The sequence below is a fragment of the Paraburkholderia sp. SUR17 genome (assembly GCF_029536165.1).
GTDB lineage: Bacteria > Pseudomonadota > Gammaproteobacteria > Burkholderiales > Burkholderiaceae > Paraburkholderia > Paraburkholderia kururiensis.
This window is the reverse complement of the sequence record NZ_CP120508.1, coordinates 2,350,392-2,465,734: the sequence shown is the minus strand read 5'-3', so window position 1 is coordinate 2,465,734 and position 115,343 is coordinate 2,350,392. Positions and strand designations below refer to the sequence as shown.

The 115,343-nt window shown below is 67.1% G+C and carries 89 protein-coding genes and 2 pseudogenes (1 of these 91 only partly in view); 56 read left to right on the top strand and 35 right to left on the bottom strand.

What is annotated here, in order from left to right; translation table 11 throughout:
- On the bottom strand, positions 1-722 hold the 5' portion of the coding sequence (locus tag P2869_RS10730) for a helix-turn-helix domain-containing protein (RefSeq protein ID WP_233425762.1). The gene continues 229 nt to the left of window position 1, outside the view; 722 of the gene's 951 nt are visible here — the first part of the coding sequence; it begins with the start codon at positions 720-722; the stop codon falls past the left edge of the window.
- Positions 723-1,446: 724 nt separating this feature from the next.
- Between P2869_RS10730 and P2869_RS10725 the strand changes: the two genes are divergently transcribed.
- The 7 genes from P2869_RS10725 (at position 1,447) to P2869_RS10695 (ending at position 7,619) form a co-directional block, all read left to right on the top strand.
- Positions 1,447-2,610 carry a hypothetical protein gene (locus tag P2869_RS10725; RefSeq protein ID WP_277596431.1) on the top strand — a complete coding sequence of 388 codons (1,164 nt, stop codon included), beginning with the start codon at positions 1,447-1,449 and terminating at the stop codon, positions 2,608-2,610.
- Between the two features lie 107 nt (positions 2,611-2,717).
- Positions 2,718-3,650 carry a UTP--glucose-1-phosphate uridylyltransferase GalU gene (gene galU / locus P2869_RS10720; RefSeq protein ID WP_277596430.1) on the top strand — a complete coding sequence of 311 codons (933 nt, stop codon included), beginning with the start codon at positions 2,718-2,720 and terminating at the stop codon, positions 3,648-3,650.
- A 159-nt stretch (positions 3,651-3,809) separates the two neighbouring features.
- Entirely contained in the window at positions 3,810-4,127 is a 318-nt protein-coding gene (locus P2869_RS10715; protein WP_277596429.1) for a YnfA family protein, read from the top strand.
- 342 nt (positions 4,128-4,469) lie between these two features.
- On the top strand, positions 4,470-5,651 hold the full coding sequence (locus P2869_RS10710) for an FUSC family protein (RefSeq protein WP_277596428.1): 1,182 nt from the start codon (positions 4,470-4,472) through the stop codon (positions 5,649-5,651).
- Between the two features lie 80 nt (positions 5,652-5,731).
- Entirely contained in the window at positions 5,732-6,787 is a 1,056-nt protein-coding gene (locus tag P2869_RS10705; RefSeq protein WP_277596427.1) for a DnaJ C-terminal domain-containing protein, read from the top strand.
- The gene (locus P2869_RS31100) at positions 6,762-7,193 is read left to right on the top strand and encodes a 2Fe-2S iron-sulfur cluster-binding protein (RefSeq protein WP_346833726.1); all 432 of its coding nucleotides are present in this window, start codon (positions 6,762-6,764) and stop codon (positions 7,191-7,193) included. Before P2869_RS10705 ends, P2869_RS31100 begins: the two co-directional genes overlap by 26 nt.
- Positions 7,194-7,352: 159 nt before the next feature.
- Positions 7,353-7,619 (top strand): hypothetical protein, encoded by a 267-nt coding sequence (locus P2869_RS10695; RefSeq protein ID WP_126876144.1) that lies wholly within the window; start codon positions 7,353-7,355, stop codon positions 7,617-7,619.
- A gap of 63 nt (positions 7,620-7,682) precedes the next feature.
- On the opposite strand, the gene P2869_RS10690 is transcribed toward P2869_RS10695, so the two are convergent.
- The 10 genes from P2869_RS10690 to P2869_RS10645 all read right to left on the bottom strand — a co-directional run bounded on the left by P2869_RS10690 (position 7,683) and on the right by P2869_RS10645 (position 19,730).
- Complete coding sequence (locus tag P2869_RS10690) at positions 7,683-8,081, bottom strand: hypothetical protein (RefSeq protein WP_277596426.1); 399 nt, start codon at positions 8,079-8,081, stop codon at positions 7,683-7,685.
- Between the two features lie 114 nt (positions 8,082-8,195).
- On the bottom strand, positions 8,196-9,206 hold the full coding sequence (locus P2869_RS10685) for an SDR family oxidoreductase (RefSeq protein ID WP_277596425.1): 1,011 nt from the start codon (positions 9,204-9,206) through the stop codon (positions 8,196-8,198).
- Positions 9,207-9,240: 34 nt separating this feature from the next.
- Complete coding sequence (locus P2869_RS10680) at positions 9,241-10,908, bottom strand: GMC family oxidoreductase (protein WP_277596424.1); 1,668 nt, start codon at positions 10,906-10,908, stop codon at positions 9,241-9,243.
- On the bottom strand, positions 10,898-11,569 hold the full coding sequence (locus P2869_RS10675; protein ID WP_277598111.1) for a gluconate 2-dehydrogenase subunit 3 family protein: 672 nt from the start codon (positions 11,567-11,569) through the stop codon (positions 10,898-10,900). The genes P2869_RS10680 and P2869_RS10675 overlap by 11 nt, the downstream gene beginning before the upstream one ends.
- Before the next feature lie 68 nt (positions 11,570-11,637).
- Positions 11,638-12,681, bottom strand: a complete 1,044-nt coding sequence (locus P2869_RS10670; protein ID WP_277596423.1) for a hypothetical protein — start codon at positions 12,679-12,681, stop codon at positions 11,638-11,640.
- 75 nt (positions 12,682-12,756) lie between these two features.
- Positions 12,757-13,983 (bottom strand): enolase C-terminal domain-like protein, encoded by a 1,227-nt coding sequence (locus P2869_RS10665; RefSeq protein ID WP_277596422.1) that lies wholly within the window; start codon positions 13,981-13,983, stop codon positions 12,757-12,759.
- 319 nt (positions 13,984-14,302) lie between these two features.
- On the bottom strand, positions 14,303-15,022 hold the full coding sequence (locus P2869_RS10660) for a DUF4396 domain-containing protein (RefSeq protein WP_277596421.1): 720 nt from the start codon (positions 15,020-15,022) through the stop codon (positions 14,303-14,305).
- A 394-nt stretch (positions 15,023-15,416) separates the two neighbouring features.
- Positions 15,417-16,649, bottom strand: coding sequence for an FAD-dependent oxidoreductase (locus P2869_RS10655; protein WP_277596420.1), 1,233 nt, complete (start codon positions 16,647-16,649; stop codon positions 15,417-15,419).
- 54 nt (positions 16,650-16,703) lie between these two features.
- Complete coding sequence (locus P2869_RS10650; protein ID WP_277596419.1) at positions 16,704-18,254, bottom strand: amidase family protein; 1,551 nt, start codon at positions 18,252-18,254, stop codon at positions 16,704-16,706.
- A gap of 114 nt (positions 18,255-18,368) precedes the next feature.
- Positions 18,369-19,730: an MFS transporter gene (locus tag P2869_RS10645; RefSeq protein ID WP_126876150.1), complete on the bottom strand. Its 1,362-nt coding sequence runs from the start codon at positions 19,728-19,730 to the stop codon at positions 18,369-18,371.
- Positions 19,731-19,858: 128 nt separating this feature from the next.
- On the opposite strand from P2869_RS10645, the gene P2869_RS10640 reads away from it, so the two are divergent.
- The 5 genes from P2869_RS10640 to P2869_RS10620 all read left to right on the top strand — a co-directional run bounded on the left by P2869_RS10640 (position 19,859) and on the right by P2869_RS10620 (position 25,534).
- Entirely contained in the window at positions 19,859-20,614 is a 756-nt protein-coding gene (locus P2869_RS10640; protein WP_277596418.1) for an XRE family transcriptional regulator, read from the top strand.
- Positions 20,615-20,799: 185 nt separating this feature from the next.
- Complete coding sequence (locus P2869_RS10635; protein ID WP_277596417.1) at positions 20,800-21,921, top strand: ABC transporter substrate-binding protein; 1,122 nt, start codon at positions 20,800-20,802, stop codon at positions 21,919-21,921.
- A 386-nt stretch (positions 21,922-22,307) separates the two neighbouring features.
- Positions 22,308-22,613, top strand: coding sequence for a hypothetical protein (locus tag P2869_RS10630; RefSeq protein ID WP_199539782.1), 306 nt, complete (start codon positions 22,308-22,310; stop codon positions 22,611-22,613).
- A 267-nt stretch (positions 22,614-22,880) separates the two neighbouring features.
- On the top strand, positions 22,881-24,905 hold the full coding sequence (locus P2869_RS10625; RefSeq protein WP_277596416.1) for a response regulator: 2,025 nt from the start codon (positions 22,881-22,883) through the stop codon (positions 24,903-24,905).
- Positions 24,902-25,534: a response regulator transcription factor gene (locus tag P2869_RS10620; RefSeq protein ID WP_017776386.1), complete on the top strand. Its 633-nt coding sequence runs from the start codon at positions 24,902-24,904 to the stop codon at positions 25,532-25,534. The genes P2869_RS10625 and P2869_RS10620 overlap by 4 nt, the downstream gene beginning before the upstream one ends.
- A 73-nt stretch (positions 25,535-25,607) precedes the next feature.
- Here the strand turns inward: P2869_RS10620 and P2869_RS10615 are convergent, their stop codons facing one another.
- A complete protein-coding gene (locus P2869_RS10615; protein WP_126876154.1) occupies positions 25,608-26,027 on the bottom strand; it encodes a secondary thiamine-phosphate synthase enzyme YjbQ in 420 nt (139 codons plus the stop codon).
- Positions 26,028-26,347: 320 nt separating this feature from the next.
- The gene (locus P2869_RS10610) at positions 26,348-27,763 is read right to left on the bottom strand and encodes a PLP-dependent aminotransferase family protein (protein ID WP_277596415.1); all 1,416 of its coding nucleotides are present in this window, start codon (positions 27,761-27,763) and stop codon (positions 26,348-26,350) included.
- On the opposite strand from P2869_RS10610, the gene P2869_RS10605 reads away from it, so the two are divergent.
- The 9 genes from P2869_RS10605 to P2869_RS10565 all read left to right on the top strand — a co-directional run bounded on the left by P2869_RS10605 (position 27,750) and on the right by P2869_RS10565 (position 35,455).
- Positions 27,750-27,977: a hypothetical protein gene (locus P2869_RS10605; RefSeq protein WP_152495101.1), complete on the top strand. Its 228-nt coding sequence runs from the start codon at positions 27,750-27,752 to the stop codon at positions 27,975-27,977. The genes P2869_RS10610 and P2869_RS10605 overlap by 14 nt on opposite strands.
- A 220-nt stretch (positions 27,978-28,197) precedes the next feature.
- Positions 28,198-28,680 (top strand): MSMEG_0572/Sll0783 family nitrogen starvation response protein, encoded by a 483-nt coding sequence (locus P2869_RS10600; RefSeq protein ID WP_042303115.1) that lies wholly within the window; start codon positions 28,198-28,200, stop codon positions 28,678-28,680.
- A 17-nt stretch (positions 28,681-28,697) separates the two neighbouring features.
- Positions 28,698-29,774 carry a Nit6803 family nitrilase gene (locus P2869_RS10595; protein WP_277596414.1) on the top strand — a complete coding sequence of 359 codons (1,077 nt, stop codon included), beginning with the start codon at positions 28,698-28,700 and terminating at the stop codon, positions 29,772-29,774.
- Positions 29,725-30,837: an MSMEG_0568 family radical SAM protein gene (locus P2869_RS10590; protein WP_240658772.1), complete on the top strand. Its 1,113-nt coding sequence runs from the start codon at positions 29,725-29,727 to the stop codon at positions 30,835-30,837. Before P2869_RS10595 ends, P2869_RS10590 begins: the two co-directional genes overlap by 50 nt.
- Before the next feature lie 2 nt (positions 30,838-30,839).
- The gene (locus tag P2869_RS10585) at positions 30,840-31,397 is read left to right on the top strand and encodes an MSMEG_0567/Sll0786 family nitrogen starvation N-acetyltransferase (RefSeq protein WP_126876157.1); all 558 of its coding nucleotides are present in this window, start codon (positions 30,840-30,842) and stop codon (positions 31,395-31,397) included.
- A 53-nt stretch (positions 31,398-31,450) separates the two neighbouring features.
- The gene (locus tag P2869_RS10580; RefSeq protein ID WP_277598110.1) at positions 31,451-32,455 is read left to right on the top strand and encodes a sll0787 family AIR synthase-like protein; all 1,005 of its coding nucleotides are present in this window, start codon (positions 31,451-31,453) and stop codon (positions 32,453-32,455) included.
- Entirely contained in the window at positions 32,452-33,696 is a 1,245-nt protein-coding gene (locus tag P2869_RS10575; protein ID WP_277596413.1) for an MSMEG_0565 family glycosyltransferase, read from the top strand. The genes P2869_RS10580 and P2869_RS10575 overlap by 4 nt, the downstream gene beginning before the upstream one ends.
- Positions 33,697-33,766: 70 nt before the next feature.
- Positions 33,767-34,051, top strand: a complete 285-nt coding sequence (locus P2869_RS10570; RefSeq protein ID WP_017776395.1) for an MSMEG_0570 family nitrogen starvation response protein — start codon at positions 33,767-33,769, stop codon at positions 34,049-34,051.
- A gap of 60 nt (positions 34,052-34,111) precedes the next feature.
- Positions 34,112-35,455 (top strand): MSMEG_0569 family flavin-dependent oxidoreductase, encoded by a 1,344-nt coding sequence (locus tag P2869_RS10565; protein WP_277596412.1) that lies wholly within the window; start codon positions 34,112-34,114, stop codon positions 35,453-35,455.
- 419 nt (positions 35,456-35,874) lie between these two features.
- Here the strand turns inward: P2869_RS10565 and P2869_RS10560 are convergent, their stop codons facing one another.
- Positions 35,875-36,030: a hypothetical protein gene (locus tag P2869_RS10560; protein ID WP_199539788.1), complete on the bottom strand. Its 156-nt coding sequence runs from the start codon at positions 36,028-36,030 to the stop codon at positions 35,875-35,877.
- A gap of 32 nt (positions 36,031-36,062) precedes the next feature.
- Between P2869_RS10560 and P2869_RS10555 the strand changes: the two genes are divergently transcribed.
- On the top strand, positions 36,063-37,256 hold the full coding sequence (locus P2869_RS10555) for a porin (RefSeq protein ID WP_152495102.1): 1,194 nt from the start codon (positions 36,063-36,065) through the stop codon (positions 37,254-37,256).
- Between the two features lie 302 nt (positions 37,257-37,558).
- On the opposite strand, the gene P2869_RS10550 is transcribed toward P2869_RS10555, so the two are convergent.
- Together P2869_RS10550 and P2869_RS10545 are read right to left on the bottom strand one after the other, a co-directional pair.
- Positions 37,559-38,491, bottom strand: a complete 933-nt coding sequence (locus tag P2869_RS10550) for a bestrophin family ion channel (RefSeq protein WP_126876162.1) — start codon at positions 38,489-38,491, stop codon at positions 37,559-37,561.
- Positions 38,492-38,547: 56 nt separating this feature from the next.
- Positions 38,548-40,866, bottom strand: coding sequence for an FdhF/YdeP family oxidoreductase (locus P2869_RS10545; RefSeq protein ID WP_277596411.1), 2,319 nt, complete (start codon positions 40,864-40,866; stop codon positions 38,548-38,550).
- A gap of 303 nt (positions 40,867-41,169) precedes the next feature.
- Here P2869_RS10545 and P2869_RS10540 point away from each other — a divergent pair, with 303 nt between their 5' ends.
- The 8 genes from P2869_RS10540 (at position 41,170) to P2869_RS10505 (ending at position 50,306) form a co-directional block, all read left to right on the top strand.
- Entirely contained in the window at positions 41,170-42,612 is a 1,443-nt protein-coding gene (locus P2869_RS10540) for a PLP-dependent aminotransferase family protein (RefSeq protein WP_277596410.1), read from the top strand.
- A gap of 285 nt (positions 42,613-42,897) precedes the next feature.
- Positions 42,898-45,273, top strand: coding sequence for an MCP four helix bundle domain-containing protein (locus P2869_RS10535; RefSeq protein WP_277596409.1), 2,376 nt, complete (start codon positions 42,898-42,900; stop codon positions 45,271-45,273).
- Positions 45,274-45,349: 76 nt separating this feature from the next.
- A complete protein-coding gene (locus tag P2869_RS10530; protein WP_277596408.1) occupies positions 45,350-46,087 on the top strand; it encodes a methyl-accepting chemotaxis protein in 738 nt (245 codons plus the stop codon).
- Complete coding sequence (locus tag P2869_RS10525; RefSeq protein ID WP_126876167.1) at positions 46,084-46,629, top strand: hypothetical protein; 546 nt, start codon at positions 46,084-46,086, stop codon at positions 46,627-46,629. Before P2869_RS10530 ends, P2869_RS10525 begins: the two co-directional genes overlap by 4 nt.
- Positions 46,630-46,679: 50 nt before the next feature.
- Positions 46,680-47,045: a response regulator gene (locus tag P2869_RS10520; RefSeq protein WP_026121776.1), complete on the top strand. Its 366-nt coding sequence runs from the start codon at positions 46,680-46,682 to the stop codon at positions 47,043-47,045.
- A 322-nt stretch (positions 47,046-47,367) separates the two neighbouring features.
- A complete protein-coding gene (locus tag P2869_RS10515) occupies positions 47,368-48,618 on the top strand; it encodes a Crp/Fnr family transcriptional regulator (RefSeq protein WP_277596407.1) in 1,251 nt (416 codons plus the stop codon).
- 150 nt (positions 48,619-48,768) lie between these two features.
- Complete coding sequence (locus P2869_RS10510) at positions 48,769-49,533, top strand: flagellar motor protein (RefSeq protein ID WP_017776406.1); 765 nt, start codon at positions 48,769-48,771, stop codon at positions 49,531-49,533.
- A gap of 38 nt (positions 49,534-49,571) precedes the next feature.
- A complete protein-coding gene (locus P2869_RS10505) occupies positions 49,572-50,306 on the top strand; it encodes an OmpA family protein (RefSeq protein WP_277596406.1) in 735 nt (244 codons plus the stop codon).
- 76 nt (positions 50,307-50,382) lie between these two features.
- Here the strand turns inward: P2869_RS10505 and P2869_RS10500 are convergent, their stop codons facing one another.
- The 3 genes from P2869_RS10500 to P2869_RS10490 all read right to left on the bottom strand — a co-directional run bounded on the left by P2869_RS10500 (position 50,383) and on the right by P2869_RS10490 (position 56,192).
- Positions 50,383-53,457 (bottom strand): efflux RND transporter permease subunit, encoded by a 3,075-nt coding sequence (locus P2869_RS10500; protein WP_277596405.1) that lies wholly within the window; start codon positions 53,455-53,457, stop codon positions 50,383-50,385.
- A gap of 13 nt (positions 53,458-53,470) precedes the next feature.
- On the bottom strand, positions 53,471-54,649 hold the full coding sequence (locus tag P2869_RS10495) for an efflux RND transporter periplasmic adaptor subunit (RefSeq protein WP_277596403.1): 1,179 nt from the start codon (positions 54,647-54,649) through the stop codon (positions 53,471-53,473).
- Between the two features lie 70 nt (positions 54,650-54,719).
- Positions 54,720-56,192, bottom strand: a complete 1,473-nt coding sequence (locus P2869_RS10490; RefSeq protein WP_051062073.1) for an efflux transporter outer membrane subunit — start codon at positions 56,190-56,192, stop codon at positions 54,720-54,722.
- 582 nt (positions 56,193-56,774) lie between these two features.
- On the opposite strand from P2869_RS10490, the pseudogene P2869_RS10485 reads away from it, so the two are divergent.
- The 3 genes and pseudogenes from P2869_RS10485 to P2869_RS10475 all read left to right on the top strand — a co-directional run bounded on the left by P2869_RS10485 (position 56,775) and on the right by P2869_RS10475 (position 60,948).
- Positions 56,775-59,103, top strand: a pseudogene (locus P2869_RS10485) (FAD-dependent oxidoreductase).
- A gap of 333 nt (positions 59,104-59,436) precedes the next feature.
- Positions 59,437-60,093: a phosphoribosyltransferase gene (locus P2869_RS10480; protein WP_017776412.1), complete on the top strand. Its 657-nt coding sequence runs from the start codon at positions 59,437-59,439 to the stop codon at positions 60,091-60,093.
- A gap of 309 nt (positions 60,094-60,402) precedes the next feature.
- Positions 60,403-60,948, top strand: a complete 546-nt coding sequence (locus P2869_RS10475) for a glycine zipper family protein (protein WP_042303144.1) — start codon at positions 60,403-60,405, stop codon at positions 60,946-60,948.
- Positions 60,949-61,050: 102 nt separating this feature from the next.
- On the opposite strand, the gene P2869_RS10470 is transcribed toward P2869_RS10475, so the two are convergent.
- The gene (locus P2869_RS10470; protein WP_277596402.1) at positions 61,051-63,348 is read right to left on the bottom strand and encodes a DUF6600 domain-containing protein; all 2,298 of its coding nucleotides are present in this window, start codon (positions 63,346-63,348) and stop codon (positions 61,051-61,053) included.
- Between the two features lie 357 nt (positions 63,349-63,705).
- Here P2869_RS10470 and P2869_RS10465 point away from each other — a divergent pair, with 357 nt between their 5' ends.
- Complete coding sequence (locus P2869_RS10465) at positions 63,706-64,929, top strand: DUF2252 domain-containing protein (protein ID WP_277596401.1); 1,224 nt, start codon at positions 63,706-63,708, stop codon at positions 64,927-64,929.
- A 327-nt stretch (positions 64,930-65,256) separates the two neighbouring features.
- Here the strand turns inward: P2869_RS10465 and P2869_RS10460 are convergent, their stop codons facing one another.
- On the bottom strand, positions 65,257-66,711 hold the full coding sequence (locus P2869_RS10460) for a metallophosphoesterase (protein WP_277596400.1): 1,455 nt from the start codon (positions 66,709-66,711) through the stop codon (positions 65,257-65,259).
- Positions 66,712-66,949: 238 nt separating this feature from the next.
- Positions 66,950-67,168, bottom strand: coding sequence for a hypothetical protein (locus P2869_RS10455; RefSeq protein WP_017776418.1), 219 nt, complete (start codon positions 67,166-67,168; stop codon positions 66,950-66,952).
- An 828-nt stretch (positions 67,169-67,996) separates the two neighbouring features.
- Here P2869_RS10455 and P2869_RS10450 point away from each other — a divergent pair.
- From P2869_RS10450 to P2869_RS10415, 8 genes and pseudogenes are all read left to right on the top strand, one after another.
- Positions 67,997-70,846, top strand: coding sequence for a sugar ABC transporter (locus tag P2869_RS10450; protein ID WP_277596399.1), 2,850 nt, complete (start codon positions 67,997-67,999; stop codon positions 70,844-70,846).
- Positions 70,836-74,936 carry a tetratricopeptide repeat protein gene (locus tag P2869_RS10445; protein WP_346833725.1) on the top strand — a complete coding sequence of 1,367 codons (4,101 nt, stop codon included), beginning with the start codon at positions 70,836-70,838 and terminating at the stop codon, positions 74,934-74,936. The genes P2869_RS10450 and P2869_RS10445 overlap by 11 nt, the downstream gene beginning before the upstream one ends.
- 183 nt (positions 74,937-75,119) lie before the next feature.
- Positions 75,120-75,647 (top strand): penicillin-binding protein activator LpoB, encoded by a 528-nt coding sequence (locus tag P2869_RS10440; RefSeq protein ID WP_126876329.1) that lies wholly within the window; start codon positions 75,120-75,122, stop codon positions 75,645-75,647.
- 112 nt (positions 75,648-75,759) lie between these two features.
- On the top strand, positions 75,760-77,217 hold the full coding sequence (locus P2869_RS10435; protein WP_017776422.1) for a PelD GGDEF domain-containing protein: 1,458 nt from the start codon (positions 75,760-75,762) through the stop codon (positions 77,215-77,217).
- A complete protein-coding gene (locus P2869_RS10430) occupies positions 77,201-78,214 on the top strand; it encodes a hypothetical protein (protein ID WP_017776423.1) in 1,014 nt (337 codons plus the stop codon). Before P2869_RS10435 ends, P2869_RS10430 begins: the two co-directional genes overlap by 17 nt.
- Complete coding sequence (gene pelF / locus P2869_RS10425; RefSeq protein ID WP_277596398.1) at positions 78,211-79,818, top strand: GT4 family glycosyltransferase PelF; 1,608 nt, start codon at positions 78,211-78,213, stop codon at positions 79,816-79,818. The genes P2869_RS10430 and pelF overlap by 4 nt, the downstream gene beginning before the upstream one ends.
- Positions 79,818-81,191 (top strand): exopolysaccharide Pel transporter PelG, encoded by a 1,374-nt coding sequence (gene pelG / locus P2869_RS10420; RefSeq protein ID WP_126876181.1) that lies wholly within the window; start codon positions 79,818-79,820, stop codon positions 81,189-81,191. Before pelF ends, pelG begins: the two co-directional genes overlap by 1 nt.
- An 88-nt stretch (positions 81,192-81,279) precedes the next feature.
- Positions 81,280-82,185: pseudogene (locus P2869_RS10415) on the top strand (endo alpha-1,4 polygalactosaminidase); the annotation flags it as partial.
- A gap of 235 nt (positions 82,186-82,420) precedes the next feature.
- On the opposite strand, the gene P2869_RS10410 reads toward P2869_RS10415, so the two are convergent.
- The gene (locus P2869_RS10410) at positions 82,421-83,071 is read right to left on the bottom strand and encodes a LysE/ArgO family amino acid transporter (RefSeq protein WP_277596397.1); all 651 of its coding nucleotides are present in this window, start codon (positions 83,069-83,071) and stop codon (positions 82,421-82,423) included.
- Between the two features lie 102 nt (positions 83,072-83,173).
- Between P2869_RS10410 and P2869_RS10405 the strand changes: the two genes are divergently transcribed.
- Positions 83,174-84,067: a LysR family transcriptional regulator ArgP gene (locus P2869_RS10405; RefSeq protein WP_017776428.1), complete on the top strand. Its 894-nt coding sequence runs from the start codon at positions 83,174-83,176 to the stop codon at positions 84,065-84,067.
- 68 nt (positions 84,068-84,135) lie between these two features.
- Here P2869_RS10405 and P2869_RS10400 read toward each other — a convergent pair whose 3' ends face one another.
- Both P2869_RS10400 and P2869_RS10395 read right to left on the bottom strand, forming a co-directional pair.
- Positions 84,136-85,419 (bottom strand): MFS transporter, encoded by a 1,284-nt coding sequence (locus P2869_RS10400; RefSeq protein ID WP_017776429.1) that lies wholly within the window; start codon positions 85,417-85,419, stop codon positions 84,136-84,138.
- On the bottom strand, positions 85,416-86,411 hold the full coding sequence (locus P2869_RS10395; protein ID WP_277596396.1) for a PRC-barrel domain-containing protein: 996 nt from the start codon (positions 86,409-86,411) through the stop codon (positions 85,416-85,418). The genes P2869_RS10400 and P2869_RS10395 overlap by 4 nt, the downstream gene beginning before the upstream one ends.
- Before the next feature lie 506 nt (positions 86,412-86,917).
- Here P2869_RS10395 and P2869_RS10390 point away from each other — a divergent pair.
- A complete protein-coding gene (locus P2869_RS10390) occupies positions 86,918-88,327 on the top strand; it encodes an NCS2 family permease (protein WP_277596395.1) in 1,410 nt (469 codons plus the stop codon).
- Between the two features lie 72 nt (positions 88,328-88,399).
- Here P2869_RS10390 and P2869_RS10385 read toward each other — a convergent pair whose 3' ends face one another.
- Complete coding sequence (locus tag P2869_RS10385; RefSeq protein ID WP_017776432.1) at positions 88,400-88,582, bottom strand: hypothetical protein; 183 nt, start codon at positions 88,580-88,582, stop codon at positions 88,400-88,402.
- A gap of 419 nt (positions 88,583-89,001) precedes the next feature.
- Here P2869_RS10385 and hutH point away from each other — a divergent pair, with 419 nt between their 5' ends.
- The 8 genes from hutH to P2869_RS10345 all read left to right on the top strand — a co-directional run bounded on the left by hutH (position 89,002) and on the right by P2869_RS10345 (position 98,398).
- Positions 89,002-90,546 carry a histidine ammonia-lyase gene (gene hutH / locus P2869_RS10380; RefSeq protein WP_126876185.1) on the top strand — a complete coding sequence of 515 codons (1,545 nt, stop codon included), beginning with the start codon at positions 89,002-89,004 and terminating at the stop codon, positions 90,544-90,546.
- 4 nt (positions 90,547-90,550) lie between these two features.
- On the top strand, positions 90,551-91,246 hold the full coding sequence (gene hutC, locus P2869_RS10375; RefSeq protein WP_017776434.1) for a histidine utilization repressor: 696 nt from the start codon (positions 90,551-90,553) through the stop codon (positions 91,244-91,246).
- A gap of 113 nt (positions 91,247-91,359) precedes the next feature.
- Positions 91,360-93,048 carry a urocanate hydratase gene (gene hutU, locus P2869_RS10370; RefSeq protein ID WP_126876186.1) on the top strand — a complete coding sequence of 563 codons (1,689 nt, stop codon included), beginning with the start codon at positions 91,360-91,362 and terminating at the stop codon, positions 93,046-93,048.
- Positions 93,049-93,088: 40 nt separating this feature from the next.
- Positions 93,089-93,688 carry a HutD family protein gene (locus tag P2869_RS10365; RefSeq protein ID WP_277596394.1) on the top strand — a complete coding sequence of 200 codons (600 nt, stop codon included), beginning with the start codon at positions 93,089-93,091 and terminating at the stop codon, positions 93,686-93,688.
- A 75-nt stretch (positions 93,689-93,763) separates the two neighbouring features.
- On the top strand, positions 93,764-95,017 hold the full coding sequence (gene hutI, locus P2869_RS10360) for an imidazolonepropionase (protein ID WP_277596393.1): 1,254 nt from the start codon (positions 93,764-93,766) through the stop codon (positions 95,015-95,017).
- Positions 95,018-95,090: 73 nt separating this feature from the next.
- The gene (locus tag P2869_RS10355) at positions 95,091-96,476 is read left to right on the top strand and encodes a formimidoylglutamate deiminase (RefSeq protein WP_277596392.1); all 1,386 of its coding nucleotides are present in this window, start codon (positions 95,091-95,093) and stop codon (positions 96,474-96,476) included.
- A gap of 188 nt (positions 96,477-96,664) precedes the next feature.
- Positions 96,665-97,483, top strand: coding sequence for an N-formylglutamate deformylase (gene hutG / locus P2869_RS10350; RefSeq protein ID WP_277596391.1), 819 nt, complete (start codon positions 96,665-96,667; stop codon positions 97,481-97,483).
- A gap of 249 nt (positions 97,484-97,732) precedes the next feature.
- Positions 97,733-98,398, top strand: coding sequence for a hypothetical protein (locus tag P2869_RS10345; protein WP_017776440.1), 666 nt, complete (start codon positions 97,733-97,735; stop codon positions 98,396-98,398).
- 55 nt (positions 98,399-98,453) lie between these two features.
- Here the strand turns inward: P2869_RS10345 and P2869_RS10340 are convergent, their stop codons facing one another.
- A complete protein-coding gene (locus P2869_RS10340; protein ID WP_277596390.1) occupies positions 98,454-99,362 on the bottom strand; it encodes a LysR substrate-binding domain-containing protein in 909 nt (302 codons plus the stop codon).
- A 160-nt stretch (positions 99,363-99,522) separates the two neighbouring features.
- On the opposite strand from P2869_RS10340, the gene P2869_RS10335 reads away from it, so the two are divergent.
- A complete protein-coding gene (locus tag P2869_RS10335; RefSeq protein WP_017776442.1) occupies positions 99,523-100,773 on the top strand; it encodes an aminotransferase class I/II-fold pyridoxal phosphate-dependent enzyme in 1,251 nt (416 codons plus the stop codon).
- Between the two features lie 58 nt (positions 100,774-100,831).
- Here P2869_RS10335 and P2869_RS10330 read toward each other — a convergent pair whose 3' ends face one another.
- A complete protein-coding gene (locus tag P2869_RS10330) occupies positions 100,832-101,458 on the bottom strand; it encodes a hypothetical protein (RefSeq protein ID WP_277596389.1) in 627 nt (208 codons plus the stop codon).
- A 93-nt stretch (positions 101,459-101,551) separates the two neighbouring features.
- Between P2869_RS10330 and P2869_RS10325 the strand changes: the two genes are divergently transcribed.
- Both P2869_RS10325 and P2869_RS10320 read left to right on the top strand, forming a co-directional pair.
- Positions 101,552-102,526 carry an AraC family transcriptional regulator gene (locus tag P2869_RS10325; protein WP_277596388.1) on the top strand — a complete coding sequence of 325 codons (975 nt, stop codon included), beginning with the start codon at positions 101,552-101,554 and terminating at the stop codon, positions 102,524-102,526.
- A gap of 155 nt (positions 102,527-102,681) precedes the next feature.
- The gene (locus P2869_RS10320; protein WP_277598108.1) at positions 102,682-104,559 is read left to right on the top strand and encodes a DUF3857 domain-containing protein; all 1,878 of its coding nucleotides are present in this window, start codon (positions 102,682-102,684) and stop codon (positions 104,557-104,559) included.
- Between the two features lie 94 nt (positions 104,560-104,653).
- On the opposite strand, the gene P2869_RS10315 is transcribed toward P2869_RS10320, so the two are convergent.
- The 6 genes from P2869_RS10315 to glgC form a co-directional block, all read right to left on the bottom strand.
- Positions 104,654-105,439: a DUF4397 domain-containing protein gene (locus tag P2869_RS10315; RefSeq protein WP_017776446.1), complete on the bottom strand. Its 786-nt coding sequence runs from the start codon at positions 105,437-105,439 to the stop codon at positions 104,654-104,656.
- Between the two features lie 551 nt (positions 105,440-105,990).
- Complete coding sequence (locus P2869_RS10310) at positions 105,991-107,136, bottom strand: branched-chain amino acid ABC transporter substrate-binding protein (RefSeq protein WP_199539815.1); 1,146 nt, start codon at positions 107,134-107,136, stop codon at positions 105,991-105,993.
- 548 nt (positions 107,137-107,684) lie between these two features.
- Positions 107,685-108,146, bottom strand: a complete 462-nt coding sequence (locus P2869_RS10305; RefSeq protein ID WP_277596387.1) for a hypothetical protein — start codon at positions 108,144-108,146, stop codon at positions 107,685-107,687.
- 163 nt (positions 108,147-108,309) lie between these two features.
- Complete coding sequence (gene pdxY, locus P2869_RS10300; RefSeq protein WP_277596386.1) at positions 108,310-109,173, bottom strand: pyridoxal kinase PdxY; 864 nt, start codon at positions 109,171-109,173, stop codon at positions 108,310-108,312.
- Positions 109,174-109,531: 358 nt separating this feature from the next.
- Positions 109,532-110,992, bottom strand: a complete 1,461-nt coding sequence (gene glgA, locus P2869_RS10295) for a glycogen synthase GlgA (protein ID WP_277596385.1) — start codon at positions 110,990-110,992, stop codon at positions 109,532-109,534.
- Between the two features lie 47 nt (positions 110,993-111,039).
- Positions 111,040-112,326, bottom strand: a complete 1,287-nt coding sequence (gene glgC / locus P2869_RS10290) for a glucose-1-phosphate adenylyltransferase (RefSeq protein WP_017776453.1) — start codon at positions 112,324-112,326, stop codon at positions 111,040-111,042.
- A gap of 406 nt (positions 112,327-112,732) precedes the next feature.
- On the opposite strand from glgC, the gene P2869_RS10285 reads away from it, so the two are divergent.
- Positions 112,733-113,764, top strand: a complete 1,032-nt coding sequence (locus tag P2869_RS10285) for an alpha/beta hydrolase (RefSeq protein ID WP_277596384.1) — start codon at positions 112,733-112,735, stop codon at positions 113,762-113,764.
- Positions 113,765-113,814: 50 nt separating this feature from the next.
- On the opposite strand, the gene P2869_RS10280 is transcribed toward P2869_RS10285, so the two are convergent.
- The gene (locus P2869_RS10280; protein ID WP_277596383.1) at positions 113,815-114,819 is read right to left on the bottom strand and encodes an LLM class flavin-dependent oxidoreductase; all 1,005 of its coding nucleotides are present in this window, start codon (positions 114,817-114,819) and stop codon (positions 113,815-113,817) included.
- Positions 114,820-115,343: the final 524 nt, after the last annotated feature.

Here is a 115,343-nt window from a genome sequence, read left to right as displayed (position 1 = left end):
AGGAAATTGCGCTCGCTCATGGCGGCCACCTGCGCGGCGTCGTCTATGGAGACCTGGCGGTCGCCGTTCGCCTCGATCCAGCGTGCTGAAGCCTGAATCTGTTCGCTGATGCAGATGGACGCGTTCTTGCGCACGATGGCCGTGAACTGCGTTTCGGCGGGCGGCGCCACCCAGTTGCCGATCTGCCGCGCCACATCCGAGCCGTGGTCTTCCTGCACGACAGCAAGCGCCCGGCGCAATGGATTCACGCACTCGGACAAGATGCGGTTGCCGGGTGCATTGCGCGTGAGTTCGCCCATGCGCTCGCCGTGCGAGTCGTTGCCTGCCGTCTGCGCGATACCCGCTGCTTCGAGCAGCAGCCGGCCTTCGCCGATAGGCACGATGGATTCGCTGCGCGGATACGCGCGGCGCAGCCACGTGATGAGACGCTCGTCGCGCAGCGCGTGACTCACGCCCACGCCGCCCACGATGAAGAGCGTATGAAACGGGTCGGTGAGGCGATGCGCCTCCACACTCTCGGTCCAGACGAACACGGAAGACGAGCTTGCGATGCGGCCGCCCGATGCCGAGAGCAGGCACACCTCATAGCGCGTGCCGCCGCGCTGCGAACTGGTGAAGTCGTTCGCAGCCTGGAAGACTTCCACGATCGTGGCGGCACCAGGAAGGGCAAAGCCGTTGAACAACGCGATGCCAATACGTTTTGTGATGCGCGTTTCAGGCATGACGCTCGCCGGTGCTGCACGATTGACCTGGACGTTGACAATGCACTCCATCTGACTTCCCCGAAAGATAGGTGGTCCACTCCGACTGGCATTGAGGCGGATTAATTGGTCGCTCGATGCTACCTGGCGTTTATCTCAAGCGTAATTTACTGGCCGATTTCGCCAATAATTTGTCGGATATCGTCCACGGTCAGATAAGCGAATTATTAATGCCGAATTGAAGCGCATATCGCGCATGTGGCTATGCCAAACCGGCAATAGTCTTCGGTTGAAACGTTTGCTTTTTCATCATTGTGCATAAATGGGGCTTGAATCGCGTGTGACGTTAGCAGCCGTTCGCCCCAATGCGCGTGCGGCTGCACGAGGTCGTGCCATGCACGACGGACGCAACGCGAGCGTACCGGGTCGAAGGCCCTCGGACGGTCATCCGGGGTCGCGGCTTATGTGCCCGCGTCATACTGGTTTTGGAGAGTGGCTTGCTGCATTTGGCGCGACTGAAATTGTTGCAAATTCTTTCGCGCGACATTGTTCACGACGGTCGTAAATGACAAACCTTTGTCGGAATATGCCAATGCTGCTGGCTTATCGTATGCAGACAGAAATAGTGCGTAATGCCTTTTGATTGCGTGATTCGGTATCCAGAAAGAGGTGCAAATATCAGCATGGGCGCCTGTGACAACCGGTATCGAGTCTCGCACACACGACAATGAGAGCGTCTCGCGACGTGACCACACCCATTTTGATCATCGAGCCGGTGGCGCGCGGCTTTCGCCTGGAGGTGCTTGCCAGTGCGATATCGGCCATCCGCAAACGTTCAATGTACCCGATTTTTGTCATTACGCGTATGGATTTCGCAAGCGCGGAATTGACCCGGCTCGATATGTCAGCGTGGCAGCAGGTGCATATCGTGCAGGCGCCAATCGACTTCGGCGGTGCGGCTGTGGGCCGGGTGGATGCCGATCGCATGGACGCGTTGCTGAATGCATGCGCGGAAGTGGTGACGCATGATCAAACAGCTCACCTGATTTTCCCCGGCGCCGACGAATATCTCGATGCATTTTCTGTTCACGCCTCTTCGCTCAAACAACGATTTGCACGCTCGCGCGTTTCCGTATTGATGCAGAACACAGAGGATCTGCTGGCGCGAGAACTGAAGGCATCGGGAAAGAGCGGCGCATTAGGGCGGCAAGCGGTGAGGTCGCTGAATGCGGCCGACGCCACGCTGATCGCGTTCGACGATGCCTTGCGCGGACATCGCATTGGTCAACGCGAGATCGTGGTGCTGCCCGACCCGTGGCACGGCCACTTCGCTCTGGCGCAGCGCAGGCAGTTACGCGAGCGCTTCAACTTCGCGCCCGCGACGCTGGTGATGGCGGCGGCGCTCGATCCCGCGGCGGGTGGCGACCCGGCGCCATGGCTTGCCGCTGCGGAGCGGCTGGCCGAGGTGCCGGGTGTGCACCTCGCGCTGCACGGGAAGGTCCGCGCGCTCGACCGGCCGAAGCTGCGTCGCCTCGTCGAACGTTTTGGCGGGCGCGTGAGCCATGCGGGATCCGCTGTCGCCCACGGTGACGTCGCGTGCGACGTGCAGCTTCTCGCCGCCGCCGACGTCATGCTCACCTCGTTGATCGGCGCTGCTGATGGTCCGGGCGCCGATGGCCTGTGCGAGCGCACGCCGTTGTCCGAGGCGCAACAGGCGCGCCTGAACGGCTTCGGTGCCGCGTTCGATCACGAGGCCGCGCGTCAGCTCGTGGCGAGTGCAGACGCGCTGCGCCTGTTTTCCGGCAAGGAGATGGCGCTGCTGCGCGACACGCTGGAGCGTCATGCGCAGGAACTGCTGCTCGATTCATTCGGCGCGGGCTTGCGTGCTGCGATCGGGCTCGGCGCCTGAGCTGCCGTGAATCCGCGCCGCAGCCTGACGCGAACCACGTCGCCACGAAGCTGCACTCCGCAAGCCTCCGCCGCTTCCCCGCGCATTCACCTCACTCCGGAGTTCACATGCTCAAAGTAACCAAGGCGGTATTCCCCGTGGCCGGTCTCGGCACGCGCTTTCTGCCCGCCACCAAGGCGAGCCCGAAGGAAATGCTGCCGATCGTGGACAAGCCACTGATCCAGTACGCGGTGGAAGAGGCCATGGCCGCCGGCATCACCGAAATGATCTTCGTGACGGGACGCAGCAAGCGCGCCATCGAAGATCACTTCGACAAGTCTTACGAGATCGAGGCCGAACTCGAGGCGCGCGGCAAGGACAAGCTGCTCGAACTCGTGCGCAGCATCAAGCCGAGCCACGTCGACTGCTTCTATGTGCGGCAGCCCGAGGCACTCGGTCTGGGCCATGCGGTGATGTGCGCGGAAAAACTCGTGGGCGACAACCCGTTCGCCGTGATCCTCGCGGACGACCTGCTCTACGGCACGCCGCCCGTCATGCAGCAGATGATCGAGGTGTTCGACCACTATCACAGCTCGGTGATCGGCGTGGAAGAGATCCCGCCCGAAGACACGAAGTCGTATGGCATCGTGGACGGCAAGGAGTGGGAAGACTCGATCATCAAGATGTCGGGCATCGTGGAAAAGCCGGCACCGGACGTGGCGCCGTCGAATCTGGGCGTGGTGGGGCGTTATGTGCTCAAGCCGCGCATCTTCCAACATCTGCGCGCGCTGAAGCCCGGCGCGGGCGGCGAACTGCAACTGACCGACGCGATCCAGTCGCTGCTCGCCGACGAACAGGTGCTCGCGTACAAGTATCACGGCACGCGTTTCGACTGCGGCAGCAAGCTCGGTTATCTGAAGGCGACCGTGGAGTTCGCGTTGCGCCACCCCGAGGTGCGTGCCGATTTCGGGGCATACCTCAGTGATCGGCTGGGGCTTGGCGAGGCTTTGGTGAAGGCGGCGGCGGAGGTGTCGGAGGAGCGCGCAGAGATCACCGGCTGATGCAGCGATAACCGGCGTCGTTCGCTCGCGGCGGTATCATCGGCGCACTTTCCGCTCGCACGAAAGCGGCACCGACGACGCGGTAGATCAGGCGGATCGCGGCCGCCCGAATCTCATGCGGGTCTCCGGCAACCGCCGCTTCGCTACCCCGATTGCCGAATGAAAACGTTCCTTCTCTACGTTGCGACTGCCGCGGCCGAAATCATCGGCTGCTACCTGCCTTATCTGTGGCTGCGCGAAGGACGCAGCGTCTGGCTGCTCGCGCCGGCTGCGCTCTCGCTGGCGCTCTTCGCCTGGCTGTTGACGCTGCATCCCGCCGCTGCGGGCCGGGTCTATGCGGCCTACGGCGGCGTGTACGTGTCCGTGGCGCTCGTCTGGCTCTGGGCCGCGCAAGGCATTCGGCCCACAGCCTGGGATTGGTCCGGCGTCGCCCTGGCGCTGGCCGGGATGGCCGTGATCGCGTTCCAGCCGCGCTGACACCCGCTTCCATCACCAAGACGCGCCGAGGTGTCGACGCCCCGACGCGCGCCCGGAGCGTTGCGCGCAATTTTGTCCAGTTATCATCCGGGAAAACCCTGCCTTCCATCTGGCTGCGCCAGCGTCCTCACCAGGATGCGCGCGCGGCGCGGCACGGTTCCAACGTTCGCCGAATGCGCGTGTAGCCGGAGATCCCGGCGCAAGCGCGCGTCGGTGCCGACTCACTGCCGGGCGCCAATCCGGCCATCGGCGCGCGGCCACAAGCCGGGCGACCGATCCGCATGAACGTCGTCGAACATGATGATTGCCGCTGCTTGTTCAATCCGCGCGCGCTCCTCGCGCGTGTTTCAAGTCCTGCATCACCGCGCGCTGATCGCGGACCCCGGGCTGCTGCGTCTTCGCAATGCCGCACGCTCGGCGCTTGCGACCCTGGCCACTGCCGTGCTCGCTTCAGGCTGGGCGCTACGTCACCATCAATCTCTTACCGCGGCCGCCCTTGGCGTGCTGTTCGCGATGATCGCGCCGCTCTTTCTGCGTGACGCGCGATGGTCGAACTGGATGGTCTCGCTCGGCTGGCTCTATGCCTCGACCTGCGCGTGCTTCGTGGCATCCGCGGCGGTGGCCGCGCAACCGGCCATGCGTGCCGCCGGCCTTCTGTTCGTGGTGTTCGCGGGCATGCTGTACCAGCGCAGCGGGCCGCGCGCGATTGGCTGCGCCATGCTCGCGCTGGTCGCTTTTTACCTCGGGCTGTACCTGCATCCACAGCCTGCCGCAGTGGTCGAGATGCTCGCTGTGTCGGCCTGTGCGCCTGCCGTCGTGACGTTCGTGTCGCGCGTCCTTATTCCCGTGAAGCCGCGTGGGGCGTCGTCCATGTGGCCGCTGACCACGCGCGCCGTAGCGCGCGGCATGCTGCGCACAGTGGCGCGCTTCAATCGCTCGGCGCGGCGTGGCCGTTGTGTTCTGCGCGCGCTATGGCGACGCGAAGAGGCCGTGCTCGTCGCGCTCATCGCGCTCGCGCATCGCGGACGCGCGCTCGCATGGCTACCCGCCATACCCGCGACCCTTGCGGCGGCGCTGGCGATGCTGATTGGCAGCGGGTTGTCGGAAGAGCGCTGGATGTGGGCGGTCATCAGCACGTTCGTGGTGTTCCTCGGCACCACGTCGCGCGAGCACACCATCAGCCGTGTGATGCAGCGCCTCGCGGGAACGCTTGCCGGGGCGCTTGTGAGCGCACTCGTCGTGACCGCGTTCCGGCACACGCCGGGCGTGCTCGCGGCAGCCATGGTGCTGTCCGTGTTCGGCTGGGCCTATTACATCTTCCACGCCTACGCGCGAGGCGTCTTCTTCATCACGGTGCTCGTGGGGCTGGTCTATGGGTCGCTCGGCTTCGAGATCGTGCCGCTCGCACGGCTGCGTGTGGAGGAAGTCGTGGCGGGGTGCCTGATCTCGCTGGCGGTCGCGGTGCTCATGATGCCTTCGGCGGCGGCGCGGCGCGTGCAGCCTGGCGTGGCGGCGGGGCAATAGGAACGGCGGGAACTGCGCCGCCCGCTGCATCCCTGTCTTGATAGACTTGCGCTTCCAGAAAAATCAGACGGGGAAAACGCGTGAGCCTCGACGAATACTACAGACGGCTCGAGCTGTCGGGCACGGCGTCGCCGGCGGACATCAAACGCGCATACCGGCGGCTGCGGGCGAAGTACCATCCGGACCGCAACAAGGGGCGGGAGTCGACCGTCGAGCCGGTGTTCAAGCGCGTGCAGGAAGCGTTCGAGATCCTGATGGGCACGCGCGAGGCGCCGGCGTCGCCCGCGTCCGCGAGAGCACCGGCAGCAAGGCCGGGCAAAGACCCGGCCAAAGGCAGCGGTAATGAAGACCGCGGCAGAGACAGCAGCAAGGAAACCGCAGCGCACGCGGCCGCGCGCGAGTTTCGCCACGGACCGCCGATGCGCGGCGCGAACTGCCTCGTCGAACTCTTCGTGCCACTTGAAGCGGCCATTCACGGCGGCGCCGTCGAGGCCAGCTATCCCGTGAATGTCTCGTGCCGTGAGTGTGGCCAGTCCCGTCGGTCTCACGCGTCGGCCTTCGGCTGTGCGGCTTGCGACGGCAGCGGCCTGACGTCTCACGGCGCGCGCTGCGCCGTGTGCGCGGGAACGGGCCGGCCGCTGGGCGGGCGCTTGTGTGCCGCGTGCGCCGGCACAGGCGTGACGAGCGAGCGCAAATCACAGACCGTGCCGGTGCCCGCAGGCGCGTGGGATGGACAGCGGCTCGTGGTGGAAGGCGGCGGCCAGCCGGGCGTGAACGGTGGCGCGCCGGGCGATGCGATCTTTTCTGTTGCGATCGTTTGCGGTTCCGCGTTCCGGCGCGACGGGCTGAATCTGGCCTGCGAGATCGAAGTGGATTTCGTCACCGCGACGCTGGGCGGTCCTTTCGAGACGCAGGTGCTGGGCCACCCGCTGCAACTCGCGATTACGCCGAACGCCCAGCCGGGCAGCACGATCCGGCTGCGCGGGCAGGGCCTTGCGGACCGTCACGGCAAGCGCGGCGATCTCACGCTGCAAGTCGTGCTGGGCATGCCGGCTGCCGTCGAGTGTCTGAGCGACGAGGAGCGGCATCAATTGCGCAAGATGTTTGCGGATGCCCAGCAGCGGCTTCGCGCGTGACGACTGGGCGTTTGCCACAGCGACAACCGGGCGGGTGCTCGAAGGCGGCGAGGCGCTGAAGGCCGCCACGCTCTGGCGCCGCGACGTGACGCTGGGGCCGGGCCCGGCACTGAAGGTCTCGGCGCCGATCGGCGGCGCCGCGCTCGACATCGCTGCCCAACACAACGAGCCCGCCACCGTCCCCGCCCCGCTCACGGTGAACGGCAAACGGTACGAACTCGAAGTCGAACCGTGGGCCACGCTGCTCGACCTGCTGCGCGAACACCTGCATCTCACGGGCACCAGGAAAGGCTGCGGCCGCGGGCAGTGCGGCGCCTGCACCATGCTCGCCGACGGCGTGCGCATGAGCGCGTGTCTCGCGCCGGCGGCCGTCTACGACGGATGCGTATCGGGTTTCACCGCATAGGCCGTTTCGCGCGGTGTGAGTACCGTGGCGCGAGGCACGAGGAATGCGAGGTTGACGGCGCACGTGCCTCGCCTAAACTCTTCAGACGTTTCCGGCATCGGCATTGCCGGCCTTTGCAGAACCCTTAGGACCCTTCGGATGTTCGATGGAGGTCACGCCATGAACGCGCAACGTTTAATCGTCAGTGCCGACCGCGGCAAGCTCAGCGTGATCGCCGTATGGAAAACGCTGCAACGGTATGACGTTCAGGTGAGCGGCTGCAAGGCGATCGTGGACGCGCAGCGCGGCGCCGAAAGCCTCATCATCGACCTCGCCGATACCACGCCCGAACGCGTGAGCAACGTGGTGGCCGCGCTGAACCGCCAGCCCGCGCCGCTCAAGGTGATGGTGAGCGTGGCAGCGGACGCGGTGCAGCGGGCGAGGTGAAGCGCGGCATGAGCGCGGCATGAGCGCGGCATGAGCGCGGCATGAGCGCGCGCTTTCGTTCGCTCAGAACAGCTGGCGTGGCCGGCCTTCCGCCATCTCGTGGGGCATCGTCTCGGGCAGCGTAAAGATGACGTGCGGCAGATCGTCGAGCAAACCCTCGAAGCGCGCGTCGGCTTCGCTCGTGAAAAGCGCATCGAGGTAATCGAAGCTCAAGAGCGGTACGAGCGCGCGCAGCGCCGCTTCCTCATCGGGCTGCGGGCCGGTTTCGATGCCGTCCACGTCGAGGCGCACAGAGCATGCCGTGCTTTCCGGGCGGTCCATTGCGCCGATGTCGATCAGCTTGCCCGCAACGTTTTGCGCGAGCACCCGGCCGTTATGAGCGAACACGCGGAAGGGGCGGTCGAACTGGGGCAGCGAACGCCGTGCTTCGCTTCTGACTTGCCTTCGTGTTTCGTTAGCCATCCTGATTCCTCCTCATTTCAGCATGAGACCGGCGTGAGACCGATCACATGTGCCGAGGTCGCAAGGACGGTGCCACGTCGGCCGCGCTGGGCGCGCGAGGCGCCTGAACCGTCCCTATACGTCGCCTCCCCGCCTGCGCCACGCGAAGAGCGCGGCAAGCGCGAGGGTCGCCGCGGCGAACGCCGTGCGCCGATGCGTGTCCAGCCACAACGCGGCGCTGGTGGCGCGCGCTTCGTCGCCGAACGCGCCGCGCAGGCGATGCTTGTCGGGCACCGGGTCCCAGAGGTCGACGGGGCGCGCGGGGTCGGTAGGCGTCTTGCGCTGCTGGCCGCGCCACGCATGGTGTGCGAGATAGCGGTCGAGCCATGCCGGCGCGATCCGGTTCGCAAAAATCGCCTTCACGGACGAGAAGCCCACGTCGAGTTCGCGCCGCTTGTGGGTGGCGGCCCAGAAGATGGCGCGCGCAGCCACCTCCGGTTCGTAGACCGGCGCGACGGGCCGCGGCTCGCCCGGCAGGCGGCAGAGCGCCCAGTCGAATTGCGGCGTGTTGAGCGCGGGCATCTGCACCATCGTTACGTGCACGCGGCTTTTCTCGTGCAGCAGCTCGCTGCGCAGCGCGTCGGTGAAGCCGCGTATGGCGAATTTGGCGCCGCAATACGCCGATTGCAGCGGAATGGCGCGATACGCGAGCGCTGAGCCCACCTGCACGATCGTGCCGCGATTGCGCGGCCGCATATGCGCGAGCGCGGCCATCGTGCCCCACACGTAGCCGTGGTAGGTCACGTCCGTGACGCGCGCGAACTCCGCGGGTTCAATCTCCGTGATGGGTGCGAATACCGTCACCATCGCGTTGTTGACCCATACGTCGATGGGGCCCAGTTCGCGTTCCACGAGATCCGCGGCGGCGTGCACGGCGTCGGCGTCGCTCATGTCGAGCGCGATGGGCAGGGCGCGGGCGCCCAGCTGCCGAATGCCTTCGGCGACGGTTTCGAGCGCCTCGGCATCGCGCGCGATGAGTGCCACGTTGGCGCCTCGCTGCGCAAAACACAGCGCCGTCGCGCGGCCCACGCCTGCGCTCGCGCCCGTAACGACCACGACTTTCGGTGTGCGTGAAAGGAACGGCATGACGTTGTCTCCTTTGTGCTTGTGTGGGGAGTCATCAGAGTTCGCCGCGCGAGCGCAGCGTCGCGATGCGATCCGCGGTGCGGCACGCAATGGCCTGGATGGTGAGCGACGGGTTCACGCCGCCTACGGTGGGGAACACCGAGCCGTCGCAGACCCAGAGATTCGGAATGTCCCAGCTGCGGCAGTCGGCGTTCACGACGCTCGTGCGCGGGTCGTCGCCCATGCGCGCGGTGCCGTTGAGGTGGCAGGTGTCGTCGTGCTGCCTCCAGACGTTGCGCCCGCCCGCCGCTTCGAGCGCGCGCTGCATGAATTCCAGCGAGTGCTCCACGAGCTTCAGGTCGTTTTCGCAGTACGAATGCGTGACGCGCGCAATGGGCAGGCCGTACGGGTCTTTTTCGTCGGCAAGCGTGACGCGGTTGCACTCCTGCGGCAGCGTTTCGCCCACGATCTTGAGGCCCGCCTGATGGTTGTACTGCTCCATCTCGGCGGCAAGCGCGTCGCCCCACAGCCCGCGTCCCGTTTGCACCGCGGCCCATGCCTTCGGCAGCGGCCCCTGGCTCATGTAGCAATAGCCGCCGAAGAAGTCCTTGCCTTTGTCGGTGTAGTTCCAGTGCTCGGTCATCGCGAGCGAGGGCGGCCCCTTGTACCAGCGGATTTCTTCGTCCATGAGGCCCCAGACGGCCTGGTTCGACTGCACCATCAGGTTCTTGCCGACGAGGCCCGAGCTGTTCGCGAGACCGTCGGGAAAGCGCGGCGTGGCCGACATCAGCAAGAGGCGCGGCGTTTCGATCGCATAGCCCGCCACCACGACGTTGCGCGCGCGCTGGAATTGCCAGCGCCCTTCGCGGAAGTACTCGACGCCGTCCACGCGGCCCTGATCGTTTACGGAGATGCGGCCGGCCATCGCGAGGTCGCGAATCTCGGCACCGGCGCGCAGCGCGCGCGGTATCCACGTGACGAGCGCGCTTTGCTTCGCATTGGTCGCGCAGCCCGTCACGCAGAAGCCGCGATAGACGCACGGATGCGCCGCACCGCGCGGTGCGGAGACGGTGGCGAGCGGGGTGGGCGTCCACGGAATGCCGAGCGCCTCGCAACCGCGCGCGAGCACGAGCGCCGCGGCGTTCAGTTCATGCGCGCGATACGGATAGCGCGGCCGCGGCGGACCCCATGGGTAGTTCACGGGGCCCGATATTTTCAACGCGTCTTCCACCTCACCGTAGTAGCGCCACATCTCGCGCCAGTCGATGGGCCAGTCCGCGCCGTAGCCGAGCAGGCTGCGCGACTTGAACCACTCGGGACGAAAGCGCAGCGACACCATGGCGAAATGCACGGTACTGCCGCCCACGGCCTTGCCGCTGTTGTTGCTGCCGAGTTTCAGCGGATGGTCGCCGTCGCAGAGGCGTTCGTCGGTCCAGTAGAGCTTGGACTGGTGCGTTTCGTCGGAGGCGAATTCTTCGAGCGGACGCCACCAGGCCCCTGCATCGAGCGCAACCACCTTGAAACCGTGCTCCGCAAGCCGACAGGCAAGCGTGCCGCCGCCCGCGCCGGTGCCGACGATCGCGAAGTCCACGGGCTCATCCTGGCGGTACTCGCGCATCGGCACCCAGCCGCCGCGCGTGAAGACGTCGGGCGCGCGGCCGTGCTTGCCGCGTGGGTGGTGCAGGGCGTCGGTGAGGGAATCGGTGAGCACGTCATCGGACACGGCGGTTCTCCCGTTCCACGCGCGCCATGTCTGCGGGCGTGGTGTCGTGTGCCTCGACGGGCTCCCACGGGTCGCGGCGATTGGCTTGCATGCGCACATAGCCGCGCGGATTCGCCGGGCCGCCGAAGCCGATCTCGCTCCACGACTGCGGATGCCCGTAGTACGCGGAGCCGAGGTCGTGCAGCACGCGTTCGGTGAAGAAGAGGCCGCTTGGCATGCCGTGCCATTCGGGGCCGTCGAGCGCGCCGCGCTGCATGTCGCGAATCAGGTCGTCGCGTGAGGCGTTATCGAGTTGCGCGAAGGGCACGCGGTGACGCGTGCGGCTCGCGGCATCGAGCGCCGCGAGACCGGTTTGCCAGGCTTCGCGCAGCGGCGGCAGCCGTGCGTCGCGAAAGCCGTCGCGCACGTCGTCGGCGAGTTTGGCGTCGATGTAGGCGGCGAGGGGCACGGCGGGTTCGTGTGTCGCGACGTTGTCTGCGTCATCGTTTCTACTGCCGTTTGACGTCGGACGTGCGGCCTGCGGAATGATCGCGGCACACAACGCCTGCAGCGTCTGCCATTGCGCTTCGTTGCAAAAGCGCGCGACGTCGCGCTGCGCGAGCCGATGGTCGATCACGGCGCGCGTCGCGTCGTCCCACGACACGCTGTCGCGCTTGCGCATGACGTCATAGCCTGGATAGCGGCCCGACGATCGGTCATGTACCGGCGACGATGTCGACAAACCATGCTTCATCTTTCCGTGCTCCTCAAACGCAATGCCGCGAGCCCCGCGAGCGCGAGGGCCGTGAACGAGGGCGGCGCGGGCAGTGGCGGACCGTTGAGCACGTTCTGCGTCCACGCGCGCCAGCCGCCCTGATAGCGCGCGATGCCGCGCGCGTGAAAGGCCACGCCGATGCCGCCCAGCGCTGCGGTGACGCGCAGCCACAGCCGGGTCCACCAGCGCTCGCGCGGCTCACCGAGCGCGGCGCACGCGAGCAGCCCCGCGCTGATGGGCGCTACGACCACGGGCGCATACATCGCGCGATGCTGGAACGAGCCGCGAAAGTGCAGCAACGCGACCTCACCCAGGGTGCCCACCAGCCCCACGGCGGAAACCAGTGCAAGCGCCTTGCCCGCGGGCATGCCGAAGAGTTGCGGGTCTTCGGCGGGTTCGTCGCGCAGCCGTTCGGCCACAGCGCCGAGCACGCCGGAGAGCAGCAACGCCATGGGCGCGCCAAGCGGCGCGCCGTAGAACAGGTTGTGCCAGCTCAACTGCCCGGGCCGCTTCGTCACGTTGTAGAGATGGAACCCCGTGCCCACCACGCCGACCGTTGCCGCGAGGCGATACGCCGCGTGTCGCAGCGCATGCAGCCCCGGCGTGCGGTCCGTGCCGCCGTGCGCGCCCGCGGCGAGTGCGAGCGCGCCGGCCACGAGCGGCGCATACATGGCGCGATTCTCGAACGACCCGCGATAGTGTTCGATGCCGCTGTCCGTCAACGCTGACCACGCGAGCAGGGCTGAACTGCGGTTGAACGCGCGGGCCGCGAGGATGTGCTCGTGCACGAGCGTGCCGTCGCGCTCGCGGGTGGCGGGCATGGTGTTCGCCGAGGTGCGTGGCAGGCGGGCGCGAGCGGCGGAGCCAGCGCTGGACCCGAGGTTGGACCCGGGGGTGAGCCATTCGTCGGCGGCACGGTCATCGTCGTGGTGGGCACCGCGTACAAGAGCAAACGCGGCGAGGCCCACCGCGCCGGCCACACCGCAGAGCGACAGAAAAGAGTGACCTTGATCGTTCATCGCATGTTCATCCGTTGTTCTCTCCTTGCTGTGGCGGCACTGCGCCATGGCGTCCTGACATCGTGGCGCGGCGGCTCACACGGCGAACTGCCGCGCATCCGCGTAGCGAAAGGCGAGGCCGCAGCCGGGCCGCGAGAGGTCCGGCGCAATGGCACCGTTGCGCGGCACGGGTGCGCCGTCGAACAACATCGCTTCGATGCGCACGTGGTCGTGGAACCACTCCTGATGACGCAGGCCCGGCACCGCGGCGGCCACGTGCAGATGCAGCGCCGGCGCGCAGTGCGCGGAAAGCGGCACGTGCCACGCATCGGCAAGGCGCGCGGCCTGCATGAAGCCCGTCACGCCGCCGCAGCGGCTTGCGTCGGCCTGCAGCACGTCGACGGCGCGCGCTTCGAGCAGGCGGCGCGAATCGTCGGCGGTGTAGCTGTATTCGCCCGCGGCGATGTCCATGCCCGCGGGCGCGCGCAGACGGATGGCGTGCAGGCCCGCGGTGTCGTCCGAACTCACCGGCTCTTCGAACCACGTCACGCCGTAGGGCGCGAACGCATCGGCGGCGCGCAGTGCCTGCTGTACCGAAAGTGCGCCGTTCGCGTCGACGAAGAGTTCGGCGCCTGTACTGCCTGAATCGCTTGAACTGCCTGCTCCGCCTGTACCGATCGCCGCGCGCGCGTGCTTCACGCGGTCGGGGTCGCGCGCCGGGTCGCTGCCCACTTTCATCTTCACGGCGCGGCAACCGTCGTGTGCGACCCAGCGGCCCAACTGTTCCGCGAGATGCACATCGGTGTAGTTCGTGAAGCCTCCGCTGCCGTAGATGGGCACCGATTCGCGCGCCATGCCGAGCACCTGTGCGAGCGGTGCGTGCAGCAGCTTCGCCTTGAGGTCCCAGAGCGCACAGTCGAGCGCCGAAATGGCCGTGGCGGCAAGTCCCGCGCGCCCCAGGTTGCGCACGCGCTGCTGCATGCGCAGCCACAGCGCGCCGGTGTCGCCCGGGTCCGCGTGCATGAGCACGGGCGCGAGCGTGTCGCGTATCAGGCTCGCCACGCAGGCGTCGGAATATGTGTAGCCGAGTCCCGTTTCGCCGCCCGCGTCGATCTGTGCGACCACGAGCGTGGTGGCGTTCCAGCTGAAGGTGCCGTCGGCCTCGGGGCTTTCGGCAGGAACGGTGTAGGCCGCGGCGCGCAGGGCGGTGATGCGCGGGCCGAAGCGGCGCTCGTATCCGTCGGTGAGGTCCGTTTTGCCGGTGGACTCCGTTCGCGGTTCGCGTGATTCGCGCGGTTCGCGTGATGAGGGCGCGTCGTTCATTTCGTTCGTCGCCTGTGGGTTCGTCTGCTGCGCTTGACAGCGTGCTGATGGCAGTTGCATGCGGACGTCGTTCTGACCTCCGCCCACGAGGCGCGCGCAACATTCGTTCCTTGCAGCACGTAAGCGAAAGAGCAGGCATGCGCGCGACGGTGACCATTCGTGGCCAGTCGTGGCCATTCGCAGCGGCGGCAAGGGCGGCGCTGTTGCATTGCCTGGAATTTTTACCTGGCTTTCAGCGGCATTTGGCGAAAGAGCGCAGTTGCAGAAAACGAAACCGGAGACGAGCGCGAGGGCTCGTACGCTACACGCGCTACATGCGCTACATGCGTTCCTTGATGCCGCGCGCGATCAGCCACACGTTGACCGGATACGTGGTGGCGAAGCCTGCGAGCATGGCCCACTGCATCGGCAGCCAATAGGCGAGCGTTTTCGGCGTGAGCCCGGCAAAGGTGTGGGACGTGATCCACATCACGACGAACATGCCCACTTCGTAAGCGACGAGCGAGAGCGTGTCGGCCTTGATGGCCTGCACGAGTCCCGCGCGCACGCCGAGGCCGCGCATGGGCGCAATCGCGAAGAACTGGAACACGATGCCGAGCACGTAAGCGAGCCCGAAGCCGATCATCACCTTGCCCGCGAACACCGAGCCCCACGGCCGGAACCGGGTACCGTAGGCGAGCCAGTCGCCGATGAAATCGCCGAGCGCGCAGCCCGCGCCGCAGTGTGCCGCGCCTTCGAACACGGCCTGCCACATGGGGCGTGATGGCGATGACGAAAAAGCGTGCTTGCTGCTCGGCTGGCTGTGTTCGCCGTGGGCATGTTGCACGCCATGTGAACCCGCGCTGTTCGCGCGACCGAACCACAAATAAAAGATCAGCCCCACAGGTCCCCAATAAAGCACCGTCAACGGCCAGACGAACGCCATCACGCGCATGGGCGGCCGGTGCCGGGGCGACAAGACGTCCGCGGCGACGTAGAGCGCGGCGAGCACGGAAAGCGGTAGCCACACCGCTGCCGCCTGAGCGAGCCAGGATGGCATGAGAGCCCTCGCAGATACAACCGGTGCGTTGGAAAGAGGCCGAGACGATGCGCGGCACGAACGAGGCCGGCGCGGTGTTTGTCGATCAGAGCTATTGCGATTGATCGCGCAACACGGGCCGCACCGGCAACACGGGCCGCACGTTGCGTCTGGCACGTCGACCCGTTCAGCACGAAGCGCGCCCGCGGTCGGGAACCGTGGGCGCGCTTCGTGTTGCAGACGGGAACAGCGTGCGGGGGGAAAGCGCGCGAGAAGAGGGTTCAGGCGGCTGGTTCAGGCAACTGGCTAATGCAACTGGCAAATGCAGCTGGCCCATGCAACCGGCCCATGCAGCTAGCTAATGCAGCCGCAGACAACCTGAGGCGCGCACGCGCAACCTCAGGCCCGCACCCCCTCAAAACCGATCGGCCCTGAACGGCCGCGGATCCACCACCGGCTGCGTGCCCGTCACCATCTCGGCAATCAGCCGTCCCGTGACCGGCCCGAGCGTGAGGCCGTGATGCGCATGGCCGAACGCGAACCACAGGTCGGCATGGCGCGGCGCCGGGCCGATCACGGGCATCATGTCCGGCGTGCATGGGCGGCGGCCCAGCCACGGCGTGGCATCCAGACGTTCGCCCAGCGGAAACACCTTGCGCGCGATGGGCTCCACCGCGTCGAGCTGGGCCGGCGTGGGCGGCGCATCGCGCAACGCAAGCTCGGCGCCCGTGGTGAGGCGAATGCCGCGCGCCATCGGGGTGATGAGGTAGCCGATCTCGGCATCGAGCACGGGCTGGTTGAGACGCGCGCCGTTTTGTGCAGCGTAGTGCATGTGATAGCCGCGCTTCACGGCGAGCGGCAAGTGGTAGCCGAGCCTGGTCGTGACGAGGTCGGACCAGGGGCCCATTGCCACCACCGCCGAACGCGCTTCGACTACGCCTGCGTCGGTAGTCACGCGCCAGCCGGGTTCGAGCGTAGTCGCGTCGCCCGTCAGGATGCGGCCGCCCAGTCGCACGAAATGGCGCGCGTAGGCCGTGACGAGTGCGTTCGGATCGCTCACCGAATCCGAGTCCGTATAGCGCAGTCCGCCCATGAGATCGTGGCTGAGCCACGGTTCGTCGTGTTGCAGGCGTGCGGCGTCGAGCACGTCGAACTGCACGCCGTACTCCGTGTTCCAGCGGCGCGCCTGACGTTGCTCCGCTTCGAACTTCTGCGCCGTGCGAAACACCTTGACCCAGCCGCCGGTGCGCAGCAGATCGCCCGCGCCCGAGGCCTCGATCAGCGCGCGATGCTCGGTAATGCAATGCTCGATCAGCGTGGAATACGCGCGTGCGATGGCCGCGTGACGATCGGGCCGCGAGTTGTACCAGTAGCGGTAGAGGAACGGCAGCAGATGGGGCAGCGCGGCCGCGTGGTAGCGCACGTCGGTGGAACGGTTCAGCGCATAGCGCAGCAGGGTGCGGAAGTCGCGCGGAAAGGCGTACGGATACACGCCCTCGCGTTGAATGAGCCCGGCGTTGCCGAACGAGGTTTCGTAGCCGGGCGCGCGGCGATCCACGAGCGCGACCGCGAGTCCGCGCTGTTGCAGATGCAGCGCGACGGAGACCCCCACCATGCCTGCGCCGAGTACGACGGCATCGAACTTCATTGCAGCGATTCCTTGTTTCGTTGTGTTGTTGTGGGCGTGCCGCGACGCGGGGCCTTAGGCCACCGAGATACCCTCGCGCTTGCCAGCCGCCGCGCCGAACACGGGCGGCGCCGTCACGATGGACTTGAGCGACGGGTTCGGCTGCGTGAGCTTCGACAGATCGGGCCGCGGACGACGCAGCGCAGGCACCGCGTCGAATGCCTGCTCCAGCGCCTGCGCCACCGCGAGCGTCTTCAGGTCGCCGTGGAAGGGTCCGACGATCTGCAAGCCGAACGGCATGCCTGCGTGATCCACACCGCACGGCAGCGAGAGCGCCGGGTGCGTGGTGAGCGTCACCACGTACGTGAGCGCGAGCCAGCGATAGTAGTTCTCCTGCGCGCGGCCGGTGATCTGCGCTGCGTACAGTTCGCGCCATGGAAACGGCGAGACCGGCGTGGTGGGCGAGACGATCACGTCGTAGCGATCGAACGCGGCCTGGAAGCGGCGGAAAAGGCGCGTCTGCTCGGTTTGCGCCCAGGCGCTGTCGGCGAGCGTCATCGCGGCGCCCATCTCGTAGTTCGCGCGCGTGTTGGGACCGAGCGCGCTCGGGTCGCGTGCATACGCGTCACGCAGGCCCGCCACGAAGCTCTCGGCGCGGATCACGTCGAAGGCGCGGTGCGCGTCGCCCAGATCGAACGGCAGGGGCTCGCAGGTGCGAACCCAGGGCGCGAGCGCGGCCATGCGCGCGCGGAACACGGCGCGAATGTCGTCGTCGACGTCGCAGCAGCCGAAGTCTTCGGTGAAGCCCACGCGCAGCGTGGAGAGATCGAAGGCGGGCAGGGTGGCGAAGCTGAGGGGATCGGTTTCGTAGCTGAGCGGGTCGCTTGCCGAAAGACCCGCGGTGGCCGCGAGTTGCAGCGCGGTTTCGGCGACCGTGCGGCCCATCGGACCCACGACCGAAATGGGCGTCCAGCCCAGCAGCCGGCGCGAGTTCGGCACGAGCCCCGGCGACGGACGAAAGCCCACCACGCCGCATTTGGCGGCGGGAATGCGCAGCGAGCCGCCTGTGTCCGAGCCCGTGCAGACGGGCAGCATGTCGCAGGCGAGTGCGGCAGCGGAGCCGCCTGACGACCCGCCCGCGTTGAGTTCGGGGTTGAACGGGTTGCCCGTGGCGCCCCACACCGGGTTGCGCGTGTTCGCGCCCGCGCCCAGTTCGGGCACGTTGGTCTTCGCCACGACGATGGCGCCCGCCGCGCGCAGGCGCTCCACCAGCACGACGTCGTGCGCGGGCACGTTGGCGCGCGACATCGGCGAGCCGTAGGTGGTGAGCAGGCCGGCCGTGTCTTCGAGATCCTTCACGCCGAGCGGCAGGCCGTGCAAGAGACCGAGCGGCTCGCCCGCCAGCACCTTGCGCTCGGCGGCTTGGGCGGCGGCGCGGGCGGCGGCGTAGTCGGTCGCGGTGATGGCATTGACGGCTGGATTGAGGGCTTCGATGCGCGCGATGCAGGCCTCGAGCAGTTCGACGGGCGAGATCTCTTTTGCGCCGATCAGACGGCGCAGCTCGACAGCGCTGCGCGCGACCAGCTCGTGGCGATCGATTGAAGGGGTGGACACGGGTTCGGACATGAGTACGGTTCCGGAGTCGGATGAAGGTGAACAGGCTCGCGTCAGCGAGCCAGGTCAATGAATTACGCCGACGGGTTACGCCAACGAATTACGCCAACGGGTTACGTCAACGGGTTACGTCAACACTTCGCCCGTGCGGTCGCGCAGCCAGATCACCGGCACGAGCGATACGGCGCAGGCCGCGGCGACATACCACGCGGGCGCCAGCACGTTGCCCGTGAGCGCCACGAGCCAGCTCGCAATGAACGGAGAGAAGCCGCCGAAGAACGACGCGCTCACCACGTAGGTGAGGGCGATGCCCGTGGCGCGCACGGGCTTCGGGAACAGCTCCGGAATCATCACGAGCACCGGCACGATGTGCCCCGCCACGAAGACCCCAAGGAACGCGGAGACGGCGCAGAGCAGGAGCGTCGACGGCTCGGCCGAGAGCCACGCAAACGCAGGATAAACCGTCACCAGCAAAACGACGCGCGAGACGACCAGCACGCGCTTGCGGCTGAAGCGGTCGGCGAGCTTGCCGGCGAGCGGCGCGGCCACGAACAGCACGAGCGAACTCACGATGCCCGACACGACGGCCGCCGTCTGCGGCAGATGCAGCGTGCGCACGGCGTAGCTCGGCAGGAAAAACGCGGTGATGTAGACGGACACCGAGCCGCCCAGTTCGGCAAAGGTGCCGAGCACCGTGAGCTTGAGGTGCGTGGTGAGGGCGGCTTTCAGCGCGGCGTAACGGCCTGTGTCTGTCGACGATGCCGGCGCCTTGCGGGCTGCCGGGGTCGTGGAGGCCTGGGCTGCGTAGGCGTGGGCGGATGCATCCCGATCGGCCTCGCCGCCCAGCGTTTCTTCGAGGCGCTGCCGGATCAGCATGCCGACCGGCGCCGCGACGATGCCGAGCAGGAACGGAATGCGCCAGCCCCAGGCGAGCAGCGCGTCTTTCGGCAGTGCCGCGTTCACGATGGTCGCTACCACGGCGCCGAGCGCGATGCCCAACGCGATGGCGGCGAAATTCCAGCTTGCGAAGAACGCCCGTGTGTTGTCCGACGCGTGCTCGATGAGCAGCGTCGTGCCCGGGCCGAACTCGCCGCCCGCGGCGAAGCCCTGCAGCAGGCGCGCGCCGAGCACGATGAAGGGCGCGGCCATGCCGGCCACGGCGTAGGTGGGCGCGGTCGCGATCAACGCGCAACTGGCGGCCATCAGCATGATGGTGAGCACCATCGCCTTCTTGCGGCCCACGCGGTCGGCATAGCCGCCAATCACGATGCCGCCGAGCGGCCGCACCACGAAGCCCACCCCGAACACGCCGATGGAGAGCAGGAACTGGTTCACGGGCGACGCGGCCGGGAAGAACAACTGGCCGATCTGGATGGCGAAGAAGCTGTAGATCGTGAAGTCGTAGTACTCGAGCGCCGTGCCGAGCGTCGTCGCGGCGATGACCTGGGCCTTCGAGAGGCCCGCCTTTTGCAATGCGAGAGTGGACACAGCAGCGGCTCCTTCAGCGTGGCTCTGGGATGCGGTTATCCTATACGAGAAAAAAATAATTCTCGTATACGACAAAACCCTCGCCCGAATTCACACACCAGGGCGAGATCTCACGCTCCAGCTTTCACATGGCCAAATCTGTCGTCCGTTCCCACGCTCGCTCCGTGCCGGCCGCCGCGCCGCAGGCTGTTGCCGATGCCACGGCGCCCGGGGTGGCGCTTTCGGCCCCGTCGCCGTCGGCTTCGTCTTCATCTTCACAGCCGAAATCAGCACAGACCGACCACAAGGCCGTAGGCGGCCGGCTGCGCGATGCGCGCAAGGCGCGGCGGCTTACGCTCATGCAGCTTTCGGAGCAGTCCGGCATCGCGGTGTCCACCATCTCCAAGGCCGAACGCGGCGACATCGCGCTTACCTACGACAAGTTCGCCGCGCTGGCCCACGCCTTGCAGCTCGACTTCGACGCGCTCTTCGGACGCGCCGCGCCCAACGCGGCCCGCACGCGCGAGGCGCCGATGACGCCGTCGTTCACGGCGTCCGGCGAGCAGATGATCTACGACACGCCCAATTACGAGTACGGCATGCTCGCCGCCGACCTCACCGGCAAGCGCATGGTGCCCATGCGCGCACACGTGCGTGCGCGTTCGCTCGCGGACTTCCCCGACTACATCCGCCACAGCGGCGAGGAATTCGTATTCCTGCTGCAGGGTGCGCTCGAACTGCGTTTCGAGAACGGCACCGCCTACGCGCTCAAGCCGGGCGACAGTCTTTACTTCGACAGCTCGATGGGCCACGTCTACCTGAGCACGGGGAAGGGCGACGCCGAAGTGCTCGTGTGCTGTGTGGATACGGACACCGACGCGCCGCGGCCGCCCGAAGCGATCTGAGCGGCGCATCGCGCGACGCATGCCGGTTCGCCGGCCGCGAAGTTTGACGCGAAGTCACGCGGGCCAGGCGTGACTTCATGGACCTGGCGTGATTTCGCGCGACCTTACACGACCTTACCCCACGCACCTCCAGTACCATTTGCCCGCACCACCGCTATTGTCGAAGTCCAGCGAGGAGACCCACGATGAAGCTGTGCAGCACCTTCGCGGCGAGGGCCGTCGCGCTTTGCACTGCGCGCGACGCGACGGTGACGGCCGCGCTCGCCGTCGCGCCGGCCTTCGGCCTTGCCGCGCTGGCCTTCGGCCTCGCCGCGGCGGCGCCGGCCGAGGCGCAGACGACGACCGTCTACATCGGCATGAACGGTGGTCCGATGGAAAGGGCGTACACGAGCCAGGTGCTGCCCGACTTCGAGAAGGCCAACAACGTGAAGGTGACGGTGGTGCCCGGCACCTCGTCGGAAACGCTTGCGAAATTGCTGGCGAGCCGCGCGCATCCGTCCATGCACGTGGCCTTTCTCGACGACGGCGTGATGGCGCGCGCGGTGAATAGCGGCGTATGCCAGAAGCTCGACGACTCGCCCGCGCTGCGCGAGCTGTATCCGTTCGCGCGCATGAAGGACGACATCGGCGCGGGGGTCCAGCTCGGCATGACGGGCATCGGCTACAACACGAAACTCTTCGCGCAGAAGGGCTGGGCGCCACCCCGTTCGTGGATGGACTTCGCCAATCCCAAATACCGGGGCAAGGTGGTGTTTCAGTCCGCGGCCACCAGCACGTTCGGGCTGCATGGCTTTCTCGCCATCAACCGTCTGCTGGGCGGCAGCGACCGGGACGTCGAGCCCGGCTTCACGAAATGGGCGAGCACGGTGGGCCCGAACGTGGTCGCGTACATTCCGAACTCGGCGAAGCTTGCGCAGATGATCGAGAGCGGCATGGCGGGCCTCTTTCCGCTTTCGCCCACCGCCGTGGGCGACATGGAGGACAGGGGCGTGCCCGTTGCCTACGTGAATCCGATAGAGGGCGCCGTGCTCCTGCTCGTGGACCTGTGCGTCGTGAAGGACAACCCCGACCCCGCACTTGCCCAGAAGCTCGCGCAGTACCTGCTTTCGGCCGAGGCGCAAACGAAGGCCGCCGCGGCCGGCCGGCAGATTCCGACGAACCGCGATGCCGCGACCACGCCTGCCATGCGCAAGAGCGTCGGCGACCTGAGCGACCTGGTGCGTAGGGTGACCGTGGTCGACTGGGACGCCATCAACGCGCATCGCACCGAATGGGACGCGCGATGGAAGCGCACGATCGCGCAGTAGCCGGCGCCGGGAGCTAGTAGCCGGTGGGCCGACAGCCGGCGCCGGTGATTGCCCACCCGCGCGGCCAGCCACGGCCTGCAGTGGGCCCTAAGGATTTCCTGACACGCGATTCAGCACCTATCCCGCGCCGATTCCGGCCTTCCCGACGGAAAGCAGGCGCGCCCGCTCCTACCATGTCGCATGGGAGCGCATGAAGCGGCTAATGAGGTCACTGCGGAGATCAATGCGGGGATCACGGCCAGGACCGCTGCGCGAACATCGTTGTTGTTGTCGTAGCGGGTTTCAAGGCGGTTACCGAGGCGATGAGTCGTGCGCCCGCCTGAACAGGCGCAACAAGAGCATGCCAGCTGTCGGTATCGCCATTTGCGGGGAGCGGTTTTTTTATCATGTCCAGTCTGTTGTCCGAGCGCGAGGCCGTGCAGGCGCGCGTCGAGCGTGCTTGCATGTGCCTCTTCGACACGTGGTGCGAAACGCGCAGTGTCGTGCCGCTCACCTATCTGCTGCACTGCTGGCCGCTCGCGGACGGTAGCGCGAGAGCCATTCGTCGCATGCGCGACACGCTGCGCGAGTTGCAGAGTTCGCATCCCGACGCGCTGGACGCATCGGCCGCTTTGACGCTTGCCACGCTGATCCGCTGCGTGGACGAGGCGCTCGTGGAATCGCCCCTTGCCGGGCAGAAGGCGGGGCGCTAGCGGGCCACACGCGACTTCTGGGCGGCCGCTACCACGGGTACCACGGAGAGGTTTGATGGGCCACGGCTAGCAGCGGCAGCGAGCCGATCGCCGCCACGGCGGCCAGAAAAAGCTGCGGGCCACAGCTGCGGCCACGGCGAACGGCGACGGATAGCCGGAAGAACCCGGCAGCACAACCAGAAACAACCCGCAACAACCCGCAGCAAAGAGCCGCCGGGCGCAGTCATAGGCAACGTGGGAGCCCAAGCCAGCCACCAGTCAGCCACCATGATGAGCCACTTCGATTCCGACGCTGCGGGCCCGCCCTTCATCCTGATCGTCGACGACACGCCGGCCGCTCTCGCCGTCGTCATGGAAGGCCTCGCCGACCGGGGCTTTCGCGTGCTGATGGCGCTCGACGGCACCGAGGCGATCGAGCGCGCGAAGTACGCCCAGCCCGACGTGATCCTGCTCGACGTGGAGATGGCCGGCATCGACGGCTTCGAGACCTGCCGCCGGCTCAAGGCGCACCCACGCACACGCGACATCGCCGTCGTCTTCATGGCAGCGATGACCGACGCCACCGACCTCACAGAAGGCTTCGCCGCGGGCGGCGCGGACTATGTGACCAAGCCGCTGCGTCTGCCCGAAGTGGTGGCGCGCATCAACACGCAACTCGCCCTGCGCGGCATGCGGCGCCAGCTTGCCGCCCGGCACCGCGAACTCGCCGACGAAGTCGCCGTGCGCGCGCGCACCGAAGCCGCGCTGGCCCGCATCCGCGAGGCGCTCGAGGAACGCGTCGCCCGCCGCACCGAAGAGCTTGCCCGTGCGAACGCGCGGCTTACCGCGCAAATCGAGGAACGGCGGCGCGCCGACGCGAAGCATCTTGCGAGCGAAGCGCGCTTTCGCACCATCGCGGAGGCGAGCCCCGTGCCGCTGTGCATCGCCTCGATGCCCGAAGGGCACATCCTCTATACCAACCAGCCGATGCGCGCGCTGTTCTTCGGCGCCGATGCCGTCGCGCGGGGCACCAACATCGTCGATTTCGGCGTGAACCTCGCGCAGCGCGATGCGCTCATCGACCACCTGCGCCGCGAGGGCAGCTTCGGCAATTCCGAGGTCCAACTGCGCCGCGCCGACGGCACGACGTTCTGGGCCATCGCAACCGCGCGCGTGGGCACCTACGACGACGCGCCCGCCATCTACGTGGGGCTCAGCGACGTCACGGCGCGCAAGGAAGCCGAAGAGGCGCTGCGCGCAAGCGAGGCGAGCCTCGCGAACGCCCAGCGCATCGCCCGGCTGGGCGACTGGGCCTGGGACGCCGCGCGGGGCATGGTGCACTGGTCGGACGAAACGTGGCGCATTCTCGGCCGCTCGCGGGGCGTCGCGCCGAGCTACCGCACTTATCTGCAGGCCGTGCATCCCGACGATCGGCCCGCCGTGCGGCAGGCGGTGCGCGAGCTGCTGGCGGGCACGCCTGCGTACGGCATCGACCACCGCGTGGTGAGCACAGACGGCGGCGAGCCCGCCGTTCGCATCGTGCGCCTGCAGGCCGAAGCCGCGCCCACGCCGCCGGGCGGCCCGCTGCGGTTGATCGGCACGCTGCAGGACGTGACCGGGCGCAAGCTCATCGAACAGGAATTGCTGGAGTCGCGCGAGCGGCTGCGCGAGCTGGGCGGCTACATGGAAGCCGTGCGGGAGGAAGAGCGCCGGCGCATTGCGCTCGAAATCCACGACGAACTGGGTCAGCTTTTGACCGCGCTGAAAATGGACGTGGCGCTGTTGCGCATGCGTCTTGGCGCGGACTGCGAGGCGCGGCGCAAAGCCGACGACATGCGCGAGCTTGCCGAAAAAACGCTCTGGATGGTGCGCAACGTCTCGAACCATTTGCGGCCCGCGGCGCTCAACTTCGGCATTGTCTCCGCGCTCGAATGGCTCGCCGAAGACTTCGCGCGGCGTACCGGCATCATCTGCCAGTTCCGGGCGCGCGGCGGCGAGCCCACGCTGCCCGATGCGTCGGCCACGGCGGTGTTTCGCATCGCCCAGGCGTCGCTCACCAACGTCGCGCGTCATGCGGGGGCCACGCGCGTGGACGTGACGCTCGACAGCACCACGGACGGCTTCGCCTTGCAGATCGGCGACGACGGCTGCGGCTTCGACACCGAGGCCCCGGGCAAGGGGTATTCTTATGGCCTGCTCGGCATGCAGGAACGAGCGAGGCTGATTGGCGCTGCGCTGCGCATCGACAGCGCGCCGGGCACGGGCACGGTGGTTTCGATGATCATCCCGGCTGAAAGCGGAACAACACAATGATCCATATCCTGATAGCGGACGACCACGCGATCGTCCGCGGCGGGCTCAAGCAGATCGTCGCCACCACCACCGACATCGTCGTGGCCGGGGAAGCCGCCAACGGCGCCGAAGTGGTGGAGAAACTGCGCACCTGCCAGGTCGACTTGCTGCTGCTCGACATGACGATGCCGGGCATCAGCGGCGTGGGGTTGATCCGGCGCGTGCGCACCGAACAGCCCGCGCTGCCCATTCTCGTGCTGAGCATCCACAACGAAGCGCAGGTGGTCTCGCGTGCGCTGCGCGCGGGCGCCACGGGCTACGTGACGAAAGACAGCGACCCGGAGATTCTGCTTGCCGCAATCCGCAAACTGGCGGCAGGCGGTCGCTTCATCGACCCCAAGCTCGTGGACGCTATCGTGTTCGATTCGCATACAGGCGATGCACCGCCGCACGAAGTGCTCTCGGACCGCGAGTTCCAGGTGCTGCAGATGCTGGCCTCGGGGCGCAGCATCAACGACATCGCCGACGCGTTCGCGCTGAGCGCGAAGACGATCAGCACGCACAAGATGCGTCTCATGCAGAAGCTCAACCTCACCAACAACGCGGAGCTGATCCGCTACGCGATCAAGCACGGGCTCGTGGCGGAGTAGTTGCGCTGGGCGCTTGCGCTTGCATCGCATTGCGCGGCGTTGCATCGCCCTCACGTCGCGTCAAGCGCGAGACTCACTCGCCGATCAGATGCAGCACGATCTCGCGCGACTGCGGGTGACGCCGGTGCTCGAACAGATAGAGCCCTTGCCAGGTGCCGAGCACGGGCTCGCCGTGCTCAACCGGAATGGAAAGCTGCACCTGGGTGAGCGCGGTGCGCAGGTGCGCGGGCATGTCGTCGGGGCCTTCAGTGTCGTGCTCGTAGCGTGATGCGTCTTCGGGCGCGAGCGTGGCGAAGTAGCGCTCGATATCGCGCCGCACGGAAGGGTCCGCGTTCTCCTGAATCAGCAACGACGCTGACGTGTGGCGGCAAAACACCGTCAAGAGCCCGGTCTCGATCGACGTCTCTTCGACGAACGCGCGCACTTGCCGCGTGAATTCCACGAGCCCGCGCGCGGGGGCTCGCAGTTGCAGATGATGAATAGCCTGGCGCATGGGAGTGCCTCTTGGACGTGCGAAGGTGCGGCCCGCGGCCCGCGGCGCGCGTGGGTTGCCGCGCGGTGGTGGGTGTTGGTGCGCGCTGGTGCGTGTTGGTGCATGTCGGCCCGAACCGCGAAGGGTGCGGGCCATGATACGGGAAGCCCGCGCCAGTCGTACGCATGGGGTGTGGTGTGCAACCAGCACGCGATGCGCAAACAGCGCGCCCGGTCGCGTGACCGGCGGTCGCGCGCGGCCTGGTGTGCAGCCTGGTGTGCGGCCTGATGCATGGCCGCACACCAGGCTGCGTGCCCCGGGCCGCGTGCCCCCGGCCTCACCTACATCATCGGCATGTGCAGATGATGCGGATCGTCGAGCGTATCCGCGATGCGCTGCAACGCTTCGCGGCAGTCGGCGCGATCTTGCGGACCGCCCAGGCACACGCGGATCGCATTGGGCGCGTTGCCGTCCGTGGAGAACGCCGCGCCCGCCACGGCACCAATGCCCTGGTTGCGCAAATGCAGCGCCAGTTCGGACGCGGCCCAATCGCACTGCGGCGCAATGGGCAGCCACAGGTGGAAGCCGTCGGGATGCGCGTCGTAGGGCCACGCGGTGAGCGTTTGCGCGGCAATGGCCTGGCGCGCGTTCGCTTCCGTGCGAATGGCACGCAACATGTCGTGCGCCGTGCCGTTGTTGATCCATTGCGTGGCGAGCAGCGCCGTGAACGGGCTGGGCATGACGGTGGTGGCGCGCAGCGCGCCCGCAATGCGTTGCGCCTGCCGCGCTGTGGGCATGGAGAGATACGCCACGCGCAGCCCCGCGCCCAGCGTCTTCGCGAGCCCCGTGACGTAGCACGTGAGTTCGGGCGCGAGCGTGGCGAGCGCGACGGGCGCGGTCTCGGGCAGCATCGCGTAGGCGTCGTCTTCGATGATCGGCACGCTGTAGCGCAGCGCGACGTCGGCGAGCGCCTCGCGCCGCTGCGTGGAAAGCGTGAGCGTGCTCGGGTTCTGCAATGTCGGGTTGCAGTAGAAGGCGCCCGGCTTCTCCGACTTGCAGAGCGCCTCGAACGCGTGCGGCAGCGGGCCTTCCTCGTCGCGCGCCAGCGCCTGCAGACGCACGCCCAGTTGCGAGGCGATGGCCTTGATGCCGGGATAGGCGAGCGCGTCGAGGCAGATCGTGTCGCCGGGCCGCGCGAACTGCGAGACGAGCGCCACCAGCGCGCTGTGAATGCCGGGGCAGACGAGCACCGTCTCGTCTTTGCAGTCCGGCAGACGCATGCGCAGCCACTCGCGGCCCGCGGCGCGGTCTGCCGCGGTGCCGCCGAAGTCCTGATAACGCAGCAGCCGGTACGGGTCCGTTTCGGCGAGCAGGCTTGCCGCGGACGCGGCTAGACGTGCCGCGAGTTCGGGCGGCTCGGGCGGCATGTTCATCGACATCTCGACGCTGCTGCCGCCCGCCAGCGGCAAGGTCTGCGTCTTGCCGCGCACGAACGTGCCGCTGCCGGCGCGCGCATCCAATAGCCCGCGCTTGCGCGCTTCCGCGTAGGCGCGCGCGACCGTCGTGTAGTTGAGCGCGAGCGCGGCGGCGAGGTCGCGCAGGCCCGGCAGCCGATCGCGTGGCCGCAGCCGGCCGCTCGCCAGGTCTTCCTCGATCAGATCGGGAATGGCCAGATAAGCGGGCTTACGGCTTTCGGCCAGCCTTTTATGCCAGTGATGCGCAAGACTCTGCGTGAGATTCTGCGTGAGACTGTCCATAACCGATGAATTTCCTCTTTGCCGCACGCTCGCGGTTCAATTCACGATAGCACGCGATATTCATAAAAATAAAATCAGATTGCTTTCATTTCTCTCATTGATCGCATTGATCGGTTCAATGCACGGTTTCGGCGTGCCGCGCACCATCGGCGCGCGACAGAATGTCGCGGCGCGCACTCTGGGTGCACGCCTCGCGCCTCGCCGGATGGCCTGAAACGGCCGCCCACCCGCCGCCGCAGGCCTTCGCAAAAATTTTTCGGTTCGCCTTGCGACTTCGGCTTTGCTTGATTGGAAAGTGATTGCATTTTGCGGGCCAGCGATTGGCATATCCGTTGCGTTATTAGTCGCGCCGGTTACGGGAATTAACCGGGATAACCGCAATATCCGTAAACCCGGCAAAACCGCACAACCCATGCGATAAATCGGAGAGAGCCATGCCCGCTGTCAATCAACCGCTTCACAAGAACGGCGATTTTCTGGTCGATTACGAAGAGAAGGTGTTCGAGGACGTGAAGGCGGAGCCCGGCGAGAAGGCGCTCGTCACGTTCCACACGGTGGCGTTCGAAGGCTCCATCGGCTTCGTCAACCTGTTGCAGGCCACGCGGCTGCAGCGCAAGGGCTTCGAGACGTCGGTACTGCTCTACGGCCCCGGCGTCACGCTCGGCTTGCAGCGCGGTTTTCCCACGCTGGGCGACGAAGCGTTTCCGGGCCACCTCAACTTCAACAAGCAGCTCGTGAAGTTCATGGAGGAGGGCGGCAAGGTCTACGCGTGCCGCTTCGCGTTGCAGGCGCTCTATGGGCACGGCGAGGCGTCGCTGATCGAAGGCATTCGCCCCATCAATCCGCTCGACGTGCTGGACCTGCAACTGCTGCACCGCAAGGCCGACGCGCTGATCATCCATACGTGGACCGTCTGAGTCGCGCGGGGGCCATCATGGCGGAACAACGAAGCGCGAGCCGCACCGTGCGCGCCGCTGCCGTGCAGATCGCGCCTGATCTGCACAGCGCGGCGGGCACGCTCGAAAAGGTGTGCGCCGCGATCGACGAAGCCGCGGGCAAGGGCGTGCAGCTCATCGTCTTTCCCGAAACCTTCGTGCCGTACTACCCGTACTTTTCGTTCGTGCGGCCGCCCGTGGCATCGGGCGCGGACCACATGCGGCTCTACGAGGAAGCCGTCGTGGTGCCGGGCCCGGTAACGGAGGCGGTCGCCGCGCGGGCGCGCCGGCATGCGATGGTGGTGGTGCTTGGCGTGAACGAACGCGATCACGGCAGCCTCTACAACACGCAGCTGATCTTCGATACGGACGGCACGCTGCTGCTCAAGCGCCGCAAGATCACGCCAACCTTCCATGAACGCATGATCTGGGGGCAGGGCGACGCCGCCGGCCTGAAGGTCGCGCAGACCGCGATGGGCCGCGTGGGCGCGCTCGCGTGCTGGGAGCACTACAACCCGCTCGCGCGCTACGCGTTGATGGCGCAGCACGAAGAGATTCATTGCAGCCAGTTCCCGGGCTCGCTCGTGGGGCCTATCTTCGCCGAGCAGATCGAGGTCACCATCCGGCATCACGCGCTCGAAGCGGGCTGCTTCGTGGTCAATGCCACGGGCTGGCTCACGGACGCGCAGATCGAATCCGTCACCGCCGACCCGAAGCTTCAGAAGGCGCTGCGCGGCGGCTGCATGACGGCGATCGTCTCGCCCGAAGGCCAGCATCTGGCCGCGCCGCTCACCGAAGGCGAAGGCATGGTGGTGGCGGACCTCGACCTCGCGCTCATCACCAAGCGCAAACGCATGATGGATTCGGTGGGCCACTACGCGCGCCCCGAACTGCTGAGCCTCGCCATCAACGACCGGCCCGCCGCGCCGCTCATGTCCATGCCCATGTCCGCCACGCGCGAAGGCGCAGAGGCCACCTCATCAGTGGGCACCTCATTTTTCGACACCGGCTTCCGTGGAGAACGCGATGAACGCCAGAGAGACCTTGCCGGCCGCGAGCCGGCAATTGATGACTGAGCTGCAGTCGAGCGGCCTGCGTCTTGCCGATCCCCATGCGGGCGCCGCAAGCCGGCGCGGCGGCGCGGGTCCGTCGGACCACAAGGCCGTGACGGTGGACGGCGTCACGGTCATGGTGCCCGTGCATACGAGCAGCGCCTGGCACTCGCCGTTCGTGGCGAGTGCGCCCGACGCCTCGGGCACGAGCACGCTGCTGCGCGGCACGATTCCCGTGGCGAGCATCCGCTTTCCGAAGGCGCCGCGCTTCTACGCGCTGCAGACGCTGGACGGCGTGCCGTACTCGCAGATCGCGACGCTGCACAGCGCCGACGTGCTCGCCACCACCGTGCTGCAAACCTGCATCCGCTACGAGAGCCGCCGCAAGGCCTGCAAGTTCTGCGCGATCGGGCAGTCGCTCGCGGCGGGCCGCACTATTGCACGCAAGACGCCCGAACAACTCGCGGAAGTGGCGCGCGCGGCCGTGTTGCTGGACGGCGTGAAGCACATGGTGCTCACCACCGGCACGCCGGCGACGCCAGATCGCGGCGCGCAGGTGCTCTGCGAAAGCGCGTTTGCGATCAAGGCGGCAGTCGATCTGCCGATCCAGGCACAATGCGAGCCGCCCGATGACGACCGCTGGTTCGAACGCATGAAGGCGAGCGGCGTCGATACGCTCGGCATGCACCTGGAAGTGGTCACGCCCGAGCTGCGCGAACGCATCATGCCGGGCAAGGCAAGCGTGCCGATGGCGCGTTACATGCAGGCCTTCGAGGCCGCCGTGGCCGTATTCGGCCGCGCCCAGGTCAGCACGTACATCCTCGCGGGGCTGGGCGACAGCGCCGAGGCGATTCTCGCGATGTCGCGCGACCTGATCGCGCTCGGCGTGTATCCGTTCGTGGTGCCGTTCGTGCCGATCAGCGGCACGCCGCTCGAAGATCATCCGGCGCCGTCGCCCGCGTTTATGCGGTCCGTGCTGGAGCCGCTCGGTGCGATGTTGCGCGAGGCCGGCATGCGCTCGGCCGAGATCAAGGCCGGCTGCGCGAAGTGCGGTGCGTGCTCGTCGCTTTCGTCCTACGAGGTGTGACCGTGCTCTGCGAGACCACCGAACCGGATGCCCTGCCGCTCGCCTATGCGCCCACGGCGTATCGCGTGAAATGGGTCACGCTGCCGTGGGAAGCGAACGAGGCGTACAAGCTGCGCCGCGCGGTGTTCTGCATCGAACAAGGCATCTTCCCTGGCGACGATCGCGACGCCGTGGACGAACACGCGCAACTGCTCGTGGCAGTCAGTTGCATGGCGGGTTTGCCCGACCAGGTGGTGGGCACCGTGCGCATCCACGAAACGGAGCCTGGCGTGTGGCTGGGTTCGCGGCTCGCCGTGCACGCGGCGTTTCGCCGGCACGGCAAGATCGGCACGACGCTCATTCAACTCGCGGTGACGAGCGCGCACGCGCTCGGCTGCACCACGTTTCTCGCGCACGTGCAGAGCCAGAACGTGCCGCTTTTCGAGCGGCTGCATTGGGACTCGCTGGCCGAGGAAGCCATTTTCGGGCGGCCGCATCGGCTGATGCAGGCGCAGCTTGCGCATTACCCGCCGTGCCATGCGCCACAGGCGGGATTCGTGGTGGCGTCGAGGGGCGCGTGATGAACGCGACGCCAACCGCGCAGGCGTTCCCGCTCAATGCGCTGAACAATGAGCTGAACCTTGCCGCGCTCGTCGAGCGGTTGCGTGCGAGCCGCGGCTTTGCGCACAAGACCGACATCGCGGACGTGGTGGGCGCGCTCGCCCAGCGCTTGCCGAATGGTTCACGTGATCTCGCGCAGGTCGTTGCCGTGGGCGACGACTGTGCGGCCATCGCGGACGGCGACGGCTATCTGCTGTTCGCCATCGAGGGCATGGTGGGCGACTTCGTGGCGGCGATGCCGTGGTTCGCGGGCTACAGCGGCGTGATGGTCAACGTGAGCGACATCTACGCGATGGGGGGCCGGCCGCTCGCAGTCGTGGATGCGCTGTGGAGCGACGGCGTAGCCGCCGCGCAGCCCGTGCTCGAAGGTCTGGCTGCGGCGGCCGTGGCCTACGGCGTGCCCGTGGTGGGCGGCCACAGCAACGTGCGCAGCGGTGCGGCGCAACTGGCGGTGTCCATCGTGGGTCGTGCGAAGGCGTTGCTCTCCAGCTTCAATGCAAAGCCGGGCGATCGTCTCGTCATGGCCGTCGACCTGCGCGGCCGGTACGAAGAACCGTATCCGTTCTGGAATGCTTCGGTGGGCGCGCCCGGCGAACGGTTGCGCGCTGACCTCGAACTGCTGCCGCAACTGGCCGAGGACGGACATTGCGATGCGGCCAAGGACATCAGCATGGCCGGCACGCTGGGCACGGCGCTCATGTTGCTCGAATGCTCGGGCGTGGGCGCGCGTATCGATCTCGATGCGATTCCGCGCCCTGCGTTCGTGCAGTCGGCTGCGGACTTCGAACGCTGGCTCACCGCGTTTCCGAGCTATGGCTTTCTGCTTTCGGTACGCGAGCCGCACGTCGATGCCGTGCTCGCGCGCTTTGCCGGGCGGTCGCTCGCGTGCGCTGTGATCGGCACCGTGGATGCAACGCGCGAAGTCGCGGTAACGCAGCGCGGCGATGCCGCGTTGCTCTGGGACCTGCGCGATGCGCCGTTCATTCTGCCGACGTCTTGCGAGCGGCGGCCGTCATGAACGATCGGCTTGCGTCCTTGCCGTCGACGGTGCCGCCCGTACCGCTTTCCGCCCGCGCGTTGCGTGTGGCGCTTTTCACACACTCCGTGAATCCGCGCGGCGGTGTGGTGCATACGTTGGAGCTTGCGCGTGCGCTGCATGACGAAGGGTGCGACGTGACCGTGTTCGCGCCCGCCGCCCAAGGCGAGACGATGTTTCGCGACACGCCTTGCCGCGTGGTGCTCGCGCGTGTGACGGACCGGCCCGCGAACACGGTGGCGATGGTCGAAACACGCATCGCTGCGTTAAGGCGTGCACTGCTCGATGCGCTGCTCGAACGCGGCGCCGCTCATTTCGACATCCTGCATGCGGGGGACAGCATCAGCGGCAATGCGCTCGCGCAGTTGAAGGAAGAAGGGCACATCGCGGGCTTCGTGCGCACGGTGCATCACCTCGACGTATTCGACGACTTGCGCCTCGAACACTGGCAGCGGCGCGCGTGGCACGACGCGGACGTGGTGCTTTGTGTGAGCGATGCATGGGCGCAGCGTATGCAGCGCGATCACGGCGTGGCCGCGCTGACCGTGCCCAATGGCGTGGACGTCGAACGCTTTTGCACCGCGCCCGCCGACGAAGACCACGCCGTGCGACAACGCCTCGGCATCACGAAGGAAGGTGGCCCGGTGGTGCTCGCCGTGGGCGGCGTGGAGGCGCGCAAGAACACGCTGATGCTGCTGGAAGCGTTCGCACGCTTGCGGCAAACGGCGCCCGCCGCGCAACTCGTGATTGCGGGCGGCGCAAGCCTGCTCGACCACGATGCGTACGCGCGGCAGTTCGCGGCGCGGGCGGCGGCGTGCGGGCTGCGCATCGGGCGCGGCGCAGCCGTCGTGTTGACCGGCACCGTGGACGATGCCGACATGCCCGCGCTGTTCCGCAGCGCGGACGTGGTCGCGATGGTCTCCGTGCGCGAGGGCTTCGGCCTCGTGGTGCTGGAGGCGCTTGCGTGCGGCCGTCCCGTGGTGGTCTCGCGCATTGCGCCGTTCACCGAATACCTCGACGAGCGCGTCTGCGTGTGGGCCAATCCGCTCGATGCGCAGTCCATCGCGGGCGCGCTGCGCCGTGCGCTGCACGCGCGCGGCGGAATCGACTTCACGCAGGCCGTGCCCGCGCTGCTCGATCGCTTCAGCTGGGCGGCGAGCGCGCGATGCCATTTGCAGATCTACGGAGCGTGGCTCGCCGGGCGAAGGCTCGCAGTGCGTTAAGCCGTTGCCTGGGTTCCTTGCTCGATGCCCTTGCCCGAGTCCTCTCGTTAAATCGTCACAGGAGCACCTCATGCCCGTCATGCATTTCCTCGTCCGCTGGCCCGACGGCAGCGAGGCGGACTGCTATTCGCCTTCCACCGTGGTCGGCGATTTCTTCGCGCCGGGCCAGCGCTATGCGCTCGAAGACTTCGTCGAGCGCGCGCGGCGAGCGTTGCACATCGGTTCGGAGCGCGTGCGCGAGAAGTACGGCTTCGCGTGCTCCGCGGCCATGGACCAGCTCGCGCAAATCGAGCAGACCGCCGCGGGCTTCGCCGGTGTGGCCGATGCCGCGGTCACCGTCATCGCGTTGCGCTAGCGCGTAACCGTAACGGCAAGCGCCATTCTCAACTGTCATTCAGCGAGGCAGGAATCCGTCATGTCGACATCTCTTTCCACCCAACGCCCCGGCGCGGCCGGCGAGCCGGGCCATTACAGCGTGATCGTCGTGGGCGGCGGGCAGGCGGGGCTCTCGGTGAGCTACTTCCTCCAGCAGGCGGGCATCGATCATCTCGTGTTCGAAAAGCACACCGTTACCCACACGTGGCGCGACCAGCGCTGGGACACGTTTTGCCTCGTCACGCCGAACTGGCAATGTGCGTTGCCGGGGCATCCCTACAACGGGGCCGACCCGCACGGCTTCATGAAGAAAGACGAGATCGTCGCGTACCTGGACGGCTTCGTGGCCGCCGTGGATGCGCCGGTGCTCGAACACACGGGCGTGAGGCGTGTGAAGCTCGCGGGCTCCGGCGCGCAGGGACAGGGCCCGACCCTGGGCCGCTATGCCGTTACGACGGACCGCGGCGACTTCACAGCGGACCATGTCGTGGTGGCCTCGGGCGGCTACCACACGCCCATCGTTCCGCGCATGGCCGAGCGCGTGCCCGCGCACATCGTGCAACTGCACTCGGCCGAATATCGCAACCCGCAGTTGCTGCCCGCGGGCGCGGTGCTCGTGGTGGGCTCGGGCCAGTCGGGCGCGCAGATTGCCGAAGATCTGCACCTCGCGGGCCGCAAGGTGTTCCTTGCCGTGGGCGACGCGCCGCGCTGCGCGCGCTTCTATCGCGGGCGCGACGTGGTGGACTGGCTCGCGGACATGGGCTACTACGACATGCCGGTGGAGCAGCATCCGTTGCGCGAGGGCGTGCGCGACAACACCAACCACTACGTGACGGGCCGCGACGGCGGTCGCGACATCGACCTGCGCAAGTTCGCGCGCGAAGGCATGGAGCTATACGGCCGCCTGCATGACCTGCGCGCGGGGCAATTGCACTTCGAAGCGAACCTTGGCGCGAGCCTCGACAGCGCCGACGATACCTACAACCGCATCAACGCGAGCATCGACGCGTTTATCGAAAAGAGCGGTATCGATGCGCCGCCCGGCTCACCGTACGAGCCGCTCTGGCGACCGGGCGCGGAGCGTACCACGCTGGACCTTGCCGCGAGCGGCATTGCGGCCATCGTCTGGTGCATCGGCTTTACGCCCGACTTCAGCTGGCTCGACGCGCCGGTGTTCAACGGCCGCGGCTACCCCTCGCATGTGCGCGGCGTCACGCCGCTGCCGGGGCTCTATTTCGTCGGACTGCCGTGGTTGCATACGTGGGGCTCGGGGCGGTTTTCGGGCATCGCGCGCGACGCGGCTTATGTGGTGGAGGCTATCCGCAGCGAGGCGGGCAGGGCAGACGAGACGACCGCCAGCCAGGCCGAGCGGGCGGCGGCCTGAGCTTCACCGCCGCGGCGTCGTGCTTCGATCGCCGCGGCGCCTATGTTTGCACGCAAGCCGCACATGGGTTTCGGATCAGTCACTTACGGCACGTACCCGCAGGTTGTCCACAGTCTTGCCAACAAAAACTGGGGATAACCTTCCGGCAGTGCGCTAGCGGAGTGGACACGGCACGACACGGGGCGCCGCGCTAGCCGTGCGTCCGTTGTCGGACAAGTTGCGCCCGCACCACAATCGCGGGCAGGAATCAAAACGCCGGGCACGTCGATCGCCATTTTCAGGCGAGCTTGACCGCATCAGAGAAATGAAAAACCTGTCATTTCAATGAAACTAAATTTATTTTTATAGAGCGTGATTGCGCGATCAAGTAAAAGTCACTGTTTTGTCTGCGAAAAATAAATTACGGTCGACTTCCAAAATTAAATATCCGTCGCATTACACCAGCCACAAGCGTTAATCAACGAATCCAGCATCGGTATTTCTTCCAGGGCCGCGCGGTCATCTAGCGCCAGGGGCGCAAATCTATAATCCGCCTCGCGCCATACAAACAAATCTTTCCCGGCGACTTCAATCATTCGCCTTTTTCTTTTCATCTATTTAGGAGACCATAGTGAAAAAGACCATTCTGGCGGCCCTCCTGGGCGCAATGGCGACTGCGGCTTCGGCCCAAAGCAGCGTCACGCTGTACGGCCGTATCGACAACGGCGTCCAGTACGAATCGGGGCTGCCGAAGGGCTCGCAGATTAGCGCCGAAAGCGGTGACTGGGGCGAAAGCGAGTTCGGCATCAAGGGCGCGGAAGACCTGGGTGGGGGCACCAAGGCGATCTTCCAGCTCGAAATGGGGCTGAACACGCAGAACGGCTCGTACGGCAACGGGTCGCTGTTCGGTCGAGCCGCAACGGTAGGCCTTTCGAACGAGACCTACGGTACGTTCAAGATGGGGAACTTCGGCGCCGGCGAAATTGAGCAGGACAGCTGGGACCTCGACCCGCAGGTGATGCAGGCCTACGCGATCTCGACGCTGGTGCGCGGCCGCAACTGGTCGCAGGCAGGCAATGGTCTCGAGTACACGACGGCATCGTTCGGCGGCCTCACGCTCAAAGGCCAGTACGACCTCACGAACGCCAATACATGGAACGCCGGCAGCCCGGGCAGCGCGCCGGGCCAACTCGGTACGTCGACCGGGCTCGGCAGCGCGCAAGGGCGTTCGGACGGCCTCAAGGCGCAGTACAACGCGTCTAATTTCGAGCTGCAGGCTATCTATGACGAAATTCGCGATCCGAATGGCCAGTTCAGCAACGTGTACCTGGCGTCGCGCTCGATACTGGCCGGTGGCACTGTCACGTTCGGGCCGGTCAAGGTCTATGCCGGCTTCCAGCACCTGAGCGCACCGGACGCATCCAACGCCGGCTACTTCGGCACCGCCACGCCCACCACGCTGCCGGGCGGCACGTCGCTACCTACCGCGGTCAACCACGAATGGCTCGGCGCCGCCTGGCAGGTCACGACAGACGCCGCACTCACCGCCGCCGTCTATCACGCCAACGCGAACAACGGTAACGGCAACGCGACCATGTACACGCTGGCCGGCACCTACAACCTGTCGCGCCGTACCTTCCTGTACTCGGAGCTGGGCTACGTGCACAACAGTTCAACGTCGAACATCGGTCTCGGCAACGGCTATAGCGACCCGTACGGAGCCAATGCGAACAACGACCCCGTCAACGGTGGCGACAACACCAATCCCAACTACGGCAAGGGGCAGTTCGGGGCATTTGCCGGCATCATGACGCAGTTCTGACGTCTAATCGGCTGCTCGCTCGAACCGCGCGTTCGTGGCGCCTGTGGACGATCCATTTCCGGGATTCCAGTCTCGTATGGAATACTGATTTTCAGATTAAGGCCTATGTGCGGGATGCGCAATGATCTAACGTTGAATCGCGTTCACTCATACCCGTGGTTGAACGTGTTTCATACCTCTGTCACCCCAACGCTGCGGCGTTGGGGTTTTTTTGTTCATTGTTTATTCATTGCAGGGCGCAGGAAAGCGGTGCGGTTGACGTCTGCTTCATTGCGGCTCTCTACGCGCGCTTCCACAACCGCTCAAGTAATCCGATACTTCGGCCCCGGCACTACCTCGGCCGGCACTGGCTCATCGCACAACTCCAGCAGCGAGCGTTCGATGTTGCGCGTCAGCGCATCGAGCGCGAGATTGTTCGGTGCCGTGCCGAAGGGCTCGGCGATGTCGCCTGCAATGGCTTCGAGCGCAATCAGGGTGTACGAGACGAACACCGCGATGAGCGGCGTGAACACACCCAGCGACGCCACAAGGCCGAACGGCAGCAGAAAGCAATACGCGTAGACCGTGCGATGCAGCAGCACGCCATAGGCGAACGGAATGGGTGTGGAGGCAATCCGCTCGCAGCCGCCCACGATCTTTTCGAGTTCGTTCAACTGCGCGTCGAGCATCCAGAGCGGCGCGGCGCCCAGCGTGCCGCGCTGGTGCAGACCGCCGAGCGTCGTGCGCAGATCATTGAGGATCGCGACCGGCCGATACTGCCGCCCCTTCAGCGCAATGGCGCGCGTGGCGCCCACGAGCGGTTCGAGGTCGTCGTACGGGTCGGTGTTGCGCAGTTGATGCTTGAGCGCATAGGCGAACGCAATGAGCGAGCGCACGAACGCGTCGCGGTCGAACTGCTGCGAACCTTCGTGCGAACCCGTTGGCACATAGGCGAGCGTCTGTGACGTCAGTGTGCGCGCCGCGATCAGCAGGTTGCCCCACAACGTGCGCGCTTCCCAGTAGCGGTCGTAGCTGCGGTTGTTGCGAAACGCGAGAAAGATCGTGAGCGCAACGCCGCACAGTGTGAATGGCGCCGTGCTCAGCAGAATCTTTTCGCCGAGTATGCGGCCGCCCGTGGCAACGGCGAGCACGCTCACGGCCAGCATGATCGCAAGCTGCGGCATGATGGCCTGAAGCACCGAGCCGTTCCAGACGAACAGCATGCGCAGCCAGTGTTGCTGCGGACGAACGATCATGGCTGTACCTCTCCTGTCACCGCGTCATGTTCCTGCGGACTCATGGACTCGTGCATTCAGGCAGCAGCCTGCACAGCCGACCGATGCAGCAGCACCGGCACCGACTTCGACGTAGGCGTGTTGCACACGTCGGCCACACTCGAAAGCGGCACGAGCGGATTCGTTTCCGGGTAATAGGCGCCGATGCAGCCGCGCGGAATGTCGTACTCCACGAGCAGGAAGCCGTCCGCGCGCCGCTCGATGCCGTCGTCCCAGACGGTGGTCAGGTCGACCCAGTCGCCCGCCTTGAAGCCGAGCATCGCGAGGTCCGCCGCGTGGATGAACACCACGCGGCGCTGGCCGAACACGCCGCGATAGCGGTCGTCCAGCGCGTAGATGGTGGTGTTGTACTGGTCATGCGAGCGCGTGGTCATGAGCGTCATCACGCGTTCGCCGTAGAGACGTTTCGCGCGATGCACGGGCGTGTCCGTGTCGAGCGGGTGCGCCACGAAGTTGGCCTTGCCCGTGGCGGTCTGCCAGTCGCGCTCGCGCGAGGCCACGCGCAGATGGAAGCCGCCCGGCTGCGCCACGCGTTCGTTGTAGCGCTCGAAGCCCGCAATCGACTGCTCGATGGCGTCGCGAATGCGCGTGTAGTCGGCGGCGTAGGCCAGCCAGTCCACCTTCGCGCTGCCGAGCGTGGCGTGCGCCATGTGCGCGACGATCGCCGTTTCCGACATCAGATTCGGCGACGCGGGCGTGTTCATGCCGTACGAGATGTGGACCATGCTCATGGAGTCTTCCACGGTCACGCCCTGTGCAACGCCGCCTTGCAGGTCCACTTCGGTGCGGCCGAGCGTGGGCAGGATCAGCGCGGCCTTGCCGTGCACGAGATGGCTGCGGTTGAGCTTGGTCGCGATGTGCACCGTGAGGTCGCAGGCGCGCAGCGCGTCCCAGGTGCGCGGCGTGTCAGGCGTCGCGATCGAGAAATTGCCGCCCAGGCTCACGAACACCTTGATGCGGCCCGCGAGCATGGCCTCGATGGTTTCCACGACGTCGTAGCCATGTTCGCGCGGCGGCTCGAAGCCGAATACCCGGGCGAGGCGATCGAGAAACGCCTGCGTGGGCTTTTCTTCGATGCCCACCGTGCGGTTGCCCTGCACGTTCGAATGACCGCGTACGGGGCACAGGCCCGCGCCTTCGCGGCCGATATTGCCGCGCATCATCATGAGGTTCGAGAGCATCTGGATGGTCTGAACCGAGCGCTTGTGCTGCGTGAGCCCCATGCCCCAGGTCGCGATCACGCGCTTGCCGTTCGCGTAGATGCGCGCAAGCCCTTCGATCTGCTCGCGCGGCACGCCCGATTCTTCCTCGATCAGCGGCCAGCTTTCGGCGCGTAGATCGTCTGCGAAGGCGTCGAAGCCCGAGGTGTGCGTGGCGATGAAGTCGAGGTCGAGCACGCGCGGCGTGCCGGCGTCGCGCGCAGCGTCGTCCAGTTCGAGCACGCGTTTGGCGACGCCTTTGATGAGCGCGAAGTCGCCGCCCACCTTCGGCTGAATGAACGTGGAGGCGATGGGCGTGCTGCCGAGCGTGAGCATCTCCACGGGATGTTGCGGGCTCGCGAAGCGTTCCAGGCCGCGCTCGCGCAGCGGATTGATCGAGACGATGGTGGCGCCGCGGCGCGCGCATTCGCGCAATTCGCCCAACATGCGCGGATGGTTGGTGGCGGGGTTCTGGCCGAAGATCAAGAGCGTGTCTGCGTGCTCGAAGTCGTCGAGCGTCACGGTGCCCTTGCCGATGCCCACGGTGCCGGGCAACCCGCGGCTCGTGGCCTCATGGCACATGTTCGAGCAGTCGGGGAAATTGTTGGTGCCGTACAGGCGCACGAACAATTGATAGAGGAACGCGGCCTCGTTGCTCGCGCGGCCCGAGGTGTAGAACGCGGCTTCGTGCGGGGTATCGAGCGCGTTCAGGTGCCGCGCGATCAGCGCGAACGCGCCGTCCCACGAGATGGGCACGTAGCGGTCGGCGAGTGCGTCGTAGACCATCGGGTCGGTGAGGCGGCCGTGCTGTTCGAGTTCGTAGTCGCTCTCTTGCATCAGCGCTTCGACGGTGTGCGCAGCGAACAACGCGGGCGTGACGCGCTTCGAGGTGGCTTCCGCGGCCACGGCCTTCACGCCGTTTTCGCAGAACTCGAAGGTGGACGTGTGCTGGCGGTCGGGCCAGGCGCAGCCGGGGCAGTCGAAGCCGTCGGGCTGGTTCTGCCGGAAGAGCGTGCGGTACTTGCCGCCCGCCACCTTTTCCTTCACGAGGCTGATGGCGACGTGCTTGAGCGCGCCCCAGCCCGCGGCGGGCTGATGGTAGGGCGCAATGCGTGCGCGGGGTTTCGACTCTGCCATGTGTGTGCTCCGTTGCCTGGTACCGCGCGGGTGGGTGCGGCCTTATTGATGGCCACTGACCGCGACTAACCGTGACTAGCCGCGACCAGTTGCGCCCGATGGCGGCTTGTAGCCGCGTGCCGAAATGTCGCGGGCGCTTTGTCAGTGAGCGAAGGTTAAGGGCGGCGGGGCCGGTGCAAGGCGCACACATCGCAGGCGGTTCGAGGAGTACAGTTCGGCAGGCGCGCGCGTTGCGGGTGCGCACTGTACTCCCTGGCGCTTTCCCCTCATGGCGCAGGCAAGTCCAACGAAACGAGGCAAGCGTTGAAGCTCTACGAAAAGTTGACGGCCGACGTCGAGGCCCAGATTCGCGGCGGCGTGTTCCGTGCGGGCGAACGCATTCCGTCCGTGCGGCAGACCAGCCAGCAATATCGCGTGAGCATCAAGACGGTGATTCGCGCGTATCTGCAGCTGGAAAGCCGCGGGCTGATCGAGAGCCGTCCGCAGTCCGGCTATTTCGTGCGGGCCGCGGCGGGCGGCAAGCGGCAGGCTTCACGGAAAAACGAGGGCGGGGAGGGCCTGAGCGCCTCACGTCCCGCCGCCGTGTCGGCCCAGGTGGACGTGAGCCGGCTCGTGCTCGCCACGCTGCGTTCCATCGGCGTGGACAACGCCGTGCCGCTCGGCTCGCCATACCCGGACCCGTCGCGCTTTCCCTCGGCGAAGATCAGCCGGTACGCCTACAACATCGCGCGCCGCAAGGTGCAATGGGGCGTGACCGACGAACTGCCGCCGGGCCACCCGGAACTGATCCGCCAGATCGCACGGCGCTACGCGGAGAACGGCGTGCCCGTGGACGCGCGCGAGATCGTCGTGACGGTGGGCGCCACGGAAGCCATCAACCTCTGTCTGCAAGCGGTGGCCAAACCGGGCGACACCATCGCCGTGGAGTCGCCCACGTTCTACGCGATGCTGCACGCCATCGAACGCATGGGTATGCGCGCCATCGAGGTGGCGACGCATCCGCGCGAAGGCATCGACATCGACGCACTCGCCGAGCTGCTCGCGAAGCGCCGTATCGCGGCCTGCATGGTGATGCCGAACTTCCAGAATCCGCTCGGCTTCCAGATGCCCGACGAGAAGAAACGCGCGCTCGTCGAACTGCTCACGCGCCACGACGTGCCCGTGATCGAAAACGACGTGTACCAGGAACTGCACTACGGCGACGTGCACCCCACGGCGCTGAAGTCGTACGACACGGCGGGCATCGTGCTGCACTGCGCATCGTTCGCGAAGAGCCTGACCGCGGCTTACCGCGTGGGCTGGGCGATGCCGGGGCGCTATCGCGATCAGGTCGAGAAGCTGAAGTTCCTCAACACGCTCACCACGCCTTCCATTGCCCAGCTCGCCATTGCCGAATATCTGAAGAACGACGGCTACGACCATCACCTGCGGCGCTTGCGCCAGGCCTATGCACACCAGGCGAAGCTGATGCGCGCAACGGTCGCGCGTTTCTTTCCCGAGGGCACGCGCACGTCGGAGCCGCAGGGCGGCTACGTGCTGTGGGTGGAGTTGCCGCGCAAAGTGGACTCGATGCAGTTGTACCGCGACGCGCTCGAAGCCGGCATCACCGTGGGGCCGGGCTGCATGTTTTCGGCGAAGGGCGGGTATGGGTACTTCATTCGCCTCAACTACAGCTACGCGTGGTCGCCGGAAATCGAGCAGGCCGTGATTGCGGTGGGGCGGCTGGTGGCGGCAGCGGCGCGATAAGCGACCTATGCGTTGTTGGTGTTGCGCAAACGTTTGCCCGGCCGCGCAGCACAAAACCGGCACGCAGATCGACACCGAGAACCGCCTTGGTTAACGGCTGTCCCGGCCAAAACTTTACGCCTGAGAAAAGCAATTGACCGTTGCGCGGCGTGGCGCTTGCCGGCTCCGTGACCGTCACATTCGAGTCACATGCGCTCGCCGATAATCCGGGGGCTCGACGATTCCGCGAAGAGAAAGCGCGAGCCACTACAGGACAGCAGCAGGCTTGCTACGGGGAGTTGTGCCATGACCATACGCCACCGCATTACGTTGCTGGTCGTTCTGATGTTCGTCGCCTTGTCGGCGATCGGCGGCTACGCCGTGTATCAGACGCGCCGCAGCGCGGTCGATGTAAAGCAGGTCACGCAGGGCGTGGTGCCGAGTGCACTCGCTTCCGCGGATCTGGTTTCCGAAGTGAAAGACGTGCAGATTGCCACCATGACGCTTGTCTACGCGCCCGACGCCAACATGGTGACGCAGGCGCAAGCCGAGTTGAAGGCGAAAGAGACGGCGCTGCACACGGCGCTCGACATCCAGGAGAAGTCCGCCGCGAGCCACGCGCAGCGCGGGCTGGTGACGCAGGCGCGTGAAAGCCTTGCCAACTATTTCCAGGCCATCGATGAAACCGCGAAGATGAAAGCCGCGGGCAAGAACGAACTGGCCCAAGCCTATCTCTTTGCGAACGTCGCGCAGTATCGCGACGAACTGGAAGGCATCGTCGAAACGATGCGCGTGGAGAAGAACCGCCAGAAAGACGACGCCATTGCGGGCCTGAACGGCATGCTCGCCACCACCGTTACCGCGATTTCGGGCGTGACGGGCGGCGCGGTGCTGCTGCTCACGGTGATCGGTCTCTTGCTCTATCGCCAGATCACGCGGCCGCTGTCGCGCATGCAGTCGATGATGAGCGAGATCGCGTCGAGCCAGGACTTCACGCGGCGCGTGCCGGTGGGCCGTATGGACGAGATCGGGCGCTCCATCGTGGCCTTCAACGGCATGATCGAGAAGATCCAGCAAAGCTCCGCGCAGTTGAAGCAGAAGACCGCCGACATCCAGGCCATGCTCCAGAACATGCAGCAAGGCATTCTCACGGTGGTGGACGGCGCCGTGGTGCACGCCGAATATTCGGCGTATCTCGAAACCATCTTCGAGACGCGCGAGATTGCGGGCCAGCCGCTCATGACGCTCGTGTTCGACGACACGGACATTGGCTCCGACGCGCTTTCGCAGGTGGACGCCGCGATTCACGCGTGCCTTGGCGAAGACAGCATCAACTTCGAGTTCAACCAGCACCTGCTCGTGAACGAGATCACGAAGCGCATGGCCGATGGCCGGGAAAAGATTCTCGACCTCTCGTGGTCTGCCATCACCGACGAAAGCGACACGGTGGTGCGCCTCATGCTCTGCGTGCGCGACGTGACGGAACTGCGCCAGCTTGCGGCGCAGGCCGGCGAGCAGCAGCGGCGGCTCGAGATGATCGGCGAGATTCTCGCGGTGAGCCAGGAGAAGTTTCACCATTTCGTGGAAAGCGCGACGGGCTTCATCAGCGAGAACGAGCGCATCATCCGCCAGTACGAGCGGCCCGACGGCTCCGCGATTGCCGAGCTGTTCCGCAACATGCACACCATCAAGGGCAATGCGCGTACGTATAGCCTCCAGCACCTCACCAACATCGTTCACGAAGCCGAGCAGGTCTATGAAGAACTGCGTCGCGCCGACAGCGAACACAAGTGGGATCAGGAAGCGCTGATGCAGGACCTCGTGCGCGTGCGCGAGGCGATCGAAAGCTACGCCGTGATCAACGAGGAAAGCCTGGGCCGTAAGGGGCCGGGCGGCGCGGGCAACCCCGAGCATTACCTCGTGGTGGAGAAGGCGCGCATTCAGGAAAGCCTGCGCCTGATCGAAGAGACGGACACGGCCGACCTGCGCGGCCTGCTGACGATGCGCGAGTCGGTGCGCGACACGCTGCGGCTGCTCGGCACCGAAACGTTCGGCAAGGCGCTCTCGGGCGTGGTGGAGTCGCTGCCGTCGCTGGCGAAGGAACTGGGCAAGGAAGCGCCGCAGGTGCGCATCGACGACAACGGCTATCGCGTGCGCAGCCAGGCCGTGGGCACGCTGCGCAACGTGTTCATGCACCTCGTGCGCAACTCGATGGACCACGGCATCGAAGCGGCCGCGGAACGCGTCGCGCAGGGCAAGCACGCGGCGGGCACGATCGAAATCGAAGCCGGCGTGGACAACCACGTGCTGCAGATCACGCTTTCCGACGACGGCCGCGGCCTCGCGCTTGCCCGCATTCGCGGCATCGCGATGGAGCGAGGCTGGATCGATCAAGATGCCGAACTTTCCGACGAAGCCATTGCCGAGTTCATCTTCCGCCCGGGCTTTTCGACGGCGGAGCGCGTCACCGAAGTCTCGGGCCGCGGCGTGGGCATGGACGCCGTGCGCAACTTCCTCACGCGCGAGCACGGCAGCATCGAACTGCGCTTCACGGACAACAACAAGGGTGCGGCCTGGCGGCACTTCCAGACCGTGGTGTGTCTGCCCGGGCATCTGGCGGTGGACAGCGTAGGCGTGCAAAAGACGGCACACCCGGCCGCGAACACGGACTACGTGAGCTAATCACGCGCCCGACGAAGGCCCCGTCACGCGGGGCGTAGCACACAAGGAAAGCGGCAGTGGCAGTGAGGAAACCGACGTGATCGAAACATCTATCGCCGCCGCGCTGGCGGGCGGCGTGCTCGTGCTGATCGTGGCCGTGCTCGTGCACCGGGCGCGCATGGGCCGCGCGACAGCGGCATTCGCGACGCAACTCGAAAGCGAACGCACGGCGCGTGCGGCGGCCGAGGCGCGCGAAGAGACACTTGCGCTGCAACTCGAAAGCGAAACGACACAGCGGGACACCGATACGGCGCGCTTCGAAGCGCAACTCGCGCAGCAGTCGGAGCAAGCGCAAGCCGCGCGCGGCGAGCTTGAAGTCACGCGGCGCGAACGCGACGAATGGCTCGCGCTGGGACGGCGCATCGCCGACGAAGCCGCGCGTCTGCGCGGCATGTCGGGCACCTTCGAACGCTGGCACGAGCAGATGATCTCGCTCATGACGCAGAACCACGACATGCACGCGAAGAACCAGGAGCTGTCGTCCATCGTCGCGCACGTGCTGATCGTCTCGCTCAACGCGTCCATCGAGGCGGCGCGCGCGGGGGCGGCGGGCCGCGGCTTTTCGATCGTGGCGAGCGAAGTGCGCACGCTCGCGTCGCGCTCGCAGGAACTCTCGAAGAGCTATAAGGACAGCCTCGACCGCAACGACCTCGTCACGGCCGCCACGTTCCAGGACATCCAGGCAGGCGGCAAGATGATCACGGCGTCGCTCGGCAGCGTCGAGGTGCTCGCGAACCAGCTTCAGGCGAAACTTCAGGCGCAGGCAACAACGTGATTACCGAGCAGGCGAAGCATAGCTTCGAACAGATTTTCCACAAGGCGGCACGCACGCGGCTCGTCATTCACGCCGACGACACGTGCGAAATCGTGCGTGCCGACCACGTCGCCATGGAAGCGGACCCGGAAGCGCGCGTCGTGGTGCTCACCATCTCGTCGCTCTTTTTCCGCCTGCTGGTGGGCCTGCATTTCACCGACGACGACGCCACGCGCCGCTACTTCGCGCGCGAGACGTCGGCGGGCGGCCAGCCGCTGCGCGAAGCGTTCATGGAAGTGGCGAACCTGTGCTGCGGCGCGATGAACCAGGCGCTCGTCGGCCATTTTCCGGATCTGGGCATGTCCACGCCCTACGTGCTGGGCAGCGCGAGCCTCGCGCATCTGGCCGAGCTGAAGCCGGACCACGTGGCGTCGTACGAACTCACGATAGGCGGCAACGTGCCGCTCGCGGCCACGCTCTGCGTCTGCGCGAACGCGCCGCTCGACTTCGCGGCGAACGTAGAAACAGTCGAGGAAACCAGCGGCGAGCTGGAATTGTTCTAGGCAGTACCTACAGGTTGGCAAGCAAGGTAACGAAGCAACGGGGAAGGATGATGGCGAAAATTCTGGTGGTGGACGATTCGGGTACGGTGCGCGACGAGGTGGCCGGTTTCCTGCGCAAGAACGGCCTCGACGTGGACACGGCGGTGGACGGCAAGGACGGCCTCACGAAACTGCGGGGCAACCCGGGCATCCGGCTCGTGATCAGCGACGTCAACATGCCCAACATGGACGGCCTCACGATGGTCGAGAAGATTCGCGGCGAACTCGCGAATACGGCCGTGAACGTGATCATGCTCACGACGGAAAGCAGCCCCGCGATGAAAGAGCGCGGCAAGGCCGCGGGCGTGAAGGGCTGGATCGTGAAGCCGTTCAAGGGCGAGGCGGTGCTGGAAACGTTCCGGAAACTGGCGGGGTAGGGGCGTCAGCCGGCCCGTTCGTCTTTGCCGGCTAAATGGGCACGGGCAGGCACGGGCAGGCACGGGCAGGCACGGGCAGGCACGGGCGGCGAACCCATGCGGGCGGCGCCGGCTTCCCCCTACCGCCCGCGACACCTCACGAAGTCAATCCGTGACTTCGATCAGCCTTTTGCGTTAAAGAAATCTCCGCGCGTTGTCGTTACCAGAACTAGTAACGAAATGTAACGACACCGCCGCACCGGTCAAGGAGGCGCCCCAGGTCGAATGGCGACCCGCGGGCGGACGGACCGGCGCGGCCATAACACGCTACGGGGAATTCATCGTGAACCAGCAACGATCGTCATGGCCGCGCACCGCCGCGCCGGGCGAGGTCATCTATTCCGAAGGCTTTGCAAGCGACGGCCTCGTCTACGTCATCGCAGACGGAAAAGTCGAGATTTCCGCCGTCTGCGACGACAGCAAGGTCGTGCTCGGCACCCTCAGCAAGGGCGAATTCTTCGGCGAAGCCGCGTTGCTGCCGGGCGAGCCGCGCGGCAATACGGCCCGCGCGCTGAGTTTTTGCCAGCTCACCGTGGTGCAGGCGAGCCTCATCGAACAGGAGCTGGAACGCACCTCGCCGCTGCTGCGCCACATGGTGCGCACGCTGATTCGCCGCGTGAAGAAGCGCGACGACCTGCTCGCCACCTATACCCACGCGGACTTCCTGCCGGGCGTGCTCTCGTATGCCCACGTGCTCGCGCTGATGGCGGGTGGTGCGGAGAGCGGCAGCGACCGCTGGGACGGCAACGGCCGGCGCGGGCGCGGCGAGGAAGTGTCCGTGCCGCTTTCCGAAGTCGTCAAGAAGTGCCGCGCCATTGCGGGCCATTCGCGGCTGCACGTCATGGCCATGCTCAAGCGCATGGAAAAGCTCAACCTCGTCACGCTGGAAGGCGGGCGCGCCGAACATCTGGCCGGCGCCGCGAGCCGGCTGGCGAGCCAGGACAGCGCATCAAGCCGCCAGCAGGTCACGTTCGACCCCACGCGCATTACCGAGCGCGCCCAGCAGGTGGCCGATCGCGAACTCGATGTGGCGCTCGCGAGCGAGCTGGAGCTGATCGATCTCGACGACCTCGAAGCGCTGATCGGTGTTGAAAAGTCCGTGATCCTGAACAAGCTCTCGCACGCCGAGATTGCCGAGGACGTCTTCGCGTTCCGCAAGACCCGCGTGCTCGATTACGTGGAAGAGAAGGGCGTGAGCTACTTCTCGCGACGCAACGCACGGCCGGGCGGCGAGATCACCTCGATCGACGACCTCGCGTTCGTCGACCAGCGCACGCTCTTCGAAGCCGTGAGCGCGTTCGACACTTACGATCTCGCGAAACTGCTCGCTTCGCTGGGCGGCCAGCCCGTGGCCGAGCGGCTGCTCTCCGTCATGACCGAGACGCGCAAGAATGAGGTGTCGTGGGTCATGCGGCGCGACATCAAGATCGACCCCATCGAGGTGGGCGAAATCGAACAGCGGTTCGTGGAAACCGTGAAGGCCATCAAGGCGGCCGCCGTGAATGCGGCGTCTTCCACCCAGCCGGGGGCTTGAGGTACTTGAGGTACTTGAGGCGCTTGAGGTGCTCGACCCGTCTGGGGCCGTAGAGAAACGTTTGAGACTATCGGGAGGCGGGCGCGCCGCTTTCGCGCGTAGTGGGCCGCAAGCAACGGTCCCTGCGCACGAACGGCAGCCCGATGAAGCATGGACCTGTTGACCCTGTTCGGCGTGCTGTTCGGCGCCGCCGCCATCATCGTGGGGTTCTCGCTGGAAGGCGGCAGCATCGCCACGCTCGTGCAGCCCGAGGCGCTCGTCATCGTGGCGGGCGGCACGCTCGGCGCCGTGATGATCCAGAACACGTGGGCGCGCTTCTTCGATGGCATCAAGCAGTTGCGCCTCGCGTTCGTGAAGGCGCGCCAGGTGGATCGCGAAAGTCTTTCCGTGTTGCTCGAATGGGGCGACCAGGCCAAGTTGAACGGCATGCTCGCGTTCGAATCCATCGACGCGAGCGGCATCAGCCTCTTTGCCAAACGCGGGCTCGAACTGCTCGCCAACGGCGTGCCGACCGCCGTGATCGAAGACGCATTGCAGCGCGAACTGGATGCCTACGAGCGCAACCACATGGCCGCCGCGCGCATCTGGCAGCAGGCGGGCGGCTACGCGCCCACCTTCGGCATTCTGGGCGCCGTGCTCGGCCTCATTCACGTGACGGGCCACGTGCTGGAACCGGAACGGCTGGGCGAAGGCATTGCCGTTGCGTTCATCGCCACGCTCTACGGGCTCGGCCTCGCGAACCTCGTGTTTTTGCCGCTCTACGGCAAGATCAAGGCGCAGGTGGATAGCGAACTGCGCTTCCGGCGGCTCTACATGGACGGCCTGCTCGCGATCTCGCGCAAGGAGTCGCCGCAGATGATCGAAACCCGGCTCGCGGGCGACGTGCGCGGCCGCTCGGCGGAATCGCTCGTCTGAGCGCGTGAGCGCTTAGCTTCGGGCCAAGGGCTCCCATCATGGACACCTCCTCTTCCAGCAGACGCGCTTCAGCGAAGTCGGGTCACGATCACGCAGACCACGAAGGCCACGAGGACGGCCGTTCTGACCGCTGGCTGATCTCGTACGCCGACGTCATCACCACGATGATGGTGCTGTTTCTCGCGCTCTACGTGTTGCAGCTGGCGAAGAACAAGGCGCTCGAAATCAAGGTGTTCGACGCGCACGTGGCCGGCCAGCGCACCGCGGGCGCGCAGCCGGATGCGCACCCAGGTGCGCACCCAGATGCGGCACCCACGCCGGCCCTCGTGCAGCGCGACCGCGCGCGGCGCGAGCTGATGGCGTCGCTCGCCCCGCTGCGAGAGACGAGCGAGATATCGGTTGAGCCCGTTGCGCAGGGCGTGGAGATCGCGATCAACGCGAAGGTGCTGTTCGATTCGGGCGACGCGCATTTGCGGCCCGCATCGTTCGACGAGTTGAGCAAGGTGGCGCTTGCGCTCGCGCGGCATTCCACGCGCAACATTCTGGTGGAAGGGCACTCGGACAACGTGCCCATTGCGAACGCGAAATACGAGTCGAACTGGGAGCTGTCGTCGGCGCGCGCCGGCGCCGTGGTGCGCTTTCTCGTGGAGCGCGGCGTGGAGCCGCATCGGCTCGCCGCCGTGGGCCGCGCGGACAACGTGCCGCTCGTGATTGGCGACGACGCGGCCGCGCGTGCCGCGAATCGCCGCGTCACGATCCTCGTGCAGGATTGAAGCGGCAGTGAAGCGCGGTTAAAGCGAAGGACTAAAGCGAGAGGCTTAAAGCGAAGGGCTAAAGCGCCGCGCCGCTTCAGCCCTCTGCCACTGCCGCCTCACGCTCCCCGCGCCCTTTCCCGTGATGGTCCTGCGCAAGCAGCATGTACATCGCGGGCACCACGAAGAGCGTGAACAGCGTGCCGATGGAAAGCCCCGTAAAAATCACGAGCCCCATCGCGTTGCGGCCCGCTGCGCCCGCGCCCGATGCGATCACGAGCGGCAGCACGCCCAGCACCATCGCGGCCGTCGTCATCAGGATCGGGCGCAGCCGCACGCCCGCGGCTTCTTCCAGCGCTTCGCGTTTCGAGCGCCCCGCGCGCTGCAATTCGTTGGCGAATTGCACGATCAGAATGCCGTGCTTGCTCACGAGCCCCATCAGCGTGACGAGCCCCACCTGCGTGTAGATGTTGAGCGTGGCGAGTCCAATGTTGATGAACACGAGCGCGCCGAAGAGCGCCATCGGTACCGAAACCAGAATCACGACCGGATCGCGGAAGCTCTCGAACTGCGCGGCGAGCGCGAGAAACACGATGATCGTGGCGAACATGAGCGTGAGCACGAACCCGCCCGACTCTTGCACGTACTGGCGCGACTGCCCCGAGAAATCCACCGAGTAGCCCGAGGGCGCCACCTGCGCCGTGGTCTTGCGCAGGAAGTCCAGTACCTCGCCCTGCGAGACGCCCGGCACCGTGACGCCCGAAATGGTCGCGGAGTTGAGCTGCTGGAAGTGGTTGATCGATTCCGGCACCACCGTGTGCTGCAGATGCGTGACGGTGGAAGCGGGAATCACGTTGCCGTCCGGCGTGCGCAGGTAGTAGTCGAGCACCTGCGACGGGTTGAGCCGGTCCACCTGCAACACCTGCGGAATCACCTTGTACGAGCGCCCCGCAATGGAGAAGTAGTTCACGTAGTTGCCGCCCAGCCCCGCACCGAGCGACTGGCCCACGTCGCTCTGCGAAAGCCCGAGCGAGGCCACCTTGTCGCGGTCCACCACGAGCGTGACCTGCGGCTTGTCGAGCTTCAGGTCGCTATCCACGAAGAAGAACATGCCGCTTGCGCGCGCCTTCTGCAGGATGGCCTGTGAGACTTCGTTCAGGTTCTGGAACGGCTCCGTGGTGTTGATCACGAACTGCACGGGCAAGCCCTGCGAGCCCGGCAGCGGCGGGAACTGGAAGGCCGCCACGCGCGCCCCCGCAATGCCGTTCCATTCGTTTTGCAGCAGTTGCTGCAACTGGTTGGCGCTGCGGTGACGCTGGTCCCAGGTCTTGAAGAGCACGCCGCCAATGCCCTGGTTCAGGGTAGGCGAGCCCGTCAGCTGGAACATCTGCGAGTACTCGGGCAGCTTCTTCGAAATGTCGAACACCTGGTCGGCGTAGGTCTGCATCTGCTGGATCGTGGCGTCGGGCGGCCCCTGGATCTGCGAAAGCACGATGCCCTGGTCTTCCTGCGGCGCGAGTTCCGACTGCGAGGTCATGAAGAGGTACACCGCGCAGGCGAGCACCAGCGCGCCCATCACGGTGAGCACGGGCCACGTGTCCAGCATGGAGTGCAACGCGCGGCCGTAGCCGCGATGCAGGCGGTCGAACTGGCGGTCGATGAACTGCGTGAAGCGCCCCGATTCCTGTTCCGCGCGGAAAAAGCGCGAGCACATCATGGGCGAAAGCGTGAGGGCCACGACGCCCGAAACCGCTACGGCGCCGGCTAACGAAAACGCGAATTCCGTGAAGAGCGCGCCCGTGAGTCCGCCCTGAAAACCGATGGGCACGTACACCGCGACCAGCACCACGGTCATGGCGAGAATCGGGCCGCCCAGTTCGCGCGCGGCGATCAGCGCGGCCTCGAACGGTTTCTTGCCTTCCTCCTTCATGTGGCGGTCCACGTTTTCCACCACGATGATCGCGTCGTCCACCACGAGCCCGATGGCGAGCACCAGCGCGAGCAGCGTGAGCAGGTTGATCGAGTAGCCGAGCAGCTGCATCACGAAGAACGTGCCGATCAGCGAAAGCGGCATGGCGATCACGGGCACGATCACGGCGCGCAGGCTGCCGAGGAACAGGAAGATCACCACCGTGACGATCAGCAGCGCTTCCACGAGCGTCTTCACGACTTCGTAGATGGCGGTGTTGATGAAGTCCGTGGCGTCGTAGACGATGTCGCCCGTCATGCCGATAGGCAACTGCTTCTGCATGTCGGGGAACACGGCCTTCACGCGTTTGGCCACGTCGAGAATGTTGGCGTCCGGCGCCACCTTGATGCCGATGAACACGGAGCGCTTGCCGCTGAACGCTACGTTGAAGTCGTAGCTGTCCGCGCCGAGCACCACGTTGGCCACGTCCTCCAGCCGCACGATGGCGCCGTTCTTCTCCTTCACGACGAGCTTCTTGAAGTCGTCCACGGAATGCAGGTCGGTGGCCGCGTTGAGGTCCACGCTCACCATCTGCCCCTTCGTCGCGCCGAGCGTGGCGAGGTAGTTGTTGTTGCCGAGCGCGGTGTAGACGTCGGCCGCCGTCACGCCGTGTGCGGCGAGCCGCGCCGGGTCCAGCCACGCGCGCAGTGCGAACTGCCGGCCGCCCAGGATTTCGGCGGTCTGCACGCCTTCGATCGAATCGAGCTTCGGCTTCACGACGCGCAGCAGGTAGTCCGTCACGTTGTTGGTGGGCAGCACGTCGCTGTAGAAGCCCATGTACATCGCGTCGGTGGTCTGCCCGGTCTGCACCGTGAGCACCGGCTGCTGCGCCTGCGGCGGCAACTGGTTGCGCACGGAGGCGATCTGCGTGTTGATCTGCGTGAGCGCGCGGTTCGCGTCGTAGTTGAGTCGCAGCGTGGCCGTGATGGTGGACACGCCCGTGGTGCTCGTGGACGACAGATAGTCGATGCCCTGCGCCTGCGCGATCGCGGCTTCGAGCGGCTGCGTGATGAAGCCGGCGATGGTGTCCGCATTCGCGCCGTAGTAGGCCGTGGTCACGGTGACGACGGCGTTCTCCGTCTGCGGATACTCGCTCACCTTGAGCGCCGCGAGCGAGCGCAGGCCGAGCACGAGAATCAGCAGGCTCACCACGGAGGCGAGCACCGGGCGACGGATGAAGAGGTCGGTGAAATTGGCGTTCATCGAGCGGGTCCCGTCATTGTTCCTGCGGCGTGGGATTGGGGCTGTCGGCGGGCTGCACGCGGTTGTCGATGACGAGCGGCGTGCCGTTTTTCAGCTTCAGCTGGCCGCTTGTCACCACCTGTGTGCCTTCGGCAATGCCCTTGGTCACCGCCACCTGGTCGCCGCGCGTGGGGCCCGGCGTGACGAACACCTGCTGCGCGACGGGCAGCGTTTTGCCCTGCGTCTGTTTGCCTTTGGCAGTGCCTTGTGCGCTCTGCTCGTTGCCGTTCTTCACCACGAACACAGTGGCGCCGTAGGGGTTGTAGGTGATCGCCGTCTGCGGCAGCGTGAGGTAGCGCTGGCCTGCGCCCGCGTCCACCTTCACGTTCGCGTACATGCCGGGCAACAGCTTGCGGTCGTGGTTGTCCACGAGCGCTTCGATCTGCACGTTGCGCGTGTTCGTGTCCACCTTCGGGTTGATCGAAAGAATCTTGCCCGTGAAGGTGCGGCCGCTATACGCGTTGGTTTCCACGATCACGCTCTGGCCGATGGCGAGCTGCCCCAACTGCTGCTGCGGCAGATGGAAATCCACGTAGATGGGGTCCACCGTTTGCAGCGTGACGATGGTGTCGCCGGGATTCAGGTATTGGCCGGGATTCACGGTGGTGATGCCGAGGCGCCCGGCGAACGGCGCGCGGATCGTTTTCTTCGCGACGAGCGCGGTCTGCTGCGCAACCTGCGCGAGCTTGCTCTTGAGGTCCGCGGCGTCGGCGTCGAGCTGCGCCTTCGCAATGGCCTTGATCTCGTACTGCGCGCGGTCCCGCTCGTAGACGGTCTTCGCAAGTTCGGCCGCGGCCTCGAGTGCGGCGAGCTGGGCCTTGTCGGTATCCGCGTTGAGCTCGACGAGCAACTGGCCCGCCTTCACGTCCTGCCCGGAGCGGAACGCGATGTCGCGCACGAGGCCCGCCATCTCCGTCGTCACGTCCACGCCGCGCACGGCGCGCAGACTGCCCACGGCGGCGAGCTGCGGCTGCCACGCCTGATAGCGCGCCACGGTCGCGGTGACGGTGGCGGGCGGCGCGGCATTGCCCGCCATGAACTTCGCGATCATGTGCGCGCGGAACAGGTTGAAGCCGACGAGCGCGGCCACCAGCAGGCCCACGCACACCAGCATCACGATCATCCGCCTCGTCATGGGTCGTTTCTGAGTCATTGTCGTTTTTCCTGTACGGCGTGGGACGAAATCGTCGAACGAGACATAGCGCTTTTGTATTGACTTCGATTCAGTTCACGGGAGGGTTCGCGGGCGCTGTTGTATTGCTTGCTGCGTCGCTTGCCGATGCGTTCCACCAGCCGCCCCCAAGCGACTGGAAGAGGGCGGCCGTGTCGGCATAGCGGTTCGCCTGCGCCTGCGCGAAGCTCACCACGGTCTGCTGGTACTGACGCTGCGCGTCGAGCAGCGCGAGGTAGCTCACCGCGCCCACGCGATACTGCGCGCGCGTGAGGTCGAGCGAGTCGCTGGCCGAATGCCAGGCCTCGGTCTGCGCCTTGAGGCCGTTCGCGTCGTTGTCGAGCGCGCGCAGCGAATCGGCCACGTTCTGGAAGGCCTGCAACACCGTCTCGCGGTATTGCGCGTCGGCCTGTTCGTAGGCGGCCACCGCCGCGCGCTTTTGCGCGAGCAGCTCGCCGCCACGGAAGAGGGGCTGCAGCAGGCTGCCGCCGATGCTCCAGATCGTGCTGCCCGCGCGGAACACCTGGGCCGGCGTGAGCGCCTCGGCGCCGTAGCTCGCGGAAAGCGTGAGCTGCGGATACATGGCCGCCGTCGCCACGCCGATCTGCGCGCTCGCCTGATGCAGCAGCGCATCCGCGGCGAGGATGTCGGGCCGCTGCTTCACGAGCGACGACGGCACGCTGACGGGCAGCGTCTGCGGCAGCGAAAACATGTCGAGCCGGAACTCGGGCAACGCGGCCTCCGAAGGCAGCTTGCCGGAGAGCACGGCGAGCTGGTGGCGCACCTGGTCGAGCGACTGCTGGAGCGAGGGCAGCGTGGCGCGCGTCTGCGCGAGCAACGTCTGCTGCGCGAGCACGGCGGTGCGCGCCACGCCGCCCAGTTCGAACTGCTGCTGGAGCAGCTTCAACTGCTGCTCTTCGTCGAGCGCGATGCCCGCGGTCGCTTCGATCTGCGCACGCAGCGACGCCTCTTTCACTGCGGCCGTCACGATGTTGGCCGTGAGCGCGAGCCAGGCGGCCTGCAACTGGAAGCGCTCGTAGTCGATCTGCGCTGCGAGCCCTTCGAGTTGACGGCGCGCGCCGCCGAACAGGTCGAGCTTGTACGAGACGCTGACCGAGGCGTTGTAGAGGTTCAACTCTTCGACCACGCCCGGCTGGCCGACGCTCAAGCCGCTGAACTTCTGGCGCGTGGCGCCGAGCTGCGCATCCACGGAAGGCAGGAGCGAGCCGCCCACCTGGGCGCGATAGTTCTCGGCGGCCTGCCGCAGTGCGGCCTGCGCGGCGGCGATGTTCGGACTGTTGGCAAGCGCCGCGCGAATCACGGTGTCGAGCGGCTCGCAATGAAAGAGCGTCCACCACGCGGCGGGAATGTCGCCGCCGGGCGCGAAGCGCTGCGCGAGGCCGGCGGCGCCCGGCGACGACGCGGTTTCGTCGGGCATGGGCGCCGGCGTGTAGCGGTCCACCGTCGGCGGCGCGGGCGCATGGTAGTTCGGCCCCACCATGCAGCCCGCGAGTCCGAGGCTCATGCCCACGCCGACCGCATAAATGAGGCCGGCACGGCGGGCAAGGCGAGTCAGGCGAATAACGGGGGCAGCGCGAACTACGGGGGCAGCGGGGGCAGCGCGAACTACGTGGATAACGAGGGTGAAGACGGCAAAGAGGCGGCGGGTGGCGCAGTGCGTTATTGCGGCGCACCAGAACGGAGGGTGACGGGTCTGGCAAGCACGAGTTGTCATTGATTGACCTTATAGGGCTTGGCGCAATGCGGATCGTCGCAGAAAACGGCGACTAAATCACGCGGTGCATGCTCCTGGGTGGGCGGCGCGCGCCCATCGGTGCATGACGATTTCGCCGCGCCAGTTGTGACTTCGCGCGTGCCGGTTTTGCGATGGCACTGCCATCTGCTGACAGCGGGGTGGCTTTGCGCTGAGGTTGCTCTGACGTTGCGCTGGGGTTGCTCTGACGTCGCGCTGATCCGCCTCGCCCCGGGCGCCTGGCCCGATTGACGTGGATCAACGGGGCGCACCCGCGCGCCGGTACGGTACGGAGTGATCCCCGGGCTGTCTTCCGTCCCGCTTTGTTTTCTTGCCGGAGCCGCTTTCATGACGATGCGCCATGTCGACTTTCTGCTGGTGGGCGCAGGCCTTGCCAGCGTCACGGCGGCCCGCACGCTGCGCATGGAAGACCCCGCCGCGAGCATCGCCATTCTGAGCGGCGAGGCCGTACTGCCGTACCAGCGTCCGCCGCTGACGAAGGGTTTTCTGGACGGCTCGGTGAGTGCGCTGCAGATTGCGATTCGTCCCGCCGAGTTCTACGCGGAGCAGCGCATCGATTTGATGCTGGGCGCGCGTGCAGTGCGCGTGGATGCCAAAGACCACGTGGTGCATCTCGCGGACGGCAGCGCGATGGGCTACGGCAAGCTGTTGATCGCCACGGGCGTATCGCCGCGCGCGCCCGCACTGCCGGGCATGGGGCTCGCGGGCGTGTACAGCCTGCATACGCTCGCGGATGCCTCTGCGGTGCGCGATGCCGCGTTGCAGAGCGCGCAAAGCGGGCGAACGAGGCGCGCGGTGGTGATCGGCGCGGGCTTCGTCGGCATCGAAACGGCCGCGTCGCTGCGCGCTGGGGCTCGACGTCACCGTGATCGAGCGTCAGCACGCGGTGATGCCGCAACTGCGCGCGCCGGTGCTCTCGGCTTACTTCGCGAAACGTTGCGTTGAGCACGGCGTCGCCGTGAAAACGGATTGCCTCGTAGAAAGCGTGGTGGGGCGCGAAGGGCGCGAGGGGGGCGAGGGCGTGGAGGCAGTGGAAGGCGTGGTCACGAACACCGGCGAAACCATTGCCTGCGATCTGGTGGTCGCGGCGGTGGGCGTGGCGCCGAACTGCGCGTTCCTGGAGGGCAGCGGCGTGGCGCTCGCCGACGGCGTGGTGGTGGACGACTGCCTGCAATCGAGCGACCCCGACATCTACGCGGCCGGCGACGTGGCCAGCTTCTTCGACCCCGTGTTCGGCGTGCGCCGGCGCATCGAGCACTGGGACAACGCGCGCCGCCAGGGCAACATCGCTGCGCGCAACATGCGCGGCGGGCGCTTTCCGTATCGCGACGTGTCGATGTTCTTCGGCGACGCGTTCGGCCAGCCGTACAACTTCATGGGCTTCCCGCACGGCGTGACGGAAACGGTGGAGCGCGGCTCGCTCGAAGCGGGCTCGTATTCGCTGCTGTACCTTAAGCACGACGTGCTGCGCGCCATCTTCTCGCTGGGGCGAACCGCGGGCGAGACCTCGGCCGCCGAGGAACTGATCCGCCTGCGCATCAGCCTGCACGGCGCGAAACCGCGTCTTGCCGACACCACGTTTCCGCTCGACCGCCTGCCCGAGCAGACCGTGCTGATCCTGCAAGGCGGCGGCGCGCTGGGCGCGTTCGAATGCGGAGCCATCCGCGCGCTGGAAGAAAAGGGCGTGCGGCCCGATGTGATTTCGGCGGTGTCGATCGGCGCCTTCAATGCGGCGATCGTCGCGAGTCATCCGGGCGATGCCTCGCGCGCGCTCGCCGCGTTCTGGCGGGACGTGTCGATTCCGCTGCCTGCGCTGCCTTCGTTACCGGCGCCGTTCGCCTGCGGCGACGACTCGCTGCACGGCGCGCTGCTTTCCTGGTACGTGCTGTGGTTCGGCGTGCCCAACTTCCTGCGTCCGCGCTGGTGGAATCCGAACCTGGGGCTTGCGGCATGGCTGCCCTGGTGGACGAGTCTCTACGACACCTCGCCCGTGCGCACGCTGATCGAGCGCTACGTGGACTTCGACGCGCTTGCCGCCAGCCCCACGCGGCTCCTCTTGAGCGCCGTGGACGTGGCCACCGGCGAGCCGCGCATCTTCGACAGCTACGTGGACCGCATCGGCCCCGAACATCTGCTCGCGAGCGGCAGCCTGCCGCCCGGTATGCCGTGGACGATGGTGGACGGACGCGCGTACTGGGACGGCGGCATCGTGAGCAACTCGCCGCTCGACCTCGTGATCGAGCGCTGCGGGCGCATTGGCGGACGCATCTTCGCGGTGGACCTGTTTTCGGGCACGCGCGCGATGCCGTCGAATCTGCTCGAGGTGATGCTGCGGCGCGACGAGATCGTCTACACCGACCGCGTGCGCAACGACCTGCGCTTCGAAGAGTATGCGAACGACTTCAGCGACCTCGTCGACGAAATTCTCAAGCAGGTGGACGAGCCCACGGCGCGGCGCATCCGCCAGCGCCCCCACTTCATTCGCCTGATGGGCAACCGCGCGCCGATCCGCATTGCGAGGATCGCGCTGGACGGCGGGCCGTTGTCGCTCTCGAGCGATTTCGATTTTTCGGCCTCGACGGTGACGCGCCTGCAGACGCGCGGCTACGAGGCGGCCCTTGCGGTGCTGGCGCGCGACGAGGTGCCGGTGCCCGCGGATTGAGGGTGGCTTCGGAATGGCCAGGGTGCCTTGGCCGGGGAGGAGGGGGCAGATGCCAGGCGCGTGCCGCCACAGTCGCCATAGCTGTGTTCGGCTGTGTTCGGCCGCGTTCGGTAGCGCTGCACCGTTCCCGCCGTTTGATTGACCTCAAGCGATTCGCCCCGATCGCGCGCAGAATTTCTTCGTGGTGTTGCAGACCGGCGTGCTGCGAACCGTTCCTTCGCCGTTCTGACGGTCTTCATCGCCGTCGCGGCCTCTCGTGACGTAGCGTGCGACGACCGGGCGCGCAACGCGCTTTCGCCTCTGCTGCGCCCTTCACTGTCGGGATGATCTGCCATGGAATTTCTCTACGACGACCGTGCCCACGCCGGCCGCGTGCTCGCAGGAAGGCTCGCGCGCTATGCGGGGCGCGATGACGTGATCGTGCTCGGCCTGCCGCGCGGCGGTGTGCCTGTGGCCTACGAAGTGGCGCGTGCGCTCGGCGCGCCGCTCGACGTACTCGTGGTGCGCAAGCTCGGCGTGCCGAACTATCCGGAACTCGCAATGGGCGCGGTGGGCCCGGGCGATACCGTGTATCTGGATCGGCACATCGTTGCCGAAGTCGGCGTGTCGCCGCACGAGATCGATCGCGTGCTGGCCGCAGAGCGCGCGGAACTCCAGCGCCGCGAGGCGCTGTACCGCGGAGGGCGTGCACCGCTCGTCGCGGAGGGACGCACCGCGATCGTCGTCGACGACGGCATGGCAACCGGCGCCACGATGCGTGTGGCCGTCCAGCTGCTGCGCAAGGGCAACGCCGCGCGCATCGTGGTGGCGGTGCCGGTGGCGCCCGGCGACACGGTGGCGCGCGTTGGGCCGCTCGCGGACGAGGTGATCTGCGCTTACGTGCCGCGCGTCTTCCAGGGCGTAGGGCAGTTCTACGGCGACTTCGCCCAGACCGCCGACGCGCAGGTGACGGAGCTGCTCGCGCGCTCGCGCGTGGAGCCCGCGGAGTAGCGGGGTAGCGGGGTAGCGGATCGGGTTGCAGGCGAGGGATCGCAGACCGAATGGCAACCGGGCCCGAACAAGGCGAGGGAAGGGCGCGGCATACCGCGTTCGGGCGATGCGAAGCGGCACCTTGTTACAGGTCGTGACCGAAACATTTCACCGGTAACGATCGAGTAACCAACACGCGCAGCAGGTGCCCTATCGTGTCGCCATCGCAACGCAAGGAGTCAGGCAATCATGAAACGCAAAGCCAGTTTGTCGGCCTTCGGAAGGGCACGCCGGCTGCCGGCGTGGTCGCGGTTTGCCGTGCCCGCCGCCATGGCCGGTGTGGCGGTGGCGCTGGTGGGCTGCACGGTCATGCCGCCCAGCGGCCCGAGCGTGGTGGCGTTGCCGCCCAAGGGCAAGTCGCTCACGGAATTCCAGCAGGAAGACTATGCGTGCCGCGACTACGCCTTCCGCTCCACGGACTCGGCGGGCGCGGCTCAGGGCGCGACGGCCAATAGCGTGAACAGCGCGGCGCTCGGCACGGTGGGCGGCGCGGCGGCCGGTGCGCTGCTGGGCGCGGCCGCGGGCAACGCAGGAGCCGGCGCAGCGATTGGCGCGGGCAGCGGCCTGCTGCTCGGCTCGGCGGTAGGTGCGAACGGTGCGCAATATGCGTCGGGCGGCTTGCAGGCCCGGTACGACGCGGCTTACGCGCAATGCATGACGTCGAAGGGCAACACGATTTCGCCGCCCGCCTACGCCACGCCGATGTACGGCCAGCCCGTCTACGGTCAGCCGATGTACGCGGCGCCCCCCGTGATCTATCGCGCGCCGCCTCCGCCGGTCTACTACTACGCGCCTCCGGCACCCTGGTATTACTGACGCGGGTGGGGTAGAAGCAGGGCACTCCGCCGCATGGGACTGTCCGCGGCCCGGCTCTCACGACCGGGCCGCGGCATTTACTGCTCGTCGCGCGCCCGACCGCTAACCGTGGTGTTCTTCCGCCTTGTGAGCGGGCGGATGAGACTGCGGGTGCGGTTGAGGATGAGCATGCGGCTGCGCCGGATGGGCGTTGGTGTGCGGCGCGGGCCGTGGCGCCGCGTCAGCGCGTTGGGCCGGACGCGGATTGTCGTGCGGTGCTTCCACGGCGTGAGGCTCGGCGTGCTGCGTCGGCTGCGCATTGCGCGGTGTTTCTTGCTGCCGCACGGCGTCGTGCTCGGGTTGCTGCTGCGGTTCGCGTGGCGCCGCGGTTTCATGCGGCTGCATCCGCCCGGCTTGCGGCGCACGCGGGCCTTCCGCCTGAGGTGCGGCCTCAGGTGCGTCGAAACCGCCTTGCGCAGTATGTCCGTTGCGCGCTTCCTCCTGCGCGTGCGAGGCGCCGCCCGTCGGGTGCGGCACGCCATTGTCGGCGGCCGCGGGCGCGTGCGGCGCCGGCTCGCCGGGGTGCGCTTCGTGGTCGATTCCATGGCTCGCTTCACGGCTGTTCCCGTCCGCGGGCGCTTGCGGCGCGCCCTGCCCACGAGCCGTCTCGCCGCCGTGTTGCGGTGCTTCTTGCGGTTCGCCGTTCGGTTCGCCCTGCACGGGCGCCGGTAGGCCGGGCTGCCGGCCAACCGGCCGCGCCGTTTCGCGATCGATCACATGAAAGCCCTGCGTCTGCGGTTCGCGGCTCGCCGGTGCGCCGTGCGCGGCTTCGGGCGCGGCACGGTGCACGACCGGTTCGCCCGCGCCTTCCACGCGTCCGCCCGCTGACGCGAAGCGCTGCGCAAGCGTGTCGTGCAATGCGGGGGGCACGGCCGGCGCACGCGTGGCGATGACCTGCCGCTGCGCGGCCTCAGCCGGCGCGCCGATCTTCGCGGCGCGCATGCCGCCCGCAAAGCTTTCCCGTACCGGCGCCACGGCGGGCGCACCTGCTCCGACCTGCGCATGCGCCAGCTGCTGCGGCGTGAGTGCATGAGCGGCCATGGCCACGGGCTGCCCGTGCACGAAGGTGTTGGCGGGGACGGCGGTCACCGCGCCGGGCACCGTCTGGTTGATGTACGTGTTGTGCACGTTGGTGATGTTGTTGACGATCGTCGTGTTGTGGACGTTCGTCACATTCACGTTGTTCACGCGTTCGTAGTAGCGCGGACTGTAGCCGTAGGCCGGATGCCAGGGCTCGCCCGGGCCGAGCGGGAGCCACGCCACGCCTGCGGTGATGGCCGCGCCGATGGTGAGGTTGATCCCCCAATGCACGCCGCCCCCTCCACTGCTCCCGCCGCCCACGAAGGCCACGAGCGCCGGCGCATAGCAGGGCGGCCGCGCGACCACGACCGGGCCGGGCACCCACGCCCACACGCGGTCGATATATGCCCAACGTCCATAGTGGAACGGCGCGAAGCCCCAGGGCGCGTCGTCGATCCAGGTCCAGCCCCATGGCGCGATCCAGGCCCAGTGCCCGGCGTGGTACGGCACCCAGCCGGCCGAGACGGCGACCGTCGGAACCCACACCTCGCCGTAGGTCGGATCGTGCCGCCACGTGCCGTTGGCATCCAGTGCTTCATAACCCGGCATCTCGCGCGAGACGTAGCGGGCCGAGACCGACGCGTCTTCGGCGCGGTCGCGCGCGGCGACCCAGCGGTCGAAGCTGTCCGGTGCAGGGGCCGCGCCGCCCGCCTGCTGCTGGAGGTTCGTGCCGACGAAGCGGATCTGCTCGCCCGCGCTCATGGCATACGAGCCGCCGTCGCCGTACAGGGTGGCCGTTCCCGAGCGCAGCGTGACCGTCGTGGCGCTCCCGTCCGGCGCCACGTCGACGCGAAAGAGGCCGGCGTTCGTGGCGACGAGCGCGACGTTCGGCGTGTCGATCTCGAAGCTTTGGCCGGCGGGCAACGCGCGCACGTGCGCTGAAAGCGAGCCTTGCGTGACCTTGAGCTGTGTGACCGTGTCGGTGAGGTCGACGATGTCGAGCGCGGTCTGCTGGTCGAGCCGCAGCGCGGTGGAACCGGCATGCAGTTCGGCGCGCGCGCCGCTGTCGGCCCAGAGCTGGTCGCCGGTGGTGAGCGGGCGGTTCAGCACGGCGTAGGACCAGTCGGTGAGGCCCGCAGGCTCCATCGTGACCGTGCCGTTGAAGTAGTCGAGACGCGCGACGCGGCCCGGCGGATCGCCGGCCGCGGCGCCTGCCGGCACGCCGCCCGGTGCTGCGGGCGATGGCACGGTGTCCTGAGCAAATCCAGGTGGGGCAATGAGGGCGAGCGCCGCGCATAGCGATAGCGCGCCCGCGTGGATGCGATGCAAGCTTGTTGTCATTATTGGAAGCTCCGTTGTTATGGATCTGTCAGCGTGGACCGTCGCAAGCGGGATCAGGCCGGCTTCACCTGCGTCGTCACGTCTGCTAACGCCGTGATTGTTAAACGCGATGACACGCGCGAACCCGTCGCCGCGCACGACATTGCAACGAAATGTGAGTCCTGTATCGCGTACGGTATGAGCCGTCTGCAGAGGGCGCGACAGGACCCGAAAGGGCACGAGCAGGCGTGCGTTGGTGGTATGGTCGGGCTTCGGTGTGTCCGTTTTCGGCGCGTCGGTGCAGTGCGTGCGCGGGCGTTGTTCGTTCGGCGCGCTGCGCCGGCCGTCGCACCCATAACCACAAGACAGGGAGCCCGCATGATCGATGCCGTCAAGGAAATCGCGGACTGGAACGCCAACCGCGAGCCAGAGCGGCTCGCCATGAAATACCGCGCCATGCGCACCTCGCCGTTCGTGTTCCTGCGCGGCACGTGCCATCTCTTCTACCGCCGCGTGCCGGCGCAAGGCGTGCTCGCGCAGGCCCCCGCGGTGTGGATCTGCGGGGACATGCATCTGGAGAACTTCGGCAGCTACAAGGCCGACAACCGGCTCGTCTACTTCGACATCAACGACTTCGACGAGGCCTGTCTCGCGCCCGCGCTCTACGAAATGGTGCGGCTCCTCACGAGTGTGCTGGTGGGCGCCGCGGACCTGAAGCTCTCGCGCGCCGAGGCGCTGGGTCTGTGCCATTCGGCCGTGGACGCCTACGCGCGCTCTCTCGCGTTCGGCAAGGCGCGCTGGGTGGAGCCCGAGACGTCGGACGGCATGGTGCGCGAACTCTTCGACGGCCTCGCCAAACGTACACGCGTGGATCACCTCGACCGGCGCACCGAACTCAAGGGCAAAAAGCGCGCGCTGCGCGTGGACGGCAAGAAGGCGCTGCCCGTGGACGACCCCACGCGTGAAGCCGTGACCGCTTTCATGGCGAGCTTCGCGAAAGAGGCCCAGACACCCGACGCCCCCGCGTTCTATCGCGTGATCGACGTGGCGCGGCGCATCGCGGGTACGGGCAGCCTCGGCGTGGACCGATACGTCGTGCTGGTGGAAGGCAAGGGCTCGCCGGACGGCAACTATCTGATCGACCTGAAAGAGGCGCTGCCTTCCTCCGTGGCGCCGAACCTGAAGACGAAGCAGCCGCACTGGCCCACCGAAGCGCAGCGCGTGGTGGCCGTGCAGCAGCGCATGCAGGCTGTCTCGCAGGCGTTCCTGCATGCCGTCACGTTCAACGGCCGCCCGTATGTGCTGCGTGGCCTGCAACCTTCGGAGGACCGCGTGGCGCTCGCGGGCTGGGACAGCAAACTGCCGCGGCTCGAAGGCGTGGTGAATACCATGGCTGAACTCTGCGCGTGGGCGCAGTTGCGCAGCGGCGGCCGCCAGGGTTCCGCGATTGCCGACGAGATGATCGCGTTCGGTGAAAAGACCGACTGGCAGATGCCGCTCATCGAACTGGCGCTGCAATGCGAAAAACAGGTGCAGGACGACTGGCGCGCGTATTGCGAGGCGTACGACGGCGGGGTATTCGGGCCGGCGAAGAAGGCGTAGTGGCGTGACGGAACGAGGGTCAGAGAGAGGGGCGGAGAGAGGGCCAGCAAGAGGTGCGGCGGTGGGCCATCGAACGATGACTGGCGTCGCGCGCAACGTCGTCGGTCTGCGCGTGCGCGTATGACGCCGCGATCGGCATCATCGCGGCGCTCTTTGCCGGGTGCGTGTTGCTCGTCAGCAGTGCGGGTCGTTTGCGCGCATGGGGCGCCGCGAGCAGTGGGCTGAAGCGAAAGCGCGTGGTGGTCGGCGGTCCTGCCTGGATCCATACGTGCACCAACGCTCGCACTAATACGCACGCCATCGCCAGCACCGCCATCGACAACGTCGCTACTTGCCGCGCCGCTTCCCAGGCTGACGGGCCAGCCTCGCGCGCGCCTCGGCCGCCGCTTGCGGATGTCCCAGGTCGCGTGCCACGAAGTGCGCGATCTTGCGCCCGGCGAGGCTCACGTTCACGTAGTCGTTGGGCGCCTTGGTCTGCGCGCCGTCGGCGGCCGAGTGGTACTCGATACGCAACTGGCTCTGCGTGGCCACCACGCGCAGGTAGCCGTAGTGCGTGTCGTCGTAGTTTTCGAGCACCACCTGGTCCGTGTCGTTCGATGCGGTCTGCACGACTTGCGGGGCGCGCGGAGCGGGCGAGCCGGGCTTCGCGAGCTTGACGAGCCCGTGTCCGCCGTTGCCGCACACCACATACGGAATCTGCGTGCCGTCCGAGCCGCGCGTGCGCGTGTAGCGCTGATAGTTGTGCGCGTGCCCCGAGAGAAACGCGTGCGGCCATACGCCGTGTCGTTCGCAGATGGCGTCGATCTGCGCGAGCATATCGACGCTCGAACTATGCCGGCCTATCGCATAGGGCGGGTGGTGCGTCGCGAAGAGAAGCGCGCCTTCGTAGCCTTCGTCCTTGATCCGCTTGAGCGCCGCGTCGAGAAAATCGAGCTGGCTCGTGCCGATGTGCGGATCGGCGATCACGCCCGGGTCTTCGAGCGTATTGCTGTAGAGCGCCAGCACGCGCACGAACGGCGCTTCGAACGTGAAGAAGACGCCCGGCTGGATCTGCGCGGTGCGCGAGAGGCCGCCCGCTTCGGGTGTCACCGCGAAGTCCGACGCGCAGAAGTTGCGCAGGTACGCATCGAGGCTGGTTGCATGCGCCTCGGGCGACACCATGCCGTCGTGGTTGCCCGCGCAGGCGAGGATGGGCGCGGGATAGTCGCGATAGGGCTCGTAGAACTGGTCGTAGTAATACTGGCCCTCGCCGAAGCTGTAGACGATGTCGCCCAGCAGCAGCGCGAATTGCGGCACTTCGGCGGGGTCGGCTTCGGTGAAGTCGGCGGTCATCTTGTCCGCGACTTCGTTTTGCGTGGCAGGGCCTTTGACGCTGCCGCAGTCGCCTGTGGCGTGAAAGACGAGCTGCCCCGCCGACGTGATCGAATCAATCGCTTTCTGGTTGCCGCCGAAAACATCGGCGAGCGCGACCTGCGGCTCGACGCCGCCGCGCGGCGCGGGAAACGGTAGCGCAAACAGCTTGTGCTCGGCGTTGAGCTTGTCGATTTCCTTGTAGGCCGCATCGTCGGAAGGATGCGGGACGCGAAACACGCTGGGGTCCGGCGTGGGCTGCGGCTGCGCGAACACCGGATGGTCGAGCACGCGCGGCGCGGCGAACGCGTTCATACCCGCGTTGGTGTTCGTGCTCGCACCTGGCGTTGTGCCGCTGTCCGGCCGGCGTTTTTCTTTCGCTGCGGTTGCGCTTTTCTTCGATTGCGTTTTCGACGTCGATTTCGCGGCCATGGGGCGTTCTCCTGTCGGTGGGCATCGGGCTGCAAGTCGCGGCGGCGCTATCGGGCACGGCGCGCGGCGTGCTGCGTACGACAGGAAGGCGGGGGGAAAGTGCCGTGCAGGGAGCGGTGAAAAAAACAGCGAAAAAACAGAGGAAAAGCGGGGAAGGAGCGTGAAAGACGTGTGAAAGAAGCGGCGGTTGCACCGCTTCCCGGTCGACTCGTTCAGCCGCGTCGTTTAGCCGAAGCACTCAATCAAAGCAGTTCCTGAACGCCACCGCGGCGATCACCGGCACGGAAAGCACCAGCGGAATCGCGAAGTAGGGCACTTCGAGGTCCACGACCCAGCTATAGACCAGCCAGCCGATTCCGGCACCGAGCGTGGCGAGCCCCACGAGCACCGTGAGGATATTGAGCACGAGGTTCGACGGGCGCCAGCGCGGTCGTTCCTCTTTGGAAGACGTCTTCATCGCAGTTCCGGCGCAATGCGCGGCAAGGGGACAATGGGATATGCGACGAATTTTACTCTGCGGTGAGGCGGCGGCGCATGGGGACTATCGGCACGGTCCGGGCGCGGACGTGTCCTCGGGCGTCGACTGAAAGCTATCCGTCGCGGCTTCATGCTCACCTGTTTCTTGCCACGCATGATCGCAACGCGAAGCGCGCGGACTTCAGCATCGTTTGCGGGCGCAGTCGCCATCACGCGCCGGTTCGCCCCATTTGCGGCTTTTCGGGGACGCATTGACGTATCCGCTCTCGAATTGCCGCCCCATTTCTGGTCACATTTCCGGCCACATTTCCCACGTAAATTCCAGGGTCCATGCGAATGGATGTCCGCCAATGCGAAACGCCGGTGTTGTAATGTCGCGACATTTCAAAAGAAAAGGCGCGGTCGAAATGCGCAAATGCGAAAACGTTTGCGCTTGTTTAGTTTCAAGTATTTGAAGCGGGTTGTTAAAACCGCGTGATGGGCGAAAACCACGTCAGCTAACAAAGTTTGACGCTTGAACAAAATACTCCGCCATGCTCATGCGGTTAGAATCCACGCGCAGGACAGAACAGGCGCGAGGCGCGATTCGGTAGGACGAGGCTGGCAGAGGCTCGCCGCGGGGTGCGGCGGGGATATTGCCAGCGCACCGGAAAAATGGACGCAGTAGCGAATTTCCGGTGAAATACACGAATTGCGAAGACCTGGATTCACGATAAGCAACATTCCGGACGCACGCGGCCGCATTCGAATTTTGCCGCAATCGCATTGCGCGAATTTGATGAGCGCCCGGCGACCATAAAAGGGCAGGATGTTGACGACGAAGAAGAACGCCGGGCAATACGGCGGTAATGAGAGCAGGTGCCGGGGGACTCATTTTCAGCGCGCGGCTGCGGGCTTTTCGGCCGCATTTTTCATTGCGCTGGCTGTCAATGCCGTGCCGTCGCGTGTGCTCGCTCAAGAAGCGCAGGTGACGGCGGCCGGTGGCGAATCTCGCGCCCACGCAAGCACGCAGGAAAGCAAGGAAAGCCCGCGTCCGAACATTGCCTTCTTCGACGGTGCCGATCCGCCCGTCGATTTGCTGCAGGCATTCGACGCCGTGGTGCTCGACCCCTCGCGCGGCTTCGATCCCGCCGCGCACCCCCTGCCGCACACGCTCTGGCTGGCCCGAACCGACACGGCGAACGCGGGCACGCAGGTTCTTCCCTACGTCGAGTCGCTCTGGCAGAAAGGCTATCGCGGCTTTCTGCTCGACACGCCCGCCGCCGTCGAAGCCTTCGACGCCATTCACGCCGCGCATCCCGAAGCGCGCCTCATCATCGGCGGCAGTCATCCGTTGCAGGCCGCGCGGCCTCATGCTGGGGCGGCCGGCGGCCTGTATGCCGTGGTGGGCGGCTCGCTCGTGAAGGGCGGCGCCTCCGCGGACAACGCATCTACGGACAACGCATCGGCCGGCACAACAGACCAGCCCCCCACGCTCGCCGAGGCACGCGCCTTCACCGAACAAACCGGCGTGCCCGTCATCTCCATCGATTACTGCCAGCGTACCGACCGCGCCTGCGCGCGCGACACGGCGGCGAAGGCCCTTGCGGCCGGCGTGCTGCCCTACGCAACGGACCCGGCGCGCGACATCGTGGGCATCGGCGCCATCGAGGTGCTGCCGCGCAAGGTGCTCGTCGTGCAGGACCGCGACCCGAAGGCGAATCTCGACATCACGCCGGGCGTGGACTACGTGTCGACGCCGCTCAACTACCTGGGCTACGACGTCGAGTTCGCCGACTTCAACGCGCCGCTGCCGCGCGACGTGACGCCCGACCGCTACGCGGGCGTCGTGGTGTGGATCACCGGCAACTCGGTGCCGAACCCCGTACAGTGGGAGCGCTGGCTCGGCGCGCGCATTGCCGACCACGTGAAGGTGGCGGTGTTCGGCCACTTCGGCTTCGACGCCGCCAACGACATGGGCCCGCAGCTCGACCTGCAACCGGTGGCCGGCAGGCCGGCCGGCGCGCTTTCGGTGGTGGTACGCGACCCGATGATGGGCTTCGAAGTGGACCCGCGTGCCGATCCGCGCGACCTCGCAGGCCTGCGCGCGGGCGCGAAAAGCCGGCCGCTGCTGCGGCTGTCGGCGGGCGACGGCGTGGTCTTCGATCAGGCCGCCATCACGCCGTGGGGCGGCTTTACGCTCGACCCCTACGCCGTCTACACGCTCGATGCCATTTCGCAGGACCGCTGGGCCATCAATCCGATGGCGTTCCTCAAGGACGCGCTGCGCCTGTCGCCCATGCCGTCGCCCAACGTGACCACCGAAAACGGCCGGCGCCTTTTCATGTCGCACGTGGACGGCGACGGTTTTGCCTCGCGCACCGAGTTTCCCGGCCCCGACTTCTCGGGCGAAGCGCTCTACGAGCGCATCTTCACGAAGTACAAGGTGCCGATGACGCTCTCCGTCATCGAAGGCGAAGTGGGTCCCGCGGGCCTGCATCCCGACATCTCGCCGCGGCTCGAACAGATCGCGCGCAAGATGTTCGCGCTGCCGTATGTGGAGATCGGTTCGCACACGTACTCGCATCCGTTCCGCTGGGACTGGCTGGATCTCGTCACGGGCAAGCGCATCGACAACGGCGAATCCGACGACGGCTTCTCGCTCAACATCCCAGGCTACAAGTTCAACATCGACCGCGAGATCACCGGCACCATCGACTACATCAACTCGCGGCTCGCGCCCCCCGGCAAGCGCACCATGGTGCTGCAGTGGCCGGGCGACTGCCAGCCACCCGGCGTGATCGTGCGCAAGGTCTACGCGGCACACGTCTACAACATCAACGGCGGCGACACGATCATCACGAAGTCGGCGCCCAGCTGGACGAACATTGCACCCATCGGCGTGGAGAAGGGCACGGGGCCTGACTCGTTCCAGCTCTACGCACCCAACCAGGACGAGAACGTCTACACGAACGACTGGCTCGGCCCGTTCTACGGCTTCACGCGCGTGCTCGAAACGTTCGACATGACGGATCGCCCGTATCGCTTCAAGCCCATCGACGTCTACTACCACATGTACAGCGGCACGAAGATCGCGTCGCTGCGTGCGCTCGACCAGATTTTCGCGGCGGTCTTGAAGCAACCCGTGCTGCCCGTGCATATCACCGACTACGCGCGCAAGGCGCTCGACTGGCGCACTTTCGCGGTGGCGCGCGAGGTGGACGGCAGCGGCTGGCGCGTGCGCGGCAACGGCGAAGTGCGCGAGCTGCGCTGGCCGCAGACGCAGGCGCCGGACCTCGCCACGGCCACGGGCGTGACGGGCTATAGCGACGGACCGGACGGCACCTACGTGCACATCGACGGCGGTAGCGCGCGCTTTGCGTTCGAACCCGTGGGCACTCAAAGCGGCACGGATGCAGGCCCACGCGCGCTGCCCTACATCGCCGAGGCCAACGGCTTCGTGCGCAACTTCCGCCGCACCGCGAACGGCATGACCTTCGACTTCGGCGGCTACTACGAACCGTTCGTGCGCATTGCCAACGGTGCGCGCTGCACGGCGAGCGTCGCGGGTCGCGCGGTGGCCGCACGGCGCGACGGGGCGTTCCTGCGCTTCGATACGCCGGGCGTGGCGGGCGAAACGGTGGACTATCAACCCGTGAGCGTGACCTGTGGCAACTGAGCGCTCATCCCTTCGTCCCGTGCAGGGCGCGCATGGCGCCGTGCAGGTGCGCGCGGCGTTGCCCGCGAAGCGCCCGCGCATCGCACCGCTCTGGCTCGTGCTGCTGATGGCCGGCGTGGTGGTGCTCACGCTCTACGCCGCGTGGCCGGGCGGCGGCCTGCGGGCGCGCGTGGCCACGTCGCCCACGAGCGCGCTGAGCGTCGCCTATCTCGAAGCGTGGCTGCGTGTACAGCCCGACAATGAGGAGTTCCTGCAACTGCTCGGCACGCAGTATCGCGAAGTGGGGCGGCTTGACGACGCGCTTCGCGTCGCGCAGCGCATGGCGCGCTCGCAGAGCCCGGACATGCGGCGCGCGGCGCTGCTGCTGCGCCTTGGCATCGACGAGCAGAAAGCCTTTGCGTACCCCGAAGGCAGCCGCGAGCGCGAGGAAGCGCTCGAACAGGTGCGCGAGGAACTGCACGCCGCCGCGGCCATGCAATGGGACACGGACGACCTGCAACACCTCGCGTCGCGCGCCGCGGCCACGGGCACGCCCGCGCTCGCACGCGATCTGTATGCGCGGCTTTCGCAGCAGGACGCGGCGGGGCGGCGCCAGTGGGATGAAGCGCTGGTCCGCTACGCTGTGGAAACGGGCGCGTATCGCGAAGCGGCCGACGCGTACTTCCGCCTGCAAGACAGCGCGACGACGCTCGACGCGCGGCGCAGCGCATTCCTCTCCGGCATTCGTACGCTGCAGGCGGGCAATCTGCTCGCCGATGCGCTCGAGGCGGCCCAGCAACACGCAGGCGCGCTCGAAAACGACAAAGCGACGCTGATCGTGCTGCTCAACCTGGCGCGTGCCGCGCAGCGGCCGGATCTCGTGGACCGTTATGCGAAGGCGCTGGCGAAATACGCGGCAGCGCGGCCATTGCCATTGCCGGAAGACACGCAGCGTGCGGCGCGGTTTGCTTACATGGATGGCCCGGTCGTGGTGGCGAACGCGCGCGGCATGCGCGAGCCGGCGGGCCTGTACGTCGCAGCGTGGCGTGAGGGATTCGGCGCGCGCATCGTGCGGGTAGCGGCGTCGGCACCGGCACCGCAGGCCTCGGCCGCAGCGCCAGCTTCGGCTGCGTCCGCCAATACAGCCGCCACGGCAGCCGCCACCACAGCCGCCACCGCAGCCGCAAAGCCCGCGGCTTCCAGCGCCCCCGGCTCGACCGACGACGTCGCGAGCCTTGTCTTCACCTCGTTTGTCGAATCGCGCGATCTCGACAACGCGCAGAAGATCGCCGAACAACAGGTGGCGCGGCATCCCGATTCGGCGCTGTGGTTAAAGCGCCTCGCGCAGGTGGCCGAGTGGAACCACGCGCCCGCGCTCGCGCTGAAGACGTGGCTTGCCTACGCGCGCACCTCAAACGATGCCGAGGCGTGGCAGACCGTGCAGCGCATGGCGCCCATGCTCAACGACGACGAAGCGTACCTCGCCGCCATGATCCACGCGTCGGCCGCCGCGCCCGCCGACATGAAGCTCGTGGACGCCGTGACCTCCACCTACGAGCGGCTGGGCCGCCCCGAGGACGCGCTCGCGTTCCTGCGCGCCCATCCGCGCGACGGCGCGGGCGATGCCGTTGACGAACGCATCGCCACGCTTGCCGAGCGCGCGGGCCATGACGATCAGGCGCTCGCCGTCTACCGGCAACTGCTGGCGCGTCATCCGGGCAACACGCTCTATGCCGTGCGGGCCGCGAGCCTGCTCTTTCGCCGCAGCGACTTCGCGGGTGCCTACGCGACGCTGCAAAAGTCGCACGACGCGGCGAAAGACGACGACGTGCTCTACTGGCGCAACTACGCGCAGGTCGCGCGGCTGCTGCAAAAGGACAGCGGCGCGAACGACGCCTACCGCCATCTGCTCGCGGGCGGCAAGGAAAGCCCCGACGACCTCGCCGCGATGACCTACTTCTACAGCGCCTGGCCGCTCGACGCGGGCCGCACCGCCGAGCTTCAGTACCGGCGCGACGGCACCGTGCGCGCGCTGCAGCTCGCGCTCTTCAACTACACGAGCGCGCGTGCCTGGGACCGCGCGGCCGCGCTGCTCGCAAGCCTCACGCCGAAGCAGCGCGAGCAGGCCGAAGCGTCGGTGGAATTTCTCACCACGCGCGCCGAGTACGAACGGCAGATTGACCACGTCGCGGACGCACTACGCGACCTCGAACGCGCGGTCACGCTGCCGGGCGCCACGGACGACGCCCGCGCCGCGCTCTTGTGGACGCTCGTGGACGACGGCAACGACACCGCGCTCAAGAGCGCGCGCTGGCAGTGGTGCGAGAACGCGCAGCAGTTGCCCGCGCTGTGGGGACCGTGCGCGGCGGCGCTTATGCGCATGGACCGGCCCGTGGCGGCACTGCGTCTGTTGCGCCTGCAATCGGCCACGATGCAGCGCGACCCGCTCTGGCTGCTCACCTACGCCGATGCCGAGGAACAGGCGGGGCGCCCCGACCTCGCGCGCTCCATTCGCCGTCATGTGTGGCGCCGGCTGCAGCGCGAGAACCCGGCGGCGCTCGCGGCAACCGGGCAGGTGGCGAAGACTGGGCTGCTGCAGGACGAAGACATGCGCGAGCAGTTGAGCGGCCGGCGCGTGACGCTCGCACAGACCTTCGAACGTGCCGACGTTTCGCTGGCGCTGCTCAATGACCTGATTGCGTCGGACGCGGGCCGCGCCGGGAGCGACAAAGGCAGCAACGGCCAGCCGCAGCCGGAGCAGCGCACGCTGCTGGGCAACACGCCGGGCCTGCTGCCGTTGCATCCGGCGAACACGGGCGGCAAAGCAGCCGCTCAACCCGTCGACCCCCAACGCCTGAAGTCGGCGGTCGCCAAGGACGTGGCGCTCGCGTGGGCGCTCTCGCAGGAAGCGAATCCGCTTGCCAAGCGCTGGCTCGCGCAGCAGTACGCCAACCGGCTCGCCCAGCCTGCCGACGCACGGCTCACGCTCGCGCTCGCCGACGGCGACACGGCCACGATGGAACGTCTGCTCGACGAGGAGGGCGGCAAGCTGCCCGTCACGTCGCGCATCGATGCGTCGATTGCCGTGGATCGTCCCACCGATGCCGAGCAGCTCGCCTTCAATGCGCTCGAAGGCGCGCCGGACAACACGGACTACCAGACGCGCCTGACCGACACGGCGCTCGCCTGGCCGCAATCCATCGACGCCGACATCTCGAACCACATCGAGCATCCGCTCGACTACACGGAGCTTGCTCTGTCGGCGAGCCGCAAGCTGACGGGGCGCTACCTCGTGGGCGTGACGAGCGTGCAGCGCTTCCAGCATTCGGCCGACGAGACCCAGCTCGTGAACGTGCCCGCGCAGGACCGCTCGATCGGCTTCTACGTGGAGCGGCGCACCAACGACACGTCGGTCACGCTCACGGGCGGCCGGCGCGAAGGGCTCGACAGCTTCTATACGGCCAACGTCGAGGCGGAAGTGGGCCGCAACTCGCCCGTCACGTTCACCGTGCGCGCGGGCCGCAACCAGACGGCGACCGAATCGCAGGCGCTGCTGGTGGGCGGCATGAAGGACAACGTGGCCGGCACGCTGCTCTGGAACGTCACGCCGCGCTGGTACGTGTCGGGCAACGTGGAGGCCGACCGCTTCTACAGCCAGGCGCGCAACTACCTGGGCAGCGGCGTGCTGACGACCGGCGAGATCGGTTACCGCATTCGCACCACGTACCCCGACTACACGCTGCGCGTGGTCGGCACGCGCGGCAGCTACGGCGCAAGCGGCGCCGCGGACGCGCTGATTTCGCGGCTCCTGCCCGCTACGGCCGGGCCCGCGACGGCCGCGACCTTCGTGCCCCAGACCTACGCGCAGTACGGCTTTTTCGCCAGTGTGGGCGGCGCGCTGCGCGAGCAGTACACGCACGCGTGGCGGCCGTTTGCGGAAGTGGGCATCGTCCACGACTCGCTGCAGGGCTGGGGCCCGCAGCTGAGCGCGGGCGTGGCGGGCAGTGTGTTCGGCGGCGACCATGCCGCTGTCTACGTGGAGTATCAGCGCGTGTCGCAACTCGGCACTTCGGTGCGGGTGATCGGCGGGCGCTACAGCTGGTTCTATTGAGGCAGGCGAGCGGAGCGGCGAAGGCGAAGGTTCGCGGGACCGCTCCGGCAGAAACTGGCAGAAACGGGCAGACCCGGGCAGACCGTCGAATGGCGCTGCCCGCGAGCCGGCCAGATGCGAAGTATCTTGAGGAGAATATCAATGAAAGAAGAACGTGGTTCGTGGTTCGCGCGGTTTGTTCCGATGGTCTCGCGCGCGTCGTTGTTCGTCGCCGCGGCGGCACTGATCGCCGCGTGCGGCACCGTCCGGCAGACCAGCGCGCCGGCCCTTTCGGCACGCGATGCAGTGGCGGTGGCGTCTATCGCCAACTACACTGAAACGCCCGCGGCGGGTCGCAGCACCGAAGCCATCGCGGCCAGCGTGCTGCGCGCCAACGGCTTGACCGACGTGCGCGTGGCGCCCGCCGGCACGGGCGGCGGCGCAGCGCTCTTCGATACGGCGCAGCGCGCGGACATGGACCAGCAGCTCGAATGGGCGCGCTCGCAGCAGGTTCGCTACGTGCTGACGGGCGCGGTGGAAGAGTGGCGCTACAAGGCCGGCGTGGACGGCGAGCCCGTGGTGGGCCTCACGTTCGAACTCGTCGACGTGCAGTCGGGCCACATCGTGTGGAGTTCGACGGGTTCGAAGAGCGGCTGGAGCCGTTCGAGCCTCGCGAGCGTGGCGACGTCGCTGATCGGCAACGTGCTTTCGCCGCTCTCGGTGCGCCGTTGATCTTGCTTCTCGTGGGACGTTGCGCGGTGCCTCATATGCCACATGACGTGGCACATCAGCCGGTGCCGCGCGGCGCACGCCCCGTTGTCCGATCGCTCACAGGAAATCAGCCGTGAACAGCGCTGCTGCCTCAACCGAAACCCGCGAGTCCAGGGCGCGTAGCGCCAACCCGCTGGGCAACCTCAGCCCCGTGCGCCGCTTCGTGGCGCCTGCGGTGCCCGGCCCGTTCGCCATCGTCGAGACGGTGCTGTTCATGGCGATCGCGATCGGCCTCGCCTGGGCGTACGACCACGCCGACCCGCTGATGCTGCACGCCGGCTTCGCGTGGCTGTGGCTCGCGCCGCTCGTCGTCGCGCTGCGCTACGGCACCTTGCTGGGGCTGCTCGCGGGTGGCGTGGTGGTGGCGGCCTGGTACGGGCTCTATCCGCGCGGCAGCGCGTGGCCGCTCATGTACTTCACGGGCGGCTTCATCCAGAGCATCGTGGCGGGCCATTTCGGCGACACGTGGGGCAGCCGCGCGGCCCGTTCGCGCGCACTCAACGACTACCTGAACGACCGGCTCGTCGCGATCACGAACAGCCACTATCTGATGCGCCTCTCGCACGAGCGCCTGGAAAAGGACCTGCTCTCGAAGCCCACCACGCTGCGCGATTCCATTACCGAACTGCGCCGGCTGTCGGTGGCCCAGTCGGTGGGGCAGTCGAACGGCGGCGGCCAGCCGGGCGTTGCGCCGGCAGTTCGTGCGGACGCGCTGCCCGGTGCGCAGCCGCTGCTCGAATTCGTCGCACAGGCGTGCCAGATCGAAATCGCCGCGCTGCATCCCGTGCGCGGCGGCCGTATCGCGGAGCAGGCGGCGGCGCGCATCGGCGAGCCGTTCGATCTGGACATGCACGACGAACTCGTCGCGCACGCGGTCGAAACGCTGGGCGTGGCGCATCTGAAGAGCGTGCAGAGCGGCACGAACGGGGAAGCCACCATCACGAGCACGCGCTACGTGGTCTGCGCGCCCGTGGTGTCCGCCGACGGCGAACTCATCGCGCTCGTCGTCGTGAAGCGCATGCCGTTCCTCTCGCTCAACTACGACAATCTGCAACTGCTGCTCGTGCTGCTCGGCTACTACGCGGACGGCGTGGAGCACACGAGCCTCGTGCAGGGCGTGCTGGACGCCGTGCCGGGCTGCCCCTACGACTTCGCGCTCGACCTCGCGCGGCTTGCGCGCCTCAAGCGTTCGGCGGGCATCGATTCGTCGCTCGTCGCGCTCACGTTCATGCGCGACGAAGCGGGCGAGTCGCTCTTCGAGCACGTCATGCGCCGGCGCCGCGCGCTCGACGTGATGTGGCCGGTGCAGAGCAAAGACCGCTCCGTGCTCATCAACCTGATGCCGGCAACGGACACCACGGGCATCGACGGCTACCTCGCGCGCATCGAGGCGAGCCTGAAGGCCCAGTTCGATACGGACCTCGAAGGCGCACGCATCGGCGTGCATACGCTGCATCTGGAACACGGCGATCCGGGGCCGGCGCTCGGGCGTCTTCTGAAACGGGCGGGCGTCGATGCCGAAGCCCGCTGATCTCGCCATGACGGTATTCGCCGTCGTCGTTGCGCTCGTCGCGCAATTCGTGGCGCTGGCGGCGGTGCTGCGTCCGCCTGCGGGCATCGACCCGCTGCTCGCGTTCGTGCCGCTGCAACTCGCCGCGGGCCTGATCCAGGCCTTCGCGCTGCGCCGCGTACTGCCGGCGCGCTACCGCGAGCCGCGCACGGCGGCCATCGTGCTGCTGTGGGCGCTCTGCACGTTCGTGCCGCTCGCGGGCGGCCTCGTCGTGCTGGCAAGCGCGATCTGGGCCATCTGGCTGCCGGCTTCGCACAAGAGCGAGCGCCTGGCCGAAGTGCCGCGTCCCGAGTTCGTGTCGTATCTCGTCTCGCGCGTCACGCACGGCGGCGGCGCGCGCCTGCAGGCGCGCCTCGTCAATACGCGCGTGGCCTCGGACGACCGGCTCTCCGCGCTCGTCGCGATCCAGGGCATGCCCACGCGCACCACGGGCACGCTGCTGCGCGAGCTGCTGGCCGATCCGCTCGAAGACGTGCGGCTCATCGCGTACGGCACGCTCGACAAGGCCGAGAACGAAATCATGCAGCAGATCTTCGAGGCGTCGAACACGCTGCAAACAGCCACGAGCGGCACGGAACGCCATGCGCTGAACCGTCACCTCGCCGAGCTGTATTTCGAACTCATCTATCAGAATCTCGTGCAGGGCGCCGTGTATCGCCACACGCTCGAACAGGCGGACCGCCATGCCGAAGCGGCGCTTGCGAGCGACGGCCGCGATGCCGCGCTGTGGCTGATCCGCGGACGGCTCGCGCTCGCTAACGGCAAGCCCGATGAAGCGGCGGCCTACATCGAACTCGCGCAACAACTCGGCTTTCCGCGCGAACGCCTGATTCCGTGGCTGGCCGAGGCCGCCTACCTGCGCGGCGACTACCGGCAGGTGACCGCGCTCGTCGCCTCGCTCGGCCATGCCGCGGCGCTGCCGACGTTGAAACCCGTTGCGAGGTACTGGCTGTCATGAAAGAGTCGCTCAAACGCCGCGCCGATGCCGTGGACGTCTGCCTGCTGCTGGAAGGCACGTTTCCGTTCGTGCGCGGCGGCGTGTCGAGCTGGGTCAACGAGATGCTGCGCGCGTACCCGTCCATTCGCTTCGGCATCGTGTTCATCGGCAGCCGCCCGGAAGACTATGCGGGCGCGGCCTATGCGCTGCCCGACAACGTCGTGCACTTCGAGACGCATTACCTCTACGAAACGGCGGCAGCCGAGGCGCTCGCCACGAACGCCGTGCCCGGCGACGCGGCGGCCTTCGCGCGCTCCGCGGAATTGCACGCGGCCCTGCGCCACGGCGACGACGCCGGCTCGCTGCTGGTCCACATGATGCCGATGCTGGGCGAGCACGGCGCGCTCAACGAAGCGCAGTTCACCTCGAGCCGGCGCGCGTGGGACTACATCGTCGAGCAGTACAACACGCACTGCACGGACCCGTCGTTCACCGACTACTTCTGGACCGTGCGCATCATGCACAAGCCGCTGTGGCTCCTCGCGCGCGTGGCGGAAAAGCTGGTGCCGGCGCGGGTCTACCACACGGTGTCCACGGGCTATGCCGGTTTTCTGGGCGCGCTCATGCACTACCGCACGGGCCGGCCGCTGCTGGTGTCCGAGCACGGCATCTATACGAAGGAACGCAAGATCGACCTGCTGCAAAGCGAATGGATCCGCGACAACCGCGGCGCGTTCGAGCGCGACATCTCGCAGATCAGCTACTTCCGCGAACTCTGGGTTCGCTTTTTCAGCACGCTCGGCAAGCTTGCCTACGACGCCGCCGACGACATCGTCGCGCTCTACGAAACTAACCGCCAGCGCCAGATCGCCGACGGCGCGGCGGCCGAGCGCACGCAGAACATTCCGAACGGCGTGGACGTGGAAGGCCTCGCGCCGCTCGTCGCGAAGCGCCAGGGGGGCCCGCATCGCGTGGTGGGGCTGATTGGCCGCGTGGTGCCGATCAAGGACATCAAGACCTTCATTCGCGCCATCTTCATCGCGTCGCGCAGCATGCCGGAGATCGAAGGCTGGATCATCGGGCCCGAGGAAGAGGACAAGGCGTACGCACTCGAATGCAGGGCGCTCGTCGAGAGCCTGGGGCTGGCTTCGACGGTGAAGTTTCTGGGCTTTCAGCGCATTGACGACGTGTTGCCGAAGGTGGACGTGATTGCGCTCAGCTCGATCAGCGAGGCGCTGCCGCTCGTGGTGCTGGAAGGCTTCGCCGCAGGCGTGCCGTCGATCACGACGGACGTGGGCTCGTGCCGCCAGCTGATCGAAGGCATGGACGAGGAAGACCGCGCGCTCGGCGTAGCCGGAGCCGTGGTGCCCATCGCGAACCCCGCCGCATTTGCAACGGCCGTGCTCGATCTCTTCGCCGACGACGCGCGCTGGCAGGCGGCGCAACAAGCGGGGCTCGCGCGCGTGCGCCGTTATTACACGAAGCCGCAGATGATCGACCGTTACCGGGCGCTTTACGAACGCTTGTCCGCGGCACCGGATCGCGGACGCGCGTCCGGTTCGGCGGCCCGCGCCGCAGGCTGCCCCGTGCACGGCGGCGCTTCGCACGGGCAGGAGGCACGCTAATGGCCGGCATTGGTTTCGAACTGCGCAAGATCATGAAGCGCGAGACGCTCACGGGCGTCGCGCGTGCGTACGCGTATGCGGGGTTGATCAGCTCGGGCCCGCTGATTCTCTCGATCGTCGGCATTCTCGTGATCGGCGTGATGAGCCTGGCGTTCGTGATTCCGCAATACGCGATCGTGCAGTTTCAGGTGTCCGTCACCTATCTGATCGCGTTCAGCCTGATTCTCACGGGGCCGCTGCAGCTTTCGTTCACGCGCTTCATCTCCGACCGCCTCTTCGAGAAGCGCCGCGACCTCGTGCTCTCGAACTACAACGGCGTTGTGCTGGTGGCCACGCTCGCCGCGGGCGTGATCGGCGTGGCCGTGATGGCGATCGGTTTTCGCGCCGAGCCGCTCGGCTACCGGCTCTTGATGGTGGCGGGCTTCGTGCTGCTCAGCAACATCTGGATCGCGGTGATCTTTCTGTCGAGCGTGAAGCAGTACCGCGAGATTCTGCTGGCGTTCTTCGTGGGCTATGCGTGCACGGTGGGCTTTGCGCTGATGCTGAACCGTCACGGCATTGTCGGGCTGCTGGGCGGTTTCGTGGCGGGGCACCTCGTGCTGCTGGGCGGGCTCTCGGGGCTCATCTATCGCAACTTCGTGAGCCCGCGGTTGATCTCGTTCGAGGTGTTCGAGCGCCGCTACGCGTACCCGCGCCTCGCGCTCGTGGGGCTGCTCTTCAACCTTGGCGTGTGGATCGACAAGCTGATGTTCTGGTACGCGCCGGCTACGGGCTCGGTCGTGATCGGGCCGCTGCATGCGTCGGTGATCTACGACATTCCGGTGTTCATCGCCTACGTGTGCGTGATGCCGGGCATGGCGGCGTTTCTCGTGCGCATCGAGGCGGATTTCGTCGAATACTACGACGCGTTCTACGACGCCGTGCGCAGCGGCGCCACGCTGCACCACATCAGCGAGATGCGCGACATGATGGTGACGAGCGTGCGCGCGGGCCTCTACGAGATCATCAAGGTGCAGGCCGTGGTGCTGCTGCTCATCTTCGCGTTCGGCGCGGGGCTGCTGGAAGAGCTGCACATTTCGGTGCTCTACATGCCGCTTCTGATCGTGGACGTGGTGGCCGCGAGCCTTCAGGTGCTGTTCCTCGGGCTCCTGAACGTCTTCTTCTACCTCGACATGCGGCGCACGGTGCTGAGGCTCTGTGCAGCGTTCGTCGTGCTGAACGGTGTGCTTACGGCCATCACGCTCCGGCTTTCGCCGAACACGTATGGCTACGGCTTCGCCTTCGCGCTGATGATTCTCGTGATTGCGGCGGTGCAATTGCTGGACCGCAAGTTCGCGGCGCTCGAATATGAAACGTACATGCTGCGGGCGTGACGTGGAGGCTGATGGCGAGCCTCGTGGTGAGCGCGGCGTGGCGGATGCAACGATGCGTTGGCTGATGTGCGCCCCGAGGCGTGTCCTGATGCGCGTCTTCGGGCGACGCCTCGTTGGTCACGCGATGGCGTGCGGGGCCGGGCTCGTGGCGAGCGCCGCGGTGGCCGTTGCCCAGCCTGCGACTGGCGGTGCAGCGGGCGCCACGGCGGCGCAGCCCGAAGCGTCGGTTGGCAGCGCGAGTGCGCCGCTGCCTTCGATCGCGCTCTACTACGGCGTGCAACCGCCCGTGGACCAACTCGCCGCATTCGACACAGTGGTGGTGGAGCCGGACAGCGGCTTCGATCCGGCGGCACAGCGCACGCCGTGCACGCAATGGTTCGCGTACGTGAGCGTGGGCGAGGTGACGAAGGAGCGCAGCTACTACACGGCCGTGCCGAAGCACTGGTTGCTGGCGAGCAATACCGTGTGGGAATCGACGGTGGTGGACCAGAGCGCGCCGGGCTGGCCCGCGTTCTATCTGAAGCACGTGATCGCGCCGCTCTGGGCGCGCGGGTATCGCGGCTTCTTTCTCGACACGCTGGATTCGTATCAGCTTGCCGCGAAGACCGACGCGGCGCGCGCGCGGCAGCAGGCGGGGCTCGTGGCCGTGGTGCGCGTCATCAAGGCCCGCTATCCCGATGCGCGGCTCGTTTTCAATCGCGGCTTCGAGATCCTGCCGCAGGTGCACGGCCTCGTGTATGCCGTGGCGTTCGAGTCGCTTTTCAGCGGCTGGGATCAGGCAAAGAAGCGCTATGTCGCGGTGCCAGCCGACGACCGCGCATGGCTGCTCGGGCAGGCCCGCACGATTCGCGAGCGGTACGGCCTGCCGGTGATATCGATCGATTACTGCGATCCGCAGGACCGTCAATGTGCGCGCGACACAGCGGCGAAAATCCGCGACGCGGGGCTCGTGCCGTACGTGACGGATGGCGGGCTTACCACGGTGGGCGTCGGTGTGCCGGGGCGCTGCGCTGTAGGCGCTGCGTCGGAGACGCCTTCGGCCACGCCCGCAAGCGCGCCATTGCCCTGAATCTGCTTTAACGCAGTGGTGTGCAATTGCCTGGCGAAGGCGACTGCGTGACGGACGTAACTGCGTTGGGTACGTAACCGCGTTAGGCACGCAACTGCGTAACTGCATTGAGCACGCTTAGGTGCGCAACTTTAGGTACGCGACTTTAAGCACGCAATTTTTACGCACGTAATTGCGCGACGGCCAGCACCAACACCATGCTGCCGATCGCGCCATCCAGCACGCGCCACGCCGCGGCCCGCCGGAACAGCGGCGCCAGCGCCCGCGCGCCATAACCCAGTCCCACGAACCACACCGCGCTCACGGCCATCGCGCCGAGCGCGAAGGCGAGCCGCGCGCCTTCCGGCTCGCGTGCGCCCGCCGTGCCGATCAGCAGAAACGTGTCGAGATAGACGTGTGGGTTGAGCCACGTGAAGGCCAGCGTCATCAGCACGATGGGTAGCGCGGCCTGCGCCACGGGGGCCCCCGCGCTTGTCGCGACAGGCGCCGCAGTGCCGCGCGCCTCGACGTCGAGCACGGCATGGCCCGGTTGCACCGCGCGGCGCAGCGCGCTCAACCCGAACCACGCGAGATATGCGAGCCCCACATAGAGCAGCGCGTGCACGAAGGTGGGATAACGCGCGACCAGCACCGAGGCACCGCCCACGCCCGCGCCAATCAGCACGAAGTCCGACAGCGTGCAGAGCGCCACGATTTTGCCCACGTGCGAACGCATGATGCCCTGCCTCAGCACGAACGCGTTCTGCGCTCCGATGGTGACGATCAGCGACGCGCACAGCGCGGCGCCGTGCGAAAAAGCGCTCCAGTTCATAGCGGGTCCGGTGAGTAGACGAACAACATGAGATGGCGCTAGTCTGCGCAATCGGCTGTCGTAAGAGAAGCTAATTTACTTAAACCCGATTAAGGAACGCTAATGCTCGACTACGCCTTGCTCGATGCGCTGGCGGCCGTGGTGCGCCACGGTTCGTTCGACCGTGCCGCCAGCGCGCTCAACGTCACGCCGTCGGCGGTGTCGCAGCGCGTCAAGCTGCTGGAGGAGCGCATGGGCAGCGTGCTCGTGAAGCGCGGGCAGCCGTGCGTGGCGACCGCGTCGGGCGCGTTGCTGTGCCGGCATACCGAACGCGTGCGGCTGCTCGAAGCGGAACTCACGGGGCACGTGCCGGCGCTTTCGGCTGCGCTCGGCGAGGCCTGGCCCACGCTGCGCGTGGCCGTGAACGACGACAGCGTGGGCACGTGGTTCATCGACGCCGTGGCGGCGTTCTGCGTGGAGCGCGAGATGCTGCTCGACCTCGTAATCGACGATCAGGACCACACGGCGCAGCGCATCCGCGACGGCAGCGTGCAGGGCGCGGTGACCACCCAGGCCGAGCCGGTGCAGGGCTGCCGCTCCACGCGGCTTGGCCGCATGCGCTACCTCGCCGTGTGTTCGCCGGCCTTCATGGCGCGCTACTTCGCCGAGGGCGTGACGCGCGATTCGCTGCGCCGCGCGCCGTGCATCGAGTTCAATCCGAAAGACCAGCTGCAAAAGCGCTTCGTGCGGCGCATCACGCGCGCCGAGGTGGACCCGCCGCTGCACTGGATTCCGCACGTCGCGGGCTTTCTGCGCAGTTGCCTGAACGGCATGGGATGGGGAATGTGTCCGGAGCGCATGGTGGCGGAGCACCTCGCGCGCGGCGAACTCGTCGAGATGGCAGCGGGCCGCCATCTCGACGTCGATCTCTACTGGCAGAGCTGGCGGCTTTCCATCGGCTGGCTCGACGACTTCGGCACCATGCTCAAGCGCCGCGCGTCGCAGTTTCTGGATTGATGAGGAGGCCTGGGCCTCGGGTTTCGCCGGGGCTTCGTGCGTGCCCGCACGGCTCAGCCGGGTTCGGCTCAGCGCGCCTTGCCCGGCGAGGCCTCGCTGGCGTCCACGGCCGGCACGCCCGCGCCTTCTTCGGCGAGCACCGCGTCACGCGTTTCGGGCATGGCGGCCCACACGAGCAGCACGGCAAGCGCACCGGCGCCGGCAAGCCCGAAGAAGCTGATCGCGTTGCCGAAGTGATCGGCGATGAAACCGGCCACCGCGGTGCTGAGCGTGGCCCCAATGCCGGCCGAGAGTCCGAAGAGCCCGATGCAGAGGTTGTAGCGCCCTTTGCCGCCTGCCACGTCCGCGGCGATGAGCGGCATCAGCACACCGAACACGGCGGCGCTGATGCCGTCGAACATCTGGATCGGCACGAGCAGATACGGGCTTGCCACGCCGGCGAACAGCAGCGCGCGCACGGGCAGCGCGGCGAAGCCCAGCAGCAGGATGGGCCGGCGCCCCCAGCGTTCCGCGGACCGTCCCACCCACGGCGACATGAGCGCGACGATGGCCTGCGGCACGATGATGCACGCGGCGATCACGAGCTGCACGTTGTCGCCCATGCTCGCCGTGACTTCGCCCGCGGCGAGGTTGAGCATGGCCGCATTCGAGAGATGGAACAGCACGACGCACGCCGCGAAGATCAGCATGCGGCGGTCGCGCAGCAGATCGAGCAGCGACTCGCGTTCCTCGGCGGGCGGCTTCGGCACGTCTTTCGGGCCGCGGTGCAGCAGGCGCGAGGGCGGCCCCGTGTGCTCGATCATCGCGAGCGCGACGAGCGCGGGCAGCGCGAGCGCGGCCGTGAGCCAGAACACCGCGCGCGCCGAAAAGTACTGCCCTGTGAGACCCATCAGCCCCGCGGCCACCGCGCTGCCAATCGACGCCCAGCGCGCGTTGCGGCCCAGCCGGTCGCCCAGATCGTGGCGTCCGACGAGCGTGAGCGAAATCGCGGCCATGGCGGGCACGAGCATGCAGCTCGCGAAGCCGTGAAAGACTTCGGCCGCCATGACGGGAACCACCGTGGGGCTCGATGCGAGCAGCACCGCGCAGAGAATAATGGCGCCGATCGCCCACGCGGCAGCGGCCTTCTTGTTGCGCAGCGCGTCCACGGCGGCGCCGCCCGGCACCTGGCTCACCATCGCGCTGATCGTGCCCACCGAAAGCGCGAGCCCGATCTCGCCCTGGGTCCATTTGTGCGAGGCGAGATACGACGCAATGAACGGACCGAAGCCCGTCTGCACGTTGGCGACGAAGAAGTTGACCCAGTCGAGAGCGCGGAGACTGCGTGCGTTGACCATGGCGCCGCCCGTCATTTCGGATTGCGCGCCACGGCGGCGCCTTTGTCGCCCTCGCCTGGGGAGGCAGGCGGGGCGGGCGCAGCGGGTGGCGGCGACGCGGTGGTCACGGCGGGCACGGCCGGTGAAACGGCCTGGATCGGCCGGTTCGCGGCATAGGGCGGCGACGCGTTGATCTGCGCCTCGGACAGATCGATGAGCGGATGCAGTTCCTTGTCTTTCGTGACGAAGCGCAGCGCCGACCAGTTCGCCGCAATCGTGCGCCGCTGCTGGATCAGGCCGCTCACGTCGAGCACGACGGCCTGCGGCTGCGCGGCGCCGTCGATCAGCACGTCCACCACACGGCCCACCTTCGCGCCGTTGGGGCGCTCCACGGTGGCGTCGAGCATCGGTAGTTGCACGGGCGTGACCGGCAGTTGGCCGCCTTGCGGCGCCGTGGGCGTGGGCGCAGGGCGCGGACGGTCCGGCACGGGCAATTGGCCGGGCGACGGATTGAGCGTGATGGGCGCCGTTTTGGCGGCTGGGTTCACGCGGATCGCGCTCCACGGGAAGCTCGCCTTGCGGTCGCCAATGCCCATGAAGCCTTGCAGATTCACGACGATCTGCACGGGTTTGCCGTTCACGTCGGCGACCATGTCCACAGCGCGGCCCACCACCTTGCCGTCGGGCTTCTGCACTTCGGCGTCGAGCAGCGTGCGCGTGGTGGCGCGATCGATCATGCGCGTCGTGATGAGCGGCGCCGGTGCGGGCGGGGGAGGCGCCGGCGCGGGCGGCGGCGGAGCCGGCTCGGGCTTGCGCGGCTTGAAGATGGTGTGGTGTGGCTTCTTCGGCGCGGGTGCCCTGGTTTCCTCCGGCGCGCTCGCTTCCTCCATGGGCTCGGCGACCACGGGTTCGCTCGCGGGCTCTTCGGGCTCCAGCACTTCGGACTTGTCGATCACGGGCGCGGGCGGCCCCAGCCGCACCATGCTGCAACCGGACAGCAGCGCGAACACGGCGACCACGAAAGCCAACCAGACTGCGTTGAGAAGCGAACCACCGTGAACATCACCCGAAACACAACCAGGAACGCTGCCGGGACGTGTGAGACCGCGTCTCATCAACTGACACTCCTTGAGCCGGGCCCGTCGCGCGAGGTGCGCGCCGTGGCCGGTGCAATTGAAACGTAACGTGCGGGAGAGTTTAACCCGCGTAGGTGTAAACACGCGGAGCCGCCGCGTGTGCCGCCGTGCGGGCGGCGATATAAGCATCGCGGCATGGCCGGCATGCGGACCCTGCGATGGGAGCCCCCATTGTGTTCGCCTACGCTCCGTAACAACGCAAAAACAACACGAAAACGGCACCGGACGCGTCTTGTCCGACGTGGCGGGCGGGAGCAGACATCGCAGGGCAGGGCGATTGTAGACGAAGAATCGCCCGCCGCAGCCTGCGGTTGAAAACACTAAACGAAACGGGACACCCCTGACGACGGTGCGCCGCGGCGCACCGTTTCAGCATGCTCATCAAGGAGGCACGCATCATGATGGAACCTCAGGCCCAGTCGATTGCAGACGCCGGCGCAGAGCGCCTTGACGGCGGCGCAGAGCACGCAGGGCATTTCGGCGGCGGGATCGTCGAGCGCTACTTCGGCATTGCGGCGCGCGGCAGTACCGTGCGGCAGGAAGTCGTGGCGGGCGTCACGACGTTCTTGTCGATGGTGTACTCCGTGTTCGTCGTGCCCGGCATGCTGGGCAAGGCCGGCTTCGATACGAGCGCGGTGTTCGTCGCCGTGTGTCTTACCACGGCATTCGGCTCGCTCCTGATGGGTCTGTGGGCGCGGCTGCCCATTGCGATTGGCTGCGCGATCTCGCTCACGGCGTTCACCGCGTTCGGACTCGTGCTGGGCAAGGGGCTGCATCCCGGCGTGGCGCTGGGCGCCGTGTTTCTGATGGGCATCGTCTTCACCGCGATTTCAGTAACAGGCGTGCGCTCGTGGATCCTGCGCAATCTGCCGCACGGCATTGCGCATGGCACGGGCATCGGCATCGGGCTGTTCCTGCTGCTCATTGCGGCCAATGACGTGGGGCTCGTCGTCAAGAACCCGGGCCCGGGGCTGCCCGTTTCGCTGGGGCACGTCACCGCGTTGCCGGTGCTGATGTCGGTGGCGGGGCTCGCGGCCATCTTCGGCCTCGTGCGGCGCCGCGTGCCGGGCTCGATCCTGCTCGTGATCGTCGCCATCTCGGCGCTGGCGCTCGTGCTCGATCCGGGCGTCGCGTTTCACGGCGTCTTCGCGTGGCCTTCGCTTGCGGCGCCCGGGCATGCGTCGCTGATCGGCGCCATGGACATCAAGGGCGCGCTCTCGCTCGCCGTGCTGCCGAGCGTGCTCGCGCTCGTCATGACCGCCGTGTTCGATGCGACGGGCACCATCCGCGCGGTGGCGGGCCAGGCCGGCCAGCTCGATGCGAACGGACGCATCGTCAACGGCGGACGCGCGCTGACCGCGGATTCGCTGTCGTCCATCTTTTCGGGCTTCATGGGCGGTGCGCCCGCAGCGGCCTACATCGAATCGACGGTGGGGGTGGCCGCGGGCGCGAAGACCGGGCTCACGGCGGCCGTGGTGGGCTTGCTGTTTCTCGTGGTGATGTTCTTCGCGCCGCTCGCGGGCCTCGTGCCTTCGTACGCGACGGCGCCTGCGCTCATGTACGTGGGGCTCATGATGCTCGCGAACGTGAGCCGGCTCGACATGGCCGATACCATCGACGCCATGTCCGGACTCGTCTGCGCCGTGTTCATCGTGCTCACGGCCAACATCGTCACGGGGATCATGCTGGGCTTCTGCACGCTCGTGATTGGCCGCGTGGTGAGCGGCGAGTATCGCAAGCTCAACGTGGGGACGGTCGTGATTGCCGTGGCGCTCGCGGCGTTCTATCTGGGCGGCTGGGCCATCTAGCCCCGGTTCGATCTCTTTTTTCCACGGCGCGACCGTGCGGCTATCGCCCTGACGCTCAAACCAGAAGCAAAACTAAAGCGAAAGGGCGAACGCCGGCTTCAGCAGTTCCTCGATGGCCATCACGATCAGCCCCATGGCGCCCGCGGCCAGCGTCAGCGTGCCGTACTCGTCGTGGTACGAGTCATAGACGCACGCCACCACGAACAGAATCGCGAGCAGGTTGGTCAGCCATTCGAAATTCAACTCGAGCGTCATCTCAGCATCCGGGCAACGGAAGCGCCGCTTCGTTTTCGATAAAGCGGACAAGGCCGTAGGTCGCCCGGATTCTAGTCTGTCCACATTACGGAACGGCAACACCGGCAGCCCGCGCGGTGCGGTCTTTCATCGGGGCCGAATTTTGTCGGCTTGCGGCCTGGTCGGCCGATGTGTATATACAAGTGATGGGGCAGCGCGAAGTGCTTTTGAGACCACCGCCCGAGCCGCCGCTAAACGCCCGACGCGACCCTCCGCGCACCTCCAGAAAAATCGTGCCGTAACCGTGGGAGAAGGGCGCGAGTGTCACGGCGACGCCTTCATCTCATGGAAATCCCCAGGCCGGGATTTTTGAAAAACCAGTTGTATAGACAAGCTCGGCCCGCTAGACTTTCGCCAACTTGTATAGACAGGACGCGACGATGATTCTCACCCCCGGCCACCTCACCTTGCCCCAACTGCGCCAGATCGCGCGCGAAGCGGTTACGTTGCAGCTCGACCCCGCGAGCTTCGCCGCCATCGACGCCGGCGCGCGCGCCGTTGCCGAGATCGCCGCGAAGGGCGAGCCCGCCTACGGCATCAACACGGGCTTCGGCCGGCTCGCGAGCACGCACATTCCGCACGACCAGCTCGAACTGCTGCAACGCAATCTGGTGCTCTCGCATGCGGTGGGCGTGGGCGAGCCGATGTCGCGGCCGGTGGTGCGTCTGCTCATGGCACTCAAGCTGTCGAGTCTCGGCCGCGGACACTCCGGCATTCGCCGTGAGGTCATGGACGCGCTCATTACGCTCTTCAATGCCGACGTGCTGCCCGTGATTCCTGTGAAGGGATCGGTGGGCGCCTCGGGCGATCTCGCGCCGCTCGCGCACATGTCGGGCGTGCTGCTCGGCATCGGCGAAGTGTTCATTCGCGGCGAGCGGGCCAGCGCTCAGGAGGGCTTGCGCGTGGCGGGCCTCAAGCCGCTCACGCTGCAGGCGAAGGAAGGCCTCGCGCTGCTCAACGGCACGCAGGCTTCCACGGCGCTTGCGCTCTACAACCTCTTCGCTATCGAAGACCTGTATCGCACGGCGCTTGTTTCGGGTGCGCTCGCGGTGGATGCCGCAGCCGGGTCGGTGAAGCCGTTCGATGCGCGCATTCACGCGCTGCGCGGCCATGAAGGACAGATCGAAGCGGCGGCCGCATATCGTGCGCTGCTGGAAGGCTCGGCCATCAATCTCTCGCATCGCGATTGCGGCAAGGTGCAGGACCCGTATTCGCTGCGCTGCCAGCCGCAGGTGATGGGCGCGTGCCTCGACCAGATGCGCCACGCGGCGCGGGTACTGCTCGTGGAAGCCAACGCGGTATCGGACAACCCGCTCATCTTCCCGGACACGGGCGAGGTGCTCTCGGGCGGCAACTTCCACGCGGAACCGGTGGCCTTCGCCGCGGACAACCTCGCGCTCGCCGCCGCGGAAATCGGCGCGCTCGCCGAACGCCGCATCGCGCTCCTGATCGATGCCACGCTCTCGGGCCTGCCGCCTTTCCTCGTGAAGGACGGCGGCGTGAACTCGGGCTTCATGATCGCGCACGTCACGGCCGCGGCGCTCGCGTCGGAAAACAAGACGCTCGCGCATCCCGCATCGGTGGATTCGCTGCCCACGTCGGCGAACCAGGAAGACCATGTTTCGATGGCGACGTTCGCTGCGCGCAAGCTCGCCGACATTGCGGACAACACCGCGAACATCCTCTCCATCGAACTGCTTGCCGCCGCCCAGGGCGTGGACCTGCGCGCGCCGCACGCAACGAGCCCCGCGCTGCAGCGCGTGATGCACGCGGTACGCAGCGAGGTGGCGCACTACGAACTGGACCACTACTTTGCGCCCGACATCGCCGCCATCACGCGCCTCGTGCAGAACGGCGCGATTGCCTCGCATTGCCCGTTCGCGTTCGAGTCGGAACAGATGCAAGCGACGCAAGAGGCGCAATAACAGCATGAACGCACCGGCCTACCAGGGCATCAAGGACTTCATCCTTGCGCGCATTCATGCGGGCGAATGGGCGGAGGGCCACCAGGTGCCGTCGGAAAACGAGCTTGCGCGCGAGTTCAAGGTGGCGCGCATGACCGTGAACCGCGCGCTGCGCGAACTCACGGCCGAACAGGTGCTCACGCGCGTGCAGGGCGCGGGCACGTTCGTCGCGCGGCCCAAGTACGAGTCGACGCTCGTGGCCATTCGCAGCATCTCCGACGAAATCGCCGCGCGTGGCCATCGCTATCGTGCGGACGTACTGCTGCTGGGCGCGGCCATTGCCGACGAAACGCTCGCGCCTGAGATGGAGATGAAGCCCGGCAGCCCGGTGTTCCACTCGCGCGTGCTGCACTTCGAAAACGACGAGCCGGTGCAACTGGAAGAACGCTGGGTGAACCCCGCGGTGGCGCCCGACTATGCCTTGCAGGACTTCACGAACACCACGCCGAACCAGTACCTCGTGCGCGTGGCGCCGCTGCAGCGTGTGGAATACCGCATCGAGGCACTCGCTGCCGACGCCGCCACGCGCGCGCTGCTGACCATGGAGGAAGGCGAGCCGTGTCTCGTGCTGCACCGTCGCACGTGGTCGAAGGGGCAGGTGGCGTCGGTGGCCAACCTTTGGCATCCGGGCAGCCGCTACCGCTTTACCGGTCACTTTTGAGCGGTGCTTGAGCGACACAAAGGCCGCATCGAGCATTGCGCATCGAGCCGAACCGAAGTCACTGAACTGAACGAACCCGCCTGAGCCGAACCGAACCTGAGAGAGCCGACATCATGAACGACCCGAAGCACATCGATCCGCGTTTCGATCCCACCCGCACCATTCGCGCGCCGCGCGGCAGCGAACGCGTCTGCAAGAGCTGGCTTACCGAAGCCGCGTATCGCATGATCCAGAACAATCTGGATGCCGAAGTGGCCGAGCATCCGCACGCGCTCGTGGTGTACGGCGGCATTGGCCGGGCCGCGCGCAACTGGGACTGCTTCGACCAGATTCTGGCGTCGCTCAAGGACCTGAACGACGACGAGACGCTGCTCGTGCAGTCGGGCAAGCCGGTGGGCGTGTTCCGCACGCATGCCGACGCGCCGCGCGTGCTCATTGCGAATTCGAACCTCGTGCCGCACTGGGCCACGTGGGACCACTTCCACGAACTCGACCGCAAGGGCCTCATGATGTACGGCCAGATGACGGCGGGCAGCTGGATCTACATCGGCTCGCAAGGCATCGTGCAGGGCACCTACGAAACGTTCTTCGCGGTGGCGAACCAGCATTTCAAGGGCGACCCGAAGGGCCGCTGGATTCTCACGGGCGGCCTGGGCGGCATGGGCGGCGCGCAGCCGCTCGCGGCCACCATGGCGGGCTTCTCGATGATCGCCGTGGAATGCGACGAGACGCGTATCGACTTCCGCCTCAAGACGCGCTACGTGGACCGCAAGGCGAAGACGCTCGACGAAGCGCTCGCGATGATCGACGAGGCGAAGCGCACGGGCCAGCCGGTCTCGATCGGCCTGCTCGGCAACGCTGCGGACGTGTTCGCCGAACTCGTGGCGCGCGGCATCACGCCGGACTGCGTGACGGACCAGACGAGCGCGCACGATCCGATTCACGGCTACTTGCCGCAGGGCTGGAACATCGAGGACTGGCGCGAGCGCCAGAAGACCGACCCGCAGAGCATTGTGCAGCCCGCGAAGCAGTCGATGGCGCACCAGGTGCGCGCGATGCTCACGCTGCAGCAGCGCGGCGCGGCCACGCTCGACTACGGCAACAACATTCGCCAGATGGCGCTGGAAATGGGCGTGCAAAACGCGTTCGACTTCCCGGGCTTCGTGCCGGCGTACATCCGGCCGCTTTTCTGCGAAGGCAAGGGGCCGTTCCGCTGGGTGGCGCTGTCGGGCGACCCCGAGGACATCTACCGCACCGACGCGAAGGTGAAGGAGCTGATTCCCGACGACGCGCATCTGCACAACTGGCTCGACATGGCGCGCGAGCGCATCGCGTTCCAGGGGCTGCCGGCGCGCATCTGCTGGGTGGGCGTGAAGGATCGCTATCGCCTGGGCCTCGCGTTCAACGAGATGGTGAAGAAGGGCGAACTGAAGGCGCCCGTCGTGATCGGCCGCGATCATCTGGATACGGGGTCCGTGGCGAGCCCGAACCGCGAAACCGAAGCGATGAAGGACGGCTCGGACGCCGTGAGCGACTGGCCGCTGCTGAACGCGCTGCTCAACACCGCGGGCGGCGCGACGTGGGTTTCGCTGCACCACGGCGGCGGCGTGGGCATGGGCTTCTCGCAGCACGCGGGCGTCGTGATCGTTTGCGACGGCACGGACGCAGCCGCGAAGCGCATCGAACGCGTGCTGTTCAACGACCCGGCCACGGGCGTGATGCGTCACGCGGACGCCGGCTACGAACTCGCGCAGCAGACCGCGCGCGAAGTGGGCCTCAAGCTGCCGATGCTGGGCCGGTGAGGGCTTCGGCGTGCAGCCCGCGGATCGCAATCGCCTCGCCATGAACGACATCACGCTGGTGCGTGCCGCGACGCTCGTCGCGTCGCCGTGGAGGAACGGCGGCGGCGTGACGCGCGAAGTGGCGGCCGCGCCGGAAGGCGCCGGCTTCGATACGTTCGCGTGGCGCGTGAGCATCGCCGACGTGGCCGCGGCCGGGCCGTTCTCGCGTTTTCCGGGCATCGATCGCACGCTGGTGTTGCTCGCGGGCGCGGGCATGCTGCTCGACGCGCACGCTGATGACGCATCCAGCACGACGTACACGCATGCGCTCGGTGAGCCGCTCGACGTCGCGCGTTTCGCGGGCGAGGCCCGCATCGACGCAAGGCTCGTGAACGGTCCCACGCGCGACTTCAATCTGATGGTGCGCCGGGGTGCGGCCACGGCGAGCCTCGACGTATGGCGCGGCAACGTGCAGCGCGAGCTTTCGGGCGACACGGTGCTGCTGTTCTGCGCGGTGGGCCCCATGCGCGTCACGCTGCGCGGCATGGCGCCTGTCGAACTTTCGACCGACGACACGTTGCGCGTGGACCGCACGCAAGCTTTGCACGTCAGCGCCGAAGGCGAGGGCGCGCTGCTGGCCGTGACGGTGCGGCATGTCTGACGCGGCGCGCCCTCGCGCGTTCGCGCGGGCCGCCGGGCGCCCCTCAATCCGAATCCGACGAACTCCAGGAACGCCATGAACCGGACTGTCTGGCATCACCTGAATCTCTGCCCGCAGGGCGACCCCGGCGAGTCCATCGCGGATGCGGCGCTCGCTGTGCAGGACGGCACGATCGTATGGCTCGGCGCGCGCGCGGCCTTGCCTGCCGAATACGCGGCGTGGCCGCGCGAAGATCTGGCCGGCGCGTGGGTCACGCCGGGACTCGTGGATTGCCACACGCATCTCGTCTATGGCGGCCAGCGTGCCGACGAATTCGCGATGCGGCTTGCGGGCGCGAGTTACGAGGAGATCGCGCGTCAGGGCGGCGGCATCGTCTCGACGGTGCGCGCCACGCGTGCGGCGAGCGAAGACGCGCTCTACGCGGCCGCGGCCGCGCGACTCGAACCGTTGCTCGCCGAAGGCGTGACGGCCATCGAGATCAAGTCGGGCTACGGCCTCGACCTCGCCAGCGAGCGCAAGACGCTGCGCGTGGCGAGGCGGCTGGGCGAGCGCTATCCCGTGACCGTGTACACGACGTTTCTTGGCGCTCACGCCTTGCCGCCCGAGTTCGCGGGCCGCGCCGACGACTACATCGACGAGGTCTGCCACAGCATGCTGCCCGCACTCGCGGACGAAGGCCTGGTCGATGCCGTGGACGTGTTCTGCGAGCGCATCGGTTTTTCGCTCGCGCAGAGCGAGCGCGTTTTCGAAGCCGCGGCGCGGCACAACCTGCCCGTGAAGATGCATGCCGAGCAGTTGTCGCTCTCGGGTGGCGCGGCGCTTGCGGCGCGCTACCGTGCGCTTTCGGCCGACCATCTCGAGTTCCTCGACGAAGCCGGCGTGATCGCGATGAAGGAAGCGGGCACCGTGGCCGTGCTGCTGCCGGGCGCGTACTACTTCATTCGCGAAACGCAGTTGCCGCCGCTCGATCTGCTGCGCCGCCACGGCGTGCCCATGGCCATTTCGACGGACAGCAATCCGGGCACGTCGCCCGCCACGTCGCTGCTGCTCATGATGAACATGGCGGCCACGCTGTTTCGCATGACCGTGCCCGAGGCGCTGCAAGGCGTGACGCGCCACGCGGCGCGTGCGCTCGGCAAGGCCGACGTGCACGGCGCGCTCGCGGTGGGGCGGCGCGCGGATTTCGCGGCGTGGCGCGTCGATACGCTCGCGGAACTCGTGTACACGATGGGGCGTCCGCTGTGCGCGCGTGTAGTGCGCGGCGGTGCGACCGTTTATGAGCGGCCCGCGTATGGCGTTGCGCGGCACGAACTGCCCTTCGGGCGCTGAACCGCGCAGCGCCTTCGACACAGACAGGCCCGCGAGCTTTTACGATCAAGCGCCTCACAAGGCACACCTCACCATGACACAGCAATCCCTGTTCGCCGCGCACGCGTTCCTGCCCGACGGGTGGCGCCGCAACGTCCTGCTGCAATGGGACAGCAACGGCACGATCACGGCGATCACGCCCGACACCTCCGCGCCCGCCGACGTGCCGCACGCAGCGGGCCCGGTGTTGCCCGGCATGCCGAACCTGCACTCGCACGCATTCCAGCGCGCCATGGCGGGGCTCACCGAATATCGGGCCAACGCCACGGACACCTTCTGGAGCTGGCGCGACCTCATGTACCGCTTCGCTGCGCGCATCACGCCCGATCAGTTGGCGGCCATCGCGCGCTGGCTCTATGTGGAGATGCTCAAGGCGGGCTACACGTCGGTGTGCGAATTCCATTATGTGCACCACGCCGAAGACGGCGCGCCGTATGCGAGCGTGGCCGAACTCGCGCAGCGCGTGGTGGGCGCGGCACATGAAACCGGCATCGGCATGACGATGCTGCCCGTGCTCTATCAGTACAGCGGATTCGGCGCGAAGCCTGCGCGCGAGGATCAGCGCCGCTTCATCAACACGCCCGAGCGCCTGCTTGCGTTGCTCGACGGCTTGCGCCGCGCGTGTCCCGAACATGCGGGCCTGCGCTACGGCGTGGCGCCGCATTCGTTGCGTGCGGTGTCGGAGGCGTCGCTGCGCGAAGTGCTCGAAGGGCTCGACGCGCACTTTCCCGGCGCGCCCGTGCATATCCACATCGCCGAGCAGACCGCCGAGGTGCATGCGTGCCTCGCGACGGAAGGCGCGCGCCCGGTGCAATGGCTGCTCGATGGCTTCGACGTCGATGCGCGCTGGTGCCTCGTGCATGCCACGCACGTCGATGCGCACGAGGTGGAGTCGCTGGCGAAACGCGGCGCCGTGGCGGGGCTCTGTCTGACCACGGAGGCCAATCTGGGCGACGGCATTTTCCCCGCGCACGATTACCTCGCGGCGGGCGGCCGCTTCGGCGTGGGGTCGGACAGTCACATCGCAGTGGACTGGCGCGCCGAATTGCGGCTGCTCGAATACGGGCAACGTCTCGCGCGGCGCGAGCGCAACGTGCTGGCGTCGGCTCAGGTCACGCACGTGGCCGACCGGCTCTTCGCCGATGCGCTCGCCGGCGGCGCGCAGGCCACGGGCCGCGCCGTGGGTGCGCTCGAAGTGGGGCGCCGCGCCGACTGCATCGTGCTCGACGGCGAATACGCGAGCATCGCGGGGCACGAGCCGCGTGCATGGCTTTCGGGCGTGGTGTTCTGCGAGCACGGCGAATCGCCGGTGCGCGACGTCTACGCGGGCGGCGCGAAGGTGGTGGAAAACCGCCGCCATCGCGACGAGCAAGAGGCCTATGCGCGCTACCGCGCAGCGCTCGCGGCGTTGTTGCAGTAAGGTGCCCGGTAAGTTGCCAGGTAAGTTGGCAGGTAAGTTGGCAGGTAAGTTGCTGCAATGAGCGAGCGCAATTGAGCGGCAGACGTGAATCGCCGAAGCAATCCGCGCATGCAGCATGACCTGCGCAAGTCTCCCATGCTGCGCATCCACAGCTGCGTGTTTGCGCACTTCGCCGTTACTGGACCGACATGAACGCTTCCTCAATCCCAACCGTTGCACCGGTTTTTTCGCTGCAACGCGGCAGCGCGCCGCTGCTGATCTCCATTCCGCACCTGGGCACGCGCATTCCCGACGACATTGCGGCCACCATGACGCCCGCCGCGGCGCGCGTGGACGACTGCGACTGGCATCTGGACCGTCTGTACGCGTTTGCGAAGGCACTGGGCGCGTCGATTCTCACGCCTGTCTACGCGCGCTACGTGATCGATCTGAACCGCCCGCCCGACGGCGCGAGTCTCTATCCGGGCCAGGACACCACGGGGCTTTTGCCCGTGGACACGTTCGAGAAGGCACCGCTCTACCGCGATGGACACCTGCCCGACGACGCCGAAATGGCGCGGCGCCGCGAGGCGTACTGGCGTCCGTATCACGACGCGCTGAAAAACGAACTGGCGGCTTTGAAGGGGCAGCATGGCCGCGTGCTGCTGTGGGAGGCGCATTCCATCCGTTCGCACGTGCCGCGATTCTTCGAGGGACGTCTGCCCGATTTCAACTTCGGCACGGCGAACGGTGCGAGCGCGCTGCCCGGACTTGCCGAGGACATGGCCGTGCTCGTGACGCAGCACGGCGGCTATACGGCGGTGGCGAACGGCCGTTTCAAAGGCGGCTACATCACACGCGAGTACGGCAAGCCCGCCGAGGGGGTGCACGCCATCCAGCTCGAACTCACGCAGATCACCTACATGCAGGAGCAGATGCCGTACGCCTACGACGAAACGCGCGCGGCACAGGTGGCGCCGCTCATCGAGTCGCTCGTGAAGGCGGCGCTCGCGCGGGTAACGGCGTAATGATGGCGGGCTGCTGAGCGGCGCGCCGATCGTCGGTCCCTGCCGGGCGGTTGCGTGCCGCACCGCAAAACGGCTACCCTTTCACGACGAAGCGCCGCGCGGACCTGCAGGAGTGTGACCCCGAGGTATGACCCCGAGGTATGACCCCGAGGTGTGACCCTGAGGTGTGACCCTGAGGTATGACCCCATTGCGCGGGCGCCCAGCCTCTTTGGCAAAAACCTGGACGGACCCACATGGACGACCCAGCAATGGACGAATCCGGTGAATCGCTGCTTCCGGTCTGGCGTGCCAACCTCGTGCTGCTCACGCGCAAGGTCGGCGCGGCGACGCGCCTCGCGCGCATGATGACGTTCTCCGAGTCCTATCTCAAGCTCATCCTCGCGGGCCAGCGCGACTTCAGCGACGAGTTCGTGCGCGGTGTGGAGGCGGTGACCGGCTTACCCGCGGGCTGGATGGACGCGCCCCGCGAAGACGCCGACATTCCCGACGACACGCGCGCCTCCATCGACAACGAAATCCCGCACGCGCGCTTTCGCGGCACGGCGGCGCCGGTGCGCAAGAAGTCGGTGCTGCGCGCGCCCGAGCCCATCTTCGGCCAGCCCGCGCCCGCGAAGCGCGACGACCCGCCCGCCGACGTCGAAGCGCATCGCCGGCTCGCCGGTCTGCGCAAGGTGCGCGAGCTTGCCGTGCAGGACGTGAAGCGTATCGAGCGGCATCTCACGCTGCTGCCTGTCGAGCATGCAGCGTTGCGTACCCGCATCGACGACGTGATCGCCGCCGCCGACCCCGACGCGCGCGTGCGCGCCGATCTCGCGGGGCGGCTCGAGCAGATCGAGAAGCATCGCGAGTTGCTGCTGCGGCATGTCGAGAAGCTGCATGCGTTGCTCGCGCGGGTGGGCGAGAGCGAACCGTGACGGGCCGACGAACACGCGCCGCGCCGGCACATCGATCGCGACGGCGTGGCCCGCTTCAGCGCCTCAATCCTGTCAGGATCTGTTCCGCGAGGAAGTCGCAGGGCGGCCGGTTCGAACGGCCGCTGCGCGCGAGCACGATTTCGAGTTCGGGCAGCTTCGGCAGACCCTGCGCGCGGCCGAGTTGCGTGAACGCCTCTGGCACGGCGCAGCGCGCGAGCGGCGCAATCGCAAGACCCGCGGCCACCATGCTGCACAGGCCCATCAAGCTCGGGCTCTCGTAGGAGGTGCGGTAGGGAATGCGGGCCCGCTCCAGGGCGCGCAACGCATTCGCGCGTGCGACGCTGCCCGTGCCGAACACGGCGATGGGCAACGGCCTTTCCTTCCAGATTTCACGGCCTGTCGTCGTTGCTGCCGCAGAGCCTGCCAGGCCCGAACCTATGCGGCCTGGACCTACGCGGCCCGGACCGGCCCACACCATCGGCTCGAAGCGGATGAGTTCGCCGGGCAGTCCCTTCATGCGCGTCACGCAGGCGAGATCGATGCGATTGTCCTTGATGAGCGGGGCGAGCGCGTGGCTCGGCAGCCCGATCACCTGGATCTCCACCTTCGGCCAGCTTGCCGAGAACTGGCGCAACACGGGCGGCAGCAGCGACGACGCGTAGTCGTCCGGCACGCCAATCGACACGCGCCCCTTCACCTCAGGGTGCGCCATCGACGCCCAGGCTTCGTCGCGCAGCGCGAGCATGCGGCGCGCGTAGCCGATCAGCATCTGGCCGTCCTGGGTGGGCACGGCGTTGCGCGGGCCGCGTACGAACAGCGTTTTGCCGAGCGACGTTTCGAGCGAACGGATCTGCATGCTCACCGCGGATTGCGAGCGATGCACGAGCGTGGCGCCGCGCACGAAGCTGCCCGCGTCGGCGACGGCGACCACCATCGCGAGTACATCGAGATCGAGAGCCTTCATGAGCGGGAAATCGGGTTGGATAACGGAGAAGGGCGTTGAATCTGCCATCAGGAAATCTGATTGCAGCGTTCAATATAACGCGTTTGCCTGAATCCGCCGGCGACTTGCATACTGGCCCGGTCCTGACAACGTGCCGCTGCCGCGGCGGGAGACCGATGCAATGCCGATGAGTTACGACGAGTTTCGCCAACGGGGCATGCGCCTCGACATGTCGCGCGGCAAGCCCGCGCCCGAACAGCTTGCGCTTTCGCAGGCGCTCGTGGACGACGCGCCGCGCGCAGGCTGGCTGTCGCGCGACGGCATCGACTGCCGCAACTATGGGTACTTGCCTGGTCTACCCGAGGCGCGCGAATTCGGCGCGGCGTTTCTCGGCGTGCCTGCAGCGCAGGTCGTGGCGGCGGGCAACTCGAGCCTCGAACTCATGCACGACGCGATCGCCTTCGCGATGCTGCGCGGCATGAGTGGCACGAGCGGCGCAGCAGGTTCGGCCGGTTCTGCCTGTTCAGCCCCATGGCGCGCGCAGGGCGACGTCGCGTTCCTGTGCCCCGTGCCCGGATACGACCGGCACTTTGCGATCTGCGAGGCGCTGGGCATTCGCATGGTCAGCGTGCCCATGCAAGACGACGGTCCGGACATGGACGCGGTCGAACGCGAACTCCGTCGCGACCCCGCCATCAAGGGCATGTGGTGCATGCCGCTCTACAGCAACCCGAGCGGCGCGATCTGGTCGGACGCGACGATCCGGCGCCTCGCCGCGATGCCGGCCGCGCCCGATTTCAGGCTCTTCTGGGACGACGCGTATCGCGTCCACCACCTCACCGGTACGAAGCACGAGACGCTCGACGTGATCCGCGCCTGCGCCGAGGCGGGGCACCCCGACCGCGCGCTCGTGTTCGCGTCGCTCTCGAAGGTGACGTTCAGCGGCGGCGCCGTGGCGTTTCTGGCATCGTCGCCGCGCAATGTCGAGTGGTGGCAGCACTGCGTATCGGTGCGCACCATCGGGCCGGACAAGCTCAACCAGTTGCGTCACGTGCGCTTTCTGCCGGACCGCGCCGCGCTGGATGCGCTCATGGCGCGGCATCGCGCGCTGCTGCAGCCGAAGTTCGATGCGGTGCTGGAAGCGTTCGGCGAGCGGCTGGCCGGCGTGCCCGGCGTCACGTGGACGCGGCCCGCCGGCGGCTACTTCATCAGCCTCTACGCGCCGCATGGGCTCGCGAAGCGCACGGTTGCGCTCGCGGCCGAGGCGGGGCTCGTGCTCACGCCGGCAGGCGCCGCGTTTCCGTACGGGCGCGATCCGCACGACACGCATCTGCGCATCGCGCCGTCGTTTCCTTCGCTCGACGAGGTTCGGCTCGCGGCGCAGGGCATTGCGGTGTCGCTGCTGCGGGCGATCGACGAGGCGCGTGATTGAAGCGGTGGGCTTGAAGTAGGGTGAACGAAGCGGTGCATCCGACGCACCGCGCAGCCATTCAGCCTCGCATGCGTGTTGCGACGAAATCGCCGCCCACTTTCCACGTCGCGCCGTCTACGTCCAGCGACGTGCCGGTCCAGCGAAACGTGTCGGTCGTGATGTCGGTGAAGTTCCAGCGGATCGGCGTGCCGTCCGTGCGTGTGCCGATCTGCACGATGTCGTTGCCCACGCGGCGGCCGATCAGCTCGCTGCGCTGGCCGTCCACAGGGTCGATCCACGTGACGCGCCATGCCCGCAGCGCGGCGTCCCATACGCGCAGCGTCGTGCCGTAGCCAAGCGGGCCCGCGGCTTGCGTGTCGCGCGTGCGGCCTTGCCATTCGCTTCGCGCGGGAAAGATCCAGACGTCCTGAATCGCGCGGCCGCCCAGCACCCGGCCGAAGTGCGCCTCGGCCTTCATCGGTGCGGTGCGCATGTCGGTGCGCATGTTGGTGCGGTAGTGCAGCACCTCCAGCGTCCAGCTGCCCAGGAGCCAGCCGTAGAGGTCGTCGCTTGCGGCGATGTCGGCAGCGCGCGCTCGTGCGCCGAGTGCGGGCCACAGCGCGCCCTCGCATGCGTCGACGCGCAGCGGATTCATTGCGTGCGAAGCGGAATCGAGGCGCGTGGCCTCGGCGTTCTGCGGGCTCATTCGGCAGTCTCCTTGAGGGTGCGTGCCGGGCGTCACGCCGGCCGCGTCGATGTGCTAAAAACGAGCATACGAGACCTCGCGGGGGACTTCCTGGTGAAAATTGCGGCGGATCTGCAGCAGGCACTGGCGATGCGCGCACGCGACGGCGCGGCCGGCCGCACGACGGCGCGCCACCTGGCGGCGGCCGAGGGCTGGCGCGTGGACGACGTGCTCTGCACCTTCGGCCCGCGCGATCAGCCGTTCGAGGAACGGCACGGCAGCGTTTGCATTGCGGTCGTGGCGGCGGGGTCGTTCGGCTATCGGTCGGAAGCGGGGCGCGAGCTGATGACGCCGGGTTCGCTGATGCTCGGCAACGCCGGCGCCTGCTTCGAATGCGGCCATCGCCATGGGGCCGGCGACCGATGCCTGTCGTTTCATTACACGCCCGCATGGTTCGAACGGCTCGCCGCCGACCTCGGTGTGCGCAGCGGCAGCCTGGCCTTTCGCGCCACGCGCGTGCCGCCCACGCGCAGACTCGCGCCGGTGGTTGCGCGGGCGATGGCGGGCGCCGCGGCACCGGCCGGCGTCGCCTGGCACGAACTCGCCGTGCAGCTTGCCGCGGCCACGCTCGCGGTGATGAACGAGCACGAGAAGGGACGCGCCACGTCCCATGCCTCGCGCGGCACGGCCACGGCGTGGTCGCGGGTGGCGCAGACCGTGCAACTCATCGAAGCGATGCCGGGCGAAGACCACACGCTCGCCACGCTTGCCGCTCGTGCCGGCGTGAGCGAGTTCTACTTCCTGCGCACGTTTTCGCAGGTGACGGGCATCACGCCTCATCAGTACGTGCTGCGCACCCGTCTGCGGGCCGCGGCGCTGCGCCTGCGTCGCCCGGAGGCGGGCGGGACGACGGTGCTCGATATCGCGCTCGATTGCGGCTTCAACGACGTCTCCAATTTCAATCACGCGTTTCGCGCCGAGTTCGGCATGAGCCCGCGCGCCTGGCGTGCCGCGTCGCAAGGCCCATCGGCGAGCGTCAGTGCCGCGGACGCGGTCACGGCAGAACCGCCCGGGACGCCGCGCGCATGAACCGCGCGCCGACGATGCCGACGCCGCATGCGGCCGCACGGTCTCGCGCCGGCATGGCATCGATGCCACGTTCTGCGGGCCTCTTCGTGTGCGCCTTCGTGCGCTCCTTCGTGCGTCCGTTCATGCGTCCATTCACGCGCGCGCTCGCCGCCGTGATGTTCGCGCTGCTCGTCCTGCCGTGCGCACACGCCGCTTCGGCACCTGAGCCCGAGCCCGAAGACGTGCCGCCTTCCACGGTCGAACGCGACGTGCATCTCTTCGTCGTCCAGAAAGACGGTTCCGTGGAAGAGCACGACGACACCGTGCTGCGCGCCAACACGAACGCGGGCGTCGACGAAATCGCCCAGCGCTACGTCTGGTTCAACAAGGACACGGAGCGCGTGGCGCTGCTCGCCGCCGAAACCATCGAGCCCGACGGCACGGTGCGGCGCGTGGAGCCCGAAGGCATACGCGACGTGCAGGAGCCGCGTTCGTCGGGCGCGCCCACCTTCGAAGACGGCGTGCTGCGTACCGTGATCTTTCCGGGCGTCCAACCCGGCGCGCGCGTGCATCTCGCGTTTCGCAAGACGCGCGTGGCGCCGCGAACGGGCGCGACGTTTGCCTACTTCGTGGAGCCCACGGGCGGTCCCGTCGAGTTCCAGCAGCTGATCTACGACCTGCCCGAGGACGTGCCGCTTTACGCGGACGCACGCGGCTACGTGGCGCTTGCGCCAGTCACGGCGAACGGCCGCACCCGCTACACGTTCGAGTACCGCCACGGTCCCTATGCGCCGCAGGAGGCCGGTGCGGCGGGCTACGTCACGTGGGGCGACCGCCTGATGGTCTCGACGGTGCGCGACTACGCGGCGTTCGCAGCGCTCTATCGCGATGCCGCCGCGGACCCCACCGCGACCGATCCGCAAGTGGCCGCGCTGGCGGCCGCGCTCACGGCGCATGCGGCCACGCCGCGCGAGAAGGCCCGCGCGATCTACGACTGGGTGCGCTTCAACATCCGCTACGTGGCGCTGTTTCTGGGCGAAACGGCGACCGTGCCGCATCGCGTGACGGATGTTCTGCGCAACCGCTACGGCGATTGCAAGGACCACGTCGCCGTGTTCACCGCGCTGCTCGCGGCGGCCGGCATTCGCGCCGAGGCTGCGCTGATCGGGCTCGGGTCCGTCTATACGCTGCCTTCGGTGCCGGGCTATGGCTCGGGCGCGATCAATCACGTGATCGTCTGGATGCCTGACCTGCAGTTGTTCGCCGACACCACGGCAGGCGGCACGGCATTCGGCTATCTGCCCGGTATCGTGATGGACCGGCCCGCGCTGCTCGTGGACGAAGGCGTGCTCACGCGCACGCCGGCCACGCAACCGCGTGCTCGCAGCGTGCATCTGTCGATCGACGTGGGCGCGGACGGCAACGCGGCCTACGCGTACCACGTGGACGACGACGGCGTGAGCGCCGAACTGGAGCGCAACCTGTTTCGCCGCGCCACACGCCAGCGCGCGCAGCAGATCGCGGCGGACCGTCTGCGGCAAACGGGGTTCACGGGCACCGCGAAGATTCGCACGGCGCCGCTCGCGCCCACGGAGGGGCCGTTCTCCACGACGACGACGGGCACCATCGAGCACGCCGTCTGGCCCGACGGCGCCACGGCGATGCCGGCGCTGTCGAGCCTCGCTGGCGGCATCGCGAGCCAGGTTCAGGCGTGGCTCGCCGTGCCGCGGCGCACGCAGCCGTTCGTTTGCATCGACGGCGATTTCGATGAGACCGCGCAGATTTCGCTGCCTCGCACCGTGCATGTGGAAGATCTGCCCACGGACACCGAAGCGCATGACGGCTTCGTGGACTACGCCTCGCACTATGTGTTCGACGCGGCGTCGCAGACGCTGCAGATCGAGCGCCGGCTGCATACGCACTTCGGGCGCCAACTCTGCACGCCCGAAACGTTCGACGCGATGCGCGCCTCGCTCGTTGCAATCGAACGCGACGCGCTCTCGCAGATCGTGGTGCGGGCGAAGCCGGGCGGCCCGGCTCACGCGCCGCATTGAGACGGGCGAGGCGGGGACGGCGCGAGCTCCCCGCTTGTCGTTCGGCTCATGAAGCGGCGTATGAACCTGCCTATGAACCCGCTCATGAACCCGCTTATGAACCCGTGAGCGTATTCGTCAGCTCCAGCGCCGGTGTGGTGGTGTTGCCGCCCTGCGCGACGAGCAGATGGATCTGGTTTGGCGCGAGCTGGCTCAATACGCCGGCAACGGGCACCGTGGTGATGAGCCAGTCCGCGTTGTTGGCGAGGCTAAAGGTGCTGGACTGGAAGATCGGCGTCTTGCTGCCCGCGGTGGTCGCGATAGCGACGTAGTTGCCGCCCGAGAGATAGATGGAGTCCTGGCCGCTTGCCGGCACTGCGTTCTTGAACGACACGCCGGCCATTGTCGGGCTCACGGTGTTGATGTTGGTGTTGGGCGGCACGATGTAGAGGTCGACGTTCTGCGCGTTGGCCGTGGCGTTGAAGGCGCGCACGCGGGCGTCGTTGGAGAGCAGGCCCTTGTCGAACGGATCGTCGATCAGGCCGATGTCGGGCGCGGCGAGCCCCGGCAGCGCGAGCACGGTGTATTCGTGGCCCTTGGCGACGTCGGGGAAATTGCCGCTCGCAAGTGCGGTCGTGGTGCCCGTGTTCGCATAGGCGACTGCCGTTGCGCCCGTATTGATGTTCGCGAAGTTCGTGACCTGCTTGTACGAGATGCCGGTCTGCAACGGACTGCCGTTCACGAGAAAGTCGACGGTCGGGCCGCCTGCGATGGCGTGCACGAAATGAATCTCGGGGTTTTGCAGTCCCAGTTCCTTGCCCACGTCGTGGCCACTGCCGCCGCATGCGGCCACGAGCGCAGCCACGGCCACGACCGAACCCAATGTACGAAATGCCTTCATGTTGTCACCTCATCGAAGAGGGCGAGCCGCCCATGTTTGTCGTGCGGCCGTCGCTGCCAGGTGCCATGCGTGCATAGGCACGCGTGTTGTCCCCCTGGCAGCATCGCAAATGGACGGCGCGCGTTCTTATCCCTGTTGTTCGTCGCGCGAAAGGCTGCGGGAGCGGCGCTCGACGAACATCGTTTGGACGGCGGCAAAAGCGCAATCGGTGTGCCACGCATGGCACGAGCGCATGCGCGGAGGGTGCAGCGCGAGGCGGCGCAAGGGGGAAGAGGGCACCGAAAGGGCGTTCTAATCGGGGTATTGCGGTGCGCAATGGCAGCGGCGGCGGACGGTGGCTCTGCAATTCCGCCAGGGGTTTTGCAAGAAAGGGTAAGGAAGGGACGTGGAGGAATGAATGTCGAGGAATGAATGCGGAGGAATAAGCGCGGCGCCCAGAAGACATTGCCCGCGCGAAAAAAACGGGCGGCCCGTGAACCGGGCCGCCCGCTTCGTCTGACCAGGACTGCCGTGACCTGGAGTGACCCGGACGGCAGCCGCAGATCAACCGATCAACTGCCTTTGGTCACGACGGTCACCCACGCACCGTTCTTCACCTGGTACATCGTGGACGAGCCGTGCTTCAGCGCGCCGGTGCTCTCGAACGCGATGTGGCCCGTCACGCCGTCGAAGCTGATGTTCTTGAGCGCGGCGCGATAGACGTTCGGCGAGGTCGACTTTGCCGCTTCCATCGCCTTGATGGCGGCCCACGCCGCGTCGTAGCCGAACGGCGCGTACGAGAGGATGTCGACGCCGAAGCGCTTCTTGAACTTCTGCGAGAAGTCCTTGCCGCCGGGCAGTGCTGCGAGCGGACGCCCGTATTCCCAGGCCATCACGCCTTCGGCTGCGTCGCCCGCGAGCTTGATGAACTCGGGGTCCATCACGCCGCCGCCGCCCACGAGCTGCGCGCGCAGCCCGAGCTGCTTCATCTGCTTGGCGACCGATGCCGCCTGCGTGTCGAGCCCGCCGAAGAACAGCAGGTCGGCATCCGTCGACTTGATCTTGGTGAGCTGCGTGCGGAAGTCCACCGCCTGGTTGTTCGTGTACTCGTGCGTGACGATCGTGCCGCCCTTGGCCTTCACGGCCTTCTCGAATTCCTCGGCCTCGCCCTGGCCGAAGGCCGTGCGGTCGTCGAGAATCGCGATGCGCTTGGCCTTGGTGACTTCGACAGCGTAGGTGCCTGCGGTGCCGGCGTTCTGCGCGTCGGTGGAGATCACCATGAACGCATTGGCGAAGCCCTGGCTCACGATGGTCGGGTTGGTGGCGGCGGGGTCGATCATCGGAATGCCGGCGCCTTCATAGATGCGCGAGGCCGGAATCGTGGTGCCCGAGTTGAAGTGGCCCACCACGGCGGACACGTTCTGGTCCACCAGCTTCTGCGCGGCCTGCACGCCGATGCGCGGGTCGGCCTGGTCGTCTTCGGCCACGAGCACGAAGTGCGCGACCTTGTCGCCGATCTTGATCTTCTGCGCGTTGGCCTCGTCGAGCGCAAGCTGCACGCCGTTCTGCAGGTCCTTGCCGTAGCCGGCGTTGGCGCCCGTGAGCGGTGCGGCGAAACCGATCTTGACGTCGGTGTCCTGCGCGTGTGCCGCGAGCGGCGACATCGCAAGCGCGCCCAGCAGCACGGCGAAGGGTTGGAGGGTCTTGCGAAGACTCATGTTGTGCTCCTTCTTGTCGGCGGTTCGTGAAAGACGCGATTGCAGCTGCGCCGGGCCGCATGCGCGGCGCCCCCCTGAGGCGTCGCGGCACGTCGCGGTCATGCAGTGCGCGCAGGCAGTCTGCCAGCAGGGCACGGACGGTGTTATCCAGACGTCCCCTGGGGGAGCGCAACGGAGCTCAACGGAGTGAAACGGTTTCGTGTCCCGATTCGCCGCGCGTCGTGCCGTGCGTGTGGTCTCGTCGCCGGTGCCTGGCTGGCAGTCTGGCACGAATATAGGAAGCCAAATTGTTTGCGTCTTGGTCGAAGCCCTCGTTTTGGCTGCGCATTTCGGCACAGCGTACGGGGGCGCAAAGAGGCAGGAAGAAGAGGTGTTCGCCGCGGACTTGCAGGCGGTGCGGGAAGCGGGTGCCTGGAGGCGTGGCGCGAGCGAAGGGGCGGCGGGGAGAAGTCAGGTAAAGCGGTGTGACAAAGCGGCGCAGACCAAAGTGGCGCAGACCGTAGCGGCGCAGACCGCCGCGTCGCTACCCGCCCAATAGCATGACGATTTCAGCGGTCCGCCTGAAGTTCGAGCAGCGTCTCGCGCAAACGCATGAGCGGCTCTTTCGTATCGTCGGAGGCCCAGGTGTCGAGGTCGTCGAGCGCGCGCTGGCAGCCGTCGAGCACCACGTCGAGATCGACAGCCACGCCGTTGGCGAGCGCAAAGCGCAGCGTCGCGGCAAACCGCTCGCAGTCGTCGTCGCCATAGGCGATGTCGAGGTTTTCTGCGATCACGGCGGCGATGTCGCTGCGTGCGCGATCTTCTTCAGGGACGAAGTCGATGATGCCGCGCGCCACGTCGGGCGCGTGATAGAGCGCCATGTCGAGCCACTGCGCAGCGTCGAACTCTTCGCTCTCCATCTGGCTCTCGAAGTATTCGATCGCCTCTTGCTCGTGCGTTTCGCCCGCGTCCACGTTCAGGCACAACTGCTCGAAATACTCTTCCTGTTCGCTGCGGATGGGATGGCTCATCGTGAATCTCGTCGTCTGATGCGTGAAGCGGGGAACGGTGGAATGCGGCGGTGGAGCGCGTGGGGAGCCCTTATGGCGCGCGGGCCCGCATTATAGGCGGTCCGCCCGAATGCCGGCGCCGATGCTGTTCAGCCCTTCAGCACCATTAACACCATCTGCGCCTTCAAGGCGCATCGGGCCGCCATGCCTCGAACCAGTCGCGCGGCTGCGCAATCTCGTTCTGCGCGGCCACGAGTTCGAGTTCGTAGCGGCCCGCGTCCCACGTCTCGCGCATCACGGCATTGACGGCGGCGAGGGTGTGCTCGAATGCCACACGCAACGTGTTGCCGTTCATCAGGCAGGCCACGAATACGGCGCTCGTGAGGTCGCCTACGCCCACGGGCTGCCGCGCGAACGGATAGAGCGGACGCTGGCCGACCCACGCTTCGCGCGCGGTCACGACGAGCATGCTGTAGGTGTCCGCGGGGCTGTTACGGTCGAGCAGCTGCTTCACGAATACCGTCTTCGGTCCACGCTGGATCAGTTCGCGGCAGGCCGCTACGGCCTCGTCCGCCGTTTCGAGTTCGCGGCCCGCGAGGCGTTGCAGCTCTGCATGGTTGGGCAGCAGCACGTCGGCGGCAGCCGGCATGTGCTCGGCGATGAAGGCCGCCATGCCGGGATCGGGGTCGCTGCCCGCGCTCGCGCTCATGACGGGGTCGCAGAAATAGAGTGCGCGCGGATTGACCGCCTTCACGAGCCGCACGATCTCGAGCACGGCTTCGGCTTGCCCCGGCGTGCCGAGATAACCCGAGAGCACGGCGTCGCAGCGCGGCAGCATGCCGATGGCGCCGATGCCTTCCACGAGGTCCTGCATCTGCGGCGGATCGATGATGCTGCCGGTCCAGTGGCCGTACTGCGTGTGATTCGAGAACTGCACGGTGTTGAGCGGCCAGACGTTCACGCCGAGCCGCCGCATCGGAAACACGGCCGCGCTGTTGCCGGCGTGTCCGAAGACGACGTGGGGCTGGATGCTGAGAACGTTCTTCATGATGCGCTCATGGCCATGCGGCTTCGTTGGTCTGGAGTCCATCGTGAGTGGGGCCCGCTGGCGTGGCGGGGGCGGGTCGGGCCGGTGGCGGGCGCGCGCTCAAACGTGTGACCAGAGCTTGCCGCCGTCTGTGCTGCTTGACTCGAAACGCCTGCGGTATGCGGTGAACGATACCCGAAAACCGCACCGCAAGGCGCTTCCGGCTGCCGGTGTTGTACGGAAACTTCAGGAATGTTCAAGCCATTTGAGGCTCGGGCCGGCGTGACGCATGTACGACATCGGTGCTGCCTTGCCAGGGCAATCTGCTCAGGTGATCCGCTCAGGTGATTCGCTCAGTTGGCCGGCTCAGTTGGTCCGCTCAGGCAAGCTCGCGGTAGAGCGCGAGATACCGCTGCGCGGAGGCGCCCCAGCCGAAGTCCTGACGCATGGCGCGCTGCTGCGTGGCGCGCCATTCGCGGTGGCGGCCATACAGCGCGAAGGCGCGGCGGATCGCCGCGGTGAGCGCGTCGGGCTCGAAGCGTTCGAACACGAAGCCGGTGGCGAGGTCGTCGGCCAGATTTTCGAGCGAGGCGTCAATCACCGTGTCCGCGAGGCCGCCCACGCGATGCACGAGCGGCAGCGCGCCGTAGGCGAGCGCGTAGAGCTGCGTAAGACCGCAAGGCTCGAAGCGGGAGGGCACGGCCATCACGTCGCTGCCGGCCACGATCTGATGCGCGAGCGCTTCGTCGAAACCACGCTCCACGGCCACTGCCTCGGGATGCGCGTGGGCCGCGCGCACGAGCCCTTGCTCCAGCGCCGGGTCGCCGGTGCCGAGCACGACGAGTTGCCCGCCGCGCGAGACGATCTCGGGCAGCGCGGCGAGCAGCAGGTCGAGGCCCTTTTGCTCGGTGAGCCGGCTCACGACGCCGAACAGCAGCGCATCGCTTTTCTCCGCGAGTCCGAACCGGCTTTGCAGCGCGGCCTTGCAGGCGCCCTTGCGCGCAAGTCGTATGGGCGTGTAGCGCGCGGCGATCAGCGTATCCGTCGAAGGATTCCACACGCTGTAGTCCACGCCGTTGAGAATGCCCGTGAGGTCGCGCGCGCGTCCGCGCAATAACGCATCGAGCCCGCCGCCCTGCGCGAGCGTCTGGATTTCGCGAGCATAGGTGGGGCTCACCGTGGTGAGCCGGTCGGCGTAGTAGAGGCCGGCTTTCAGGAACGAAAGCTGACCGTAGAACTCGACGCCGTGCATGTCGAAGAAGGCTGGCGGCAGACCAAGCTGGCCGAACTGATGGGCCGGGAAGATGCCCTGGTAGGCGAGGTTGTGCACGGTGAACACCGAGCGCGCCGGAGCATGCCCGCGCTCCTGTGCCGCAGCGGCGAGGTAGGCGGGCGCCATGCCCGCGTGCCAGTCGTGAGCGTGCACGATCTGCGGTGCCCAGGCCGCGTCGAGATGCTGTGCGAGCTGGGCCGCGGCCCAGCCGAGCAGCGCGAAGCGCTGGGCGTTGTCGCCGTAGGGCACGTGCTCGTTGTCGAGATAGGGATTGCCTGGGCGGTTGTAGAAGTCGTCGGCGCGGATCACGTAGACGGCTACGCCCGTGCCCGGCAGCGTGCCCAGTTCGAGCGTGGCCTCGCGTGCGCCGAAGCGGCGTGCGAGCGGCGCCACGGGGCGTAGATCCGCAAGGCCCGCGAGCACGGGAGGAAAGCCGGGCAGCAGCGCGCGCACGTCGGCGCCCAGTTCGACGAGCGCGGGCGGCAGCGCCCCCGTCACATCGGCGAGTCCTCCGGTTTTCAGCAGCGGATACAGCTCGCTCGCAACGTGCAGGGCGCGGATCGTCATCGGGCAAGGCTCCTTGCGGGCGTGGGGTGGCGGCTCAGTGCGCCTGCTCAGTGCGCCTGCTGGCGCCTGAGCGCTTCTTCCGTCACGAGCACCACGCCGCTTTCGGTGCGATAGAAGCGCTCGGCGTCGCGCACGGGGTCTTCGCCGATCACCGTGCCGTCCGGCACCGTGCAGCCGCGGTCGATCACGACCTTGCGCAGCCGGCAGCTCGCGCCCACGGTGACCTGCGGCAGCAAGACTGCCTCAGCGATGTTACAGAACGATCTCACGACGACGTTCGACGACAGCACGGAGCGCGAAATCTGCGAACCCGAGATCACGCAGCCGCCGCAGACGATGAGGTTCGTGGCCGACCCTTGCAGCCCGTTGAGGTCGCGCACGAACTTGGCGGGCGGCAGTTGCTCCTGGTGCGTCCAGATGGGCCAGTTGCGGTCGTAGAGGTCGAGCGCCGGAATGGTGGAGGCGAGGTCGAGATTGGCGGACCAGTAGGCGTCCACCGTGCCCACGTCGCGCCAGTACGGCTCGACGGCCGGCGCCGACGGGTCGGTGGGCCGCGTGGAGACGCACGACAGGCTGAACGGATGCGCCAGCGCTTCGCCCTGGGTCACCACGCGCGGAATGATGTCCTTGCCGAAGTCGTGATCGGTGGCCACGCTCGCGATGTTTTCTTCGAGCAGCCGGTAAAGGTAGTCCGCGTTGAACACGTAGATGCCCATGCTCGCGAGCGCCACGTCGGGGTGGCCCGGCATGGCGGGCGGGTCGGCGGGCTTTTCGACGAAGCCGGTCACGCGGCGGTTTTCGTCCACGGCCATCACGCCGAACGCGGTGGCCTCCATGCGCGGCACCTCGATGCAGCCCACGGTGCAGTCCGCGCCGCTCGCCTCGTGGTCCGCGATCATGCGCGTGTAGTCCATCTTGTAGACGTGGTCGCCCGCCAGCACGATCACGTACTTCGGCCCGATCGAGCGGACGATGTCGAGGTTCTGGAACACGGCGTCCGCCGTGCCGCGATACCAGTGCGCGCCCTCCACGCGCTGTTGCGCGGGCCACAGGTCGATGAATTCGTTGAACTCGCCGCGCAGAAAACCCCAGCCGCGCTGCAGATGGCGCAGCAGCGAATGCGCCTTGTACTGCGTCACGACGGCGATGCGCCTGATGCCTGAATTCAGGCAGTTCGAGAGCGCGAAGTCGATGATGCGGAATTTGCCGCCGAAGTAGACGGCCGGTTTTACGCGCTTGTTGGTGAGCGGACCGAGCCGCGTGCCGCGTCCGCCGGCGAGGACGATGGCGAGCGTCGTGCGCTGCAGATCGTTGAGGCGTGCCGGAGTGTCCATGGGTGTCTCCTTGTTGTGCCCCCGGGATCAGGTCTGCGGCGGTGCGGCTGCCGGTTGTTCTTGTTGTGCGGAATCGTCGTGCGTGCTTTTGGCGTTTCGTTGTTTCGTCGGGTGTTTTGTCACGGCGCAGCCACGTCCGTTAGTTCTAGCACCGAATGCCCGTCCACGGAAAGGCGGATTTGCCACGGGCAGGCGGTCGTTGCGGCGCAACACGCGGCGCTGCTGGAGCGCTGTGGGGACGCTGCACGCCGCTGCAGGAGCGGGCGAGGCCCGCTAGAATCGGCGCGGTCGTTCTGGCTGATACCCGTGCTGTCGTTCGTCAGGAGTCTGTGCCCTCATGTCCGTGTCTTCTTGCTTCGCCCGGTTGCGCCGTCCGTTGTGTGCGGCATCTTTTGGTGGGGCATCTTTGGGTGCGTGCGTTGCCGTTTGCCTTCTCGTATGCGCAGCGACCGCGCCGGCCGCTTTCGCCGCCTCGCCGGTTGCCAACGACGGCCCCGCCTATGGCCCCGAGTTGCAGGGCTTCGACTATCCCGCGCCCGTGCAGCAGTTCGAATTCACCTCGCAAGGCGTGGCGTTGCACATGGCCTACATGGACGTGCGGCCCGCGCAGGCCAACGGCCGCACGGTGGTGCTGCTGCACGGCAAGAACTTCTGTGCGGCGACGTGGGAAGGCACGATCCGCAGACTCACCGACGCAGGCTACCGCGTCATCGCGCCCGACCAGATCGGCTTCTGTAAATCGAGCAAGCCCGCGCACTACCAGTTCAGCTTCCAGCAGCTCGCCCGCAATACGCATGCCTTGCTCGCTTCACTGGGCGTCGCGCGCGCCACTGTCGTCGGACACTCGACGGGTGGCATGCTCGCCGCGCGCTACGCGCTCATGTACCCGCGCGAGACGGAGCAACTGGTGCTGGTGAATCCGATCGGACTGGAGGACTGGAAGGCGAAGGGCGTGCCCTCGCTTTCCGTGGACGACTGGTACGCGCGCGAACTGAAGACCACCGCCGAGGGCATTCGCCGCTACGAGCAGGCCACTTACTACGCGGGCGAGTGGCGCAGCGACTTCGAGCCGTGGGTGCAGATGCTGGCGGGCCTCTATCGCGGGCCCGGGAAAGAACAGGTGGCGTGGGACTCGGCGCTGCTGTACGACATGATCTACACGCAGCCGGTGGTCTACGAGTTCGGACTGATCGAACCGCCTACGCTGCTGCTGATCGGCGACAAGGACACGACCGCCATCGGCAAGGATGCAGCGCCGCCCGAGGTGCGCGCGAAAATCGGCCATTACCCCGAGCTTGCGAAGGCGGCGGCGCGCGCTATTGCGCATGCAACGCTCGTCGAGTTCCCCGATCTGGGTCACGCGCCGCAGATGCAGGACCCGCAGGCGTTCCACAAGGCGTTGCTCGAGGGACTCGCGCAGTTGCCCGCGGCGCGCTGAATTTCGACGGTCGTTCGACGGTGGTTCGACGGTCGTTCGATGGCCCGATATCAGGCGCCCGCGCTCGCTGCCGCGATTTCATCGCGCACCTGCGCCGCGATCTCGAACGATCGCAGGCGCGCGGTGTGGTCGAAGATCTGCGCAGTGAGGATCAGTTCGTCGGCGCGGGTCGCTTCGATGATGGACGCGAGCCCCGCGCGCACGTCTTCGCGCTCGCCTACCACCGAGTACGAGAGCGAATGCGCGACGCCCGCGAATTCGAGTTCGGTGGCTTCGAGCGTGTCGACGGGCGGGGGCAGCAGTCCCGGCGTGCCGCGACGCAGATTCAGAAACTGCTGCTGGAGCGACGTGAAGAGCCGCCGCGCCTCGTCGGCGGTTTCGGCCGCGAACACGTTGACGCCCACCATCGCATAGGGCTTGGCCAGTTGCGCCGACGGCCGGAACTGGGCACGGTACAGCCGCAGCGCGTTCAGCAGGTAGTCCGGTGCGAAATGCGAGGCGAAGGCGAACGGCAGTCCGAGCGCCGCGGCGAGTTGCGCGCTGTAGAGGCTCGAACCCAGCAGCCACAGCGGCACGTCCTGCCCCGCGCCCGGCACGGCGCGAATGCGCTGGCCCGGCACCGGTTCGGCGAAGTAGCGCTGCAACTCCACCACGTCGTCGGGAAACGAATCGGCGCTGGCCTGCAGGTCGCGCCGCAGGGCGCGGGCCGTCGTCTGGTCCGTGCCGGGCGCGCGGCCGAGCCCGAGGTCGATGCGGCCCGGGTACAGCGCGGCGAGCGTGCCGAACTGTTCGGCGATGACGAGCGGCGCGTGGTTGGGCAGCATGACGCCGCCCGAGCCCACCCGGATGGTGCGCGTGCCGCCTGCGACGTGGCCGATCACGACCGAGGTTGCGGCGCTTGCGATGCCCGGCATGTTGTGGTGCTCCGCGAGCCAGTAGCGGCGGTAGCCCCAGCGCTCGGCGTGCTGGGCGAGGTCGAGCGTGTTGCGCAGCGCGTCCGTCGCGGTGGAGCCGGTGGCGATGGGCGCGAGGTCGAGAACCGAAAAGGGAATCATGGAAAGGGCGAGCCGGATCGTTTGCCGTGCGTGTCCGTGAGCCGTTGATCGCGTCCGGGCTTGAGCAAAAGGGCGCAGAGGCGGCACCTGTGGACCCGAAGCGGTGGCGAACGGCCGGCGCAGCGTAGCAGGGTGAAGGAAAACCGATTGTGCCAAAGCGGCCCTGATCGCGCTGACGGCCGCCCGATGCCCCTGCGGGCTTCAGGGTCGGCGAGCCGGAATAGGGCGGCTCGAGGGGTGCCCACTACGCTCGCCCATAAATGCGGGGCGATAAAACGGTTGTCTATGCGGGCAGGAATTTTTCGCCATTTCATCCGTGCGATTTTGGAAACTAATCACGCTCGATTTAGCCGCGTTGTTGCACCGTTGTAAAAAGTGCGCAAAAAGTCGTGTAAAAGCCTCAGTTCATGCGGGCCATCAGGCAAGCCGCGCGCGGCCCTGTTAAAATTTCGCCACCATGAATGGGCGTGCGGTTGCCATTCAACAGGAAGTGCGGCGCGAAGTGGGTCTGCACTGCCTGCCCC

Excerpts from the sequence above, each read along its gene's own strand:
- P2869_RS10385 (WP_017776432.1), bottom strand. The coding sequence starts at position 88,582 with ATGACGCTCGAGTTGAATTTCGAATGGCTGACCAACCTGCTCGCGATT.
- P2869_RS10365 (WP_277596394.1), top strand. The coding sequence starts at position 93,089 with ATGAACGACATCACGCTGGTGCGTGCCGCGACGCTCGTCGCGTCGCCG.
- P2869_RS10475 (WP_042303144.1), top strand. The coding sequence starts at position 60,403 with ATGGCCGGTGTGGCGGTGGCGCTGGTGGGCTGCACGGTCATGCCGCCC.
- P2869_RS10510 (WP_017776406.1), top strand. The coding sequence starts at position 48,769 with ATGGACCTGTTGACCCTGTTCGGCGTGCTGTTCGGCGCCGCCGCCATC.
- P2869_RS10335 (WP_017776442.1), top strand. The coding sequence starts at position 99,523 with ATGCCGATGAGTTACGACGAGTTTCGCCAACGGGGCATGCGCCTCGAC.
- hutC (WP_017776434.1), top strand. The coding sequence starts at position 90,551 with ATGAACGCACCGGCCTACCAGGGCATCAAGGACTTCATCCTTGCGCGC.
- P2869_RS10630 (WP_199539782.1), top strand. The coding sequence starts at position 22,308 with ATGTCCAGTCTGTTGTCCGAGCGCGAGGCCGTGCAGGCGCGCGTCGAG.
- P2869_RS10315 (WP_017776446.1), bottom strand. The coding sequence starts at position 105,439 with ATGAAGGCATTTCGTACATTGGGTTCGGTCGTGGCCGTGGCTGCGCTC.
- P2869_RS10390 (WP_277596395.1), top strand. The coding sequence starts at position 86,918 with ATGATGGAACCTCAGGCCCAGTCGATTGCAGACGCCGGCGCAGAGCGC.
- P2869_RS10505 (WP_277596406.1), top strand. The coding sequence starts at position 49,572 with ATGGACACCTCCTCTTCCAGCAGACGCGCTTCAGCGAAGTCGGGTCAC.
- P2869_RS10685 (WP_277596425.1), bottom strand. The coding sequence starts at position 9,206 with ATGCCGTTCCTTTCACGCACACCGAAAGTCGTGGTCGTTACGGGCGCG.
- P2869_RS10545 (WP_277596411.1), bottom strand. The coding sequence starts at position 40,866 with ATGGCAGAGTCGAAACCCCGCGCACGCATTGCGCCCTACCATCAGCCC.
- P2869_RS10715 (WP_277596429.1), top strand. The coding sequence starts at position 3,810 with ATGAAAACGTTCCTTCTCTACGTTGCGACTGCCGCGGCCGAAATCATC.
- P2869_RS10655 (WP_277596420.1), bottom strand. The coding sequence starts at position 16,649 with ATGAAGTTCGATGCCGTCGTACTCGGCGCAGGCATGGTGGGGGTCTCC.
- P2869_RS10670 (WP_277596423.1), bottom strand. The coding sequence starts at position 12,681 with ATGAACGATCAAGGTCACTCTTTTCTGTCGCTCTGCGGTGTGGCCGGC.
- P2869_RS10590 (WP_240658772.1), top strand. The coding sequence starts at position 29,725 with ATGAACGCCAGAGAGACCTTGCCGGCCGCGAGCCGGCAATTGATGACT.
- P2869_RS10550 (WP_126876162.1), bottom strand. The coding sequence starts at position 38,491 with ATGATCGTTCGTCCGCAGCAACACTGGCTGCGCATGCTGTTCGTCTGG.
- P2869_RS10320 (WP_277598108.1), top strand. The coding sequence starts at position 102,682 with ATGTTCGCGCTGCTCGTCCTGCCGTGCGCACACGCCGCTTCGGCACCT.
- P2869_RS10355 (WP_277596392.1), top strand. The coding sequence starts at position 95,091 with ATGACACAGCAATCCCTGTTCGCCGCGCACGCGTTCCTGCCCGACGGG.
- P2869_RS10430 (WP_017776423.1), top strand. The coding sequence starts at position 77,201 with ATGCCGAAGCCCGCTGATCTCGCCATGACGGTATTCGCCGTCGTCGTT.
- hutH (WP_126876185.1), top strand. The coding sequence starts at position 89,002 with ATGATTCTCACCCCCGGCCACCTCACCTTGCCCCAACTGCGCCAGATC.
- P2869_RS10280 (WP_277596383.1), bottom strand. The coding sequence starts at position 114,819 with ATGATTCCCTTTTCGGTTCTCGACCTCGCGCCCATCGCCACCGGCTCC.
- hutI (WP_277596393.1), top strand. The coding sequence starts at position 93,764 with ATGAACCGGACTGTCTGGCATCACCTGAATCTCTGCCCGCAGGGCGAC.
- P2869_RS10400 (WP_017776429.1), bottom strand. The coding sequence starts at position 85,419 with ATGACGGGCGGCGCCATGGTCAACGCACGCAGTCTCCGCGCTCTCGAC.
- P2869_RS10665 (WP_277596422.1), bottom strand. The coding sequence starts at position 13,983 with ATGAACGACGCGCCCTCATCACGCGAACCGCGCGAATCACGCGAACCG.
- P2869_RS10450 (WP_277596399.1), top strand. The coding sequence starts at position 67,997 with ATGTTGACGACGAAGAAGAACGCCGGGCAATACGGCGGTAATGAGAGC.
- P2869_RS10565 (WP_277596412.1), top strand. The coding sequence starts at position 34,112 with ATGTCGACATCTCTTTCCACCCAACGCCCCGGCGCGGCCGGCGAGCCG.
- glgA (WP_277596385.1), bottom strand. The coding sequence starts at position 110,992 with ATGACGATCCGCGCCCTGCACGTTGCGAGCGAGCTGTATCCGCTGCTG.
- P2869_RS10455 (WP_017776418.1), bottom strand. The coding sequence starts at position 67,168 with ATGAAGACGTCTTCCAAAGAGGAACGACCGCGCTGGCGCCCGTCGAAC.
- P2869_RS10410 (WP_277596397.1), bottom strand. The coding sequence starts at position 83,071 with ATGAACTGGAGCGCTTTTTCGCACGGCGCCGCGCTGTGCGCGTCGCTG.
- pelG (WP_126876181.1), top strand. The coding sequence starts at position 79,818 with ATGGCCGGCATTGGTTTCGAACTGCGCAAGATCATGAAGCGCGAGACG.
- P2869_RS10690 (WP_277596426.1), bottom strand. The coding sequence starts at position 8,081 with ATGGCTAACGAAACACGAAGGCAAGTCAGAAGCGAAGCACGGCGTTCG.
- hutG (WP_277596391.1), top strand. The coding sequence starts at position 96,665 with ATGAACGCTTCCTCAATCCCAACCGTTGCACCGGTTTTTTCGCTGCAA.
- P2869_RS10560 (WP_199539788.1), bottom strand. The coding sequence starts at position 36,030 with ATGATTGAAGTCGCCGGGAAAGATTTGTTTGTATGGCGCGAGGCGGAT.
- P2869_RS10660 (WP_277596421.1), bottom strand. The coding sequence starts at position 15,022 with ATGCCATCCTGGCTCGCTCAGGCGGCAGCGGTGTGGCTACCGCTTTCC.
- P2869_RS10470 (WP_277596402.1), bottom strand. The coding sequence starts at position 63,348 with ATGACAACAAGCTTGCATCGCATCCACGCGGGCGCGCTATCGCTATGC.
- P2869_RS10340 (WP_277596390.1), bottom strand. The coding sequence starts at position 99,362 with ATGAAGGCTCTCGATCTCGATGTACTCGCGATGGTGGTCGCCGTCGCC.
- P2869_RS10595 (WP_277596414.1), top strand. The coding sequence starts at position 28,698 with ATGGCGGAACAACGAAGCGCGAGCCGCACCGTGCGCGCCGCTGCCGTG.
- P2869_RS10600 (WP_042303115.1), top strand. The coding sequence starts at position 28,198 with ATGCCCGCTGTCAATCAACCGCTTCACAAGAACGGCGATTTTCTGGTC.
- P2869_RS10330 (WP_277596389.1), bottom strand. The coding sequence starts at position 101,458 with ATGAGCCCGCAGAACGCCGAGGCCACGCGCCTCGATTCCGCTTCGCAC.
- P2869_RS10405 (WP_017776428.1), top strand. The coding sequence starts at position 83,174 with ATGCTCGACTACGCCTTGCTCGATGCGCTGGCGGCCGTGGTGCGCCAC.
- P2869_RS10440 (WP_126876329.1), top strand. The coding sequence starts at position 75,120 with ATGGTCTCGCGCGCGTCGTTGTTCGTCGCCGCGGCGGCACTGATCGCC.
- P2869_RS10620 (WP_017776386.1), top strand. The coding sequence starts at position 24,902 with ATGATCCATATCCTGATAGCGGACGACCACGCGATCGTCCGCGGCGGG.
- P2869_RS10465 (WP_277596401.1), top strand. The coding sequence starts at position 63,706 with ATGATCGATGCCGTCAAGGAAATCGCGGACTGGAACGCCAACCGCGAG.
- P2869_RS10695 (WP_126876144.1), top strand. The coding sequence starts at position 7,353 with ATGAACGCGCAACGTTTAATCGTCAGTGCCGACCGCGGCAAGCTCAGC.
- P2869_RS10500 (WP_277596405.1), bottom strand. The coding sequence starts at position 53,457 with ATGAACGCCAATTTCACCGACCTCTTCATCCGTCGCCCGGTGCTCGCC.
- P2869_RS10345 (WP_017776440.1), top strand. The coding sequence starts at position 97,733 with ATGGACGAATCCGGTGAATCGCTGCTTCCGGTCTGGCGTGCCAACCTC.
- P2869_RS10615 (WP_126876154.1), bottom strand. The coding sequence starts at position 26,027 with ATGCGCCAGGCTATTCATCATCTGCAACTGCGAGCCCCCGCGCGCGGG.
- P2869_RS10675 (WP_277598111.1), bottom strand. The coding sequence starts at position 11,569 with ATGCGCAAGCGCGACAGCGTGTCGTGGGACGACGCGACGCGCGCCGTG.
- P2869_RS10490 (WP_051062073.1), bottom strand. The coding sequence starts at position 56,192 with ATGAGCCTCGGACTCGCGGGCTGCATGGTGGGGCCGAACTACCATGCG.
- P2869_RS10570 (WP_017776395.1), top strand. The coding sequence starts at position 33,767 with ATGCCCGTCATGCATTTCCTCGTCCGCTGGCCCGACGGCAGCGAGGCG.
- P2869_RS10575 (WP_277596413.1), top strand. The coding sequence starts at position 32,452 with ATGAACGATCGGCTTGCGTCCTTGCCGTCGACGGTGCCGCCCGTACCG.
- P2869_RS10495 (WP_277596403.1), bottom strand. The coding sequence starts at position 54,649 with ATGACTCAGAAACGACCCATGACGAGGCGGATGATCGTGATGCTGGTG.
- pdxY (WP_277596386.1), bottom strand. The coding sequence starts at position 109,173 with ATGAAGAACGTTCTCAGCATCCAGCCCCACGTCGTCTTCGGACACGCC.
- P2869_RS31100 (WP_346833726.1), top strand. The coding sequence starts at position 6,762 with ATGCCCAGCAGCGGCTTCGCGCGTGACGACTGGGCGTTTGCCACAGCG.
- P2869_RS10480 (WP_017776412.1), top strand. The coding sequence starts at position 59,437 with ATGGAATTTCTCTACGACGACCGTGCCCACGCCGGCCGCGTGCTCGCA.
- hutU (WP_126876186.1), top strand. The coding sequence starts at position 91,360 with ATGAACGACCCGAAGCACATCGATCCGCGTTTCGATCCCACCCGCACC.
- P2869_RS10635 (WP_277596417.1), top strand. The coding sequence starts at position 20,800 with ATGAAGCTGTGCAGCACCTTCGCGGCGAGGGCCGTCGCGCTTTGCACT.
- P2869_RS10520 (WP_026121776.1), top strand. The coding sequence starts at position 46,680 with ATGGCGAAAATTCTGGTGGTGGACGATTCGGGTACGGTGCGCGACGAG.
- P2869_RS10305 (WP_277596387.1), bottom strand. The coding sequence starts at position 108,146 with ATGAGCCATCCCATCCGCAGCGAACAGGAAGAGTATTTCGAGCAGTTG.
- P2869_RS10625 (WP_277596416.1), top strand. The coding sequence starts at position 22,881 with ATGATGAGCCACTTCGATTCCGACGCTGCGGGCCCGCCCTTCATCCTG.
- galU (WP_277596430.1), top strand. The coding sequence starts at position 2,718 with ATGCTCAAAGTAACCAAGGCGGTATTCCCCGTGGCCGGTCTCGGCACG.
- P2869_RS10650 (WP_277596419.1), bottom strand. The coding sequence starts at position 18,254 with ATGTCCGAACCCGTGTCCACCCCTTCAATCGATCGCCACGAGCTGGTC.
- P2869_RS10535 (WP_277596409.1), top strand. The coding sequence starts at position 42,898 with ATGACCATACGCCACCGCATTACGTTGCTGGTCGTTCTGATGTTCGTC.
- P2869_RS10640 (WP_277596418.1), top strand. The coding sequence starts at position 19,859 with ATGGCCAAATCTGTCGTCCGTTCCCACGCTCGCTCCGTGCCGGCCGCC.
- pelF (WP_277596398.1), top strand. The coding sequence starts at position 78,211 with ATGAAAGAGTCGCTCAAACGCCGCGCCGATGCCGTGGACGTCTGCCTG.
- P2869_RS10610 (WP_277596415.1), bottom strand. The coding sequence starts at position 27,763 with ATGGACAGTCTCACGCAGAATCTCACGCAGAGTCTTGCGCATCACTGG.
- P2869_RS10460 (WP_277596400.1), bottom strand. The coding sequence starts at position 66,711 with ATGGCCGCGAAATCGACGTCGAAAACGCAATCGAAGAAAAGCGCAACC.
- P2869_RS10310 (WP_199539815.1), bottom strand. The coding sequence starts at position 107,136 with ATGAGTCTTCGCAAGACCCTCCAACCCTTCGCCGTGCTGCTGGGCGCG.
- glgC (WP_017776453.1), bottom strand. The coding sequence starts at position 112,326 with ATGGACACTCCGGCACGCCTCAACGATCTGCAGCGCACGACGCTCGCC.